Source organism: Streptomyces sp. NPDC034043 (assembly GCF_055575675.1).
This window is the reverse complement of the sequence record NZ_JBVISF010000002.1, coordinates 398,740-512,900: the sequence shown is the minus strand read 5'-3', so window position 1 is coordinate 512,900 and position 114,161 is coordinate 398,740. Positions and strand designations below refer to the sequence as shown.

97 protein-coding genes, 2 tRNA genes, 1 pseudogene and 1 riboswitch (2 of these 101 only partly in view) are annotated in these 114,161 nt (G+C 73.0%); of the genes and pseudogenes, 53 read left to right on the top strand and 47 right to left on the bottom strand.

The genetic code is table 11. The features are described 5' to 3' along the window. The 10 genes from ACZ51S_RS06980 to ACZ51S_RS06935 form a co-directional block, all read left to right on the top strand. On the top strand, positions 1-20 hold the final stretch of the coding sequence (locus ACZ51S_RS06980) for an ABC transporter permease (protein WP_388930980.1). The gene continues 910 nt to the left of window position 1, outside the view; only the last 20 of its 930 coding nucleotides appear in the window; its start codon lies off the left edge, out of view; it ends in the stop codon at positions 18-20. Next, the gene (locus ACZ51S_RS06975; protein ID WP_468174492.1) at positions 13-795 is read left to right on the top strand and encodes an ABC transporter ATP-binding protein; all 783 of its coding nucleotides are present in this window, start codon (positions 13-15) and stop codon (positions 793-795) included. Before ACZ51S_RS06980 ends, ACZ51S_RS06975 begins: the two co-directional genes overlap by 8 nt. A gap of 476 nt (positions 796-1,271) precedes the next feature. Further along, the gene (gene hpnC / locus ACZ51S_RS06970; protein WP_468479087.1) at positions 1,272-2,165 is read left to right on the top strand and encodes a squalene synthase HpnC; all 894 of its coding nucleotides are present in this window, start codon (positions 1,272-1,274) and stop codon (positions 2,163-2,165) included. Beyond that, positions 2,162-3,112, top strand: a complete 951-nt coding sequence (gene hpnD, locus ACZ51S_RS06965) for a presqualene diphosphate synthase HpnD (RefSeq protein ID WP_468479066.1) — start codon at positions 2,162-2,164, stop codon at positions 3,110-3,112. Before hpnC ends, hpnD begins: the two co-directional genes overlap by 4 nt. 328 nt (positions 3,113-3,440) lie before the next feature. Further along, the gene (gene hpnE, locus ACZ51S_RS06960; RefSeq protein ID WP_468802481.1) at positions 3,441-4,820 is read left to right on the top strand and encodes a hydroxysqualene dehydroxylase HpnE; all 1,380 of its coding nucleotides are present in this window, start codon (positions 3,441-3,443) and stop codon (positions 4,818-4,820) included. Between the two features lie 47 nt (positions 4,821-4,867). After that, complete coding sequence (locus ACZ51S_RS06955; RefSeq protein ID WP_468959994.1) at positions 4,868-5,968, top strand: polyprenyl synthetase family protein; 1,101 nt, start codon at positions 4,868-4,870, stop codon at positions 5,966-5,968. 114 nt (positions 5,969-6,082) lie between these two features. Next, the gene (gene shc, locus ACZ51S_RS06950) at positions 6,083-8,119 is read left to right on the top strand and encodes a squalene--hopene cyclase (RefSeq protein ID WP_468479069.1); all 2,037 of its coding nucleotides are present in this window, start codon (positions 6,083-6,085) and stop codon (positions 8,117-8,119) included. Next, the gene (locus ACZ51S_RS06945; protein ID WP_468959992.1) at positions 8,119-8,754 is read left to right on the top strand and encodes a phosphorylase family protein; all 636 of its coding nucleotides are present in this window, start codon (positions 8,119-8,121) and stop codon (positions 8,752-8,754) included. The genes shc and ACZ51S_RS06945 overlap by 1 nt, the downstream gene beginning before the upstream one ends. A gap of 6 nt (positions 8,755-8,760) precedes the next feature. Further along, a complete protein-coding gene (gene hpnH / locus ACZ51S_RS06940; RefSeq protein WP_388931001.1) occupies positions 8,761-9,792 on the top strand; it encodes an adenosyl-hopene transferase HpnH in 1,032 nt (343 codons plus the stop codon). Then, positions 9,789-11,192, top strand: coding sequence for an aspartate aminotransferase family protein (locus ACZ51S_RS06935; RefSeq protein WP_468802483.1), 1,404 nt, complete (start codon positions 9,789-9,791; stop codon positions 11,190-11,192). The genes hpnH and ACZ51S_RS06935 overlap by 4 nt, the downstream gene beginning before the upstream one ends. A 115-nt stretch (positions 11,193-11,307) precedes the next feature. On the opposite strand, the gene ACZ51S_RS06930 is transcribed toward ACZ51S_RS06935, so the two are convergent. After that, positions 11,308-12,126, bottom strand: coding sequence for a tyrosine-protein phosphatase (locus ACZ51S_RS06930; protein ID WP_468479072.1), 819 nt, complete (start codon positions 12,124-12,126; stop codon positions 11,308-11,310). A gap of 318 nt (positions 12,127-12,444) precedes the next feature. Beyond that, positions 12,445-12,608: riboswitch (cyclic di-AMP (ydaO/yuaA leader) on the top strand. Positions 12,609-12,612: 4 nt separating this feature from the next. On the opposite strand from ACZ51S_RS06930, the gene ACZ51S_RS06925 reads away from it, so the two are divergent. The 3 genes from ACZ51S_RS06925 to ACZ51S_RS06915 all read left to right on the top strand — a co-directional run bounded on the left by ACZ51S_RS06925 (position 12,613) and on the right by ACZ51S_RS06915 (position 15,940). Further along, positions 12,613-13,617: a M23 family metallopeptidase gene (locus ACZ51S_RS06925; protein WP_468479073.1), complete on the top strand. Its 1,005-nt coding sequence runs from the start codon at positions 12,613-12,615 to the stop codon at positions 13,615-13,617. A gap of 163 nt (positions 13,618-13,780) precedes the next feature. Beyond that, positions 13,781-14,566 (top strand): SGNH/GDSL hydrolase family protein, encoded by a 786-nt coding sequence (locus ACZ51S_RS06920; RefSeq protein ID WP_388931011.1) that lies wholly within the window; start codon positions 13,781-13,783, stop codon positions 14,564-14,566. A gap of 138 nt (positions 14,567-14,704) precedes the next feature. Beyond that, entirely contained in the window at positions 14,705-15,940 is a 1,236-nt protein-coding gene (locus tag ACZ51S_RS06915; protein ID WP_468479074.1) for an MBL fold metallo-hydrolase, read from the top strand. A 14-nt stretch (positions 15,941-15,954) separates the two neighbouring features. Here ACZ51S_RS06915 and ACZ51S_RS06910 read toward each other — a convergent pair whose 3' ends face one another. The 4 genes from ACZ51S_RS06910 to ACZ51S_RS06895 form a co-directional block, all read right to left on the bottom strand. Beyond that, positions 15,955-16,257, bottom strand: coding sequence for a winged helix-turn-helix domain-containing protein (locus ACZ51S_RS06910; RefSeq protein WP_467886713.1), 303 nt, complete (start codon positions 16,255-16,257; stop codon positions 15,955-15,957). Next, positions 16,257-16,709: a hypothetical protein gene (locus ACZ51S_RS06905; protein WP_468959989.1), complete on the bottom strand. Its 453-nt coding sequence runs from the start codon at positions 16,707-16,709 to the stop codon at positions 16,257-16,259. Before ACZ51S_RS06905 ends, ACZ51S_RS06910 begins: the two co-directional genes overlap by 1 nt. Positions 16,710-16,803: 94 nt before the next feature. Further along, a complete protein-coding gene (locus tag ACZ51S_RS06900; RefSeq protein WP_468959987.1) occupies positions 16,804-17,664 on the bottom strand; it encodes an alpha/beta fold hydrolase in 861 nt (286 codons plus the stop codon). 137 nt (positions 17,665-17,801) lie between these two features. Beyond that, positions 17,802-18,716 carry an oxygenase MpaB family protein gene (locus ACZ51S_RS06895; protein WP_468959985.1) on the bottom strand — a complete coding sequence of 305 codons (915 nt, stop codon included), beginning with the start codon at positions 18,714-18,716 and terminating at the stop codon, positions 17,802-17,804. Positions 18,717-18,771: 55 nt separating this feature from the next. Here ACZ51S_RS06895 and ACZ51S_RS06890 point away from each other — a divergent pair, with 55 nt between their 5' ends. Next, on the top strand, positions 18,772-19,395 hold the full coding sequence (locus ACZ51S_RS06890; RefSeq protein ID WP_388931025.1) for a flavodoxin family protein: 624 nt from the start codon (positions 18,772-18,774) through the stop codon (positions 19,393-19,395). A gap of 57 nt (positions 19,396-19,452) precedes the next feature. Here the strand turns inward: ACZ51S_RS06890 and ACZ51S_RS06885 are convergent, their stop codons facing one another. Further along, entirely contained in the window at positions 19,453-20,586 is a 1,134-nt protein-coding gene (locus ACZ51S_RS06885; protein ID WP_468802487.1) for an amidinotransferase, read from the bottom strand. 116 nt (positions 20,587-20,702) lie between these two features. Here ACZ51S_RS06885 and ACZ51S_RS06880 point away from each other — a divergent pair, with 116 nt between their 5' ends. Further along, positions 20,703-21,077 carry a hypothetical protein gene (locus tag ACZ51S_RS06880; RefSeq protein WP_468802488.1) on the top strand — a complete coding sequence of 125 codons (375 nt, stop codon included), beginning with the start codon at positions 20,703-20,705 and terminating at the stop codon, positions 21,075-21,077. A 94-nt stretch (positions 21,078-21,171) separates the two neighbouring features. On the opposite strand, the gene ACZ51S_RS06875 is transcribed toward ACZ51S_RS06880, so the two are convergent. Continuing rightward, positions 21,172-21,396 carry a hypothetical protein gene (locus ACZ51S_RS06875; protein WP_468802489.1) on the bottom strand — a complete coding sequence of 75 codons (225 nt, stop codon included), beginning with the start codon at positions 21,394-21,396 and terminating at the stop codon, positions 21,172-21,174. A 260-nt stretch (positions 21,397-21,656) separates the two neighbouring features. Here ACZ51S_RS06875 and ACZ51S_RS06870 point away from each other — a divergent pair, with 260 nt between their 5' ends. From ACZ51S_RS06870 to ACZ51S_RS06850, 5 genes are read left to right on the top strand one after another with little or no spacing between them, the layout of a single operon-like run. After that, a complete protein-coding gene (locus ACZ51S_RS06870; RefSeq protein WP_468802490.1) occupies positions 21,657-23,882 on the top strand; it encodes a sensor histidine kinase in 2,226 nt (741 codons plus the stop codon). Positions 23,883-23,905: 23 nt separating this feature from the next. Beyond that, positions 23,906-24,337 (top strand): roadblock/LC7 domain-containing protein, encoded by a 432-nt coding sequence (locus ACZ51S_RS06865; protein ID WP_388932219.1) that lies wholly within the window; start codon positions 23,906-23,908, stop codon positions 24,335-24,337. Further along, positions 24,334-24,771: a DUF742 domain-containing protein gene (locus tag ACZ51S_RS06860; RefSeq protein WP_468802491.1), complete on the top strand. Its 438-nt coding sequence runs from the start codon at positions 24,334-24,336 to the stop codon at positions 24,769-24,771. The genes ACZ51S_RS06865 and ACZ51S_RS06860 overlap by 4 nt, the downstream gene beginning before the upstream one ends. Next, positions 24,749-25,369 carry a GTP-binding protein gene (locus ACZ51S_RS06855; RefSeq protein WP_468802492.1) on the top strand — a complete coding sequence of 207 codons (621 nt, stop codon included), beginning with the start codon at positions 24,749-24,751 and terminating at the stop codon, positions 25,367-25,369. The genes ACZ51S_RS06860 and ACZ51S_RS06855 overlap by 23 nt, the downstream gene beginning before the upstream one ends. After that, positions 25,366-25,911, top strand: a complete 546-nt coding sequence (locus tag ACZ51S_RS06850) for a GAF domain-containing protein (protein ID WP_388931042.1) — start codon at positions 25,366-25,368, stop codon at positions 25,909-25,911. Before ACZ51S_RS06855 ends, ACZ51S_RS06850 begins: the two co-directional genes overlap by 4 nt. A 24-nt stretch (positions 25,912-25,935) precedes the next feature. Here ACZ51S_RS06850 and ACZ51S_RS06845 read toward each other — a convergent pair whose 3' ends face one another. Next, a complete protein-coding gene (locus ACZ51S_RS06845) occupies positions 25,936-26,832 on the bottom strand; it encodes a transketolase family protein (protein ID WP_468802493.1) in 897 nt (298 codons plus the stop codon). A gap of 12 nt (positions 26,833-26,844) precedes the next feature. Further along, complete coding sequence (locus tag ACZ51S_RS06840; RefSeq protein ID WP_468802494.1) at positions 26,845-27,546, bottom strand: transketolase; 702 nt, start codon at positions 27,544-27,546, stop codon at positions 26,845-26,847. A 158-nt stretch (positions 27,547-27,704) separates the two neighbouring features. Between ACZ51S_RS06840 and ACZ51S_RS06835 the strand changes: the two genes are divergently transcribed. From ACZ51S_RS06835 to ACZ51S_RS06820, 4 genes are all read left to right on the top strand, one after another. Next, positions 27,705-27,778 (top strand) — tRNA-Pro (locus ACZ51S_RS06835). Between the two features lie 830 nt (positions 27,779-28,608). After that, the gene (locus tag ACZ51S_RS06830; RefSeq protein WP_468959980.1) at positions 28,609-30,174 is read left to right on the top strand and encodes a S8 family serine peptidase; all 1,566 of its coding nucleotides are present in this window, start codon (positions 28,609-28,611) and stop codon (positions 30,172-30,174) included. A gap of 174 nt (positions 30,175-30,348) precedes the next feature. Beyond that, positions 30,349-32,019: a peptidoglycan-binding protein gene (locus ACZ51S_RS06825; protein ID WP_468802496.1), complete on the top strand. Its 1,671-nt coding sequence runs from the start codon at positions 30,349-30,351 to the stop codon at positions 32,017-32,019. A gap of 106 nt (positions 32,020-32,125) precedes the next feature. Continuing rightward, positions 32,126-35,011 (top strand): ATP-binding protein, encoded by a 2,886-nt coding sequence (locus ACZ51S_RS06820; RefSeq protein WP_468959978.1) that lies wholly within the window; start codon positions 32,126-32,128, stop codon positions 35,009-35,011. 66 nt (positions 35,012-35,077) lie between these two features. Here ACZ51S_RS06820 and ACZ51S_RS06815 read toward each other — a convergent pair whose 3' ends face one another. From ACZ51S_RS06815 to ACZ51S_RS06785, 7 genes are all read right to left on the bottom strand, one after another. Continuing rightward, entirely contained in the window at positions 35,078-36,790 is a 1,713-nt protein-coding gene (locus ACZ51S_RS06815; RefSeq protein WP_468959975.1) for an ABC transporter ATP-binding protein, read from the bottom strand. Then, a complete protein-coding gene (locus tag ACZ51S_RS06810; RefSeq protein WP_468479970.1) occupies positions 36,787-38,625 on the bottom strand; it encodes an ABC transporter ATP-binding protein in 1,839 nt (612 codons plus the stop codon). The genes ACZ51S_RS06815 and ACZ51S_RS06810 overlap by 4 nt, the downstream gene beginning before the upstream one ends. A gap of 97 nt (positions 38,626-38,722) precedes the next feature. Further along, positions 38,723-39,607: a sterol desaturase family protein gene (locus ACZ51S_RS06805; protein ID WP_468887793.1), complete on the bottom strand. Its 885-nt coding sequence runs from the start codon at positions 39,605-39,607 to the stop codon at positions 38,723-38,725. Between the two features lie 47 nt (positions 39,608-39,654). Next, positions 39,655-40,482, bottom strand: a complete 828-nt coding sequence (locus tag ACZ51S_RS06800; RefSeq protein ID WP_468959973.1) for a helix-turn-helix transcriptional regulator — start codon at positions 40,480-40,482, stop codon at positions 39,655-39,657. Between the two features lie 219 nt (positions 40,483-40,701). Continuing rightward, positions 40,702-41,910 carry an oxygenase MpaB family protein gene (locus tag ACZ51S_RS06795; protein ID WP_468959970.1) on the bottom strand — a complete coding sequence of 403 codons (1,209 nt, stop codon included), beginning with the start codon at positions 41,908-41,910 and terminating at the stop codon, positions 40,702-40,704. A gap of 33 nt (positions 41,911-41,943) precedes the next feature. Then, positions 41,944-42,996: a polyprenyl synthetase family protein gene (locus ACZ51S_RS06790; RefSeq protein WP_468479974.1), complete on the bottom strand. Its 1,053-nt coding sequence runs from the start codon at positions 42,994-42,996 to the stop codon at positions 41,944-41,946. Further along, entirely contained in the window at positions 42,989-43,270 is a 282-nt protein-coding gene (locus ACZ51S_RS06785) for a polyprenyl synthetase (RefSeq protein WP_468959967.1), read from the bottom strand. The genes ACZ51S_RS06790 and ACZ51S_RS06785 overlap by 8 nt, the downstream gene beginning before the upstream one ends. A 298-nt stretch (positions 43,271-43,568) precedes the next feature. Between ACZ51S_RS06785 and ACZ51S_RS06780 the strand changes: the two genes are divergently transcribed. The 3 genes from ACZ51S_RS06780 (at position 43,569) to grpE (ending at position 46,719) form a co-directional block, all read left to right on the top strand. After that, positions 43,569-44,000 (top strand): Hsp20/alpha crystallin family protein, encoded by a 432-nt coding sequence (locus ACZ51S_RS06780; protein ID WP_468479976.1) that lies wholly within the window; start codon positions 43,569-43,571, stop codon positions 43,998-44,000. 179 nt (positions 44,001-44,179) lie between these two features. After that, positions 44,180-46,069, top strand: a complete 1,890-nt coding sequence (gene dnaK / locus ACZ51S_RS06775) for a molecular chaperone DnaK (RefSeq protein ID WP_468959965.1) — start codon at positions 44,180-44,182, stop codon at positions 46,067-46,069. Between the two features lie 50 nt (positions 46,070-46,119). Next, complete coding sequence (gene grpE, locus ACZ51S_RS06770) at positions 46,120-46,719, top strand: nucleotide exchange factor GrpE (RefSeq protein ID WP_468802502.1); 600 nt, start codon at positions 46,120-46,122, stop codon at positions 46,717-46,719. A 348-nt stretch (positions 46,720-47,067) separates the two neighbouring features. Here the strand turns inward: grpE and ACZ51S_RS06765 are convergent, their stop codons facing one another. The 3 genes from ACZ51S_RS06765 to ACZ51S_RS06755 form a co-directional block, all read right to left on the bottom strand. Then, the gene (locus tag ACZ51S_RS06765) at positions 47,068-47,394 is read right to left on the bottom strand and encodes a hypothetical protein (protein ID WP_468802503.1); all 327 of its coding nucleotides are present in this window, start codon (positions 47,392-47,394) and stop codon (positions 47,068-47,070) included. Between the two features lie 5 nt (positions 47,395-47,399). Continuing rightward, positions 47,400-48,002, bottom strand: coding sequence for an RNA polymerase sigma factor (locus ACZ51S_RS06760; protein WP_468477730.1), 603 nt, complete (start codon positions 48,000-48,002; stop codon positions 47,400-47,402). A gap of 516 nt (positions 48,003-48,518) precedes the next feature. Beyond that, positions 48,519-48,746: a hypothetical protein gene (locus ACZ51S_RS06755; RefSeq protein ID WP_468802504.1), complete on the bottom strand. Its 228-nt coding sequence runs from the start codon at positions 48,744-48,746 to the stop codon at positions 48,519-48,521. A 599-nt stretch (positions 48,747-49,345) separates the two neighbouring features. On the opposite strand from ACZ51S_RS06755, the gene ACZ51S_RS06750 reads away from it, so the two are divergent. Beyond that, on the top strand, positions 49,346-50,368 hold the full coding sequence (locus ACZ51S_RS06750; protein WP_468802506.1) for a serine hydrolase domain-containing protein: 1,023 nt from the start codon (positions 49,346-49,348) through the stop codon (positions 50,366-50,368). 141 nt (positions 50,369-50,509) lie between these two features. Continuing rightward, positions 50,510-52,339 (top strand): ABC transporter ATP-binding protein, encoded by a 1,830-nt coding sequence (locus ACZ51S_RS06745; RefSeq protein WP_468477733.1) that lies wholly within the window; start codon positions 50,510-50,512, stop codon positions 52,337-52,339. Positions 52,340-52,408: 69 nt separating this feature from the next. Here the strand turns inward: ACZ51S_RS06745 and ACZ51S_RS06740 are convergent, their stop codons facing one another. Continuing rightward, complete coding sequence (locus tag ACZ51S_RS06740) at positions 52,409-53,014, bottom strand: endonuclease (protein WP_468889268.1); 606 nt, start codon at positions 53,012-53,014, stop codon at positions 52,409-52,411. A gap of 194 nt (positions 53,015-53,208) precedes the next feature. Between ACZ51S_RS06740 and ACZ51S_RS06735 the strand changes: the two genes are divergently transcribed. The 3 genes from ACZ51S_RS06735 to ACZ51S_RS06725 all read left to right on the top strand — a co-directional run bounded on the left by ACZ51S_RS06735 (position 53,209) and on the right by ACZ51S_RS06725 (position 56,595). Then, positions 53,209-53,643, top strand: coding sequence for a hypothetical protein (locus tag ACZ51S_RS06735; protein WP_468959961.1), 435 nt, complete (start codon positions 53,209-53,211; stop codon positions 53,641-53,643). A gap of 107 nt (positions 53,644-53,750) precedes the next feature. Next, a complete protein-coding gene (locus ACZ51S_RS06730; protein WP_468959959.1) occupies positions 53,751-54,320 on the top strand; it encodes a hypothetical protein in 570 nt (189 codons plus the stop codon). 211 nt (positions 54,321-54,531) lie between these two features. Beyond that, positions 54,532-56,595: a SpoIIE family protein phosphatase gene (locus ACZ51S_RS06725; protein ID WP_468477737.1), complete on the top strand. Its 2,064-nt coding sequence runs from the start codon at positions 54,532-54,534 to the stop codon at positions 56,593-56,595. Positions 56,596-56,732: 137 nt separating this feature from the next. Here the strand turns inward: ACZ51S_RS06725 and ACZ51S_RS06720 are convergent, their stop codons facing one another. The 4 genes from ACZ51S_RS06720 to ACZ51S_RS06705 all read right to left on the bottom strand — a co-directional run bounded on the left by ACZ51S_RS06720 (position 56,733) and on the right by ACZ51S_RS06705 (position 59,741). Continuing rightward, positions 56,733-57,383 carry a DUF305 domain-containing protein gene (locus ACZ51S_RS06720; protein ID WP_468477738.1) on the bottom strand — a complete coding sequence of 217 codons (651 nt, stop codon included), beginning with the start codon at positions 57,381-57,383 and terminating at the stop codon, positions 56,733-56,735. Positions 57,384-57,449: 66 nt separating this feature from the next. After that, the gene (locus ACZ51S_RS06715) at positions 57,450-57,887 is read right to left on the bottom strand and encodes a DUF6153 family protein (protein ID WP_468477739.1); all 438 of its coding nucleotides are present in this window, start codon (positions 57,885-57,887) and stop codon (positions 57,450-57,452) included. A 76-nt stretch (positions 57,888-57,963) separates the two neighbouring features. After that, positions 57,964-59,010 (bottom strand): NUDIX domain-containing protein, encoded by a 1,047-nt coding sequence (locus tag ACZ51S_RS06710; protein ID WP_468959957.1) that lies wholly within the window; start codon positions 59,008-59,010, stop codon positions 57,964-57,966. Positions 59,011-59,117: 107 nt separating this feature from the next. Further along, complete coding sequence (locus tag ACZ51S_RS06705; protein WP_468477741.1) at positions 59,118-59,741, bottom strand: LysE/ArgO family amino acid transporter; 624 nt, start codon at positions 59,739-59,741, stop codon at positions 59,118-59,120. 68 nt (positions 59,742-59,809) lie between these two features. On the opposite strand from ACZ51S_RS06705, the gene ACZ51S_RS06700 reads away from it, so the two are divergent. From ACZ51S_RS06700 to ACZ51S_RS06670, 7 genes are all read left to right on the top strand, one after another. Beyond that, positions 59,810-60,715 (top strand): LysR family transcriptional regulator ArgP, encoded by a 906-nt coding sequence (locus ACZ51S_RS06700; protein ID WP_468477742.1) that lies wholly within the window; start codon positions 59,810-59,812, stop codon positions 60,713-60,715. Positions 60,716-60,836: 121 nt separating this feature from the next. Then, entirely contained in the window at positions 60,837-61,454 is a 618-nt protein-coding gene (locus tag ACZ51S_RS06695; protein ID WP_468477743.1) for a dihydrofolate reductase family protein, read from the top strand. Positions 61,455-61,724: 270 nt separating this feature from the next. Beyond that, entirely contained in the window at positions 61,725-63,398 is a 1,674-nt protein-coding gene (locus ACZ51S_RS06690) for a serine/threonine-protein kinase (protein WP_468889283.1), read from the top strand. A 158-nt stretch (positions 63,399-63,556) separates the two neighbouring features. Next, the gene (gene corA, locus ACZ51S_RS06685) at positions 63,557-64,639 is read left to right on the top strand and encodes a magnesium/cobalt transporter CorA (RefSeq protein WP_468960201.1); all 1,083 of its coding nucleotides are present in this window, start codon (positions 63,557-63,559) and stop codon (positions 64,637-64,639) included. A gap of 163 nt (positions 64,640-64,802) precedes the next feature. Continuing rightward, positions 64,803-65,441, top strand: a complete 639-nt coding sequence (locus ACZ51S_RS06680; protein ID WP_468802511.1) for a GNAT family N-acetyltransferase — start codon at positions 64,803-64,805, stop codon at positions 65,439-65,441. A gap of 181 nt (positions 65,442-65,622) precedes the next feature. Beyond that, positions 65,623-65,976 (top strand): DUF805 domain-containing protein, encoded by a 354-nt coding sequence (locus tag ACZ51S_RS06675; protein WP_468477746.1) that lies wholly within the window; start codon positions 65,623-65,625, stop codon positions 65,974-65,976. A 184-nt stretch (positions 65,977-66,160) separates the two neighbouring features. Continuing rightward, positions 66,161-68,380, top strand: a complete 2,220-nt coding sequence (locus ACZ51S_RS06670) for an NADP-dependent isocitrate dehydrogenase (protein WP_468477747.1) — start codon at positions 66,161-66,163, stop codon at positions 68,378-68,380. A gap of 103 nt (positions 68,381-68,483) precedes the next feature. Here the strand turns inward: ACZ51S_RS06670 and ACZ51S_RS06665 are convergent, their stop codons facing one another. Then, positions 68,484-68,957: a hypothetical protein gene (locus ACZ51S_RS06665; protein WP_468802512.1), complete on the bottom strand. Its 474-nt coding sequence runs from the start codon at positions 68,955-68,957 to the stop codon at positions 68,484-68,486. Positions 68,958-69,198: 241 nt separating this feature from the next. Between ACZ51S_RS06665 and ACZ51S_RS06660 the strand changes: the two genes are divergently transcribed. Both ACZ51S_RS06660 and ACZ51S_RS06655 read left to right on the top strand, forming a co-directional pair. Continuing rightward, positions 69,199-70,872 carry a glycoside hydrolase family 71 protein gene (locus ACZ51S_RS06660; RefSeq protein ID WP_468959954.1) on the top strand — a complete coding sequence of 558 codons (1,674 nt, stop codon included), beginning with the start codon at positions 69,199-69,201 and terminating at the stop codon, positions 70,870-70,872. A gap of 217 nt (positions 70,873-71,089) precedes the next feature. Beyond that, positions 71,090-72,247 (top strand): aminotransferase class V-fold PLP-dependent enzyme, encoded by a 1,158-nt coding sequence (locus ACZ51S_RS06655; protein ID WP_468477750.1) that lies wholly within the window; start codon positions 71,090-71,092, stop codon positions 72,245-72,247. On the opposite strand, the gene cobF is transcribed toward ACZ51S_RS06655, so the two are convergent. Further along, complete coding sequence (cobF, locus tag ACZ51S_RS06650; RefSeq protein ID WP_388931198.1) at positions 72,234-72,986, bottom strand: precorrin-6A synthase (deacetylating); 753 nt, start codon at positions 72,984-72,986, stop codon at positions 72,234-72,236. The genes ACZ51S_RS06655 and cobF overlap by 14 nt on opposite strands. A gap of 18 nt (positions 72,987-73,004) precedes the next feature. Between cobF and ACZ51S_RS06645 the strand changes: the two genes are divergently transcribed. The 4 genes from ACZ51S_RS06645 to ACZ51S_RS06630 are packed head-to-tail and all read left to right on the top strand — an operon-like array spanning position 73,005 to position 76,267. Further along, positions 73,005-73,760: a (Fe-S)-binding protein gene (locus tag ACZ51S_RS06645; RefSeq protein ID WP_468959952.1), complete on the top strand. Its 756-nt coding sequence runs from the start codon at positions 73,005-73,007 to the stop codon at positions 73,758-73,760. Further along, positions 73,757-75,250 (top strand): lactate utilization protein B, encoded by a 1,494-nt coding sequence (locus ACZ51S_RS06640; protein WP_468889293.1) that lies wholly within the window; start codon positions 73,757-73,759, stop codon positions 75,248-75,250. The genes ACZ51S_RS06645 and ACZ51S_RS06640 overlap by 4 nt, the downstream gene beginning before the upstream one ends. Beyond that, positions 75,247-75,873 (top strand): LutC/YkgG family protein, encoded by a 627-nt coding sequence (locus tag ACZ51S_RS06635; RefSeq protein ID WP_468477753.1) that lies wholly within the window; start codon positions 75,247-75,249, stop codon positions 75,871-75,873. The genes ACZ51S_RS06640 and ACZ51S_RS06635 overlap by 4 nt, the downstream gene beginning before the upstream one ends. A gap of 4 nt (positions 75,874-75,877) precedes the next feature. Further along, a complete protein-coding gene (locus ACZ51S_RS06630) occupies positions 75,878-76,267 on the top strand; it encodes a VOC family protein (protein WP_468477754.1) in 390 nt (129 codons plus the stop codon). Here the strand turns inward: ACZ51S_RS06630 and ACZ51S_RS06625 are convergent. Continuing rightward, positions 76,264-76,752, bottom strand: a complete 489-nt coding sequence (locus ACZ51S_RS06625) for a DUF309 domain-containing protein (protein WP_468477755.1) — start codon at positions 76,750-76,752, stop codon at positions 76,264-76,266. The two genes, ACZ51S_RS06630 and ACZ51S_RS06625, sit on opposite strands and share 4 nt — an antisense overlap. Positions 76,753-76,869: 117 nt before the next feature. Here ACZ51S_RS06625 and ACZ51S_RS06620 point away from each other — a divergent pair. Beyond that, a tRNA-Pro gene (locus ACZ51S_RS06620) sits at positions 76,870-76,943 on the top strand. A 256-nt stretch (positions 76,944-77,199) separates the two neighbouring features. On the opposite strand, the gene ACZ51S_RS06615 is transcribed toward ACZ51S_RS06620, so the two are convergent. The 5 genes from ACZ51S_RS06615 to ACZ51S_RS06595 all read right to left on the bottom strand — a co-directional run bounded on the left by ACZ51S_RS06615 (position 77,200) and on the right by ACZ51S_RS06595 (position 85,143). Continuing rightward, complete coding sequence (locus tag ACZ51S_RS06615; RefSeq protein ID WP_468477756.1) at positions 77,200-77,751, bottom strand: P-loop nucleotide/nucleoside kinase family protein; 552 nt, start codon at positions 77,749-77,751, stop codon at positions 77,200-77,202. A gap of 231 nt (positions 77,752-77,982) precedes the next feature. Then, positions 77,983-80,610: an RICIN domain-containing protein gene (locus ACZ51S_RS06610; protein WP_468959950.1), complete on the bottom strand. Its 2,628-nt coding sequence runs from the start codon at positions 80,608-80,610 to the stop codon at positions 77,983-77,985. Positions 80,611-80,652: 42 nt separating this feature from the next. Then, positions 80,653-83,034 carry a non-reducing end alpha-L-arabinofuranosidase family hydrolase gene (locus tag ACZ51S_RS06605; protein WP_468959947.1) on the bottom strand — a complete coding sequence of 794 codons (2,382 nt, stop codon included), beginning with the start codon at positions 83,032-83,034 and terminating at the stop codon, positions 80,653-80,655. Next, positions 83,031-83,186, bottom strand: a complete 156-nt coding sequence (locus ACZ51S_RS06600) for a hypothetical protein (RefSeq protein ID WP_388931348.1) — start codon at positions 83,184-83,186, stop codon at positions 83,031-83,033. Before ACZ51S_RS06600 ends, ACZ51S_RS06605 begins: the two co-directional genes overlap by 4 nt. A 364-nt stretch (positions 83,187-83,550) precedes the next feature. After that, positions 83,551-85,143 (bottom strand): sigma-70 family RNA polymerase sigma factor, encoded by a 1,593-nt coding sequence (locus ACZ51S_RS06595; RefSeq protein WP_468802517.1) that lies wholly within the window; start codon positions 85,141-85,143, stop codon positions 83,551-83,553. A gap of 111 nt (positions 85,144-85,254) precedes the next feature. Between ACZ51S_RS06595 and ACZ51S_RS06590 the strand changes: the two genes are divergently transcribed. Together ACZ51S_RS06590 and ACZ51S_RS06585 are read left to right on the top strand one after the other, a co-directional pair. Beyond that, complete coding sequence (locus tag ACZ51S_RS06590) at positions 85,255-85,617, top strand: DUF1304 domain-containing protein (RefSeq protein ID WP_388931354.1); 363 nt, start codon at positions 85,255-85,257, stop codon at positions 85,615-85,617. A gap of 318 nt (positions 85,618-85,935) precedes the next feature. Beyond that, the gene (locus ACZ51S_RS06585; protein ID WP_468802518.1) at positions 85,936-88,341 is read left to right on the top strand and encodes a phosphoketolase family protein; all 2,406 of its coding nucleotides are present in this window, start codon (positions 85,936-85,938) and stop codon (positions 88,339-88,341) included. Positions 88,342-88,419: 78 nt separating this feature from the next. Here ACZ51S_RS06585 and ACZ51S_RS06580 read toward each other — a convergent pair whose 3' ends face one another. From ACZ51S_RS06580 to ACZ51S_RS06540, 9 genes and pseudogenes are all read right to left on the bottom strand, one after another. Beyond that, positions 88,420-89,064, bottom strand: a complete 645-nt coding sequence (locus tag ACZ51S_RS06580) for a carbonic anhydrase (protein ID WP_468477762.1) — start codon at positions 89,062-89,064, stop codon at positions 88,420-88,422. A 135-nt stretch (positions 89,065-89,199) separates the two neighbouring features. Next, complete coding sequence (locus ACZ51S_RS06575) at positions 89,200-89,595, bottom strand: DoxX family protein (protein ID WP_468959942.1); 396 nt, start codon at positions 89,593-89,595, stop codon at positions 89,200-89,202. Positions 89,596-89,628: 33 nt separating this feature from the next. Further along, positions 89,629-90,370, bottom strand: a pseudogene (locus ACZ51S_RS06570) (anti-sigma factor). Further along, the gene (gene sigK, locus ACZ51S_RS06565; protein ID WP_468959939.1) at positions 90,367-90,960 is read right to left on the bottom strand and encodes an ECF RNA polymerase sigma factor SigK; all 594 of its coding nucleotides are present in this window, start codon (positions 90,958-90,960) and stop codon (positions 90,367-90,369) included. The pseudogene ACZ51S_RS06570 and the gene sigK overlap by 4 nt, the downstream one beginning before the upstream one ends. 463 nt (positions 90,961-91,423) lie before the next feature. Next, positions 91,424-92,245 (bottom strand): ABC transporter ATP-binding protein, encoded by an 822-nt coding sequence (locus ACZ51S_RS06560; RefSeq protein WP_468477766.1) that lies wholly within the window; start codon positions 92,243-92,245, stop codon positions 91,424-91,426. Next, the gene (locus tag ACZ51S_RS06555; protein ID WP_468960198.1) at positions 92,242-93,264 is read right to left on the bottom strand and encodes an ABC transporter ATP-binding protein; all 1,023 of its coding nucleotides are present in this window, start codon (positions 93,262-93,264) and stop codon (positions 92,242-92,244) included. The genes ACZ51S_RS06560 and ACZ51S_RS06555 overlap by 4 nt, the downstream gene beginning before the upstream one ends. Before the next feature lie 5 nt (positions 93,265-93,269). Next, a complete protein-coding gene (locus tag ACZ51S_RS06550; protein WP_468959937.1) occupies positions 93,270-94,148 on the bottom strand; it encodes an ABC transporter permease in 879 nt (292 codons plus the stop codon). Continuing rightward, on the bottom strand, positions 94,145-95,098 hold the full coding sequence (locus ACZ51S_RS06545; protein ID WP_468802699.1) for an ABC transporter permease: 954 nt from the start codon (positions 95,096-95,098) through the stop codon (positions 94,145-94,147). Before ACZ51S_RS06545 ends, ACZ51S_RS06550 begins: the two co-directional genes overlap by 4 nt. Further along, a complete protein-coding gene (locus ACZ51S_RS06540; protein ID WP_468959935.1) occupies positions 95,095-96,726 on the bottom strand; it encodes an ABC transporter substrate-binding protein in 1,632 nt (543 codons plus the stop codon). Before ACZ51S_RS06540 ends, ACZ51S_RS06545 begins: the two co-directional genes overlap by 4 nt. Positions 96,727-96,857: 131 nt before the next feature. Between ACZ51S_RS06540 and ACZ51S_RS06535 the strand changes: the two genes are divergently transcribed. Next, on the top strand, positions 96,858-97,949 hold the full coding sequence (locus ACZ51S_RS06535; RefSeq protein ID WP_468802697.1) for a LacI family DNA-binding transcriptional regulator: 1,092 nt from the start codon (positions 96,858-96,860) through the stop codon (positions 97,947-97,949). Here ACZ51S_RS06535 and ACZ51S_RS06530 read toward each other — a convergent pair. Further along, positions 97,916-99,550, bottom strand: a complete 1,635-nt coding sequence (locus tag ACZ51S_RS06530) for an amidohydrolase (RefSeq protein WP_468959933.1) — start codon at positions 99,548-99,550, stop codon at positions 97,916-97,918. The two genes, ACZ51S_RS06535 and ACZ51S_RS06530, sit on opposite strands and share 34 nt — an antisense overlap. A gap of 91 nt (positions 99,551-99,641) precedes the next feature. Here ACZ51S_RS06530 and ACZ51S_RS06525 point away from each other — a divergent pair, with 91 nt between their 5' ends. Then, positions 99,642-100,352 (top strand): TetR/AcrR family transcriptional regulator, encoded by a 711-nt coding sequence (locus ACZ51S_RS06525; RefSeq protein WP_468477772.1) that lies wholly within the window; start codon positions 99,642-99,644, stop codon positions 100,350-100,352. A gap of 135 nt (positions 100,353-100,487) precedes the next feature. On the opposite strand, the gene ACZ51S_RS06520 is transcribed toward ACZ51S_RS06525, so the two are convergent. From ACZ51S_RS06520 to ACZ51S_RS06505, 4 genes are all read right to left on the bottom strand, one after another. Next, positions 100,488-101,930: a GH1 family beta-glucosidase gene (locus ACZ51S_RS06520; protein ID WP_468802695.1), complete on the bottom strand. Its 1,443-nt coding sequence runs from the start codon at positions 101,928-101,930 to the stop codon at positions 100,488-100,490. 52 nt (positions 101,931-101,982) lie between these two features. Further along, complete coding sequence (locus ACZ51S_RS06515) at positions 101,983-102,906, bottom strand: carbohydrate ABC transporter permease (RefSeq protein ID WP_468959931.1); 924 nt, start codon at positions 102,904-102,906, stop codon at positions 101,983-101,985. 4 nt (positions 102,907-102,910) lie between these two features. Further along, a complete protein-coding gene (locus ACZ51S_RS06510; RefSeq protein WP_468477775.1) occupies positions 102,911-103,957 on the bottom strand; it encodes a carbohydrate ABC transporter permease in 1,047 nt (348 codons plus the stop codon). A 141-nt stretch (positions 103,958-104,098) separates the two neighbouring features. After that, on the bottom strand, positions 104,099-105,460 hold the full coding sequence (locus tag ACZ51S_RS06505) for an ABC transporter substrate-binding protein (protein ID WP_468477776.1): 1,362 nt from the start codon (positions 105,458-105,460) through the stop codon (positions 104,099-104,101). Positions 105,461-105,905: 445 nt separating this feature from the next. Between ACZ51S_RS06505 and ACZ51S_RS06500 the strand changes: the two genes are divergently transcribed. Further along, entirely contained in the window at positions 105,906-106,961 is a 1,056-nt protein-coding gene (locus tag ACZ51S_RS06500) for a LacI family DNA-binding transcriptional regulator (RefSeq protein WP_468802694.1), read from the top strand. Between the two features lie 106 nt (positions 106,962-107,067). Here ACZ51S_RS06500 and ACZ51S_RS06495 read toward each other — a convergent pair whose 3' ends face one another. Further along, on the bottom strand, positions 107,068-108,816 hold the full coding sequence (locus tag ACZ51S_RS06495; protein WP_468477778.1) for a glycoside hydrolase family 6 protein: 1,749 nt from the start codon (positions 108,814-108,816) through the stop codon (positions 107,068-107,070). Positions 108,817-109,498: 682 nt separating this feature from the next. Here ACZ51S_RS06495 and ACZ51S_RS06490 point away from each other — a divergent pair. Next, positions 109,499-112,423 (top strand): glycoside hydrolase family 48 protein, encoded by a 2,925-nt coding sequence (locus ACZ51S_RS06490; RefSeq protein WP_468959927.1) that lies wholly within the window; start codon positions 109,499-109,501, stop codon positions 112,421-112,423. A 202-nt stretch (positions 112,424-112,625) separates the two neighbouring features. Continuing rightward, positions 112,626-114,161 carry the 5' portion of a glycoside hydrolase family 9 protein gene (locus tag ACZ51S_RS06485; RefSeq protein ID WP_468477780.1) on the top strand. 933 nt of this gene lie beyond the right edge of the window, so 1,536 of the gene's 2,469 nt are visible here — the first part of the coding sequence; its start codon is at positions 112,626-112,628; the stop codon falls past the right edge of the window.

Here is a 114,161-nt window from a genome sequence, read left to right as displayed (position 1 = left end):
AGCGTTACGGCCGTGGCTGACAACACCCAGGGGCGCGTCCCCACCGTCATCGCGGACGAGGTCCACATCGTGTACCGCGTCAACACGGGCAGCTCCGGCAAGGGCAGTGCCACCGCCGCGCTGAGCAAGATCCTGCGCCGGGGCAAGGGCGACGCCCCGGGCGTCCGCCGGGTCCACGCCGTACGGGGCGTCTCCTTCACGGCGTACCGGGGCGAGGCCATCGGCCTCATCGGCTCCAACGGCTCCGGCAAGTCGACCCTGCTGCGCGCCATCGCGGGGCTGCTGCCCTGCGAGTCCGGCAGGGTCTACACCGACGGCCAGCCCTCGCTGCTGGGCGTGAACGCCGCCCTGATGAACGACCTCACCGGTGAGCGCAACGTGGTCCTCGGCGGTCTCGCGATGGGCATGAGCCGCGAGCAGATCAAGGAGCGCTACCAGGACATCGTCGACTTCTCGGGGATCAACGACAAGGGCGACTTCATCTCCCTGCCGATGCGCACCTACTCCTCGGGCATGGCCGCGCGGCTGCGCTTCTCCATCGCGGCGGCCAAGGACCACGACGTCCTGATGATCGACGAGGCGCTGGCCACCGGTGACCGCAGCTTCCAGGTGCGCTCGGAGAACCGCATCCGCGAACTGCGGGAGAAGGCCGGCACGGTCTTCCTGGTGAGCCACAACAACAAGTCCATCCGCGACACCTGCGACCGGGTGCTGTGGCTGGAGAAGGGCGAGCTCCTGATGGACGGGCCCACCGAGGAAGTGGTCTCGGCGTACGAGAAGGCCAGCGGCCACTGACCCGCGGGTCCACCGCCGCTCCGGACCGCGAGGCCCCTGCCGCTCACCGCGGCGGGGGCCTCGCCGTGGTCTGGCTCGGCCGGAGGTGTGGAGAACGGCCGGCGCGGCGGAGCGTCCGGAGACCGAGAACGCCGGAGCGGGAGATTCCGTGGTCCGGGGCCGACATTCCGGGGCGCGGGGAACACCCGATAGGCCCGCGCGGCGTTGTACAGCGTAAGCTGGACCAGTTCTCAATCGCGCCAAGAGGGGACGATTCCCCGCAGCCGGCTCCGTGGGGATACCCCCGGGCAAGGCCCGGCGGCGTGTCCGAAATAGGATGACTTGGGTCGGCAGTGTAGAACGGGAGACGTGACGGCAATGGCTACGGGAATTCTCCGGCCCCCAGGCACAACGGCCGTCCCCGCTGCGGGTGGCGGGCGGTGACCCCCGGGCACGGCATCCGTCCCGCGCCGCCGGCCGGCGAAGGCACCCGCGACCTGCTCCACACCAGGGCCACCCTCGGCAAGGCCGCGGCGGAGAACTTCCCCGTCGCCCCCGCCTTCCTCCCGCGCGCCTGGCGCGAGGGCCTCATGGCGGTCTACGGGTACGCCCGCCTCGTCGACGACATCGGCGACGGCGACCTCGCCCCCGGCGGACGCGACGCCGTCCTCCTCGGCCTCGACGCCGCCGCGGCCGACGACCGGCTCGCGATGCTCGACGCCTTCGAGGCCGACCTGCTGCGCGTCTTCGGCGGCACCGACGGCCCCCCGCGCCACCCCCTGCTGCTGGCCCTGCGGCCCGTCGTGCGCGACCACCGCCTCACCCCCGAACCCTTCCTCGGGCTCATCGAGGCCAACCGCCAGGACCAGCGGGTGGCCCGCTACGCGACGTACGGCGAACTCCTGGAGTACTGCGAGCTGTCGGCCAACACCGTCGGCCGCCTCGTGCTCGCCCTCACCGGCACCAGCACCCCCGAGCGGATCCGCCGCTCCGACGCGGTGTGCACCGCCCTGCAGATCGCCGAGCACCTCCAGGACGTCACCGAGGACCTCGGCCGCGACCGGATCTACCTCCCGGCCGAGGACATGCGCCGCTTCCACGTGAGCGAGGCCGATCTGGGGGCCGCCTCCGCCGGGGCGTCCGTCCGCTCCCTGATCGCCTTCGAGGCCGAACGCACGCGCGGGCTCCTGGATGAAGGCACCCCGCTCGTGGGCAGCGTCCACGGCAGGCTACGGCTGTTGCTCGCGGGATTCGTGGGAGGGGGGCGCGCCGCCCTGCGCGCCATCTCCGCCGCCGGCTTCGACGTGCTGCCCGGCCCGCCCAAGCCCACCCGGAGCCTCCTGCTCCGCGAGGTGGCCGCCGTCATGCGTACAGCGCCGAGAAAGGGGTGAGCCCGAACGTGGAGGGCCCCACACACGCGTCAGCACCGTCCGCCCAGGTCCTCGCGGCCTACAGCTACTGCGAGGCCGTCACCGGTACCCAGGCGCGCAACTTCGCGTACGGCATCCGGCTGCTGCCCGCCGACAAGCGGCAGGCGATGTCCGCGCTGTACGCCTTCTCCCGGCGCGTCGACGACATCGGCGACGGCACCCTGGCGCCCGACGCCAAGCTCGCCCGGCTGGAGGAGACCCGCGCCCTCCTCGGCCGGATCCGGGCCGAGGAGATCGACGAGGACGACACCGACCCGGTCGCCGTCGCCCTCGCCCACGCCGCGCGCCGCTTCCCGATCCCCCTGGGCGGCCTCGACGAACTCATCGACGGCGTCCTGATGGACGTCCGCGGGGAGGAGTACGAGACCTGGGACGACCTCAAGACCTACTGCCGCTGCGTGGCCGGGGCCATCGGGCGGCTCTCGCTCGGCGTGTTCGGCGCGGTCGGCCCGGCCGACCGCGCCGACGAGTACGCCGACACCCTGGGCCTGGCCCTCCAGCTCACCAACATCCTGCGCGACGTCCGCGAGGACGCCGGCAACGGGCGCACCTACCTGCCCGCCGAGGACCTCGCCAAGTTCGGCTGCTCCGACGGGTTCCAGGGCGGCCGCGCGCCCGCCGGCTCCGACTTCGCCGGGCTCGTGCACCACGAAGTCCGCCGCGCCCGCGCCCTGTTCGTCGAGGGCTACCGGCTGCTGCCGATGCTCGACCGGCGCAGCGGCGCCTGCGTGGCCGCCATGGCGGGGATCTACCGGCGCCTCCTGGACCGCATCGAGCGCGAACCGGAGGCGGTGCTGCGCGGACGCGTCTCGCTGCCGCCCCACGAGAAGGCGTACGTGGCCGTACGCGGCCTGTCCGGCCTCGACGCCCGCACCGTTTCGCGCCAGAGCACCCGGAGGCGGGCCTGATGCCGCCCACGGACCTCCCGCGCCCGGCAGCCCGCGCGGACGACGGGGTCCGTGCCGCCCTCGCCGGACCGGCCGGCGCCCGTCACCGCCGCGCCGCCGTGCCGTCCGTCCCCGGCCGGAGCCGTGCGGCGCGGGCCACGCGCCCGGGCGGCACCGTCCCGGCCGCCGGCGCCACCCGGGCAACCCGGCCGGGCCGGCACGCGTCCCTCACCCCGGGCGCCGGCGGCGGGCGCGCCGCCCGCCGAACGGCCCGGCCCGTCCGGACGGGCTCCGACCGGAGCGCCGCACCCCTCGGCCCGGAGGGCCGGAGCACCACCCAGGAGGCGTCATGAGCGGCAGCGACCAGCACGCCGTCGTCATCGGCGGCGGGCTCGCCGGAGTCACGGCCGCGCTCGAACTCGCCGACTCGGGACTGCGGGTCACCCTCCTCGAAGGACGTCCGCGGCTCGGCGGCCTCGCCTTCTCCTTCAAGCGCGGCGACCTGACCGTCGACAACGGCCAGCACGTCTACCTGCGCTGCTGCACCGCCTACCGGTGGTTCCTCGACCGCGTCGACGGCACGGACCTCGCCCCGCTCCAGGACCGGCTCGACGTGCCCGTCCTCGACGTGGCGCACCCCCGCGGACCCCGGCTCGGACGGCTCCGCCGCAGCGCGCTGCCCGTGCCCCTGCACCTGGCCGCCTCACTGGCCGGCTACCCGCACCTCTCGCTCGCCGAGCGGGCGGGCGTCGGCCGCGCCGCCCTCGCGCTGCGCCGCCTCGACCCCGCCGACCCCGCGCTCGACGGCCTCGACTTCGGCACCTGGCTCGCCCGGTACGGGCAGTCCCCGCGCACCGTCGACGCCCTGTGGGACCTCGTCGGCATCGCCACCCTCAACGCCACCGCCGGGCAGTGCTCGCTGGGCCTGGCCGCCATGGTCTTCAAGACCGGCCTGCTCTCCGAGAACGGCGCCGCCGACATTGGCTGGGCCCGCGTCCCGCTCGGCGACCTCCACGACACCCTCGCCCGCAAGGCCCTCGACGCCGCCGGCGTACGCACCGAGCTGCGCACCCGGGTCACCGCGGTCAACCGTACCGAGGACGGCGCCTGGCGGGTCGACACGGAGGGCGAGTCCCTCGACGCGGGCACCGTCGTACTCGCCGTCCCGCAGCGCGAGGCGCACGCCCTGCTGCCCGCCGGAGCGCTGGCCGACCCCGACAAGCTCCTCGACATCGGCACCGCCCCCATCCTCAACGTCCACGTCGTCTACGACCGCAAGGTGCTCAAGCAGCCCTTCTTCGCGGCGCTGGGCACCCCCGTCCAGTGGGTCTTCGACCGAACCGACGCCTCCGGACTCACCGACGGCGGCCAGTACCTGGCCCTGTCCCAGTCGGCCGCCCAGGACGACATCGACGAGCCCGTATCGGCCCTGCGCACCAAGTACCTGCCCGAGCTGGAGCGGCTGCTGCCGGCCGCGCGGGGCGCGAAGGTACGGGACTTCTTCGTCACCCGCGAGCGGACCGCCACCTTCGCCCCCAGCCCGGGCGTCGGCCGGCTGCGCCCGGGCCCCCGCACCGACACGCCGGGGCTCTATCTCGCCGGTGCGTGGACCGCCACCGGCTGGCCCGCGACCATGGAGAGCGCCGTCCGCAGCGGCCTCGGCGCGGCCCACGCCGCGCTGGCCGCTCTCGGCCGCCCCCGCGAACACCCCTTGCAGGAGGCGGTATGAGCACCACTACCACCAGCACAGCACGTACAGGAACCAGAGGAGAGCCATTGAACCCGGGGAACCCGGCTGTCGAGAACACGGATGCCGGCACGGGCGGAGCCGGCGGGGGAGTGGAGAAGTCCGACACCCTGGCCCTCCTCGAACGCGGCCGCACGCTGTCGACGCCCGCGCTCCGCGCGGCGGTGAGCCGGCTCGCCGCACCCATGGACACCGTCGCCGCCTACCACTTCGGCTGGATCGACGCCCAGGGCAACCCGGCCGACGGCGACAGCGGCAAGGCCGTGCGCCCCGCCCTCGCGCTGCTGTCCGCCGAGGCGGCGGGCGCCGCCGCCGAGGTCGGCATCCCCGGCGCCGTCGCCGTGGAGCTCGTCCACAACTTCTCGCTGCTGCACGACGACCTGATGGACGGCGACGAACAGCGCCGCCACCGCGACACGGTGTGGAAGGTGCACGGCCCCGCCCTCGCCATCCTGGTCGGCGACGCCCTGTTCGCCCTCGCGAACGAGGTGCTGCTGGAGCTGGGCACCGTCGAGGCCGGCCGGGCGACCCGCCGCCTGACCACCGCCAGCCGCAAGCTCATCGACGGCCAGGCGCAGGACATCTCGTACGAGCACCGCGAGCGCGTCAGCGTTCAGGAATGCCTCGAGATGGAGGGGAACAAGACCGGAGCCCTGCTCGCGTGCTCGGTGTCGATCGGCGCCGTGCTCGGCGGCGCCGACGACCGCACGGCCGACAAGCTGGAGGAGTACGGCTACCACCTCGGCCTCGCCTTCCAGGCCGTCGACGACCTCCTCGGCATCTGGGGCGACCCGGAGTCCACGGGCAAGCAGACCTGGAGCGACCTGCGCCAGCGCAAGAAGTCCCTGCCCGTCGTCGCGGCCCTCGCCGCGGGCGGACCCGCGTGCGAGGAACTCGCGCGGCTGCTCGCGGCCGACGCCAAGAGCAACGACTTCGAGAACTTCTCCGAGGAGGAGTTCGCCCACCGCGCCGCCCTCATCGAGGCCGCCGGCGGCCGCCAGTGGACCGCCGACGAGGCGCGCCGCCAGCACACCATCGCCATTCGGGCCCTGGACGACGTGGACATGCCGCAGCGGGTGCGCGAGCAGCTCGTCGCCCTCGCCGACTTCGTCGTCGTGCGCAAGAGGTGATCTCCGCCGGAAAGTGGATATGAATCGCGAGTCGCCGGCCGGGGACCCCTCCTGAAGGGACCCCGGCCGACGGCAGACCCGGGCACAGCTCAAGCACTGTTCGAAGGGGAAGCCATGACAGCGACGACCGACGGCGGCGGTGCGATCACCGGCGACGCGGATCCGCGACACGACAGCACGGCGGTCCCGGCCGCCGTGGCCACGGCACCGTCCGGCGGCGGCACCGGCTTGCGGAAGGCCGTCCAGGACGCCGCCGACCGGGCCACCGGTGAGCTGCTGGCCCGCCAGGACCCGGCGGGCTGGTGGAAGGGCGACCTGGAGACCAACGTCACCATGGACGCCGAGGACCTGCTGCTGCGCCAGTTCCTCGGCATCCGGGACGAATCCGTCACCCACGCCGCCGCCCTCTTCATCCGGGGCGAGCAGCGCGACGACGGCACCTGGGCCACCTTCCACGGCGGACCGCCCGAACTCTCCGCCACCATCGAGGCGTACGTCGCCCTGCGCCTGGCCGGGGACCCGCCCGACGCCCCGCACATGGTCCGCGCCTCGGCCTGGATCCGGGCCCGCGGGGGGATCGCCGCCGCCCGGGTCTTCACCCGCATCTGGCTGGCCCTGTTCGGCTGGTGGAGCTGGGACCACCTGCCGGAGCTGCCGCCCGAGCTGGTGTTCCTGCCGCCCTGGGTGCCGCTGAACATCTACGACTTCGGCTGCTGGGCCCGCCAGACCATCGTCCCGCTCACCGTGGTCTCGGCGCTGCGCCCCGTCCGCCCCGCCCCCTTCGCGCTCGACGAGCTGCACACCGACGCGCGCGACCCCGTCCCCGCCAAACCCCTTGCGCCGCTGTCCAGTTGGGACGGCGCCTTCCAGCGGATGGACAAGGCCCTGCACCTCTACCGGCGGATCGCCCCGCGCCGGCTGCGCAAGGCGGCCATGGACTCCGCCGCCCGCTGGATCATCGAACGCCAGGAGAACGACGGCTGCTGGGGCGGGATCCAGCCCCCCGCCGTGTACTCGGTGATCGCCCTGCACCTGCTCGGCTACGACCTGGAGCACCCGGTGATGCGCGCCGGACTGGAATCCCTCGACCGCTTCGCGGTGTGGCGCGAGGACGGCGCCCGGATGGTCGAAGCCTGCCAGTCCCCGGTCTGGGACACCTGCCTCGCGGCCATCGCCCTGGCCGACGCGGGCCTCCCTGCCGACCACCCGGCCCTGGTGAAGGCCGCCGACTGGATGCTGGGCGAGGAGATCCGCCGCCCCGGGGACTGGGCCGTGCGCCGGCCCGGACTCGAACCCGGCGGCTGGGCCTTCGAGTTCCACAACGACAACTACCCCGACATCGACGACACGGCCGAAGTGGTCCTGGCACTGCGCCGCATCATCCCCGGCCACCCCGAACCGGCCAGGGTCGAGGCCGCCATCGCCCGCGGCGTGTCCTGGAACCTCGGGATGCAGTCGAGGAACGGCGCCTGGGGCGCCTTCGACGCCGACAACACCAGCCCCTTCCCCAACCGCCTGCCCTTCTGCGACTTCGGCGAGGTCATCGACCCGCCCTCCGCCGACGTCACCGCCCACGTGGTGGAGATGCTCGCCGCCGAGGGCAGGGCCGCCGACCCGCGCGCCCGGCGGGGCATCGCCTGGCTGCTCGCCGAACAGGAGCCGGACGGCTCCTGGTTCGGCCGCTGGGGCACCAACTACGTGTACGGGACCGGCTCGGTGGTCCCGGCCCTCACCGCCGCCGGCATCGCGCCCTCGCACCCCGCCGTCCGGCGGGCCGTGCGCTGGCTGGAATCCGTACAGAACGAGGACGGCGGCTGGGGCGAGGACCAGCGCTCCTACCAGGACCGCTCCTGGGCCGGGAAGGGCGCCTCGACCGCCTCGCAGACCGCCTGGGCGCTGATGGCCCTGCTGTCGGCCGGCGAACGCGAGGGCCGGGCCGTGCGGCGGGGCCTGGCGTACCTGGTGGAGACCCAGCGCCCCGACGGGACCTGGGACGAGCCGCACTTCACCGGGACCGGCTTCCCCTGGGACTTCTCCATCAACTACCACCTCTACCGGCAGGTGTTCCCGCTCACCGCCCTCGGCCGGTACCTCCACGGGGAGCCGTTCGCCCCGGACCGGCGGCCCGTCCCGTCCGCCGGGGAGGCCTGATGCCCGCCCGAGCCGACCCGCCGCCGCTACTGGTCGCCTGCGCCCTGCGCATCGAGCAGGCGGCCCTGCGCAGCGCGGGCCGCGCCGGTCCCGGGGCCGGCGCCCTGCTGCGTACCGGCATGGGCCCCCGCGCGGCCGAACGGGCCGTCGCCCGGGCCCTGGAGGAGCCGGGGATGCGCCGGGCGGCGGTCCTCGCCACCGGCTTCTGCGCCGGGCTGGTACCCGGCATGCACCCCGGGGACCTGGTCGTCGCCGACGAGACCCGGGACCCCCGCGGGGTGGTCACCTGCACCGGCACCGCCCTCCTCGCCGAGGCACTGGCCCGCGCCGCTCCGGGCCGGACCGTGCACACCGGCGCGCTGACCGGATCCGACCACGTCGTCCGCGGCCAGGAGCGCGCGCGGCTGCGCGCCACCGGCGCCGTCGCGGTCGACATGGAGTCCGCGTCCACGCTGTGGGCCGCCGCGGCACCGGGCCGTCCCGTTGCCGCCGTCCGGGTGGTCGTGGACGCTCCGGAGCACGAGCTCGTCCGTATAGGCACGGTCCGGGGTGGAATATCTGCCTTCCGTGTCCTACGTGCCGTACTGCCCGCGTTTTATGAATGGCACCGTTCGTTGCTGCTTCCCAGGAGGTGAATCCAGATGGCCATGCCTTTGCGACAGTCCATCAGGGTCGGGACCTATCTTCTCGAACAGAAGCTCCGCAAGCGCGAGAAGTTCCCACTGATCGTCGAGCTGGAGCCGCTCTACGCCTGCAACCTCGCCTGTGAGGGCTGCGGGAAGATCCAGCACCCGGCCGGGGTGCTCAAGCAGCGCATGCCCGTCGCCCAGGCGGTCGGGGCCGTCCTGGAATCCGGCGCGCCCATGGTCTCCATCGCGGGCGGCGAGCCCCTGATGCACCCGCAGATCCACGAGATCGTGCGCCAGCTGGTGGCACGGCGGAAATACGTGTTCCTCTGCACCAATGCCGTCCTGCTCCGGAAGAAGATCGAGAAGTTCACCCCCTCCCCCTACTTCGCCTTCGCCGTCCACATCGACGGCCTGCGCGAACGCCACGACGAATCCGTGGCCAAGGAAGGCGTCTTCGACGAGGCGGTCGCAGCCATCAAGGAGGCGAAGCGCCGCGGATTCCGCGTGACGACCAACTCCACCTTCTTCAACACCGACACCCCGCAGACGATCATCGAGGTCCTGAACTTCCTCAATGACGACCTCCAGGTCGACGAGATGATGATCTCGCCCGCCTACGCCTACGAAAAGGCACCCGACCAGGAGCACTTCCTGGGCGTCGAACAGACCAGGGAACTCTTCAGGAAGGCCTTCGCCGGCGGCAACCGGCGCCGCTGGCGGCTCAACCACTCCCCGCTCTTCCTCGACTTCCTGGAGGGCAAGGCCGATTTCCCCTGCACCGCCTGGGCCATTCCCAATTACTCCCTCTTCGGCTGGCAGCGCCCCTGCTACCTGATGAGCGACGGCTACGTGCCCACGTACCGGGAGCTGATCGAGGACACCGACTGGAGCAAGTACGGCCGCGGCAAGGACCCCCGCTGCGCGAACTGCATGGCGCACTGCGGCTACGAGCCCACCGCCGTCCTCGCCACCATGGGATCCCTGAAGGAGTCCCTGCGCGCCGCCCGCGAGACGGTGGGCGGCAACAGGGAACCGTCGGCATGACCCCCGGACAGGACGGGCGCCGGGGCTTCGACCTCGCCGCGCTGCTGGCCGAGCGCGGCGGGGAGCGCTACGAGCTGCACGCCCGCCACCTCAACCACCAGCTGCCCCGGATGCTGCACACCATCGGCTTCGACAAGGTCTACGAGCGGGCCGAGGGAGCCCACTTCTGGGACGCCGAGGGCAACGACTACCTCGACATGCTGGCCGGGTTCGGGGTGATGGGCCTCGGCCGTCACCACCCGGTGGTACGCCAGGCCCTGCACGACGTCCTGGACGCCCAGCTCGCCGACCTGACCCGCTTCGACTGCCAGCCGCTGCCCGGGCTGCTGGCCGAGAAGCTGCTCTCGTACAGCCCGCACCTCGACCGGGTCTTCTTCGGCAACAGCGGCACGGAGGCGGTGGAGACCGCCCTGAAGTTCGCCCGGTACGCCACCGGACGGCCCAGGATCCTCTACTGCGACCACGCCTTCCACGGGCTGACCACGGGCTCGCTGTCCGTCAACGGCGAAGGAGGCTTCCGCGAAGGATTCGCCCCGCTGCTCCCCGACACCAAGATCGCGCTCGGGGACCTGGCGGCGCTCGAACGGGAACTCGCGCGCGGGGACGTGGCCGCCTTCGTGGTGGAACCGGTCCAGGGCAAGGGGGTGCACGCGGCCCCGCCCGGGTTCCTGCTCGCCGCGCAGGAGCTGCTGCACCGGCACAAGGCGCTCCTCATCGCCGACGAGGTGCAGACCGGCCTCGGACGGACCGGGGACTTCTACGCGTACCAGCACGAGCCCGGGGTGGAACCGGACCTGGTGTGCGTGGCCAAGGCCCTCTCCGGTGGCTACGTGCCCGTCGGCGCGACCCTGGGCAAGGACTGGATCTTCCAGAAGGTGTACTCGTCCATGGACCGGGTGCTGGTGCATTCGGCCAGCTTCGGCTCCAACGCCCAGGCGATGGCGGCCGGGCTGGCGGTGCTGTCGGTCATGGAGGACGAGGAGCTGGTGGCCAACGCCCGGGCCATGGGCGACCTGCTGCGCGGACGCCTCGCGGCGCTCGTGGACCGGTACGAGCTGCTGCACGAGGTGCGCGGGCGCGGGCTGATGATCGGCATCGAGTTCGGCAGGCCCTCCTCCCTGGGCCTGCGCAGCCGCTGGGCGGTGCTCCAGGCGGCCCGCAAGGGGTTGTTCGCCCAGATGGTCGTGGTGCCTCTGTTGCGCAGGCACCGGATCCTCACCCAGGTCTCCGGGGACCACCTGGAGGTCATCAAGCTCATCCCGCCGCTCGTCGTGGACGAGGCGGACGTGGAGCGGTTCGTCGGCGCCTTCCAGGAGGTCATGGACGAGGCGCACGGCGGGGGCGGGCTCATGTGGGACTTCGGCAGGACCCTGATGAAGCAGGCGGTCGGCAACCGCTGAGGCGCCGGCCGGAGGGGGTCCGCCCGCGCCCCCTCCGGCCGCCGTCCGTACCCCTTCCGTCCGCCGTGCGTACTCCTCCCGGCCGGTCCCTCCGGCCGCCGTCCCGCCCCGCGGCTCAGTCCAGGAGCCGGTCCCGCAGCCGGTCCAGGGTCTCGGGGGCCAGCGCCAGCCCCTCGGCGAGGTAGCGGTCGACGCCGCCCCACCGTTCGTCGATGGCCGTGAAGGCCTCCAGCAGGTACTCCGCGCGGGCGTCGAAGAGGGGCGCCAGCAGTTCCATCACCTCGGGGGAGCGGGCCTCGGGCGCGTCGCTGCCCCGGCGCACCCGGTAGCGGTTGTGCGGGGCGCTGGACTCCAGGTAGTCCGCCACGATCGCCTCGCGCTCCACGCCCAGGGCGAGCAGCGTCACCGCGACCGACAGCCCCGCCCGGTCCTTGCCGGCGGCGCAGTGCATGAGCGCCGGCACGCTGTCCCGCGCGAGCGCGTGCACGACGCGGCTCTGTTCGGCGGCGCGGGTCTCGATGATCGTGCGGTACGAGGCCCTCATGCGGGCGGCCGCCCTGCCCTCCCCCAGGAGGCCGCGGAGCTGGTCGAGCTCGCCGTCGCGGACCATCCTCCAGAACTCGCGGCCGTCGGCGGGGTCCGTGAGCGGAATGTTCACATTGCGCACTCCGGGCAGTTCGACGTCCGGGCCCTCCAGGGCGTGGTCGGCTTCGTTGCGGAAGTCGAAGACGGTGTGCAGTCCCAGCGATCCGAGGAACTCTGCGTCGGTTTCGGTGGCATGCGCGAGATGTCCGCTTCGAAACAGTCGTCCCGGCCTGACCCTCCGTCCGTCGATGGTCGGCAACCCGCCCACATCACGGAAGTTGCGCACTCCGGTCAGCTCCGCACCGGGCTGGTGTCCGGCCGGAAGGGGCTGGGGTATCTGCTGGGTCACGTGTACTCCTCCGCGTGGTCCTGTGGTGTCCGAATTGATCCGGTTGGGAGCAACTTGCCGTATGTGGAGGCGAGATCGGGCAGGGTCCCGTGAGCCAGATCATACGGTGACCGTGCGTGCCTGATCGCGAAAACCGAATTCCCTTGTGGAGGGGGTTGTTGATGGTGCGGAATGGACGCAGGGTGACCGGAATTCCATTGATCCTTCATATCTGCGATTGCGTCAGGCAATTCGTGGCTTGTTGCCCGGCGTCCCGCTCGATTACCTTCGCGATCGATCCGGGTGGACCGCCTAATCCTGCCGCCGCCCGGGAACCGCACCCGACCATCGCGCGCGGCAGGAGCGGGGGAACCAGGTAGGCCGCTGTTCCGGAAGCGATTCCGGCGCAGCTAGGGGTGAAGCCGAACCCGTGCTCCGCACGTACGGCCGGACATCTCCAGTCCGAACCCGACAGCTCACCTCGCAGGCGCCGGAGAGGAATCCGCCATGCCCGCAAAGGGTAAGCACCGCCGTCCCAAGTCCCGTTCGATATCCCGTGGTCTCGCCGTCGCCGGAACCGGCGGAGCGGCCCTCGCGCTCCCGCTGATGGGGGCCGTCGGCGCCCACGCGGCCCCGGGCGCCGCCCCGGCCGAGGCCGCGCCCGCGCAGAGCGCGCAGGCCCCCGAGGCCCTCCCGTCGCAGGCGCCCGCCGCCGCACCCACCGTCTACACGGTCGTGCCGGGCGACTACCTCTCCAAGATCGCCGCCGAGCGCCGGCTGGACGGCGGCTGGGAGCGCCTGTACGCCGACAACCGCGAGGCCGTCGGCGCCGACCCGTCCCTCATCCACCCGGGCCTGAAGCTGACCCTCGGCGGCGGCCAGGGTGCGGACCCCGCCCCGAAGGCCCCTGCGGCGCCGGCCGAGGGATCCTCGAGCGGCGCTCCGGCCGCCCCCAAGGGCAAGGCCGGCGGGACCTCGTCCCCGAAGGGCACCGCGCAGGGCACGGCCAAGGGCTCCGGCACGGCGGCCCGCCCCTCCGGCGGCACGGCCGCCCAGGGCTCCGGCGCCGCCGCCAAGGACGAGAAGGCCCCCGCGCCCGCCGCCGCCTCCGGGTTCACCGCCCCCGTCACCGGCGGCGTCTCCACCCAGTACCGGGCGAGCGGAGCCATGTGGTCCTCCGGCTACCACACCGGCGTCGACTTCATCGCGCGCACCGGCACCACCGTGAAGGCCGTCGGTGCGGGCACCGTCGTTTCCGCAGGCTGGGGCGGCGCGTACGGCAACGAGGTCGTCATCAAGCACGCCGACGGCAAGTACTCCCAGTACGCCCACCTCTCCTCGCTGTCCGTCTCGGCGGGCCAGAGCGTCACCGGCGGCCAGACCATCGGCCTCTCCGGCGCGACCGGCAACGTGACCGGCCCGCACCTCCACTTCGAGATCCGCACGGGCCCGTCCTACGGCTCGGACGTCAGCCCGCTCGCCTACCTCCGCTCCAAGGGCGTGAGCATCTGACGGCACCCGCCGTCGGCACGGTGACCCGCGTGGGGCCGGGGCCCGAGGGGGGTCCCGGCCCCACGTGTACTTATTCCTTATCCCCTGCGTGGTATAGATCACGGCCCGTCAACCCCTCATTACGTTGGCGTAGGTTGGTTGCCAAGGTGAAGGATGTCTTTCCGTGGCAGCGACGAAGACGACACTGAAGACCATCGGCTCGTACGCGGCGATCGGGGACAGCTTCACCGAGGGCGTGGGGGACCCGGGACCCGGGGATTCTTACCTCGGCTGGGCGGACCGGCTCGCCGTGCTCCTGGCCGATCAGCGCGACGAGCACGACTTCCGCTACGCGAACCTGGCCGTGCGGGGCAAGCTCCTCGACCAGATCGTGGCCGACCAGGTCCCCAGGGCCAAGGAACTCGCACCGGACCTCGTCAGTTTCTGCGCGGGCGGCAACGACATCATCCGCCCCGGTAGCGACCCGGACGACGTCGCGGAACGGTTCGAGGCGGCCGTGGCCGACCTCACGAATTCCGTCGGCCTGGTGATGGTGACGACCGGCTTCGACACCCGGGGCGTGCCGGTCCTCAAGCACCTGCGCGGCAAGGTCGCGACGTACAGCGCGCACGTCCGCGCCATCGCCGACCGGTACGGCTGCCCCGTGCTCGACCTCTGGTCCCTGAAGTCCGTACAGGACCGGCGGGCCTGGGACGGCGACCGGCTCCACCTCTCGCCCGAGGGGCACACCCGCGTCGCGCTGCGCGCCGCGCAGGTCCTCGGCTACGAGGTGCCGACCGACCCGGACCAGCCCTGGCCGCCGGTCCCGCCGCGCGGTTCGGTGGACGTGACCCGGGACAACATCCAGTGGGCGCGCGAGCACCTCGTGCCGTGGATCGGCCGCCGGCTGCGCGGAGAGTCCTCCGGCGACCACGTCGAGGCCAAGCGCCCGGACCTGCTGCCGCTGTAGCGCGGGCGTGGGGGAGGAGCGGGGTGACGGTCGCGACACCGGCCCGGGCGCGGCGTTGCGGAATCCTCCGGGGCCGTTGGACGTTGGGATGGTCGTAGTCGTACGACCGTCCCTGCCTGCACCTTCCCAGGAGGCGCCTTGACCGGCTCCCTTCCCCCGCGTCCCCGGCTGCGCGCCCTGCGGCCCGAAACCTTCGGCGCGGACCCCTCCGGCGCACGGCTGGAGCGGATCCTGCGCTCGCCGAACTTCGCCGACGGCGTCTTCCAGAACCCGGTCGGGGCGCGGATCAGGCCCTCCGGGTCGATGGTGGAGTTCGCGAAGACCTACTTCGACAAGGCGCAGCGGGTCCGGCGCAGCCCCGGCGCGCCGATCCCCGTGCACCCGACCACCCTCGCCGACCTGGCCAAGCCGCCGGCGAGCGGGCTGCGCCTGACCTGGATGGGCCACTCCAGCGTGCTCGCGGAGATCGATGGCCGCCGCGTGCTCTTCGACCCGGTGTGGGGCGAGCGGTGCTCCCCCTTCCCCTTCGCCGGTCCCAAGCGGCTCCACCCGGTCCCCGTGCCCCTGGCCTCGCTGGGCGCCGTCGACGTCGTCGTGATCTCCCACGACCACTACGACCACCTCGACCTCCCCACCATCAAGGCCCTCGCCGGCACGGACACGGTCTTCGCGGTCCCCCTCGGCGTCGGTGCGCACCTCGAGCGCTGGGGCGTATCCCCGGACCGGATGCGCGAGCTGGACTGGAACGAGGCCACCGAGGTCGCCGGGCTCACGCTCACCGCCACCCCCGCCCGGCACTTCTGCGGACGCGGCCTGCGCAACCAGCAGTTCACCCTGTGGGCCTCCTGGGTCGTGAGCGGCGGGGAGCACCGGATCTTCCACAGCGGCGACACCGGCTACTTCCCCGGCTTCAAGGAGATCGGCGCCGAGCACGGGCCGTTCGACGCCACGATGATCCAGATCGGCGCCTACTCCGAGCACTGGCCCGAGGACCACACGGACTACGTACCGCTGCCCGGCGGGTGGCCGGACATTCACATGACCCCCCAGGAAGGCGTCCGGGCCCACCTCGACCTGCAAGGCTCCAAGCCGCACGGTGTGCTGCTGCCGATCCACTGGGGCACCTTCAACCTGGCCTTCCACGCCTGGGCCGAGCCGGGTGAATGGACGGTCGACGCCGCCGAGGAGGCGGGCCAGCCGGTGGCGGTCCCCCGTCCCGGCGAGCCCTTCGAGCCCGCCGGCAGGCTGCCGGTGGAGCCGTGGTGGCGTCCGGTCTCCCACCCGATCGCCCGGCCCTGGCGTCGCCCCGAGCCGGTGGAGGCCGCAGCGGACGAGTCCCGCGCGGAGGAACTGGATCTCGCCGAAGAGCGGTGACGGCTCGGGCGCGGCTATGCCCGGGGGTCGCGGGCGGCCGCCACGATCCTCTCCAGGGCAGAGGCGTGCCGCTGGAACGCCTGCCGCCCGTGCGGGGTGAGGCGGAGGTGGGTGTGCCGGCCCGTGCGGCTGCGCGTCTTGCGCACCTCGACGTAGCCGGCGTCGGTGAGGGCGGTGATCTGCTTGGACAGGGCCGAGTCGCTGGTGCCCACGGTGTCCCGGACGAAGCCGAACTCGACCCAGTCGGCCGGGGCCAGCAGTGCGACGACCGAGAGCCGTGCCGGTACGTGCAGGAACTCGTCGAAGTCGGGGTCCATCAGCCCCGGCCGTTCCCGCGGATCATGGTCTCCAGGGCCGGGCGGATCGCGTACGAGGCGCCCACGGCCGTCAGCGCGGTGACGGCGGCGGCGAACGTGTGCCGTGCCGGCAGGCCGGTGAAGTACGCGGCGATGGCCACCGCCCAGAAGAACACGAGGAGCAGGACGCCGAAGACCGCGTAAGACAGGGTCTCCGGGCCTGCGGACCTGCGGCGGACGGGGGCCCGGCGCTGGTGCACGAACAGCCCGCCCAGGGTCAGGGCGTTGCCCGCCAGGACCGCGGCGGTGTTCCAGGGGCTCGGCAGGTCGAAGGACGAACACACGGCGAACAGGCCCAGCGCCGAGACGATCAGGTAGGGGCGGGAGTAGGCGTGACGGAGGTAGGCGTCGAACGTCTGCTGTCGGCGGTGGTGAATGGCGTCCAGGGCGGTCTGGGCGTCGTGGGCAGTCATGGGCGGCATCCCTGCTCGTGTGCTCCTGTGTTCTTTCCTCTCAGGAAAATAGCAGCTGCTTTCCTGAGAGGAAAGAAGTCCCCCTGTGTTGCCCTTACGCCCGCGCGTCGGCCTGGGCGGCGTGGGTGAGGATCGCTTCGGCCAGCCGCGGGAGCTGGGCCCGGGGGAGGGCGTGGCCCATGCCGGGCATCTCGACGAGCCGGGATCCGGCGATCGATCGGGCGAGGTGGCGGGCGTGCGCCGGGGGGAACACGGGTTCGGCGTCGGCGGAGGTGATCAGCGTGGGCACCTCGTTGCGGGCCAGCTGCTCGGTGCGGTCCATGCCGGAGTGGTCGGCGCGCCCGTGGGTCATGGGGGCGTCGTACCGGCCCGCGTGCTCGATGATCCGGCGTTCCAGAGCGCGGAACTCCTCGGGGTCGAAGGGCGTACCGGTGCCGTTGAGCGCCCGCCAGTGCTCGACCCTGCGGTCGAGTTCCGCTTCGAGCCCGCGGTCCTCCCAGGGGGTCGCCCATGTGCCGAGGATCTCCGCGTCGATGCCCGGCAGCTCCTCGTCGGGGGTGCGGCTGCTCAGCGCGCAGGTTCCGATCAAGGTGGCGCTGATGACCCGCTCGGGGTGGTCGGCCATGAGCAGCTGGGTCAGCATGCCGCCCATGGACATGCCGACCACGTGGGCGCGGTCCACTCCGTAGGCGTCGAGGACGACGACGATGTCCTCAGCCAGGTCGAGGACGCGGTAGGGGTGCGCGTCGAAGGACCAGCTGGAGCGGCCGGTGTCGCGGTGGTCGTAGCGGATGACGCGGTACCGCCGCGCGAGCGCCGCGACCAGCTCGTCGGGCCACCCCAGGCCCGAGGCGCCGGCCCCCATGACCAGCAGCAGGGCAGGGTTCCGGGGGTCGCCGTGCTCCTGCGTCCAGAGCTGAACCTCGGCGCTGACGGGGATCGTTCGCTGCTTCACGGCCACTCCTTTGAGACGATACGTTGCGTCTTGTTGTGTGCGTGATCAGTGTGCCGGATCTGCGGTGTACTGGTCAATACGAGACGTTGCGTCTTGTCTTGGTCGGCTGCTGCCGGTCGCGGCCGGGGCGTGAGCCCTCAGCGGACCTCGTCCGGACCCGACGGGTCCGACGGGTCCGACGGCGGGGGCGGGTACAGCACCCAGCGCAGCGCCCACGTGACCGCATGACCGCCCGCCCGGGCCACCGGGGCCGGGACCCGCGCGACCACGGGCACCGGAGCGGACGCGACGGCCGACCTCGCCCACGGCGGCAGCAGCTCCACGGCCGCCGCCGCCAGCAGCGCGTACGGCAGCCGGGCGGCCCCCGGCAGCGGCGGATCCGTCAGCAGGAACCGGGCGGTGTCCCGCGAAGCCGGCGTCGGCCGCAGCGAGGGCCGGTACCCGGCCATCCGCTGCGCCAGCTCCCGCTCGTCCTCCGGCGGCCGCTCCGCGCCCAGGGCCCGGGCCACCCGCACGGTGTCGGCCAGGTACCCGTCGCGGCCCGACGGGTCCAAGGGGTGCCGGCCGTACCGCTGGTGGGCCCGCAGGAAGCAGTACGCCTCCGCGACGTGCACCCAGGTCAGCAACTCCGGGTCGTCCGCCCGGTACGGCACCCCGTCGGCCGTCCGGCCCCGGATCCGCGCGTGCACCTCCCGGACGCGCTCCACGGCCGCCGCCGCGTCGGCGCCCGTACCGAAGGTGGTGACCGCCAGGAAGGTGCTGGTGCGCTGCAGCCGCCCCCACGGGTCGCCCCGGTATCCCGAGTGCGCCGCCACGGCCGCCATCGCGAGCGGGTGCAGGGACTGGAGCAGCAGGGCCGCCAGACCGCCGATGAACATCGACGCGTCCCCGTGCACCTGCCGCACCGGCCGCCCCGGCTCGAACCACCGGGGCCCCGGGGTGCCGTGGATCCGCTCGCGGTTGCGGGCGCCGTCGGGCCCGGCGACGCGCAGGAACACCGCCTCGCCGGCTTGCCGCCTCAGCTTCCGGACGGCGGCCGTCGCCCGGGTCATGGGGCCAGTATGCGCCCGGCCGGGTCGGTCACGGCGTTCTGGGTAAGCGCGCGGCATGGAAGCCAAAGAGACCACCCCGCTGCGCGCCGTCGCGCTCGTGTGCACGCTGACGCCGTCCCCCGCCCCTTCGAGCTCGCACCTGCTGGCGGAACAGACCATGGCCGCCCTCGCGGACCACGGCGTCACGGGCAAGACCATCCGCGTCGTCGACCACGACGTCCGCCCCGGGGTGCGGACCGACATGGGGGACGGTGACGCGTGGCCCGAGATCCGCGAGACGATCCTCGGCACCGACATCCTGATCCTCTCCACGCCGATCTGGCTCGGTCACCCCGCCAGCGTCGCCCAGCGCGTCCTGGAACGCCTCGACGCCGAACTGGGGGAGAGCGACGAGGAGGGCCGCCCCCTCACCTACGGCAAGGTCGCCGGTGTCTGCGTCGTCGGCAACGAGGACGGCGCGCACAAGGTCAGCGCAGACCTCTTCCAGGGGCTGAACGACGTCGGCTTCACCCTCCCCGCGAACGCCGTCACGTACTGGGTCGGCGAGGCCATGCAGGGGACCGACTACCAGGACCTCGGCGAAACCCCGAAGAAGACCGCGGCGACCACCGCCACCCTGGCCGCCAACGCCGCCCACCTCGCGCGGCGCCTCAAGTACGCCACGTACCCCGCCTCCTGAGCCTCCTGACCGGCGAGGCCCGGGGCCGGGGCGGGCGGCCCGGCCCCGGCCCCGGCCTCAGGGGAAGTACGACTCCAGCGTGCCGCGGCGGCGGACATCGAGCGTCGCGCAGTGGAACGAGCCCCCGAACGGCGCGTAGTGCCGCAGGTCGCACGGGATCGGCTCGTAGCCCCAGGCCTCCAGCGCCCTGAGCATGCCGGTCTGCCGGCGCTCCACGACCACCCGCTTCTCGTCGATCATCAGGACGTTCATGCTGAGCCACTTGCCGCACATCGACGTGATCCTGAGCAGGGCCCCGTCGACCGGCTCGGGTTCAGGCGCCACCAGGACCTCCCACGAACGCAGCACCTCGGGCAGGCGGTCCACGTCGACGTACTCGGGATTGACCAGCACCCGGCCGGGCGAGAGCGGCATGAACGTGGTGTCGATGTGCATGGGCGTCCGGCAGCGGCTCTCGATCTCGTGGATCCGGTAGCCCGGTCCGAGATGGCGGCGCAGCCATTCGATCCCCATGCGGTTGGTGACGTTGCTCCGCGTCACGAACAGGTCGCGCCCCGCCCGGACGAAGTCGGCGGCGTCGAAGACCGGCTCGAACTCCGTGAGGATGTGGCGCATGGGCGCACCGTCCTCGGGGACGCGGTAGTCCGCGTCGTAGAGGGCCTCGGTGAGCTGTGGCCTCGGGGCCGCCGTCCACCGGGCGCCGCGCCGGAAGTAGTCCTTGAGGACCGTGCGGTAGGCGTGGGACTCGAAGTACCGGCACGGCCAGGCCATCGGGGTCTCGATGATCTCGTCCCCGACCACGAGCAGGCTGTCCCGGGGGCAGCTGTGGCAGAAGCCGCGCGAGGACCAGTCGGGGGTGGCGAACCGCCGTGAGTGGTCCACCGGGTCCGGACGGGTGACCGTGACCCCCAGCGACTGGAGGAGGGCGACGAATTCCTCGAGCTCCTGCCGGGCCGACTCGACCAGCACGCGCGGGTACCTGTGGCCGGCCGCCAGTCCCTGCAGGCGCGCCGCCCACGGAGGGATGTTGCAGGCCACGACCGGATGCCGGGAGGGGAAGGTGGCGCCGTCGAGCCGCCCGACGATGATCTCCTCCAGGGGATCCCACTCGTTGTGGGAACCGACCGGGGAGACCAGGGGCCCCTCGACCGCCGTGGTCCCGGCGGAGGGTTCCGGAAAGGCTGCCGCCATGCTCACCGCCTTCGCTCGACGAGCTGCTCGGTGACCCACGATAGCGAGCCCGTCACCGTCGCGCGCGGCCGCGCGCGACCTGGGCGGGGGCGGGGCGGGGGACTACGCTCCCCGGAATGGAACGCGCAGAGGTACTCAAGCGGGTGATCGGCATCCTCACCGACGCCCAGGACTTCCGCCTGGCCGCCGAGGCGGGAGACCTCGCGGAGTACGACGACGGCCCGCCGGACACGGCCGGAGTGGCCACCCTGCTCCTGAACGAGATGCTGCCCTCCATCCGGGTGCCCGCCGACGCCTCTCCCCAGGAGGTGGCGGCGCTGGTGGCCCGGGCGCTGGGCCCGGCCCTGCACACGATGGTCTCCGGGTTCAGCCTCGCCTTCACCAGCCTGGCGATGGCGCACGACAGCGGCCGGACGGACATCTCCTCGATGCAGGTCCTCCAGGAACTCGCGCTGGAGATCGAGGCCGGTACGTACGACGAAGGCCCGTAGGCGGCGCCGCGGCCGTCGCTCCGGGCCGCGGCCGTCACCCCGATCGGTGGCCGTCACCCGGACCGGTGGCCGTCACCCGGACCGGTGGCCGTGGTCACCCTGATCCGCGGCCGCCCTCGTCGCCGTGCGGCTCGTCCCCGCCGTGCCCGCCGCGCATCCTCCGCTCCTGCCGCCTCCTCAGGTCCTCGGGCGTCGTCCCCGCCACCGGCTTGCTGGCCTCCGGGTGCACCGGGTCGGGACCGGGATGGTCCTGCGCCTGCTCCTCCCGGCCCTCCCGGCCCTTCCGCGGCTCCTTGTCCCGTTCCGCCGTGCCCTCCATGGCTGCTCCCTCCTGGTTCGTCCCGTAGCCCTGCCCCTGCCCGCCCCTCCCGCGCCCATGCGGGGCGGCGCGGCCCGATGCCCGCGCGACCGGCGCATTCGGGCTGTCGTACGAGCGCTCCGTCGGGAGCGGGAAGCACCCCGGTGAAGTTCCCCAACTGGGCGACTTCCGCGGGACCGTGCGGTCTAGCGTGGGTATCCGGTGATCAACACCGGCCCCGCGACACGCTGGGGGCCGGGCCCCACGTACCGAGGACGCCGATGTCCGGACTCCGCACCGCCCGCCACTCCCCGTCGAGACACGCCGTGACGGGGCCGGGCCGTCAGCTACGCCCCCAGATGGTCCGCGCCGCCGTGCTGCCCACGCTCGCCGCCGGGCTCAGCGGGGCGGCCGCGGTCATGTTCACCCTCCACCTCGGCGGGGGCTCCGGCACACGGGACGACCGGCTGTGGCCGGTGCTGGCGGGCTGCGCGCTGCTCGCCGCCGGCGCGCTCGCCGCCGCCCTCCTCGGGGCCCAGCGTGCCGCCAAGGCCGTCCGCGACCGCTGCGAGGCGCTGCGCCGCTCCAGCGTGCGGGGGCGCGAGGAGTTGCGGACCGCCGGCGAGCGGCTCCAGCGCGGCGAGGCGGTGGCCCGCCCCGCGCGCGGGGACCGGGCCGGCGCCCCGCCGGAGGGCGACCAGGCCGGAGTGGACGAGTTCTGGCTGCTCGCGCAGGAGTTGAGGGTCGCGAGGGAGCAGGCGCAGGCGACCCTCGTACGGCTGGCGCTGCCGGCGCCACCGACCGACAGCGACCGCAAGGTGGAGGTGTTCGTCAACCTCGCCCGCCGGCTCCAGTCGCTCGTGCACCGCGAGATCTCGCTGCTCGACGGGCTGGAGGACACCGTCGAGGACCCCGACCTGCTGAAGGAGCTCTTCCACGTCGACCACCTCGCCACCCGGATCCGCCGGCACGCCGAGAACCTCGCCGTGCTCGGCGGGGCCGCCTCCCGGCGCCAGTGGACCCGGCCCATCGACCTGAGCGAGGTGCTGCGCTCCTCGGTCGCCGAGGTCGAGCAGTACACACGGGTCAAGGTGGTGCCCCCGGCGGGCGGCACCGTCCGGGGCCACGCCGTCGCCGACGTGGTGCACCTGCTGGCCGAACTGGTGGAGAACGCCACCGTGTTCTCCGCCCCCGACACGGACGTGGTGGTGCGGGCGGAGCGGGTCACCGCCGGGATCGCGGTCGAGGTGGAGGACCGCGGACTGGGCATGCCGGCGGAGGAGCAGCACCGGATGAACACGCTGCTGCGCGACCCCGACCAGGTGAGCGTCCGGCACCTGCTGGCCGACGGCCGGATCGGCCTGTTCGTGGTGTCGGCGCTGGCCCGGCGGCACGGGATCGCCGTCGAGCTGAAGTCCAACATCTACGGCGGGGTGCTCGCCGTGCTGGTGCTGCCCCAGGGCCTGCTGGGTGCGGAGCCGGCGAACGAGGCCGACGCGGCGGGCGGTTCGCGCGCCACCTCGTGGGGCACCGTCTCCTGGCCGGCCCCGGTTCCGGTCCCCGCCCCGGAGTCCGCCGTCCGCCGGGAGACCCCGGCACCGGCGGTACGGTCCCCGCTGCCGGCTCCGGAGGCCCGGGCCGTGGAGCCGGCCCGGAACCCGGCGGTACCGCCCGCCCACCCGGCCGGGACGCCGGCCGCCGACACGGACCCGGCCCGCGCCGCGTACCCGTCCGCCGCGCCGGCCCGTCCCACGGACCCGGCTCGCCCGGCGTACCCGTCCGCCGCGCCGCCTCGGGCGTCGCGGTACGCGGACCCGGCCTCGGCTCAGGCCCCCGACGGTGGCCGGGCCCCGGCCCGGGGCCAGGCGGGGGACCCGGCCCAGGATCCTGCCCGGGCGTCGTACGCGGGCCCCGCCCCGGCCCCTGCCCCCGACCCGGAGGCGGGCCCGGCCGAGGCGCGGGGGGCCCGCGGTGTCCGGAGCCCGGGCCACGCCCCCTGGGATTCCGCCCGCACCCTGGAGCCGGTCCGGCTCCTGGACGCGGACCCCGCCCGGGGCGCGGGCCCGGCACCGGACACGGCCTGGCCGCTGGACACCGGCACGGATCCGGGAGCGGCCTGGGCAGCAGCTCCGGCAGCTCCACCAGTCCCAGTAGCCCCAGCTGCTCCGGCAGCCCCCGCAGCCCCGGAGCCGGCACCGCCCACGGGGCTCGAACCGGTCAAGCGCCCCCGCCCGGGAGGGGACCCGGCGGTCACACGGCCGACGGAACCGCAGCCGGGGCCGGCCCCCGCCCCCCTGCCGCGCCGCATCCCGCAGCAGACCTCCGCCCCCGAGGAGGCCCGGCCGTCCCTGCCCCGGCGCAACGCCCAGCAGCACCTCGCGCCCCAGCTGCGCGACACCCCCGCCCCCCGGCGGGCCGACGCGACCGAACACCCCCTGCACGACCCCGGCCTGATGGCGGCCTTCCAGCGGGGCTTCGGCCTCGCCCAGTCGGACGAACAGGCATGAACCCCAGCAAGGAGCACACCCCCATGGCCGGCGAACTGGCGACCAAGACAGTCAGCCTCTCCGATCTCGACTGGCTGCTCAGCGGTCTCGTCCAACGGGTGCCGTACACCCGCAGCGCGGTCCTGCTCACCGCCGACGGACTCGTCACCTGCGTCCACGGCATGGACTCCGACAGCGCCGACCACATGGCCGCCCTCGCCTGTGGCCTGTACTCCCTGGGACGCAGCGCCGGAGCCCGCTTCGGGGACGGCGCCGAGGTCCGGCAGGTGGTCGTGGAGCTCGACACGGCGCTCGTCTTCGTCTCGGCGGCCGGCTCCGGCACCTGCCTGGCCGTGCTCGCGGACCGGGAGGCCGACGCCGGCGTGCTGGGCTACGAGATGGCGATGCTGGTCAAGAGCGTACGGCCGTACCTCGCGGCCCCGCCGCGCCGGCCCGTCGCCGACACGGAGCGATGAGGGCCTGGGCGAGGGGGGTCAGCGGCTTCCCGGCGGGCGGTTTCCCCACGGCCCGGGACACACCATGGCTGGACGATTCCGCCGGCCGCGTCATGCGCCCGTACACGGCGAGCGGCGGCCGCACCCGCCCCTCCGTCACCCTCGACCTGCTGTCCCTGATGACCGCGACCGGCGTCCGCCCGGGGGTACCGCTCGGCACCGAGCACACCCTCGCCCTGCGCATGTGCGCGGGCGCGGCGGCGGTGACGGTCGCCGAGGTGGCCGGCCAGCTGCGGCTCCCGGCCGTGGTGGTGAAGGTGCTGCTGTCCGACCTGATGGAGTACGGGGCCGTCATGGCACAGGCACCCCGGTTCCCCCACGGCGGCGGCTCGCTCGCCGCCGACGACCTGTCGCTGCTGAGGGCGGTGCTCGATGGCCTGCGCCGACGGCTGTGAGACGGCGGCCCCGGCCCTGCCCCCGACCTTGAAGATCCTGGTCGCGGGCGGGTTCGGGGCCGGGAAGACCACCTTCGTGGGCGCGGTGAGCGAGATCGAGCCGCTGTGCACGGAGGAACTGCTGAGCGGGCTGGGCGAGGGCTCCGACCCGCTCGACGGGCCGGCCGCGAAGACGGCCACGACGGTCGCGCTGGACTTCGGGCGCATCACCCTGGACGACCGGCACGTCCTGTACCTCTTCGGCATGCCCGGGCAGGAACGCTTCTGGTTCCTGTGGGAGGAGCTGTGCGCGGGGGCGCTCGGCGCGGTGGTCCTCGCCGACACCCGCCGCCTCGCCGACTGCTTCCCCGCCGTGGACTTCTTCGAACGGCGCGGGATCGGCTTCGTCGTCGCCGTCAACGAGTTCGACGGCAGCCACCGTTACACGTCCGAGGAGGTCCGCGAGGCCGTGGGGCTGGGCCCGGGCGTGCCCGTCGTACGCTGCGACGCCCGGCTGACCCGCTCCGGTACGGGGGCACTCGCCGCCCTCGTCCACCACCTGCTGTCCACGGCCCGACAGGGCCGCCCTCCACATTCGAATCCGGGGGAACCACCATGACCTACTACGAATCGACCGGCCACCTGCTGCTCACCCCGGTGGACCGGGAGGCACCCGCACGGGCGGTGCGGCTGCGCGAGATGGACCTGGGCGAGCGGGCCGACGAGGAACTCGACGCCTTCGCGCGCCGGGTCGCCCGGACGCTGGAGGCCCCCTACGCCGGAGTCAACTTCGTCGGCGAGGAACGACAGTTCTTCGCGGGCCTGCACCACGGCCCGGACGCCGCGGCGAGCGGCTACCCCGCCCGGGTGCTGCCCCGGGACCACGGCTACTGCCCGCACGTGGTGGTGCGGGGCAGGGCCCTGGTGCTGGAGGACGTACGCGACTTCGCGCGCTTCGCGGGCAACGCCGTCGTCGACGAGAGCGGGGTGCGCTCGTACCTCGGAGCGCCCCTCACCGACCGGCGCGGCTTCGTCCTCGGCACGGTGTGCGCCGTGGACGTGGTGCCGCGGCGTTGGGGGACGCAGGGCCTCACGACGGTCAAGGCGCTCGCCGCCGAGCTGGCGGAGCTGCTGCGCGGCCGGGAGGACCGCCGCGCGTGAGGGCGCCCCGGAAGCCCGCCGCCCTCAATGCAGGAAGGCGGTGATCCGCTGCCGCAGCGAGCCGGCGTCCAGGCCGTGGGCGGCGGTGTGCTCGTCGAGGGTCCCGTAGCGGCGCAGCTCCGCCCGCCCGACGCCCAGGGCGAGCACGCGGTGCGGGACCTCCGCCAGGGCCTGCCCCGCGGCCGCCGCCGAGGTGCCGGCGAGGTACGGCTCGACCAGCACCACGTCGGCCGCGGCCCGCCCGGCGGCGGCGCGCAGGGCCGCGCCGTCGAAGGGGCGCACGGTGGCCGCGTACAGGACCGTGACGTCGAGGCCCTCGGTCGCCGCGAGGACGTTGTCGAGGAGCGGGCCGACGGCGACCACCACGCCCGCGCGGCCCTCCCGTACGGTCTGGAAGCTCAGGTCGCCGAGGGGGCGCGGCGCGGCGTTCGACTGCTGGGAGAGCCGGACGTACACCCGGTCGTCCCCGGCGGCGTACGCGTGCCGCAGCAGCGCCTCGGCCTCGTCGGGGTGGCCGGGCACGTGGACGGTCCAGCCGTCGAGGGTGTCCAGCAGCGCCACGTCGCCGGGTGCCATGTGGGTGAACCCGCCGGCCGGCCAGTCGTAGCTGGCACTGGCACTGACCAGGACCCCGCCCGTGCCCTGGTGCCCGAAGTCCAGCTTGACCTGCTCGAACGGCCGCTCGACGAGGAAGCTGGCGAAGGTGTGCAGCACGGGACGCATCCCCGTGAGGGCCAGCCCGCCGCCCACGCCGACGAGCAGCTGTTCGCGGATCCCGACGTTGATCACCCGGTCCGGGTGCCGTTCCAGAGCCGGCCGGAACCCGTCCATGGAGATCTCGGCGAGCACCAGTGCCAGCCGGGGATCCTCGTCGAGCAGCCGCGACGTGACCGAGATGAACCGCTCCCGCATGGTGTCCATGCCGTTTCCCCCTCAGAACTTCTTCTCGACGCGGGCGACGACCGCGTGCGGCCGGCCCGGATGCGGTGTGGTGAAGGCGGCGTGCAGCGCCGCGTGGTCCCGCCCGTCCACGGTGACGGCGCTCCAGCCGGCCGCCTCGAAGCGGGAGGCGATCCCGCCGGGCCAGCCGTGGGTGGCGGAGTCGTTGTCGATCACCACGGTGTGCAGTGCCTCCAGCCCGGCCGAGCCGGCGTAGGCGATGGCCTCGTGGTTGCTGCCCTCGTCGAGCTCGGCGTCCCCGATCAGCACCCACACGGCGGCCTCGTCCAGCCCCTGGGCCCGCAGCCCGAGCGCGCTGCCGACGGCGAGCGGCAGCCCGTGCCCGAGGGAGCCGCTGCCGATCTCCACGCCGGGGATCAGGGTGCGGTCGGGGTGGTGGCCGAGCGGGGAGCCGTACGTGCCGAAGCCGGGCAGCCAGTCGACGGGGAAGAACCCCTTGGCGGCGAGCACGGCGTAGTAGGCCATCGGCCCGTGCCCCTTGGACAGCAGGAACCGGTCCCGCCCGGCGTCCTCGGCGCTGCCGGGCCCGACGCGCAGCACCCGGTCGTACAGCACCCACAGCACGTCGAGCGTGGAGGTGGCGGCGGGCCCGTGCTTCTCGGCCCCGGTCATGAGCGCGATCAGCCGGTCCAGATCGTCATAGCGGAGCCGGGTGTCCGCGGATACCTGTGTCATGCGGCAACGATGCGACCTCAAGCAAACTTGAGGTCAAGCCCGGGCCCGCCCCGCATGCCATCCGGCCCCGGCACCGGAAAGGCGTGCGCGACCACCCCCCGAAGTGCGGTATTGTTCTCGTGCCGGTCGGGCTGGGGGAAACCCCAGGTCAGCGGCATCGGGACGTGGCGCAGCTTGGTAGCGCACTTGACTGGGGGTCAAGGGGTCGCAGGTTCAAATCCTGTCGTCCCGACTCGAAAGAGTCGCAGATCAGGGGCCGTTTTGGAGCAATCCAAAACGGCCCCTGGTCGTTTTTTGGGGCCGTGCAACGCCGACTGGATCTTGTGCCCCGAGGCCGGGGGAGCAGTCGGCGCTGTCGTCATCTCGCAGGCGGCCCGGAGAGCTCAGGCGGCCGCCCGCCAGACGTTGACGAGTGCGCGCACCGAATGGAACCGGTGCTCCGGGGCGGCGGCCGTTGCGTTCTTGATGACGGCGAGCTGTCCGGAGGTGCCGCGCTACTGCCTCCTCATCGCCCTTCGAGGAGAAGGGGGAAGGGCCGGCCGGGTAGGGCTCGAGCGCCGGGACGTGGAAGGCGCTGAAGATCGGGTGTGACCTCAGCTTCTGGATGCTGCCATTGCCGGCCCGGCTCCGCCGGCCGATGCGGTACATCACCGGCGGCCGGCTCGATCGCCGGCTCCTCCAGGTGCGGGCCGAAACTTTTAGGTAGCGATACGGATTGTCTCGTTCCCCCCGTGCGGACGATGCTGTGGGGGGTTCGACGGTGGCTCGTCCGTAACCACACCTCGGTCGCCTGCTCGGACGCGACCGGATGTGCCATGGAGCCTCCCCCCAGAGGAGTGGCCGTCGAGCGTGGGCATGGCCGCAGGGGTCTCGCGGCCGTGCCCGCCCCACGCTGCGGGGATTGCGGGCACGGACCGGGTGGCCGTGGGGCCCAAGGGTACGGAACCGGGTCGCGGTGGCTTCGCCAGGCCGCCGCGGCCTGATTCGGCCTGCCCCGAGGCGGGGGTTGCTCCGTGGTTGCCGGGCCGGCGCGGTCCGGACAGTCGTCGAGGAGGAATCTGCATGAGTTCCCACGCTGTGGGCCTGCGCGCTGTCGCCGCAGGGTTCGCGAGTGTTGCCCTGCTGGTCGGGGCGGGTACGGCAGTGAGCGCGGCCCCCACTCCCTCGGGCGAGGGAGTGATCGTCGGCGCTGGGCGCGCCGACGTGGTGAAGGACTCCTACATCGTCACCCTCAACACGTCGATCGGACGCGGTGAGGTCGAGCGGCACGCCCGCGACCTGGCAGCGGCACACGGCGGCACGCTGGGGCGCGTGTACACCGACGCGCTGCGCGGCTTCTCCGTCCGTCTGCCGGAGGCCGCCGCCAAGCGACTCGCCGCGAACCCGGCGGTGGCCCGGGTGGAGGCGGACGGCATCGCGCGCGCCGCCGAGACGCAGACCAACCCGACCTGGGGCCTGGACCGCGTCGACCAGCGGGACCTGCCGCTGGACAAGAAGTACACCTATCCCGGCACCGCCTCGAACGTCACCGCGTACGTCCTGGACACGGGCGTCCGTATGACCCACCAGGACTTCGGCGGCCGGGCGGTCAGCGGCTACGACTTCATCGACAACGACTCCAACGCCTCCGACTGCCACGGGCACGGCACCCACGTCGCCGGAACGGTCGGCGGCAGCACCTACGGGGTCGCCAAGGGCACGAAGCTGGTGTCCGTGCGGGTGCTGGACTGCGGAGCGAGTGCTGCGTGGTCGACCGTCATCAGCGGTATCGACTGGGTGACGCGCAACGCCGTCAAGCCCGCCGTGGGCAACATGAGCATCTCCGGCGGCAGGAGCCAGTCCGTCGACAATGCGGTGGCCAACTCCGTCGGCTCCGGCCTGACCTGGGCGGTAGCGGCGGGCAACGTGTCCGGGGACGCCTGCTCCTACTCACCCGGCTCGGCGCCCTCCGCAATGACGGCGGGCGCGACCGAGAGCAGCGATGCCCGCGCCCCGTTCTCCAACTACGGATCCTGTCTGGATCTGTTCGCTCCGGGAGGAAGCATCACCTCGACGTCCCACTCGGGTGACACGGCGACGACCATCCTGAGCGGCACGTCGATGGCCTCGCCGCACGTGGCCGGGGCGGCCGCCCTGGTCCTGGCGGCGAACCCGTCCTGGTCGCCGGCGCAGGTCCGCGACGAGCTCGTGGCCGACACCACCCCCCACAAGGTCACCGACGCCAGGACCGGTTCCCCGAACAAGCTGCTCCACGTCAGCGGGGGCACCACTCCGCCGCCGAGCGGCCCGAAGTTCGAGAACACGGCCGACTACCAGATCAGGGACAACGCCACCGTCGACTCGCCGGTCACCGTGTCCGGGGTCAGCGGCAACGCGCCAGCGGCCCTGACGGTGAACGTGGACATCCGTCACGCCTACCGCGGTGACCTGCGCGTCGAGCTCGTAGCCCCCGACGGCAGCGCCTACCTGCTCAAGGGCTACAACGGCAACGACGGCGCGGACGACGTTCAGGGCACCTACACGGTCAACGCCTCCGGCCAGGTCGCCAACGGCACCTGGAACCTGCGCGTCACCGACAACGCCGAGGAAGACACCGGCTACATCAACGCCTGGTCCCTCAAGTTCTGACCGAGTTTTGACCCCATCAGCCCGCCGGGCCACACCGCCCGGCGGGCCGTAGCCAAAGATCCTTGTGAATCACGGTTCTATCACCAAAGAATCTTCGGCTGGATTTTCTATTCCGCCTACGATCTCCTGTTGTGGGGCTCGTAGGGCACCGCACCACTTTTGAGGAGCAGCGCGATGAGCGCCAGGCGTACGAAGAAGCCGATCCCGGACCGGAAGGGCAAGGGACGGCACAGCAGGACGATGAGCGCGGGCCGCATCACGGCCGCCTGCGCGGTCGCGGCGCTCGCGACGACGGCGGTCGTGTGGGTGCAGAGCGACGAGCAGGCCGCGCAGGCCACGCAGCCGGGCACGGCCAAGGTGCCCTCACTGGAGCTGGTCAACGGCAAGCTGTCCTACACGCCGGACGCGTCCAGGAACCGCATCCCCGACTTCTCCTCGGCCGGCTACAAGGGCGGCGGCGTCGCCCTGCCCGACGCCGCGGTCGTCGGACGCGTCGACGAGCGCACCGGCGACGGCGACGACACCCCCCGCATCCAGGACGCCGTCAACGCCGCCGCGAAGAAGGCCAAGACCGCGGGCGGGCCCGTAGCGGTCCTCCTGGGCCCCGGGACGTTCCGGGTCACGGCCTCGTTGAAGCTGGCGGACGGAGTCGTCCTGCGCGGCTCCGGCACCGACCTCGGCAAGGGAGGGACCCTGCTCCAGGCCAAGGGGGTGCCCGGCTCGCTGATCACCATCGGCGGGGACGGCGACTACACCCGGACGGGACAGCGGGTGACGATCGCCGACGACGTGCCCGTCGGCGCCACCAAGGTCACCCTCCAGGACGCCTCCTCGTTCAAGGCGGGGGAGCGGATCGTGGTCCAGCGCCCGACGACCCAGGAGTGGATCAACGCGATCGGCATGAACAAGATCCCCGGCGGGGAGTCCTGGACGCCGAACTCGGGCATCCTCGCCGTACGCACCGTGGTGGCCGTCTCCGGGAAGACCCTCACGCTGGACGCCCCGATCACGACCGCGATCGAGAAGAAGTACGGCGGCGGCACCGCCTGGCACTACACCCTCGCCGGCCAGGTCACCAACGCGGGCGTGGAGAACCTGGCCGCGGACGCGAAGGAATTCAGCGAGCACCCCGACTACGGGCGGCCCGAGGACGGCAAGAACAAGGACGCCGGTGCCTTCGCCTCGCGCCTGGTGACGGTAGGCGCCGCACGGGACGTGTGGGTCAAGGACGTGAAGCTGACCCGCTTCGGATCCGGGTTCTACGTCAACGACAACGCCAGCCGGGTCACCATCGAGCGGGCCGCCGACCTGAACATGAAGGTCCCCGACGGGCTGGCCCCGCCGCCCGCGTTCATGGTCGGCGGGCAGCAGGTGCTGGTCCGCGACACCACCGTCACCGGCGACCGCGTCCACGCCTGGACCACCCAGGCCTTCGCCGCCGGCCCCAACGTCTTCACCCGCTCCACCGCCACGTCCGTCACCGGCCACGGACAAGTCGACGCCGGCCCGCACATGCGCTGGGCCTCGGGCACCCTCTACGACCAGCTGACCATCAACAGCACCGACGGCGCCTTCATCGCCGCCAACGCCTGGGACGGCGGCACCGGCCACGGCTGGCAGGGCGCCAACAACATGTTCTGGAACACCAAGGCCGCCAAGTACGCCATCCTGACGCCGCCCACCGCCAACAACTGGGCGTACGGCATCACCGGCAAGCGGGTCGACGGCAAGCACGACGGCGACCTCCCGACCCCGCCCGCCCTCGGGACCATCGTCAGCCCCGGCAAGCCGGTGGCACCCGCCAGCCTCTACGAGCAGCAGCTCTCGGAACGCCACCGACCCTGACCCCAGCAGCACCGTACGGGCCCCGCGGGGGCGGGCCCGTACGGCTCGCGGCAGAGCCCCCGCGCGGCGCATCCGCCCGCATCACCCCCAGGAGAGCCAGCCTCCCGTGCACGCTTCACGGCCCATCCCCACCCCCCTGATCGGACGCGCGGCCCAGCTCGCGACGCTGTCCCGCGTGGCGTCCCGGCCGCCGGGCATCATCGTCATCACCGGTGAGGCCGGCATCGGCAAGACGCGACTCGTCCAGGAGCTCCTGCGGGCCCCCGCGCTGAAGGGCCTCCCGCACCTGATCGGGCAGTGTTCCGAGATGGCGGAAACCCCGGTCCTGGGACCGGTCATCGCCGCGCTCAACTGTCTCCCCGCAAGTGCGCTGCGTGACGTACCCGCACTCGCGGGCGCGCTGCGTCTTCTCCTGCCCGGCCTCGCCGGCTTCCTGCCGCCGTCGCTCCCGGTCATCAGCTACGCGCCGGCCGAGACCTACCGCCTGCACGGAGCCATCTACGCACTGCTGCGGTCCATAGACCCGGCGGTCCTGGTCCTGGAGGACGTCCACTGGGCCGACGCGAGCACCCGCGAGTTCCTGCGGGTCCTGACCACCCGCCTCCCCGCCGACCTCACGGTCGTCCTCACCGACCGGGACGACGCTCCTCATGCCGCAGGACCTCGTGGACCGGCCTCGTGGCTGTCCGGCGAACAGGTCCACGAAGTCCGGCTGGGCCCCCTGACCGCGGCGGAGACGGGAGAGCTGGCGGCCCGGCTGATGGGCGCGGACCACACGTCCGAGCACTTCGCCGAACGTCTGCACCGCCGCACCGCCGGCATCCCCTTCGCCATCGAGGAAGTCATCCGGCTGATCACCGACGGCGACGGCGACGGCGACGGCAGCACCCTGGACGACGACGCGATCATCCTGCCCGCCCCGGTGCGGCGGGTGCTCCTGGAACGTCTGGCACTCCTCCCGGAGCAGGCCCGCGACGTCATCGCCGCCGCCGCCGTGGCAGCGGGTCCCGTCACCGTCGACCTGCTCGCCGACATCACCGGACTGAGCGAGCACGACACCCGCCGGGCCGTCACCATGGCGCTCGAGCACGGCGTCCTGTACCCCGCCGCCGCCGGGACCCTCGACTTCCGCCACTCCCTGGCCCGCCAGGCGGCCTACGAAGCCGTCTGCGAGTTCGAACGGCGTCCCCTGCACCTGCGCGCGGCCAAGGCCGTCCTCGCCCACATCTCACCGCCGCCCCTCGCCCAGATCGCCCACCACTACCAGCAGGCCGGCCACACCAAGGCGTACCTGCGCTACACCGAAGCCGCCGGCGACCGCGCCACCGCCCAGGGCGACACCGGCACCGCCACCCGCCACTACCTGACGGCGCTGAGCGATCACTCCTGCGCTGCCGCCCGGATCCGGCTCGGCCTCAAACTCGGCAACGCCGCCCTGTCGGCGATGCCGGACGACGCCATCATCCCCGCCCTGCGCCGGACGCTCACCGAGGACGACCCGCCCCGTGCTGCCGCCGGTGAGCTGCGCCTCTACCTGGGCACCCTCATGCGCAACCAGGCGGGTCTCGGACTGGCCGGCATGGACGAGATCGCCCGGGCCGTCCACGAACTCACCGACACCGCGCCCGACCTCGCGGCCCGCGCCATGTCCACCATCGCCTTCCCCTCCGTCCAGGGATGGCCACTGACCCAGCACCTGGAGTGGCTGGAGCGAGCCGAAGCACTCATCCCGCGCATCACGGACCCTGTCCAGCGCACCGCCATCGCCGCCAACCGGGCCACCGTCCTCATGTTCACCGGTGACCCGGAAGCCTGGAACGCGGCAGCGGCCCTGCCCCGGACCCCTTCCTCCCCGGCCGAAGAAGTCCAGCTCGCCCGCGCCCACGTCAACCTCGCCCACGCCACCACCGCGCTCGGCCATCCCGACGCCGCCCGCGACTACCTCACCCGGGCCGACGCGATCCTCGAACGCAACGGCATCCCCTACCTCGAAGGGCTCGCCGACACCGCCCACCTGCTCCTCGCCTGGACCACCGGCCACTGGGAAGACCTCGCCGCGCGCGTCGAGCGCGCCGTCCACCTCTACTCCGATATCCCCGACCTCGCCGCCGAATCCCTCCTCGTCCGCGGCCTGCTCACCCTCCATCAGCGGGGGGACACCCCAACCGCGCGCCAGGACCTGACGAACGCCGCCCGTACCTCCCAGCTCGACACCGGGATCGTCCTGCCCGCCTCCGCCGCCGCCCTGGCCCGCATCCACCTCGCCGCCGACCGCCCCGACCACGCCCACGCCGCCACCGCGGACACCCTCGACCACATCCGCCGCACCGGCGGATGGCTCTGGGCCACCGATCTGGCCCCCGTCGCCGTCGAGGCCCTCGTCCGAACCGGCTGCCACGCCGAAGCCGGGCAGCTCGTCGAGGACTTCGCCGACGGCATCGACGGCCGCAGTGCCCCGGCGGCCACCGCCTCGCTCCTCACCTGCCGCGCCCACCTCGCGGAGGCCGGCCGGCGCCCGGATGCCGCCGAGGCCCTCTTCACCCGGGCCGCCCGCGCCTGGAACGAGGCCGGCAGACCGCTCGAGACCGGATACGCCTTCCAGGGCGCCGCCCGCCGCGCGCTCCCCGCCGACCGCCGGCGAGGACAGGAACTCGGCAACCGGGCGCTGGAGGTCTACGGGCGCATCGGCGCGACCTGGGACAGCGGCAACTGCAACCGCCTGCTGCGCCACCACGGGCTCACCCGTACCAACAAGCGCGGCCCCATCGGATACGGTGACCAGCTCTCCCCCCGCGAACACCAGGTCGCCGTCCTCGCCGGACGGGGGCTCTCCAACCGCGCCATCGCCGAGCAGCTCAACCTCTCGCCCCGCACCGCCGAGCACCACGTCGCCAACGCCCTGCGCAAGCTGGGAGTGAGCAGCAGGACGCAACTCGCGGACACCTTGGCCACGACCACCACGACGACCACGAAGCCCCGGGCAGCCGAATAGCAGGAGTGCGGTGCGGTGCGGCGCCTGCGTGTTCCGGTCCGGGTCCGACCGCCGTGGCCCGGCTCGTCACGCGCCGCCCGGGGTCAGGGTGACGTTCCAGAAAGCGGCGTAGCGGCCGCCGAGGCGCAGCAGTTCGTCGTGGCTGCCTTCCTCCACGATCCGGCCGCCGTCCAGGAAGACGACGCGATCGGCGCGTCGGACGGTGCGCATCCGGTGCGCGACCATCAGCACCGTGCGGCCGGCCATCAGGCGTTCGATGCCCTCGTGGACGGCCGCCTCGTTCACCGGGTCCAGTGCCGAGGTCACCTCGTCCAACAGCACCACGGGCGCGTCCTTCAGCAGTGCCCGCGCGATCGACACGCGCTGGCGTTCACCACCCGAGAGCAGCGCCCCGCCCTCGCCGACACGCGTGGACCATCCACCGGGCAGGCGCTCGATCACCTCGTCCAACCGGGCCGCCGTCGCCGCCGCCCGTACCTCGGCCTCGTCGGCGTCGGGGCGGCCCAGACGCACGTTCTCCTCGATCGTGCCGTCGAAGAGGTAGACGTCCTGGAAGACGATGGCGAACTGCTCCATCAACACCCGCGGGTCGACGGCACGTACGTCCACACCGCCCACGCGCACGGCGCCCGCGTCCACGTCGTAGAACCTCGCGAGCAACTGCAGGAACGTGCTCTTGCCGGAACCCGACGGCCCGACCACGGCCAGCCGTTGTCCCTGCGGCAATGCCAACGACAGGCCGTCGATCACCGTGCGCTCGCCGCGCCGGAAGGAGACGGACTCGAACTCCACGTCGTGCCGCACCGGCTGGACCGGTTCGGCAGCTTCCGGCAGCGGCTCGGTACGCAACACCGCGTCGAGTCGCGCCAGTTCGTAGCGCGCGCCGCGGATCTGGCCGCCGATGTCCGACAGGGACAGCAGCGGGTCCGCGCAGCGGGCGGCCAGCACCAGGATCGACAGGACCTCCGCCGCACCGATGTGCCCGCCGAGCGCGAGATAGGCGCCCAGGGCCAGCACGCCGGTGAACGTCATCTGCACCGCGAGCGTCGAACCCACCACGCCGGGCAGCGCCGACAGCGTGGAGCGCCGGGACGCGCGCTCGACTTCCCGCAGCGATTCGTCGAGCAGCCTGAAGCCTTCGACGGTCCGGCCTCCGGCGCGCAGCACCGGCTGGGCCTGGAGGTATTCGATGACCCGCCCGGTGGCCTCGTGGTCGCGCTCGTGCCGCTCGGCGTCGGCGGCGGCCGTGGAGCGGCCGGTCCGGACTTGGATCGCCGCCACGATCGGTACGGCGGCCGCTGCGGCCAGACCGATCTGCCAGTTGAAGGCCAGCATCACGACGACGATCGTCAGGGGGGTCACGCAGGCGGAGATGAACGGGGCCAGCAGGTGCGCGATCACGCTCATCGCCTGGAGGACGCCGCGGCCGGCCAGCACGGACAGCTCTCCGAGGCGGCCCGCGTCGTACCAGCCGAGGGGCAGCCGGGCCAGATGATCGCCGAGACGGTGGTACGTGCCGCGCAACAGCGTGGTCCCGGCATGGAAACCGGACCGGTCGCCGGCGTAACGCAGTACCGCGTAGCCCGCGACCGCGGCCCCGAACGCGGTCAGCACCGGCCAGGCGTCTTCGGGCGTACTGCCGAAGAGGGCCCGCAGCACGGGAACCAGCAGGGCGTAGGACAGGCCCTCGACCACCGCGGTCGTGGTCATCAGGGCCACGGTGCGACGCACCGGCCGGGCGTATTCGCGGCCCAGTACGCGCAGCAGCATGCGGATCATCGGAGCTCGTCTCCTTGCGGTACGTCAGCCAGGGTCGTGGCCGGGTCGGCTTCCGTCGTACGCCGGGATTGCCAGAACGCGGCGAACTTGCCCGGCCGTGCCAGCAGTTCGGCCGGCCTGCCCTGTTCGACGATCAGTCCTCCGTCCAGCATCACGACGGTGTCGGCGTCGGCGATCGTCTCCAGGCGGTGGGCGATGACCAGGACGGTCCGGTCACCCTCCAGCGTGGCCAGTGCGCGGCGCACCGCCTGTTCGGTCTGGGGGTCCGCGAAGGCGGTCGCCTCGTCGAGCACGAGGACGGGCGCGTCGGCGAGCAGTGCGCGGGCGAGCGCGATCCGCTGCGCCTCGCCGCCCGACAGACCGGCGTCCTCACCGATCACCGACCGGTATCCGCGGGGCAGTTCCAGGATGCGATCGTGGATGTTCGCCAGCCGGGCGGCGTGCATCACGTCGTCGAGGCCGGCGTGCGGTACCGCCAGCGCGATGTTGTCCGCGACCGACGCACGCAGCAGGCGGACGTCCTGGAAGACGAAGGAGACCGTCCGGTAGAGCTCCCGGCTGCCGAGGTCGCGCAGGTCCACGCCGCCCAGGGTCACCGAACCGTGGGTCGGGTCGAAGAACCGCGGCAACAGCTGGACCAGGGTGGACTTCCCGCTTCCCGACGGCCCCACGATCGCGGTGGTCGTCCCCGGTTCGAGCACCAAGTCGACCCCGCGCAGGACCTCGTGATCGGCTTCGTAGCCGAACCGGACGCCGCGCAGTTCCACCCGGTGACCCCGCCGTGCCGCCGGGTGCGCGGGCTCCGGCAGCGGCCGCACCGCGAGCACTTCCCGGATCCGGCCGACGGCGCGGCGGGCGGCCTGCATGTCGTCGAACCCGTGGCCGAGGGCGGCCACCGGAGCGGTCAGGCCCAGTCCGAGGAGCAGGAAGGGCAGCAGGTCGGCCGGGGCCATGGCACCGGTGGTGATCAGAGCCGTACCGCCGGTCAGGACGACCGACAGCACGAACGGCGGCGACAGCGCCACCTGCATCCCCGCGGCGATGCCGGCGAGCCCGCGCACCATCCCGAAGAAGCTGCGGACGAAATCGTCCACGGCCGTGAGGAACCTGCGGTGGGCGCGCCCCGACGCGCCGAACGCCTTGACCACCGCGATGCCCTGGACGAACTCGACGACGGAACTCGAGATCCGTCCCATGGCCGCGTCGAACTCCTCCTGCTCGCGCAGCCGGGCCGGGGTCATCATCAGGGGGACCAGCGCCACCGCCAGCACGACCGGTATCAGCGTGATCAGTGTGAGCCGCCAGTCGACGGTGAACAGGTAGACCAGCGACGCCAGAGGAACCACGAAGGCGGAAACCAGCTCGCCGGGGGTGTGGGCGATGAACGGGTGCACCGCGCTGACGTCGTCCCCCACCACCTTCGCCAGCTCACCGGTCCGGCGCCGGGAGAACCAGCCGATCGGTACCCGCCCGAGCCGCGCGGCCAGCCGCCGGCGGAGCGTCAGCTGCACCCGGCCGTCCAGGACGTGTCCGAGCCCGGAGGAAGCGGCCGTGAACAGGAGCCGGAGGAACAGGCCCGCGGCGCCCTCGATCACGATGATCCGTACATGGCCGGCATCGGCCGGGCCGGGCGCCAGCAGCGTGCGCCCCAGCTCGACGACCGCCAGCAGCGGCATCAGACCCGCGAGGGCGCCTATGACCTGCAGCGTCACCACGGCGGCGAAACCCGGGTAATAGGGGCGCAGCAGCGCCGCCGTGCTCTCTTCCGCCGCGGAATCGGCACCGGGCGGTGGTGCGGACCGCTCCCTGGCCTGGGTGAGGTCGGTGGTGGTCATGGTCCTCCTGTCTTCGTCGACCCCGTCACGACCGGGCCCGGATGCGGGCCGGCCGGTCATGGGGTGCGTGGGGGATGGCGGTGGCCACATGCCGTGATCAACGACCGGGCCGGAACGGTTCGGCCAGTTGGGCGAGGTAGGAGGCCGGGTAGTCGGGTTCGGCGGCCATGCCCAGGTCTTCGGAGGTGAACCGCCGGTCCGGGTCGTAGGAGTGGGTGCGCATGGCGTGGTCCCAGACGAGGGTGAACAGGCCGAAGTTGACGTCTCCGATGCCGGCCCATTTCAGGTGGTGGAACCGGTGGCCCTGGTTGAGGGCGAGGACCGTGGTGAGCGGGCCGGTGCGGTAATCGGCGTTGGAGTGCTGGAGCAGGAGCTGGACGGCGACGGCGCAGGCCAGGACGGAGGCGACGTCGAGGGGCATGCCGAGCAGCAGCAGCGGGGTGACGCCCCCGAGGGTTTCGAGGCTCTGGTGGAGGGGGTGCTTCATCAGACCGTTGAAGCCGTAGAAGCGCGTGACGCTGTGGTGGACGGCGTGCAGCCGCCACAGCCAGCCGACGTGGTGGCTGGCGCGGTGCACGAGGGTGATGCCGAGGTCGGCGACGGCGACGGCGAGCAGCACCTGGCACCACAGCGGCCAGCTGTCCGGCCACACCCCCGGGGCCGGCGCGAGCGCGGCGGCCGCGGGCACGACGGCGAGTCCGGCAAGGGTGAACACCTCGTTGACGAAAGCGTGGACGGTGTCGCGGCGGCCGTCCCCGCGCGGGATGTTCCACGCGGGCAGGTACGGGAGCACGCGTTCGGCGGCGAACGAGCAGCCCACCGCGAACGCCAATACCACCAGCAGCCAAGGCTTCGGGGCTCCGGCGCTCACCAGCCAGATGGCGGCGCCGTTGACGCCGAGCAGCATGAAGGGCACGTACGCGTACCGGACCAGGAATCGGGCGAGGGCGACAGCGGGCGCCGCGGCGGTCGTTGCAGGCATACCGGCAGCCTCGCGGCCGCGGTGTCCGGCGGGCTTGAACGGATCCGCTACCGGTCCCGCCGCGTATCAGGGCCGTCGGCCGCCGGCGCCCAGTGGGCGGCGGCCAGGGCCTGGGAGGGGGTGATGCCGAACATGGCCTTGCACACGCGGGTCAGGTGGGCGCTGTCCGAGAACCCGGCGGCGTGCGCGGCCTCGGTGGCGTTCGCCCCGCCACGCACCGAGACGATCGCGGCGTGCAGCCGCGCCCACCGCACCGCCGCCGGGAACGACCAGCCCAACTGCTCGGCGAACAGGTGCCCCAGCCGGCTCGCGGACACCCCGGCCCGGGCGGCGACCTCGCCCACCCGCACCGGTCCGTCCGCCACCGCGCCCGGCAGCGCCGCCAGCGCCGCCGCGAGGGCCGGGTGCCGGGGCCGGCCGGGGGCGGCGGCGCCGAGCCGGTCCAGCGCCCGCAGCACGCCCGCCACCGACACGGCGGAGGGCGGCGGGTCCGCCTCGGTGAACACGGACGCCGCGGCGGCCCAGCAGGCCACCCCGCCACGGGCCGCGGTGGAGTGCAGGGCGCGTCCGGCGGTGGTGTCCGCGTCGAGGTAGACCATCACCCCCATCGGCGCCGGCCCCGGTGCCGGACGCACGCGATGCGTGTGCCCGGCGGGGATGACGGCGGCTCGTACCGGCAGTTCGTCCCGCCCGTCGCTCAGCAGCACCCTGCCGGACCCGCACGCCAGTACTTGCACGGCGGCGTGCGCGTGCTCCCGGGCCGTGCCGATCACCCCGGCCACGACCAGGCGGCCCGGCGCCGCATTGACCTCGACCCGCCACGCGTCGGCACCACCCCCGGACGACGCCGCCGACTTCACGGTGCCCGCGCTCACGGCTGCATGGTCCTCTCCCCCCCCGGCCGTGTCCCGCGCGCGACCGGCCCACCCGCCGGGCCTTGCCGGACACCGGCGGCCTGCTCGCCGGCGCCTGCGGCGGTCACGTACGGACCGACGCCCGTCGGAACACCGGGAGTATACGGAGGGGGAGGGCGGCTGGCGGCAGGGGCGCTTCCACCCGCTGATCCCGCGCCGTGCCGCCGCCCGCCACCCCGTTCACCTCACCCCGGAGTGGCCCGGGTGGCCGGACGGTTCCCGGCCCGCCGGGGGGACGGTCGCCGGCGGCGGGGTCCAGCGGCTCTTGGGCGGGATGGTGCCGCTGACCCCGAAGTCGTTCTTGAGCTGCTCGGGGATGGCGTAGTGCATCACGCGGCCGCGCGTGAGGGCGGACAGTTCGAGGACGCTGGTCAGGTGTCCGAGCCGGTCGAGGGCCCAGGCCGCCAGGGGTGAGCGGTCCTCGATGGTCTCCAGCACCCCCAGCAGGGTGGGGGCGGCCTTGACCACGGTGTCCCAGGTGGTGCGGGGGACGTGCAGCCAGTCGGCGCAGGTGTCGCCGATCAGGTAGCGGATCAGGGCGGAGACGAGCGGGTCGAAGAAGGTGCCGGGCACGACCTCCTCGTAGAGGTCGATGAGCTGGCGCGTGAGCAGGGCGCCTTCCTCGCTGGGGCCCATGTGGCGGGTCATGTAGAGGTCGGAGAACGCGCGGGCGGCCCGCAGGTCCTCCGGTGCCTGGTCCTGGTCGACGCCGAGCATGGCGCCGACCACCCTCCAGGCGTAGTAGTAGGACTCGGCGCCCTCGGTGCTCATGTGGATGCCGAGGCGGTGCAGGGCGTCCAGGACCTGGATGGAGAACATCATCTGCCCGCCGATCATGTCCTCCTGACAGATCGGCGTCCCCAGGGCGGCGGTGTCCCAGCGGTCCTCGCGCCTGAGGTGGTGGCGGATGGAGGCGTGCAGCAGCCGTACCTTCTGGGCGGCGGGGATGAAGCGGCTGCCCGCTTCGAACGCGTCGGGCTGCATGAGGTAGACGGTGAACTGGCCCGTCTCGGCCATCCGCTTGGACGGGTACTTCAGCGAGTGGGTGGCCGACAGCAGCCTGGCCACGTGCGGCAGCACGTAGCAGGCGGGCATCGAGGCGAAGGACAGCGCGGTGGAGATGTGCACGTTGTTGTCGATGAAGAACAGCCGTGCCTTCTCCATCTCGCCCCAGTCCACCCAGGCCGGGGGAGCGCCGGTCTCGTGCAGGTACGCGCGGGCGACCTCCGGCAGGCCCTCGGGGAGGTCCTGCCCGACGGCGGAGAAGTAGCGCATGAGTGTGTTGAACTTGCCCACTTCGCCGCGTTCGAACAGGGCCGCCACGGTCGCGTCGGCGAGTTCGTCCCCCGTGGTGCGCAGGGCGTCCATGGACGCCTGGGTGTAGGTCATCGTGCTGCTCCCGGTGTTCCGGTGGGGTGGCGGTCAGTGGATGCGGGTGGCCGAGAGCGTCGCCAGGTCCGTCAGTGCCGTGCGGGCTTCGGTGGGCACGCCGGCGTCGGTCAGGGCGTCGTGCGCTTCGCGCAACCGGGCGGTGATCATGTCTTCGACGCGGGCGACGGCCCCGGTGCGGTGCGCGATCTCCCGCACCCGCTCCACCTGCCGCTCGCCGAGCTCCGCCCGCCCGAGCAGGTGGCGCAGCTCGCCGCGTTCCGCCTCGGTGGCTGAGGTGAGCGCGTGGGCCATCAGAGCGGTGGGCCGGTTCCCCGCCAGGTCGTCCGCGGGGTCCTTGCCGGTCCGTTCCGGGTCGCCGAACAGCCCCAGGAGGTCGTCGCGCAGCTGGAACGCCTCGCCCAGCGGCAGGCCGTAGTCGCTGTACGCCCGGATCAGCCGGGGCGGGGCGCCGGCGAGCAGGCCGCCGATCTGCAAGGGGTGCTCGACGGTGTACTTGGCCGTCTTGTAGCGGATCACCTTGACCGACGCGTCGGGGTCCGGCGCGCAGCCGGTGCGCAGCACTTCCAGGCATTCACCGGCCACCAGTTCGCGGGCCAGGACCGCCCACAGGGGCCGGGCCCTGCTCAGGAAGGCGCCGGGCAGCCCCGAGGTGGTGAACAGGTCCCCGGCCATCGACACCAGCAGATCCCCCACCAGCATCGCCAGGGCCCGGGCGCCGGCCTTCGGCCGCGGATGGCCGGTGAGGACCCGGCGGAGGGCGATGTGCCCGGTGGGCAGGCCGTGCCGCGTGCGGCTGTGGTCGATCAGGTCGTCATGGACGACGGCGGCCGCGTGGACCAGCTCGATCGCGGCGGCGGCACGCACCAGTGCCTCGCTGTCCGGCTGGCCGGCCCCGCGCCATCCCCAGTAGCAGAACGCCGCCCGCAGGCGTTTGCCGTGCGCGGTCGCGGCGTGCAGTCGCTCCGCGACCGGTGCCAGGGAGGCGTCGATGTCCGCCAGCGCCCGCGCTTCCGCGGAGACGAAGCCGTCGAGGACCCGGTCGACGCGCTCCTTCAGGAAGGCGTGCGCTTCCCCTTCACTCATCGCCGCTCTCCGCCCGGACGCGGGCGGTGACGGTGCGGGCCAGGACCTCCAGGTGGGCCGGCGCGGCGGCGTGCCGGTCGAGGAAGAGGCGGCCGCGCACCTTGGTCTCCTCCTGGCCGTCGGCCAGCAGCTCCCCGAGGTCGGCGCGGCGCAGCAGGCCGCTCAGGCCGTCCACCGCGCCGCTCAGACCGCTGACCGCCAGATCGGCGAGGCCGGCCACCAGGGCCACGGCGTCCTCGGTCAGCCGCGGCTGGCGGCCGTCGTGGTGTGTCACAGCATGTCTCCCGCACGGCGAGCCCCACCCCGGCTCCGCGCCGGCCGGCGCGGAGCGCGCGCAGCGGTCTCCCAGCCACGCGGTTCGAGTCTGGCGACCGGGCCTGCCCCGGGCGGCCCGAATGCACCATCGAGTGATCTTTGTTTGAGATCCGCGGCGGCGGGGTGCGGGGTCCGCGCGGGGGTTCGGCGGGGTCCGCCCCCTTCCTTGAGTCGACTCTTGTCAAGTTTATTGCCGCGCGCTATATAGGTGGTGTTGCCATGTGCATCTGTGACATGTGGGAGAGGAGTGAACGACGATGCTCATGCGAACCGATCCTTTCCGTGACCTGGACCGGCTGACCGAGCGCTTCCTGGGGACCGCCGCCCGGCCGGAGGGCATGCCCATGGACGCCTTCCGCGAGGGTGACGCCGTCGTCGTCGAGCTGGACCTGCCCGGCGTCGACCCCGCGTCCATCGACGTGGACGTCGACCAGAACGTGCTCAACGTCAGGGCGGAGCGACGGACCACCGCCTCCGGCGACGACGGCGACGTGCTGATCGCGGAGCGCCCCTCCGGCACCTTCAGCCGCCAGCTGTTCCTCGGCGAGACCCTGGACACCGAACGCATCGAGGCCTCCTACGAGGGCGGCGTGCTCCGGCTGAGCATTCCGGTCGCGGAGCGGGCGAAGCCCCGGAAGATCGAGATCAGGGCGGCCGGAGAGGGCTCGCGCAAGGAGATCGACGTCTGACGGGCGCGCGGCGGGAAGGCGGAGGCGGCGGCCTTCGCCGAAGGCCGCCCTCTCCCCGGCCGCCCGGCGCCGTGAACCGCCGGCGTACGTGAACAGCCGACATGCAAATGCGTGAACGAGCGAAAGGCGTCAACGACCGAAAGGCATCAGCAGCGGAAGCGATCTGAAAGGAGCCGATGATGGCACGCGCGGTCGGGATCGACCTGGGCACGACCAACTCCGTCGTGGCGGTCCTCGAGGGCGGCGAGCCCACGGTCATCACCAACACCGAAGGAAACAGGACCACCCCTTCCGTGGTGGCCTTCGGCAAGGGCGGAGAGGTCCTGGTCGGAGAGATCGCCAAGCGGCAGGCGGTGACGAACGTCGACCGCACCGCGCGGTCCGTGAAGCGCCACATCGGTGAGGCCGGCTGGCGTTTCCCGGAGGCCGGTGACGTCGACGGCAAGCGGTACACGGCCCAGGAGATCTCGGCGCGCGTCCTGCAGAAGCTGAAGCGCGACGCCGAGGCGTACCTGGGCGAGGAGGTCACGGACGCGGTGATCACCGTTCCGGCGTACTTCAACGACGCCCAGCGCACCGCGACCAAGGAGGCCGGCGAGATCGCGGGCCTGAAGGTGCTGCGGATCATCAACGAGCCGACGTCCGCGGCGCTGGCGTACGGCCTGGACAAGGAGAACAACCAGACGATCCTCGTCTTCGACCTCGGTGGCGGCACATTCGACGTGTCGCTCCTGGAGATCGGCGAGGGTCTGGTGGAGGTCAAGTCCACCAACGGCGACACCCACCTCGGCGGCGACGACTGGGACCAGAAGATCGTCGATCACCTGGTGAAGCAGTTCCGGAACGCCTACGGCATCGACCTGTCCAAGGACAAGATGGCCCTCCAGCGGCTGCGCGAGGCGGCCGAGAAGGCGAAGATCGAACTGTCCGCCGCGACGGAGACGACGATCAACCTGCCCTACGTCTCCGCCTCGGCCCAGGGCCCGCTGCACCTGGACGAGAAACTCACCCGCTCCCAGTTCGAGCAGCTGACCGCCGACCTCCTGGAGCGGTGCAGGGCGCCGTTCCACAACGCGGTCAAGGACGCGAAGATCAAGGTCTCGGACATCGACCACGTCATCCTGGTCGGCGGCTCGACGCGCATGCCGGCCGTGACGGAGCTGGTCCGGGAGCTGACGGGCAAGGATCCGCACAAGGGCGTCAACCCGGACGAGGTCGTCGCCATCGGCGCCACCCTCCAGGCCGGTGTGCTCAAGGGTGAGGTCAAGGACGTCCTGCTCCTCGACGTGACCCCGCTGTCCCTCGGCATCGAGACCAAGGGCGGCATCATGACCAAGCTCATCGAGCGCAACACCACGATCCCGACCAAGCGGTCGGAGATCTTCACGACGGCCGAGGACAACCAGCCGTCGGTGCAGATCCAGGTCTACCAGGGTGAGCGCGAGATCGCGGCGTACAACAAGAAGCTCGGCATGTTCGAGCTGACGGGCCTGCCGCCGGCCCCGCGCGGCGTCCCGCAGATCGAGGTCTCCTTCGACATCGACGCCAACGGCATCATGCACGTCACGGCCAAGGACATCGGCACGGGCAAGGAGCAGAAGATGACCGTCACCGGCGGCTCCTCACTGCCCCGCGACGACATCGACCGCATGGTCCGCGAGGCCGAACAGCACGCCGAGGAGGACCGCCGCCGCAAGGAGGAGGCCGAGACCCGCAACCGCGCCGAGCAGCTCGTCTACCAGACGGAGAAGCTGCTGCGCGACAACGAGTCCAAGATCCCGGCCGACGTCAGGACGGAGACGGAGACGGCGATCGGGGACCTGAAGGAGAAGCTCAAGGGGCAGGACACGGCGGCCGTCCGCGCGGCGACGGAACGCGCCGGTGCCGTCGCGCAGAAGATCGGAACCGCCCTGTACGAGCCCCAGGGAGCGGCCGCCGCCGGTGGCGGCCCGGCATCCGGCACAGGGCCGCCCGGCGACGGACCGTCCGGCGACGGGCCGTCCGGCACGGAGGAAGAAGTCGTCGACGCGGAGATCGTCGACGACGAGAGCTCGAAGGGAGGCGTGTGATGAACCCGCCGAAGGCTTCCGGCGGACCGAGGAAGCAGCCACCCCCCATCGTGATCAGGGACAAACGCCGCATCGACCCCGTCACCCTCCAGCTCAGGGCGGCGGACAGCGGTCCGCCCGGGAGCCTGCCCACGCAGGCGGAAACCCGCCCCGACGAACACGGAACCCCCGGCGGCACCCCTGCCGCCGGGGACACCGCTCTGCGGAGCCGGCTCGCCGAACGCACCGCCGACCTGCAACGCCTGAAGGCGGAGTACGACAACTACCGGAAACGGGTCCAGCGCGACCGCCTCGCGGTACGGGAAATCGCCGTCGCGAACGTCCTGGGCGGGCTGTTGCCCGTCCTGGACGCGATCGACCAGGCCCGCGAGCACGATGACGTCGGCCCCGGCCTGCGAGCGGTCGCCGACGCGCTGGAATCCCAGCTCGCCGCACTCGGCCTCCAGGAGGTCGGCGCCCCGGGAGAACCCTTCGACCCCGCCCGCCACGAAGCGATCTCCTGCCAGCGCTCCGACGAGGTCGACCGGCCCACCTGCACCACCGTGCTGCGCCCCGGCTACCGGGTCGGCCGGCACCTGCTGCGCCCGGCCCAGGTCACGGTGAGCGAACCGCCGGCCCAGGCGGAACCCGGCCGCCCGGGCGACCCGTGATCTCCGTGAGGCGGGTCAGGCCGTGGTGTCCTCCGTACGGACGCGGACCCGCCCGGTCGCGTCAAGCCGGGAAAGCCGCTCGTGTTCCCGGGAGGCTCAGCGCCGGACGCGGTCCGGCTCCAGGGGAGTGCCGTGCCCGACGTGGAGCCTGGCGGGGTTCAGGGCGAGCATCCTGCGCAGGCTGGGCAGGTTGAGCAGCGGGTCGTCGTGGAAGGGAGGGTTGGCCGGCCGGCCCCGGACGAGACCGGCCCGCCGCTGCCCGGACGCCCCGGCTCCGGCACGTGACCGTGCCGCGGACCACCGGCGGGCGGAGGGCCGTCGCGGAGGGATCCGGAACGGCCCCCTCGCTCACGTGCGGGCGTCCGCCGCCGGGGTCGCGCGGGTGAGGGTGCAGGTGCCGTCCTCGCACTGGCGCTCCAGACGGCCCCGCGAGACGGTCTGCGCCAGCCCCACCATCCAGCAGGTGGGGCAGCCGCGGAACGCGATCAGGGACAGCGGGGCCGCCAGGAGGACGACCGGGCCGAAAGCGGGCACCAGGGCGATCGAGCCGATGATCAGCCCGAAGCCGATGGCGCCGCGGACCAGATGGCGCGGGACGGAACTGCTGGCGAAGTCCGGACCGGAAGGGCCGGAAGGGGCGGAAGGGGCGGACCGTACAGGCTTCAGGGTGTCCATGGGGTTCACGGTCGTGGGTCTCCTCCGACTGGTGGGGTGACGGCCTCCTCGGCGCCCGGGCCGGCCGGCGAGGCCAGCGCGAGGCGAAGGGCCGCGCGTGCCCTGTGCAGCCGCGACTTCATCGCGGCGGTGCTCAGGCCGAGCGCGTGGGCGACGGTCCTGCCGGGCAGGCCCTGCACGTCCCGCATGATCAGGACCTGGCGCTGCTCCCGGGGGAGGGCGCCGACCGCGGCGGCGATCCTCTCCGCCTCCAGCCCCCGCAGGACCGCCTCCTCGGCGGACGGTTCCGCGGAGGCCTCCGGCCCGGCCGGTGCCGCCTCGCCCCTCGGGGCGAGCTGGCGCACCTGCCGGAGGCACTCGTTGCGCACGATGCGGAACATCCACGAGGCGAGCGCGCCGGTGGCCCGCAGGGTCCCGATCTTCCGGTAGAGGATGATCAGCGCCTCCTGCGCCGCGTCCTCCGCGTCCTGCGGCGAGGCGCACAGGGTGAGGGCGAACTTCCGTACGTGGGGCTGCGATTCCATCACGACCGTGGTGAGCGACGGGACGTCGCCGTCCTGCGCGGCCCTGATCAGCCGATCGTCCGGCCAGTGGAAGCGTTGTTTCATGTGCTGCTCTTTCCGGGCGGGTGCCGTGGGTGTGGTCGCTGGTCAGCCCCGGCTCCTGTAGCGCCGCATCAGGTGCCAGCCGCACGCGCCCATGAGCAGGACTCCGACCACTACCAGGCCAGTGATCATCATTGGGGGTTCCTCCGGGTTCTGCCGTGTTTTCGATCGGTACACGGACAAGAGGCGGAGAGGAGCCGGAAGGATTCGCCCCCGGCCGGATTTTCTCCCGATACCGTGCCGGCGATGGCGCGGGGGGCACACCAGGCCGAGATGGGCCTTGGTGGAACGGGCCTCGGCCGGCACGATCGCCCCGGCCGAGAGGACGAAGGCCGAGATGAAGCCCACCGGCTGGTTCTGTGCCGAGCCGGTGCCGGGGCGTCGCCGCTCGGGACGGCCGGAACGGCCGGCGCGGCGCGGGGCGGTGGGCGGGTGTGACACGGGGAACCTCCTGAGAGGGGGGACGGTCGGCGGCGGCGTGCTCCGCGGGACGTTCCGCGCTCCGGCGGTGCTGTGCGTTCAGTGGCGCCACGCGGCCACCGCGGTGAGCAGGACGAGGGCGGCGCCGGTCAGCAGCAGCCAGACACGGTGCGTGCCCGGGCCGCGCCTGCGGGTCTCGATCTGGCCGGCCGGGGCCGCGCCGGGGTACCTGCGGGCGTAGTGCTCGACCTGCTGGCGCCGCCCCTCGGACGGGTCGACCCAGGGCGTCTTGAAACCGCACTCCCCGCACCAGAAGCGGTTGGCCACATCCGCTCCTTGTCTTGACGTCCGTATGCGGGCACCGACCGGCCCGACGGTGGCCCGGAAGCCGGCGGCTGTACAGGTGACGGGCCCGGCCATTCGTGACCGGCGGCCACGGGTAGGCTCACCGCCGTTCAGACAGGCGGATCACGGGAGTTGCCGGATGACGGAGGACCTCGGCACGTTGCTGCGCACGCTGCGCGATCGAGCGCACCTGACGCAGGACCAGGTGGCCGAACGGTGCCGGCCCGGCCGAGGATGACTACGGCAACGGCCCGTCACTGGCGCCGAGTTGCAACGGCGGCCACAACTACGAGTGCTGGGCGCCAGCCTTCGCCGACTACGTCCCGCGCCTCGAAGCCGCCTTCGCCGCGGCGGGCTGACCGGTCCGAACGGACGAACGCCCTGAAGCGAGGATGCCCGCGCTCCGGCCGCGGGCTCCCCGCCGACGGCCGAGACCTCCGCATCCACGGCCCCTGCCCCGCCGACGGCACCTCTACGATCGACGGCAGGTACCACCCGGCCCGCGGCTACGGCCGTCCGCTGCCCCACCCGGCCGCGCCCGGTGCCGGCATCACCACCACCGCCGCGGAGGCAAGAGGCCGATGACGCCCGTCCCGTTCACGTCCGACGACACCGCGCGCGTCGCCGAAGCCCTCGACCAGGCCGTCGCGGACGGTGCCACCCCCGGAGGCGTCATCGCCCTCGGAACCCTCGGCGAACCCCCGCGCTTCCTCCGGGCCGGCCGGATCGCCGGTGAAATGGGCGACACCGCACCGGGCCCCGACACGCTCTACGACCTCGCCTCCCTCACCAAGGTCGTCGCCACCTGGCCGCTCGTCTGCCAGGCCCTCGATGCCGGCGTCCTCTCCCGTACCGCCCCGGTACGCGACTTCCTGCCCCCGATCGACGGTCCGGCACCCAGCGGGGAGGCCACCGTCGAGCAGCTCCTCACCCACACCGCCGGTCTCAAAGCCGCCACCCGCCTGGACCAGTACCGCGGCACCGACCGGCCGCTGCACGAACTCCTGTGCCGCGAACCCCTCGAAGGCGCCCCCGGCGAGCACCGGTACGTCAACCGCGGCTACATCCTCCTCGGCCTGGCCCTCGCCCACGCCCACGGCAGCCCCCTCGACGCACTCGGCCGCGCCCTGTGGGACGAACTCGGCATGAGCGGTACGACGTACGGACCCGTCGCCCGCGGACCGCGGGTCGCCCCCACCGAACGCCGCATCCCCGGTGCCCCCCTGATCTGGGGCACCGTCCACGACGACAACGCCGCCCTCCTCGGCGGCGTCGCCGGCCACGCCGGGGTCTTCTCCACCGCCCGCGACCTCGCCCGCTACGCCGGGCACCTCCTCGCCCCCACCGGCCGGCCGCACGGCTGGCTCCGCGCCTCCACCCTGCCCCTCGCCCCGATAGAGCCGGGACTCGACCGCGGCCTGTCCTGGATCTGCGCCCCCGGCGGGGTCGCCTACCACCACGGGTTCACCGGCACCAGCCTCTACCTCGCCCCGGGTTCGGGCCGCTACCTCGCCATCCTCACCAACGCCGTCCACCACGGCGAAGCCCGCCGCCGCACCGCCCCCCTGCGCGCCCTCGCCCTGAAGACCATCACCGCCGTCTGACCCCGGCGAGGCCCACCGTGCGGCACGGCGCAGACGCCATCCGATCGGCGGAAAGACGGAGAAAACGCTTGGACGGCGTCAGCGGTCCTGCGGAACACTGCGACTCCTGTCCTGACGCCGCTCACACCGCACAGGGTTGGTATGGGATCTCCTGAGTCACAGCAAAGTCCTCCGGGCAGGGGCCCGGTACTCCTCGCACTGCGCCACTACGGACGGGAGCTCGTCCGGCTCCGGTGGCTGGCCCTGCCCGCCATGCTGCTCCCCGCACTGGGCAACATCGGCATCAACTACATCGCGCCGCTCGTCGTCGCCAAACTCGTCGGCCGGATCGCGGGCGACGACGGCGCCGTCACCGCGGGCATCGGCCCGGTCCTGCCGTACGTCATCGGGTTCGGCGCCGTCCTGCTGCTGTCCGAGGCGCTGTGGCGGCTCGGACTGCACTGCCTCAACCGCGTCGACGCCTTCGGCGTCGAACGGCTCTACGTACTCGGCATGGACGAACTCTTCGCCAAGGACGCGGCGTTCTTCCACGACAACTTCGCCGGCTCGCTGACCAAGCGGGTCCTCAGCTTCGCCTCCCGCTTCGAGGAGTTCGTCGACACCCTCACCTTCCAGATCGTCGGCAAGTTCGTACCCCTGATCTTCGGCTCGGTGGTGCTGTGGCAGTACGAACCGCTCCTCGTCGTCGGGCTCCTGACGATGATCGCGCTCACGGCACTCTGCGCGACCCCCCTCATCCGCCGCCGTCAGGCCCTCGTCGACCAGCGCGAGGAGGCCATCGCCCGGGTCTCCGGCCACGTCGCCGACAGCCTGATGAACATGGACACGGTCCGCGCGTTCGCCGCCGAGGCGCGCGAGGCAGCCGAACACCGCAAGCGGGTCGCGGAATCGCGGCGGCTCATGGTGCGCTCGTGGGACTACGGCAACCTGCGCATCGACACGCTGGTCGCACCGATGTCCGTACTGACCAACGCGCTCGGCATGCTGCTCGCCGTGGGGCTCGCCGGGAGAGGGCACGGCGTGGAGACGGTCGTCGTCGCCTTCACCTACTACAGCAACGCGACGCGGATCATGTTCGAGTTCAACCAGATCTACCGCCGCCTCGAAAGCTCGATGACGGAGGCCGCACAGTTCACCGCGCTGCTGCTCACCCCGCCGACCGTCCTCGACCCGAAGTCCCCGGAACCGCTGCTGCCCGAGGGCGCCGACGTACGCTTCGAAGGGGTGCGCTTCGCCCACGCGGGCGCGGAACCGCTCTTCGACGGGCTCGACCTGGCCGTACCCAGCGGGACGAAGATCGGCCTCGTCGGCCGCTCCGGCGGGGGCAAGACCACCCTCACCCGGCTCCTGCTGCGGATGACCGACATCGACGGCGGACGGATCACGGTCGGCGGACAGGACATCAGCCGGGTGTCCCAGAGCGACCTGCGCGGCCTGATGGCGTACGTGCCGCAGGAGCCGGCGATGTTCCACCGCACCCTCAAGGAGAACATCGCGTTCGCCCGCCCGGACGCCACCGACGCCGAGATCCGCCGGGCCGCCGAGGCGGCGCACGTCACGGAGTTCGCCGACGCCCTGCCGGACGGCTTCGACACCATGGTCGGCGAGCGCGGGGTCAAGCTGTCCGGCGGACAGCGCCAACGGGTCGCGCTCGCCCGGGCGATCCTGCGCGACGCCCCGATCCTGCTGCTCGACGAGGCCACCAGCGCCCTGGACTCCGAGAGCGAGATCCTCGTACAGGACGCCCTCTGGCGGCTCATGGAAGGGCGGACGGCGCTCGTCGTGGCCCACCGGCTCAGCACCGTCGCCACCATGGACCGGCTCGTCGTCCTCGACCGCGGCCGGATCGTGGAGCAGGGCACCCACCAGGAGCTCCTCGCCGCGGACGGCGCCTACGCCAAGCTGTGGCAGCACCAGTCGGGCGGCTTCCTCGACGACACCCCCACCGCCGGCGCCGACGTACGCCCGTGACCCCGCGCCCCGCCGTGCCACCCGGGTACGGCGGGGCGCGGGGCCCGGACGTCCGCGCCTCCCGGGCCCCTACGACCCGGCGCGTACGAGGGCGGCGGCGAGACGGGCCAGATCGTCCGGCGCCACCAGGCCCGCGAGGCCGTCCGCGGTGCGCGGGAGCCCGAGTCCGGAGGCGGCCGACAGGCTGCGCCCGTCGAAGCAGGGGCGCAGGCCGGGCCAGACGGCCTGGACCTCCCGGCAGAAGATGCCCGCGCCGACCGGCCCGATCCGCGGAACCTCGCGCAGCAGCGCGCACAGCGCCTCCCGGTCGCCCGCGGCCCGGTCCCGCATCCGGCGGAGATCACCGCCGTACCGTTCCAGAAGCAGCTCCGCGCCGTCGCCCAGGGCGGTCGCGGTGCTCTCGTCGTAGCGGACGTAGTGCCCCCGCCCGAGGGCGGCCACCCGCGTCCGCCACGACGAACCCGCCATCGCGCGGGGCGTGCGCAGCCCGGCCGCGAAGAGCTCCCGGGCGGCGGCCGTCGCGGTCTCCGCCCTGATCGGAGCCGAGAACAGGACGGTCAGCACCAGCAACCGGTACAGCGGCGCCGGCTTGTCGCGCAACCTGATCCCGGCCTCCTCGGCGTACGTCCGCCCGTGCTCGCGCAGCAGCCGCGCGACCACCTCGTCCCTTCCCACGGCTCCCTCCTTCCCAGCACCCGGCGCCTACCCGCTCCCCGCCACCCGCCACCGCGTGTGACCGACAGCGCCGTTTCCGACGGACTCGGACGCGTCAACGCGCAGAGCGAAGTACGGGTGTAGGCGCTATGCGGTCGACGCACGGAAGCCGTTGCAGCACCATTCGGGGCAGGGGGCCGACGACGAGGAGCAATGTGATCACCCAGGGCGTGAAGATCACCACGCGATGCGATGACTGTGGCGGTGCGCTGACACGCGACATCGGCCAGTTCATCGACCGCGGACGCCTGTGGTGGGGGATCGAAGGTGCTTGTCGGTCATGCGCCATCGGGTGGTGCGAGCAGGACAGTGGCGGTGAGACTCCTGAAGAGATCCGCCAGGAACTCCTGTCCGAACACGGACCTGCCCGGCTCCGTCTCATCGGGCCCGAGACAAACCCGGTGGCCGTCCTGCGAGCTCTTCGAGAGGTGCATGGCTTGACGCTCACGCAAGCAAAGGCGACGGCAGCTGAGCTGAAGACGACCGGACTGATGGGAACGTGGGTCGAGATGGAACTCATCGCCGCAGCGCTCCGGCAGCGCTCAGTCGAGGCAGCCGTTGTTCACGCGGATGCGGGACCCCTGGCCTGACGCCCCTGACGAGCGACAACCGCATCCAGATGGGCGTCCCCACCGGCGTACACGCCGCCGTGATCGCCGCCGGTCCCGGCCGCCGCACCTCGCGGTAGCCTCTCGGGATGGATCATGGGGAGGGCGAGGACGTGCTGGTTCTCGAGGCGCAGACGATGCTTGCCGCAGGGCAGAGCGAGGAAGAGGTCTTCGCTGAGCTGGCCGCGAGGACCGGGGACTGGGGTGCCTGTGTCGTGGCGGTGTGCCTGGCCCTGGGGGTGCCCCGGAGTGACGCCGAGGCACGACTTCGCGAGGTCGAGCCACTCCTCACGGAATTCGTGGGGGGTGAGGAGGAAGACCTCGCCTTCATTCTGACGGTCGGGGACGTCTTCATCGTGGACCGAGTGCTCGAGGAGCACGAGGAACACATCCGCGACCTGCTCGGGACCGCCGCCGGCGCCAGCGGAGGCTATCCGGGCAGCCTGCTCGGATGGTTCCGCACCGGGGAACTCACGAAGCTCTTCCTCCACTTCGCCAAGGCCCGGTTCGACCACGGGCGGGGCTCGCCGCCCGATTTCTGGGCCGCCATGACCACGGCCGGCGAACTCCTGGCGAGCCAGGACGGCCCGGACCAGGCAGAGGTGACCGCGGGGCTGGAACGTTGCCGCGAACAGGCTGCGGCCCTCGGCGCGAAGTAGCGTCGTCATCGACGGACAGCCTCCGCCGCGCAGGCGGTCCCGCCGGCTCAGTGACCCGTTCCGGCCACGGCCGACCCGAGACCCCGCCGTGCGACGGCACCCGTCCGGGCGAGCCGCCGGGAGGCGGTGGCGCGCGGACCGGCAGACGATGGAGGCGTGCAGGTGCCACACGAGCGGGCCCCCGTGAGCGGGGTCCGGTGAGCGGGGCTCCATGAACGAGCAGGTGCCGGTCGAGGAGCTGATCAGCAGCGCCGCGCAGTCCGCCGGGGGCTGGCTGGGCGCGCTGCCCGTCGCGCTCGTGGCCACCGGTGCCGACGGGACGATCGTGCGCTGGAACCAGGTCGCGCAGGAGCTGCTCGGCTACACCCCGCCCCAGATGCTCGGCCGCCACATCGCCGACCTGCTGCACCCGGGATCCGACCGCAGCCTGGGCCGCTCCCTGTGGGAGGCGGCAGCCTCCGGGCGCGGGGTGATGGGCACCGTCACGGCCTGGCACCGCGACGGGCACCCCCTGGAGGTGGAGATCTGGGCCTCCCCGGTGTCCGACCGGCAGCACGGCTCGACGGTGCTGGTCTTCGCGGCCGACGCCCACGCGGCCCGGCGCATCCGAGGGTCCTCCGCCGTCTGGGACGGCCTCTTCGCCCGCTCGCCCGTCGGCATCGCCATCCTCGACACCCAGCTGCGGTTCCTCCAGGTCAACGCCGCCCTCGAAGCCATGAACGGGCTGCCCGAGTCGGCGCACGTGGGACGCCGTCTGGCCGAGATCCTCCCCGAGGTGAACGCCCTCGAGATGGAGGAGGCCATGCGGCAGGTCCTGGAGACGGGGGAGCCGGTCCTGGACCGCCGCCGCGTCGGGCGGACCCCCTCCCAGCCGGACCACGACCGGGTGTGGTCGTGCTCCTACGTCCGCGTGGAGGACCCCGCCCGGATGCCGATCGGGGTCATCGCCTCCCTCGTCGACATCACCGAGCAGCAGCGCGACCACGTCGAGGCCGAAGCCGGCCGGCGCCGGCTCGCCCTGCTCAGCGAGGCGAGCATCCGCGTCGGCTCCAGCCTGGACCTGGAGCGCACCGCGCAGGAACTCGCCGATCTGGCCGTACCGCGCCTCGCCGACGCCGTCACCGTCGACGTACTCGACGCCCTGGCCCGCGGGGACGAGCCCGGCATGGGGCTCACCGGCGGGGTGGCCCTGCGCAGGCTCGGCCGGGCGCCGCTGTCCGGCTCCAGACTGACCGACATCCTGGCCCCCCTCGGCCGCACCCTCACCTTCCCCATGACCGCCCCCTACACCCAGGCCCTCGCGGCCCGGCAGCCCTTCCTCATCGCCCGCCTCGACGAGCAGGCCGTGGCCCCCGCCGCCCGGCACTCGGCCAAACCCGCGCAGCTGCTCACCGCGGGAGTGCACTCCTTCGCCATGGCCCCCCTGGTCGCCAGGGACTCGGTGCTCGGCGTCGCCACCTTCTACCGCACCCGCCCGGTGGGACCGTTCACCGCCGAGGACGTCACCCTCGCCGGGGAGCTCGCCGCCCGCGCCGCGCTCAGCATCGACAACGCCCGGCTCTACCACCGCGAGCACGAGACCGCCGTCATCCTCCAGCGCAGCATGCTCCCGCAGCACATCACCCCGCCGCCCGGCATCGAGGTCAGCCACCGCTACCTGCCCGCGAGCGACGTCAACGAGGTCGGCGGCGACTGGTACGACGTACTGGCCCTGTCCGGCGGCAAGGCGGCCCTGCTGATCGGCGACGTGATGGGCCACGGCATCGCCGCCGCCGCGGTCATGGGGCGGCTCTCCGCCTCCGTACGCTCCCTCTCGCGCCTGGACCTCTCGCCCGTGCGGCTGCTGCACCAGATGGAAGCCGCGCTCGCCGACTTGGCCGAGCCCATGCTGGCCACCTTCCTCTACATCGTCTGCGACCCGGCCACCGGACGCTGCACCGTCACCCGCGCCGGACATCCGCCGCCCGCCCTCGCCCTCCCCGACGGCACCGTCCGCCTCCTGGACACCCCGCCCGGCGTCCCGCTGGGCGTCGGCGGCATCGCGTTCACCCCCACCGAGGTCGAAGTGCCCCCGGGCAGCCTCCTCGTGCTCTACACCGACGGACTCATCGAGGCGCGCGGCAGCGACCTCGACGAGCGGCTGAACGAGCTGACGCAACTCCTCGCGGACCCCCAGCGCCAGCTGGACCACGTGTGCGACTCGCTGATCACGCACCTCGTCCCGGCGGCGGCCGACGACGACATCGCGCTGCTTGTCGCGCGGGTCGGCGGCTGACCCCCTCCAGCCAGGCGACCTGGCGCACCGAGCGGACCTTCTGACCGGGCCGGAACAGGGCGGCCGGAAGAGGGCCCGAGCAGGGCCGGCGGGCCGGGGATCCCCGTGGAAGGCGTGGGGATCCCCGGCCGTTCGGGTCAGCCCTTGCCGAGGAGCGCGTTCATCCGGGCGATCTCGGCGCTCTGCGAGGTGACGATGGCGGCGGCCATGTCCTTGGCGGGCTGGTACTTCCCGCTGGACCGCTCCTTCTCGGCCATGGCGACGGCGCCCTCGTGGTGCTTGACCATCAGCTTGAGGAACGCCGTGTCGAAGGCCTTGCCGGTGGCCTTCGTGAGCTGGTCCATCTCCTCGGCCGTCATCATCCCGGACATGGAGTGGCCGTCGTGGCCGCCGTCGTGCGCCGAGTCGGCCGGCGGGACCGGCTCGCCCCAGGCGCTCAGCCAGCCCGTCAGGGTCTTGATCTCCGGGTCCTGGGCCTTCTTGATCTCAGCGGCGAGTTCCTTGACCTCCGCCGATCCGGCACGGGTCGCGGCGAGGTCGGCCATGTCGACCGCCTGCCGGTGGTGCGGGATCATCCCCTGGGCGAAGGCGGTGTCGGCGGCGTTGTTCGGGGCCTGCGCGCTGTCGGCGGAGGCCGGTGCGGAGGGCTTGGCGGTGGGGGACGCGGACGCCCCGTCGGGGTGGTCGCCGGAGCCGTTGTTCCCGCCGCAGGCGGCGAGGACGAGGGCGGCGGTGGCCGCCGCGGCCAGGCCGGTGGTGCGGCGGAGCAGGGAACGCTTGACGGTCATGGTGGTGCCTCTCCTGTGCTGGGTCGTACGGGTGCTCGGCCGGCTGGAACGCCGGCAGGGACCGCCCTATACGCGCAGGAGTTGCAGTTCGCCGAGTGACGGGGGTGCGCGGCCGTACGCCGTCGCCCGGAGCGCGGTGCCGTGCGCCGCCCGGACCGCGGAGGGGATCCCGCCGGGCGTGACCGCCGGGGGGTGCAGGACCGGGGTGCCGCTGGTGCCCGGTGCCGCGCAGGTGGGGTCGGCGTGCTGGGCGTGTCCGTCGGCCGGGCCGCCGTGCCGGGCGTCGCCCGCGTGAGCGCAGCCACAGGGGTCGGCGGACGGGTGCCCGGCAGCGGCGGTGTGCGCGGCCGCGGGCGGGTGCGCCGCGGCCGGCGGGACCGCTCCCGGGCCGAGGCCGTGCATGCCGATGATCCCCGTGAGCAGGGCCAGTACGAGGAGCAGCCGGGCGGGCAGCCGGGAGGCCCTTCTTCCGCCTGCGGCCCGCGCGCCCGTACTCGTACCCATGGCGGCATCGTAGAGGGCCGCGCCCGCATACTCCAAAGGGGTAGGGGGTATGGCGTGGCGCTCGCCGCGGGGCGTCTCAGGCCGGAGCCACCGGGCGGCCCGAGTGGAGTTCCAGCGGGCCGGTGCCTTCGGCCAGGGCGGTCAGGCAGGCTTTGATCTGCCGGCGCAGCCGGGGTTTGACCAGCCCCCGCAGTTCCTCGCGGCGCGCGGTGCGCCACTCCCGCAGTTCGGTCGGCGGCAGCCGGACCGCCGCGAGGTCGGCCGGGCCGAGGACCCCGCCGTCGTAGAGGAAGCGGATCCGCGCCGGGTATCCGGGCCGGTGGGTCCAGTCGACGGCGAGGAGGCGGCCGGGGGCCCGGTCGAGCCCGGTCTCCTCCCGGACCTCGCGCGCCGCGGCGTCCCGGGGGGTCTCGCCGAGGTCGCTGTCGACTCCGCCGCCGGGCAGCAGCCAGCGGCCCGGCTCGCCGTACCCGGGCCGGACGAGCAGGACCCCGCCGGCCCCGTCGGTGAACACCACGTTGGCGGCGGTGAGGGCCTTCGGCCGGGCGGCGCGGTGGCCGGCGTCGTCGTAGCGGCCCGCGTGCTCCAGGGCGGCGCGGTCGGCCGGATCCAGCCCGGCCGGGGAGCCGGGCTGCGGGACGCCGTCGACCAGGTGCGCGACGGAGCCGGCGTACAGGGCGGCCAGCCCGGCGCGCAGCCGGGGCGCGAGCCGGTCGGACAGCTGCTCCGCGGCCTCCTCCGGGGTGAGCCAGCGCGCCTCGGCGACCTCGCCGTCCGCGAAGGTGATCCCCTCGACAGCGGCGCTGGTCAGCGGCCCCACGAGGTACACGTGGACGACGATCGAGCGGCCGAGCGCGCCCGGCGGACAGGAGTCCACGGCCAGCAGCCGTCCGACCGGGACGGACAGGCCGAGCTCCTCCGCCAGCTCCCGGGCCAGGCCCTCCTCCGGGGTCTCGGTGTCCTCCACCGAGCCGCCGGGCAGCTCCAGGCCCTCCTTGTACGAGGGGGTGAGTACGAGGACCCGCCCCCGCGGGTCCAGCACGATTCCGGTCGCGGCCACGAGCGGGGCCGGCCGGGCGGCGTAGTAGGCGCGCACGGCTTCGGGCGTCGGGCGGTCGGGCACGGCGGCGGCTCCGGGATCGGGATGCTGACGGGGATCGCGTCGGGAGTCGGGGGCGGGGCTCGGGACGTACCGGAATCAGTACCACGTCCGGGCCCGGCGGCACGGCTTCAGGCCCGTACGAGGAGCAGTCCGCCCATGGTGACCATCGTCGCGGCGACCAGCCCGTCCAGCGTCCGCCAGGCGGCGGGCTTCGCGAGCACGCCGCTGAGCAGCCGGGCGCCGTAGCCGAGGGTGCTGAACCAGATCAGGCTGGCCAGCCCGGCCCCGATCCCGAAGGCCCAGCGCAGATCACCCCGGTCGGCGGCCAGCGACCCCACCAGCAGCACGGTGTCGAGGTACACGTGCGGGTTGAGCCAGGTCATGGCGAGGCAGGTGAGCACCGCCGCGCGGGCGGAGCCGGCGGTGGCGCCCTCGGAGCTCAGCGCCGCCCCGGGGACGGGACGCAGCACGCGCCGGGCCGCGAGGATCCCGTAGCAGATCAGGAAGCCGCCCCCGGCGATCCCGACGGCGGTCAGGGCGGCCGGCCAGGCGGTGACGAACGCGCCGACCCCGGCCACGCCCAGGAAGATGAGGACCGCGTCGGAGACGGCGCAGATGGCCACCACCGCCAGGACGGCGTGCCGGCGCGCGCCCTGGCGCAGCACGAAGGCGTTCTGCGCGCCGATCGCGACGATGAGGGAGAGGCCGGTACCGAAGCCGGCCAGGAGTGCTGGGGTGATGCCGTTCGTCATGCTCCGACCGTAAGGACGGCGCGTCGCTGAGTACAGCTAAAGATATTTACGTATCATTAGCGGTCGTGATGGACGAGCTTCCCCTGGAGCAGGTGAGGACCCTGCTCGCGGTCGTCGACGAAGGCACCTTCGACGCGGCCGCCGCGGCCCTGCACGTGACGCCCTCCGCCGTCAGCCAGCGGGTCAAGGCCCTGGAGCAGCGCACCGGGCGGGTGCTGCTGATGCGGACCAAGCCGGTGCGGGCGACGGAGTCGGGGGAGGTGGTCATCCGCTTCGCCCGGCAGCTGGCCCGGCTGGAGCGGGACGCGCGCGCCGAGCTCGGGATGGGGATGGGCGAGGGGCTCGGGCCGGTCCGGATGCCGATCGCCGTCAACGCGGACTCGCTGGCCACGTGGTTCCTGCCCGCGCTGACCCGGGTGCCTCAGGAGCCGCCGATCTGCTTCGAGCTGCACCGAGAGGACGAGTCCCACACCACCGCCCTGCTGCGGGAGGGGCAGGTCATGGCGGCCGTCACCTCCTCCCCGGACCCGGTGGCCGGCTGCACCGTACGGGCGCTGGGGCTGGCACGGTACCTGCCGGTGGCCAGCCCGGACTTCGCCGCCCGGCACCTGACCGGGGCCCCGGCCCGGGACCTGAGGGAGGCCCCGCTGATCGTCTTCGACCGGCGCGACGTCCTCCAGGACGACTTCGTCCGGGCGCTGACCGGCGGCGCCGCGCCGGCCTCCGCCGCGCGGCACCTCGTACCCACCTCGGAGGGCTTCCGGGACGCGGTGGTCGCCGGCCTCGGGTGGGGGCTCGTCCCCGAACCGCAGGCGGAGCCGCTGCTGGAGGCCGGGGCGCTGGTACCGCTGGCGCCGGGGCGGTGGCTGGACGTACCGCTGTACTGGCAGCAGTGGAAGCTGGACTCGCCCGCGCTGGCACTGGTCGCCCGGGTGGTCGCCGAAACGGCCATGGAGGAGCTGCGGCCGGCCTGAGGCGAAGCGTGCCCGGCGTCGGCCGCGGGGCCGTGAGCCGGACGGACGGGACGGCCCGGGTGTGGCGGTCCGCGCCCGGGCGTCTACTGGAGGGAGAGGACCGACTCCCTGGAGCGCCAGGATGAGGAAGATCACCGCAGAGCTGTTCATCTCGCTCGACGGCGTCGTGGAGGCGCCCCACGAGTGGCACTTCCCCTACTTCGACGACCGGATGGGCGCGGCCGTCGACGCCGTGGTCGGATCGGCCGGCACCCTGCTCCTCGGCCGCAGGACGTACGACAGCTTCGCGGGGGCCTGGCCCGATCGGGAAGCGGCCGGGGGAGAGGACGCCGACTTCGCCCGGCGCCTCGGCGACGCCCGGAAGATCGTCGTGTCCCGGCAGCCGCTCGACTCCGGCTGGCGCAACTCCGAGCGCCTCGACGGGGAACTCACCGAGGCCGTCACGGCGTTGAAGAACGAGCCGGGCGAGGACCCGATCGTGATGAGCGGCTCGGTCTCCGTCGTCCGCCAACTGCTTGCCGCCGGGCTGCTGGACCGCCTCCAGCTGCTCGTCCACCCGGTCGTGCTGGGCAAGGGCATGCGCCTCTTCGAGGAGGGCGGGCCCGCGGTCCCGCTCGAACTGCTCTCCAGCGAGGCCTTCGGCACCGGCGTGCTCAACCTCTTCTACGCCCCCGCCGAGCGTCCCGGCAGCGCCGGCTACCGGGAAGCGAAGGCCCATCTGCCGCGCACCGGCGGCTAGGCCGTCTCTTCCGGATCTTGCCTCGCCCGCGCTGCCCGGCACCGTACCTCGCCGCGTTGTCGCGGCACCGAGGACGTCCAGTAATCGGGAGCCGCTCCGCCTTGCGAGGCGCGGCACCTGGGGGAAACGCGGGCCTAACCGGCAAGATCCGAGAGAGACGACCTTGGCCGTGTCGCCTGGGGGCGGCCGCCCGGCCCGCCCGCCGGTGGTGCATCTACGCTTGTGCCCCGTAGATCGTCGAGACGGACGACCGGTCGTGGAACGGAGCATGTGGTGCCAGCGGGCCAAACGGGGGAAGCGAACGACGGGGACCTCGTCGGCAAGGTGCTCGGAGGGCGCTACCGGGTGACCTCCGTGGTCGGCCGCGGCGGCATGGGCGTGGTCGCCCGGGCCGTGGACGAACTGCTCGCCCGCGAGGTCGCCGTCAAGGTCCTGCGGGCCTACACCGACTCCAGCGACGCCGAACTGGCCGACCTGCGCACCCGGATGGAACGCGAGGCGCAGGCCGCCGCCCGCATCCGGCACGAAGGCGTGGTCACCGTCCACGACGTGACCCACGAGCAGGGCCTGCCCGTCATCGTCATGGAACTCGTCGACGGCCCCTCCCTCGACGAGGTGGTGACGCGGCATGGTGCTCTCGACCCGTACGAGGCCGCCGCGATCGGCGCCAAGCTGATGGACGCGCTCGACGCCGCGCACCGGGCGGGCGTCCTGCACCGGGACGTGAAGCCGGGGAACGTCCTGCTGGAGCGGGGCGGCCGGGTCGTGCTCACGGACTTCGGCATCGCCACGATCGAGTCCTCCGGCGACGAGGCCCTGGCGAAGCTGACCCGCAGCGGCGAGCTGGTCGGCTCGCTCGACTACCTGCCGCCGGAGCGCGCGCAGGGCAGGGAGCCCGGTCCGGCCTCGGACATCTGGTCGCTCGGGATGACCCTCTACGCGGCGGTGGAGGGCCTGTCGCCGTTCCGCCGTACCTCGGTGTGGTCCACGCTGGCCGCGATCGTCGGCGACCCGCTGCCCGAGCCCCGGCGGGCGGGGCCTCTCGCCCCCGTGCTGCGGGAGCTGATGGCCAAGGAGCCGGAGCACCGGCCCACCGCCGAGCGGGCCCGCGCGATGCTGGAGCAGGTGGCGGCGGGCGGTGCCGCCCCCGCGCAGCCGTCCGCCGCCGTGCCGCCGGTCCCAGTGCCGCCGTCCCCGTACGCTCCCGCGCCGGTTCCCGGCTTCGGGCCCCCGCCCGCGGCCGGCCCCGGCGGCGTACCGTTTCCGCAGCCGTACGGTCCCGCCCCCCAGCCCGGCTTCCCACCGCAGGGCCCCCCGAGCGGTCAGCCCCTCACGGCCACCACCCGGCCCGCCTCGGCGGCCGTGGACCGGGCGCGGCGCCGCAGCCGCGCGGTGATGGCCGTCGCGGTGGTCGCCGTACTCGCCGCCGGGGGCGTCACCTACGCCGTGACCTCCGGCGGCGGCCAGGGCCGGGGGAGCGCGGCGCCCACACCCGCGCCCGGCGGCTCCCCGGCGCCCGGCGGACAGCCGGGCGGGGACACCCCCGCCCCCGCCCCCTCGCCCTCCGGCTCGGCGCCCACGGCCAAGCCGTCCGCGAGCGCCTCGAAGAAGCCGGGCACGCCGTCGCCCTCCGGGAAGTCCTCCTCGCCCGCCCCGGGCAAGCCCAGCCCCGTGCCCACGGGCTGCGCCGGCTGGACCCACCGGGACCCGACCCCGGGCACCTACGGCTACATCTCCGGCGACCACCACCTGCTGGCCGCGCCGTACCAGCAGTGCGCGAAGGGCACCCTGGTCAAGAGCGGCACGAAGCTCTGGTACCACTGCTACATCGTCAACTCGTACGGAAACCAGTGGACGTTCGTGCGCGTGGACGGCACCAACACCACCGGCTGGCTGTACAACCGCGACCTCACCCGCCAGAAGGGCTCCTCCCCGGCCTGCTAGGCCTGTCGTCAGGGCCCGCCCTGGGCCGCGTCGCCGCACGGGCCGCCGGGCGTGACCCCGGGCACCCCGGGGACCCCGGGCGCGGGCGCGTGGCGGGCCGTCGGCGGGTCGGTGGCAGACTGGCCGCTGATCCGCCGAAGGAGAGTACGTCCGTGTCCATGTTCAGCAACCTGCGCCGTGCCGTGCGCCGCGGCTACCGGCGGGCCGTCGACCTCAGCCACCCCGCCCGCTCCCCGCTCGGCAGCGCCGTCGTCAACTGCGTGGTCTACCAGGACGGCATCCGCCAGGACGGGTGCGCCGAGGCCGAGGAGGCGCTGCGCAGGGTCCGCAAGACCGGCCGGGGCTTCGTCTGGATCGGCCTGCACGAACCCTCGCAGCAGGAGCTCGCCGGGCTCGCCGACCTCTTCGGCCTTCACCCCCTCGCCGTCGAGGACGCCGTCCACGCGCACCAGCGGCCCAAGGTGGAGCGCTACGACGAGACCCTCTTCGCCGTCTTCAAGACCGTCCGCTACGTCGAGCACGAGGAGCTGACCGCGACCAGCGAGGTGGTCGAGACCGGCGAGCTGATGGCCTTCATCGGCCAGGACTTCGTCATCACCATCCGGCACGGCGGGCGCGGCACCCTCGGCCCCGTCCGCGAAGCCCTCGAAGCCGATCCGGAGCAGCTGGCCAAGGGCCCGGCCGCCGTGCTGCACGCCATGGCGGACCACGTGGTCGACGACTACGTGGCCGTCACGGACGCGGTGCAGAGCGACATGGACGCCGTGGAGACGGCCGTGTTCAGCGACCACGGCGGACGCGGCGACGCGGGCCGGATCTACCAGCTCAAGCGGGAACTCCTCGAGCTGCGCCGGGCGGTGGCCCCGCTCGACCGTCCGCTCCAGCACCTGGCGACGCAGCCGATACCGGTGATCCCGCAGGAGGTCCGCGCCTACTTCCGCGACGTCGCCGACCACCTGACCCGCGCCACCGAGCAGATCGGCGCCTACGACGGCCTCCTCGATTCCGTCCTCCAGGCCCACCTCGCGCAGGTGACGGTCGCCCAGAACGAGGACATGCGCAAGATCACGGCGTGGGCGGCCATAGTGGCCGTGCCCACCATGGTCTGCGGGGTCTACGGCATGAACTTCGACCACATGCCCGAGCTGCGCTGGACGTACGGGTACCCGCTGGTCCTCTGCGTGATGGCGGTCGCCTGCTTCCTCATCCACCGGGGATTCCGGCGCAACGGCTGGATCTGACCGCACGCCGCACCGGCCGGAACGCCGCACGCGCACGCCGCACCGGCCCGGAACGCCACCCCCGCCGGCCCGTCCCGGTCCGGAAACCCGGGTGAAGCCGGTCGGGCCGCCGCGTAGGGTCCGCTCGACAGCACGGGAACCGATGGGAACGGGCAGGCCGGACATGGTGGAACGGACGCGGGCGGCAGGGGCGGGGACGGACCCGCTGGCGGTGGAACTGACCGGCGAGCGGGTACGGCTGGAACCGCTGGACCACCGGCACCACGACGGCCTGTGCGAGGCCGTGCGGGACGGGGCCCTGTGGGAACTCGCCGTGACCCTCGTGCCGCGCCCGGAGGACGTGCGCGGCTTCATCGCCGACGCCGTCGCGGCGCGCGAGGCCGGCCGGGAGGGGGCGTACGCCACGGTCGACCTGGCCACGGGCCGGATCGCGGGCTCGACCCGGCTGATGATGATCAATACGGAGCACCGGCGGCTGGAGATCGGCTGGACCTTCCTCGGACGGACCTGGCAGCGGACCGGGGTGAACGCCGAGGCGAAGCTGCTGATGCTCACGCACGCCTTCGAGGAGCTCGGGATGAACCGGGTCGAGCTCCTCACCGACGAGCGCAACGCCGCCTCGCGCGCCGCGATCGCCCGTCTCGGTGCGACCGAGGAGGGGATCATGCGGCAGCACATGGTGATGCGGGACGGCCACGTCCGGAACACCGTGATCTACGCGCTCACCCGCCCCGAGTGGCCCGCGGCGAAGGCCGCCCTGCGCGAGCGCCTGGCGTCCCGGACGCCCGGCCGCATCGGCTGACGCAAGCCCCGCCCCTGCCGGCACACCCGTCGCATGCGTGCTCAACTCCCTTTGAAACCAACGCGGTTGGCCTTGTGCAAGTGTCCCGTGGTGGCTTGAACGTGGTGGCCGGAGGGCATAAAGCGGGCCCGGCCCCCTTTTCAGGCCGAGGGGCCGTCGATGCCGTCCTTAGGGGGGACTCGTGCACTACTACGTCGACGTCATCAAGCGCTACGCGGACTTCTCCGGCCGTGCGCGCCGCCGGGAATACTGGATGTTCGTCCTGTGCAGCATCCCGGTCATGGTCGTCCTGATCGCGCTCGACCTCGCGCTCGGGAGCTACCCGGTCGTCTTCTACCTCTACAACCTCGGCGTCCTCCTCCCCACCCTGGGGCTCAGCGTCCGCCGCCTCCACGACACCGGCAGGTCCGGCTGGTGGTACCTGGTCGGGCTCATCCCCTTCGTCGGCTGGATCGGGATCATCGTCCTGATGGCCATCGAGGGTGACGCCGGACCGAACCAGTACGGAGCGAACCCCAAGCAGCTCACCGTCTGACGGGCGCGACACGGCGGCGCCGCCGCCGGCCCACGGGGCCGGCGGCGGCGCCTTTCGCGTTCCCGTGACGCGCGTCTCGCCACGTCTTGCGGGAGGGGGCTGTCCGGACAGCCCCGATCACGAGATATCTTGATGTCGAGCAATGTTGCAGACGAGAGACGCAGACTGTGGAGCGGAGCATCCGGTGACTGACTCGACCATCATCTACACGCACACTGACGAGGCCCCGGCCCTCGCGACGTATTCCTTCCTGCCCGTGGTGCAGGCGTACGCGTCGACGGCCGGTGTGAATGTCGAGACCCGTGACATCTCCCTGGCCGGTCGGATCATCGCCGTCTTCCCCGAGTACCTCGAGGAGGGCCAGCGGATCGCCGACGCCCTCGCCGAGCTCGGCGAGCTGGCGAAGACCCCCGAAGCCAACATCATCAAGCTGCCGAACATCTCGGCTTCCATCCCGCAGCTCAAGGCCGCCGTCGCCGAGCTCCAGGGCCAGGGCTACGCCCTTCCGGACTACCCGGACGACCCGAAGACCGACGAGGAGCGCGAGATCCGCGCCCGCTACGACAAGGTCAAGGGCAGCGCCGTCAACCCGGTCCTGCGCGAGGGCAACTCCGACCGCCGTGCCCCCGCCTCGGTGAAGAACTACGCCAAGGCCCACCCGCACCGCATGGGCGCCTGGAGCGCGGAGTCGAAGACGAACGTCGCCACCATGGGCGAGAACGACTTCCGCTCCACCGAGAAGTCCGCCGTGATGTCCGAGGCCGGCACGCTGCGCATCGAGCACGTCGCCGCCGACGGCGCCACCACGGTGCTGCGCGAGTCGGTACCGGTCCTCGCCGGTGAGGTCGTGGACGCGTCCGTCATGCACGTCGACGCCCTGCGCACCTTCCTGAACGACCAGATCCAGCGCGCCAAGGCCGAGGACGTCCTGTTCTCCGTGCACCTCAAGGCCACGATGATGAAGGTCTCCGACCCGATCATCTTCGGCCACGTGGTCCGCGCCTTCTTCCCGAAGACCTTCGCCCGCTACGGCGAGACCCTGGCCGCCGCCGGCCTGTCCCCGAACGACGGCCTCGGCACCATCCTGAACGGCCTGGGCGCCCTCCCCGACGGTGACGCGATCAAGGCCTCCTTCGACGCCGAGATCGCCGAGGGCCCCGCCCTCGCGATGGTCGACTCCGACAAGGGCATCACCAACCTGCACGTGCCGTCCGACGTCATCGTCGACGCCTCCATGCCGGCCATGATCCGCACCTCCGGCCACATGTGGGGGCCGGACGGCGCCGAGGCCGACACCCTCGCCGTCCTCCCGGACAGCAGCTACGCGGGCGTCTACCAGGCCGTCGTCGAGGACTGCCGCGCCCACGGCGCCTTCGACCCGGCCACCATGGGCTCGGTGCCGAACGTCGGCCTGATGGCCCAGAAGGCCGAGGAGTACGGCAGCCACGACAAGACCTTCGAGATCGCCGCCGCGGGCACCGTCCGCGTCGTCGACGCCGCGGGCAACGTCGTCATCGAGCAGGAGGTCGCCGCCGGCGACATCTTCCGCGCCTGCCAGACCAAGGACCTGCCGATCCAGGACTGGGTCAAGCTCGCCGTCACCCGCGCCCGCGCCACCGGCTCCCCGGCCGTCTTCTGGCTCGACGAGACCCGCGCCCACGACGCGCAGCTGATCGCCAAGGTCAAGACGTACCTCGCGGAGCACGACACCGACGGCCTGACCATCGAGATCCTCTCCCCGGTCGAGGCCACGAAGTACTCCCTGGAGCGCATCCGCCGCGGCGAGGACACCATCTCGGTGACCGGCAACGTGCTGCGCGACTACCTGACCGACCTCTTCCCGATCCTGGAGCTGGGCACCAGCGCCAAGATGCTGTCGGTCGTCCCGCTGATGGCGGGCGGCGGCCTCTTCGAGACCGGCGCCGGCGGCTCCGCCCCGAAGCACGTCCAGCAGCTGGTCAAGGAGAACTACCTGCGCTGGGACAGCCTCGGTGAGTTCTTCGCCCTGGCCGCGAGCTTCGAGCACCTCGCCACCACCACCGGCAACGCCCGCGCCCAGGTCCTGGCCGACACCCTGGACCGCGCCACCGGCACCTTCCTCAACGAGGACAAGTCGCCGACCCGTCGCCTCGGCGGCATCGACAACCGCGGCAGCCACTTCTACCTCGCCATGTACTGGGCGCAGGAGCTGTCGCGCCAGATCGACGACCCGAAGCTGGCCGCCGCCTTCGACCCGCTCGCCAAGACGCTGGCCGAGCAGGAGCAGACCATCGTCTCCGAGCTCAACGCGGTGCAGGGCTCCCCGGCCGACATCGGCGGCTACTACCAGCCCGACCCGGCCAAGGCGGCCGCGGTGATGCGTCCCTCCGCGACGCTGAACCAGGCGCTCGCCCTCCTGGGCTGACGCCCGCAGCAGCAGGCAGTACGCGTTCCGCCCCGGCCGGCCCCGTGCCCGGCCGGGGCGGACCCGTTTCCGGGCGCGGGCCCCGGCGGGCGGCAGCGCGGGGTCAGAGCCGGTGCACCCGGCCCTGGCCCACGGCGAGGGGATGCCGGCCGGCGGCCAGGATGCGCAGCCCGGGCGCGGCGGCGAGCAGCTCCCGCAGCCAGGTCAGCGCCTCCGGGCCGAGCCGGTCGCTGCCGTCCAGGACCAGCAGCACGTCCCGCTCCGCCAGCCAGGAGGCCGCGTTGGCCGTCCCGCACGGCAGGAAGGGCATCCCCGGTACGCAGCCCAGCGCGGCCACGAGGCCGCGTACGCCGCCGTCCGGACTGACCGTGACCACCGCGGCGCCGTCGCAGAAGTTGGACGAGAGCCGCCGGGCCACGTCCCGCACCAGCAGGCTCCGCGGCTCGTGGAAACGGCCCGTCACCGTCAGCACCCGGCCCCGCCGCACGGCGGTGAGCAGCCGGGAGAGTTCGGTGGAGGTGGCCGGCAGCGTTCCTGTCGCTCCGCCCGGTGGCGCAGGCCTGGAGTCGCCCATCATCACGATGCCCCCCGTCGCATGCGTGACCCGGTGCGGCGTGAGGGTTGTTTCGCGCCGCGTGGAGATGATTATGCGTCAAATCAGCGGCGGGGCCAGGGGAATGGCGTGTTCCATCGCGGGGACCGGGGATCCCGGCCCCGTCGCCGCACCCGGCTCCCGGTGAACGGTTGTCCGCGTGGCGGTAATCCGCTCTACTGCTGAACAGCCCCGGCGGCGGGGCGTGTCCAGGGGAGGGATCCAGATGACAGGGCACCGGCACGGACCCCCGTCCCACCGGCCCCGCTCGCGTCCGCCCGGGCGCCGGCTCGCCCTGCTGGTCACCACCTTCCTGCTGGCCGGTGTCTGCGCCGCGGCCGGCATCGCCTGGAACCCCTTCACGGCCGCGGCCGGCCAGGACCTCGCCCGGCCCGCCCCCGGGCCCTCCTCCACCGGACCCGCCGCCACGTCCGCCGCGCCCTCCGCCACCGGCCCGGACGCGGAGCACGAGGACCCGGCACCGTCATCCGCCGGGACCACGGCCCCGAGCGCCACCGCCGGCGCGGCCCGTCCGACCGGAGCCCTGCCCTTCGACCTTCCCGCGCCCGACGCGCTGCGCTCCGCCGCCGGCGGCCGCAAGCTGGTCTTCGCCCACTACTTCACCCCGTACCCGCTCTCCCTGGACAACGCGAGCACCCAAACCGACTACTACACCCGTCACTACCTCGACCCCCGGGGAGAGAACGGCAAGCACCAGCGGTACGGCGGCCTGCTCCGCGACCGCCCGCTGCCCGTCCCTCCGAAGGACGGCGACTGGGAGTACGCCAACCTCCAGCAGGAGGTCCGCACCGCCCGGAACGCGGGCATCGACGGCTTCACCCTCGACCTGCTCTCCCTCTCCGGGAAGAACTGGGAGCGCGCGGGCCTGCTGATGCGGGCCGCCCACGCGGTCGACCCCGCCTTCAAGGTCATGCTGATGCCGGACATGACCTCCCTGGACACCGACGACCCCGCCGTGATCGCCGGGGCCCTGGCCGCCCTGGGCGGGCACCCGGCCGCGCACCGGCTCGACGACGGCCGACTCGTCGTGTCACCGTTCAAGGCCGAGCAGAAGAGCGCCGACTGGTGGCGCCGCGTCCTGGACCAGCTGAGGTCGAGGCACGGGATCCGCACCGCCTTCGTCCCCCTCTTCCTCGGCTTCGGCCCGCACCACGAAGCGTTCGCACCCATCAGCCACGGGTTCTCCGAGTGGGGCAGCCGCAGCTACGCGGGCCAGGAGGGCACCGCCGCCGACGTCCGGCGGGCGCACGGCCAGGGCAAGATCTGGATGCAGCCCGTCTCCGTGCAGGACGCCCGCCCGAACCAGGGCGTCTACGACGAGGCGGGCAACACGGCCACCCTGCGCGCCACGTGGACCCACGCCATCGAGGACGGCGCCGACTGGGTCCAGCTGACCACCTGGAACGACTACTCCGAGGGCAGCCAGTTCGCCCCGTCCCGGAACAACGGCCACGCGTACCTGGACCTCACCTCCTACTACCTGACCCGCTTCAAGACGGGCGGCTGGCCCCCGATCGTCCGGGACACCCTCTACCTCACCGGCCGCACCCAGTTCGCGGCCGCCGACCCGACCGGCGACCAGTCGCTGCTGATGTCCCTGCGCAAGGGCAGCGCCGCCGCCCGGGACACGGTCGAGGTGCTCAGCTTCCTGACAGAGCCCGCGACCGTCCGCAGCGTCGTCGGCTCCGCCGCGCGGGAACACCGGGCCCCGGCCGGGGTCCACGCCGAACTGCTGCCGCTGCGTCCCGGCACCAGCGCGGCGGAGGTGGCCCGCGCCGGTAAGGCCGCCGTACGGGTGGAACTGCCGTACCCCGCGGACCACGAGGTACCGGTGCAGGACCTCCAGTACTACGCGGCGACGAGCGGCCGCCCGGGGTGACCGGACGCCGGCCCGGAGACCGGCCCTCAGGCGGGGGGACGGGCCCGCGGGCGGGTGACGGACCCGCGGCCCGGGAGCCGGCCCGCCGCCGGGGGACCGCCCGCGGCCGGGCAGGCCAATTCGGCCCAGGCGGCCCTTCCGTCCCCGCGCGCGAGCCCGCATGCTCCGGGTGCGGGCCACGGAGTCCGCACCCGACACGTCCCGTCCGGAGGTACCCGTGCCCGCGCCGTCCGTCCCCTCCGCCCCGCCCGCCTTCCCCGGCGGCCCCGGCCTCTTCCGGCTGGACCCCGCCGTCGCCCACCTCAACCACGGCTCCTACGGAGCGGTCCCGCTGCCCGTCCTCGAAGCGCAGGAGACCCTGCGGACCGAGGCCCACGCCGACCCCGACGCCTTCTTCCACGGCCTCCCCGACCGGCTGGCCGGCGCCCGCGCGCGGATCGCGGCCCGGCTGGGCACCGACCCCGACGGCCTCGCGTTCGTCTCCAACGCCACCGAGGGCGCCAACCTGGCGTTCGAAGCCATCCCGCTGGCCGACGGCGACGAGGTCCTCACCACCGACCACGGCTACGGCACCGTCACCGCGGCCGCCGCCCGCCGCGCCCGCGTGACCACCGTCGCCCTGGACCCGCGCCTGCCCGACGAGGACGCCGTACGCGAGACCGTGCTGGCCGCGCTCACGCCCCGCACCAAGGTGGCCCTGCTCGACCACGTCAGCTCGCCCACCGCCCGCCTCATCGCCGGACCCCGGCTCCTCGCCGAGCTCTCCGCCCGCGGCATCACCACCGTCGTCGACGGCGCCCACACCCCGGGCATGCTGGCCGCGCCCGTCCCCGCCGGCGCCGACTTCTGGTTCGGGAACCTCCACAAGTGGGGGTACGCGCCCTCCGGCACCGCCCTCCTCGCCGTGGCCCCCGCCCACCGGGACCGGGTCCGCTCCTTCTCCCCGTCCTGGCAGGACCACCACGGCTTCCCGCGTTCCGTCGAGTACCGCGCCACCGCCGACTACACCGGCTGGCTGGCCGCCCCCGAGGGCCTCGACCTCATCGAGCGGCTCGGCGCCGACCGGGTCCGCGCCCACAACAGCGCCCTCGCCGCCTACGGGGCGGAACTGCTCGCCGGGGTCCCCGGCCTGACCCCGCTCCCGCACACCCCGGGCGTGGCCATGCGCTCGCTGCTGCTGCCGCCCGGCACCGCCGAGACCCAGGACGCCGCCGCGGCCATGCGCGAGGAACTCGCGGCGAAGCTCCGTATCCGCGTGCTGATCTGGGCACGGCCGGGCGGCGGCGGCATCCGGGTCTGCGGGCAGCTCTACAACCGGGCCGAGGAGTACGAGCGCCTCGCCGCGGCCCTGCCCGGCTTCCTCAGGGGCGCCTGAGCAGGTAGGTGTCCATGATCCAGCCCTTGCGGGCCCGGGCCTCGGTCCGCAGCTCCTCGATGCGGCCCGCGACATCGGCCAGCTTGCCCTGGACCAGGATCTCGTCCGGTGTGCCGACGTAGGCACCCCAGTAGATGTAGAGGTCCTGGTCCAGGTGGGCGGTGAAGGCGTGCCGGGCGTCCAGCATCACCACCACGTCGTCCACGTCCTGCGGCCAGCCCTCCGCGAGCCGGCGGCCGGTGGTGATCTGGACCGGCCGCCCGACCCGGTTCAGATTGGTCCGGTGCCTGGCCAGCAGCGCCGACACGCTGCTGATGCCGGGCACCACCTCGTGCTCGAAGGCCACCCGGCCGTGCTCCAGCACCTCGTCGAGGATCGCCAGCGTGGAGTCGTACAGCGAGGGGTCGCCCCACACCAGGAAGGCCCCGGTCTCGCCCTCCGCCAGATCCTCCGCGATGAACCGCTCGAAGATCTCGGCCCGCGCGCTGCGCCAGCCGTCCACCGTCGGGGTGTAGTCGGCCGGGGTGCGGTCCCGGTCCGGATCGCGGCCCTCCACGAGCCGGTGGCCGGGACGGGCGTGCGCGTCGAGCATCGCCCGCCGCAGACCGGTCAGGTCCGACTTCTCCTCCCCCTTCTCCAGGATGAGGAATGCGTCCGCCGCGCCGATCGCCCGGACCGCCTGGAGGGTCAGGTGGTCAGGGTCGCCCGCGCCTATGCCGATGACTGAGAACTTCTTCACCGGGCTATTGTGCCCATCATGCGCGCCGCCCTGTTCGTCACCTGCGTCAACGACGCGCTGTACCCCCGGACCGGCATCGCCGTCGTACGGCTCCTGGAGCGCCTCGGCGTCGAAGTGGACTTCCCCGCCGCCCAGAGCTGCTGCGGCCAGCCCCAGTACAACACCGGCTACCGCCACGAGGCCGAGCCGCTGCTGCGCCGCACCGCCGAGGCCTTCGCCGGCCACGACCACGTGGTCACCCCCTCCGGCTCCTGCGCCGCGATGATCCGCGAGCACTACCCCCGCATGGGCCGAAAGGCCGCCGAGGAGGGGCGGGGGAGCGCGCTGGCGGAGCTCGCGGAGGGCCTCGTACCGCGCATCCACGAACTGACCGAGTTCCTCGTGGACGTCCTCGGGGTCACCGATGTCGGCGCGTACTTCCCGCACACCGTCACCTACCACCCCTCCTGCCACGGCCTGCGCTCCCTCGGCCTCGGCGAACGCCCCCGGCGGCTGCTGGCCGCCGTCAAGGGCCTCGAACTGGTCGAGCTGCCCGGCGCCGAGGAGTGCTGCGGCTTCGGCGGCACCTTCGCCGTGAAGAACCCGGACGTGTCCGCCGCGATGGGCGCCGACAAGACCGCCGCCGCCCGGGCCACCGGCGCCGAGGTGCTGTGCGGGGCCGACAACTCCTGCCTCGCCCACCTCGGCGGCATCCTCCACCGCGCCGGGGACCCCATGCGCACCCTGCACCTCGCCGAGATCCTGGCCGCCACGGAGGAGGACCCCCTGCCATGACCGGTACGCACCTCGGCATGCCCGCCTTCCCGCCGTTCCCCGCCGCCGCCCGCGAGGCCGTACGGGACGGCGTACTGCGCGCCAACCTCCGGCACGCCACCCACACCATCCGGGACAAACGGGCCCGCGCGGTCGCCGAACTCGCCGACTGGGACCGCCTGCGGGAGGCGGGCAAGGCCCTCAAGGACCACACCCTGCGCCACCTCGACCGCTACCTGCTCCAGCTGGAGGCCGCCGTCACCGCGGCCGGCGGCACCGTGCACTGGGCCGTCGACGCCGACGAGGCCAACCGGATCGTCGTCGGCCTGGTCCGCGCCACCGGGGAGCGGGAGGTGGTCAAGGTCAAGTCCATGGCCACCCAGGAGACCGGCCTCAACGAAGCCCTGGAAGCCGCCGGGATCGCCGCCTACGAGACCGACCTGGCCGAGCTCATCGTCCAGCTGGCCCACGACCGGCCCTCGCACATCCTCGTCCCCGCCATCCACCGCAACCGCGGCGAGATCCGCGACCTCTTCCGCTCCGAGATGGCCGGCTGGGGCCGGCCGGCCCCCGAGGGACTCGGCGACGACCCGCGCGAACTCGCCGAAGCCGCCCGCCTCCACCTGCGCGAGAAGTTCCTGCGCGCCAAAGTGGCCGTCTCCGGCGCCAACTTCATGGTCGCCGAGACCGGCACCATGGTCGTCCTCGAATCCGAGGGCAACGGCCGCATGTGCCTGACCCTGCCCGAAACCCTCATCTCGGTCGTCGGCATCGAGAAGGTCGTCCCCACCTTCCGCGACCTGGAGGTCTTCCTCCAGACCCTGCCGCGTTCGTCCACCGCCGAACGGATGAACCCCTACACCACCATGTGGACCGGAACGGGGCCGACGAACGGGGCCGACGGCGACGGCCCCTCCGCCTTCCACCTCGTCCTCCTCGACAACGGCCGCACCGACACCCTCGCCGACGAGACCGGCCGCCAGGCCCTGCGCTGCATCCGCTGCTCCGCCTGCCTGAACGTCTGCCCCGTCTACGAACGCGCCGGAGGCCACGCCTACGGCTCCGTGTACCCCGGCCCCATCGGCGCCGTCCTCAGCCCCCAACTCCGCGGCACCGGCAGCGCGATCGACGCCAGCCTCCCCTACGCCTCCACCCTGTGCGGCGCCTGCTACGAGGTCTGCCCGGTCGCCATCGACATCCCCGAGGTCCTCGTCCACCTCCGCGAACGCGTGGTCCAGGGCGGGCCCGTGACCCGCGAGGGCGTCCGCGTACGGATCCGGCCCGCGCACGGCCACACCGCCGAACGGGCCGCCATGCGCGCCGCCCGGCTCCTCCTCGACCGCCCCGGCGCGCTGCGGGCCGGGGAGCGGCTGCTGTCCCGCGCCCGCCGGCTGCGCCCGCGCCGGCTGCCGGGGCCGGGCCGCGCCTGGACCGACACCCGCGAACTGCCCGAGATCCCGGCGGAATCCTTCCGCGACTGGTGGACCCGCGAACGGGGGAACCGACCGTGAGCAGCAAGGACCGCATCCTGGCCCGCATCCGCAGGGCCGCCTCCGGCCCGGACCCCGCCGTCCCCCGCGACTACCTCCGCGTCCACGGAACCCGCACCCCGGCCGAGAGCGCCGACCTGCTCGCCGCCCACCTCACCGAGTACCGGGCGAAGGTCCACCGCACCGACGAGGACGGCCTCCCCCCGCTGCTCGCGCGGCTGCTCGCCCAGCGCGGCTCCCGCACGGTCCTGGTCCCGCCCGCCCTGCCCCCGCAATGGCTCTCCGCCGCGGACCCGACCCTCGTCCACGACCGCGCGGACTCCACCCCGTACGACCTGGACCGCGTCGACAGCGTGGTCACCGGCTGCGCCCTGGCCGTCGCCGAGACCGGCACCCTCGTCCTCGACGGCGGCCCCGACCAGGGCCGGCGGCGCATCACCCTGATCCCGGACCACCACATCTGCGTGGTCCGCGTCCCCGGCCAGGTCGTGGACTCCGTCCCGCAGGCCCTCGAACGCCTCGACCCCACCCGCCCGCTGACCTGGATCTCCGGACCCTCGGCCACCAGCGACATCGAACTGGACCGGGTGGAAGGCGTGCACGGCCCCCGCACCCTGGAAGTCGTCCTCCTCGGCGCACAATAGGCCCATGCCCTCCCACATCGCCCTGACCGCCCTCGTCGTCCACGACTACGACGAGGCCATCGACTTCTACACCCGCGCCCTCGGCTTCGAACTCGCCGAGGACACCCCCCGGCCGGACGGCTCCCGCTGGGTCGTGGTCCGCCCGCCCGGCGCCAAGGAGTCCGCCCTGCTGCTGGCCCGCGCCAAGGACGAGGCCCAGCGCGCCCGCGTCGGCGACCAGACGGGCGGCCGCGTCGGCTTCTTCCTCTACACCGCCGACTTCGCGGCCGACCACGCCCGGATGACGGCGGAGGGCGTCCGCTTCCTGGAGGAGCCGCGCCACGAGCCGTACGGCTCCGTCGCCGTGTTCGAGGACCTCTACGGCAACCGCTGGGACCTGCTCCAGCCCGCCTAAGCGGTACCCGGCGGCCCGGTCAGCCGGGGGGCTTCGGCCGCCGCGTCGATCCACTCCCCGGCCTCCACCCGCCCCGCCAGCGCCCGGGCCCACCCGGCCAGCCCCGCCACGTCGATCCCGTACGCCTCCCCGTACCCGGCCAGGGCGGCGGCCCCGCGCCGCAGCAGCCGCGCCCCGCCGACGGAGTTCCCCCGCGCGGCGTGCGTCAGCCCCACCGCCAGCTGCGCCAGCCCCCGCCACAGGGCCTCTTCCGCCCCGGGACGGGACTTCCACGCGTCCTCGAACACCTCGTGCGCGTGGAAGGGCATTCCGCCGTCCAGCAGCCGCTGCGCCTCCGCCACCGTCCCGGCCGGCGTGCGCACCACCCCTTCGGGCTGCCGCTCCACCCCCTCGGCCCCGTACGGCAGCGGCCGCCCCAGCCCGTCCCGCGGCCGCGCACTGCGCGCCCGCCCCTCACCGTCCCGGTCCCGATCCCGTTCGCTCACCCGAGCCATCCTGCCCGCCGCCGATCACCCGTGCACACACACCCCTCGGCGTGGGGTAATGTTCTGCATGTGCCCGGCACGAGGGGAAACCCCAGGTGAAGGGCGCAAAGCAGTAAACGGGACGTGGCGCAGCTTGGTAGCGCACTTGACTGGGGGTCAAGGGGTCGCAGGTTCAAATCCTGTCGTCCCGACTCGAAAGAGTCGCAGATCAAGGGGCCGTTTTGGAGCAATCCAAAACGGCCCCTTGATCGTTTTCGGGTGGCAACCGCTCACCCGGGCAGGGTCGACCTTGATGAGCCCCGTCCCGGACGGCCTGCTCCACCGTCGCGGCAGCTACGCCGGCAACGCCCAGGTGGCGGGCGGCTGAACCGCCGGCCCACCGGCTCGGGGGCGGGCGAGGTTGGGCCGGCGGCGGACGCAGCGGCGAACGGTCCGGGATCCCTTCACTCAACGCAGTTGGGCGAAGGCCGAGATCTCGGCCACCCCTGGACGGTAGCCATCGGACGTGTCCACCCGGAGCGTCGGGGCGTCGAGGGAGATGTCCTCGAACTGCTCCGGGTCGTAGGCGCCCACCGCGATGTCCGAAAGGAGCTCGCGGTCGCCGTGGGCGGCGCGGTGCCGATCGGAGCGAACGCGTTCGGTCATGCGGTCGATGATGGTGGGCGTAGGGGTGGTGCAGCGGATGATCCTGAGATCGGCCATCTTCGTGAGGGGTTCGAGGCCCGGGCGCCAGAGGCGGTCTTGGAACGCGGCCTCGGCGACCACGCTGACGCCGGCCTGGAGGAGCACGCCGAGGGTGTCGAAGAAGGCGTGCATGGCCGGGACGTTGAGGGAGCCGTCTCCGTTGGCATGGTGCCCCGAGGTGCTGATGACCAGGCCCTGCTTGATCTCGTCACGGATGATCGCGGGACATCCGAGCTCCTGCGCCAGTCTGCGCGCGAGGGTGGTCTTTCCGGTGCCGGGTGGACCGCTGACCACCACGAGGGTCGGTGTTGGCATTGGCGGACTCCTGAGGGGTGTGGTGGTTCGGCGCCAGTCGCGCGATGGACCGTGCCGGGCGCTCGGTGAGCTGATGCATCCCGGCTGTCGGGTTCAGTTTCTCGTACGCGGCCGGGTGCTGGTGAGCCATTGAGGTGGCGGGCTTCCGCTCGCGCCGGCGGTTGCGGTGCCGTCGCCCGGGCGGGGCCGCTTCGGCACGGGGGTGCCTGCGGTCCCGCCCGGGCGGCGGGGTCAGGACGGGTCGCCGTACAGGAGGCCGCGTCCGTTGGTGCCGACGTACACGCGGCCGTAGGTGTCGGGGTCGCCGGTGATGACGCCGGTGCCGCCGATGCTGCCCCACTGGTGGGCGTCGTCGTTGACGCGGAGCCAGGTGGCGCCCTTGTCGGTGGAGCGGAAGACCCCGGTGACGTCCTTGACGGTGCCGATCAGGTACAGGGCCTGGTAGGAGGCGCCCGGTGCCGCCTTGCCGAAGCCGAGGGCGGAGGCGGACTTCACCGGGGCGAGCCTGGTGAAGGTGCGGCCGCCGTCGGTGGAGTGCAGGAGCCCCTGGCCGCCGCCGGCGATCCAGAGGTCCCCCTCGACCCCGGGAACGGCCTTGAGCCGGCCGTCGCCGGGCAGGTTGGCGGCCCGGGCGCTGAAGGTCGCCCCGCCGTCGGTGCTGGCGTAGAGCGTGCCGCCGGCCAGTGCGTAGAACGTCCTGGCCGAGGAGCGGTCGGCGACGACGAGGGCTCCGGCGCCCAGGCCGCCGACCTTCGACCAGCTCGCTCCCTTGTCGGTCGAGCGGTACGGGGCCTGGCCGGCCTGCGTCCAGACGATGGCCGAACCGTCGGCGGAGAGCGCCACCCGGCCGGTGTCGGCACCGGCCACCGGTTCGGACGCGAAGCCGTTCCAGCTACGCCCGCCGTCGGTGGAGTAGGCGCCGTCCTGCGCACCGCCACGGCCGACGCGGACCATCATCGAGGGGTTGGACTGCGCGAAGTCGATGGAGGTGCTGTTGGTCATCATCGGGTTGTTCAGCCGCCCGGCGGACACCTCGGTCAGCGAGTCGTGGCGGAATCCGCCCAGGTCGCCCATGGCCGTGATGACCTGGGCGCCGCCGGGCGGGGCGATCGCGTCCAGCAGTGCGGTCTCCTCCAGCCCGCGGGCCCCCACGCTCCAGTGGCTGGTGCCGCCGCTGTCGGAGGCGTTGGCGTCCTTGCTGCGCAGAATGCCGCTGCCGGTGCCGTACAGCACGTGCCCGGAGTCGAAGGGATCGATGGCCAGGGCGGTCATCCAGTGTCCCGTCCCGGTACCCACGTACGGCGCGGCGGAGGCGTCCCGCACCGACTTGCCGGCCAGGGCCTTCCACGTCGCGCCGCCGTCGGTGGTCCGGTAGACCTCGTCCTCCGGCCACCAGCGGCCGAGGGTCGTGACCATCACCGTGGAGGGCTTGCGCGGATCGATGGCCAGGCCGGAGAACCCGTAGTTGCCCTGGGAGGGGGAGACGTTCTGCCACGCCCCGGTGGCCGGCGTGTGCTTCCACACCGAGCCGCCCGTCACGCCGTTGGGGCCGAGGGCGTTGGTGTACGTCAGGTACAGCGAGCCGTCGCCGGAGAGCACGCCGTGCTGCGGCATCTGGCCGGTCGGCTGCCCGGGGACGGCCTGCCAGGTGCTGCCGCCGTCGGTGGAGCGGTACAGGGAGGTGGACTTGTCGGCGACGCCGGCGTAGACCGTCTTGCTGCCGGCCGGGCCGTACGTCACGAAGGAGATGCCCGCGCCGCTGCCCGCCCCGTTCTTGACGGGGAACGAGGGGACCTGGCTCCATGTCGCGCCGTGGTCGGTGCTGCGCCACAGGCCGTTCTTGCGCGTGCCCAGCAGCAGGGTGCCGTTGTTCGCGGGATCGACGGCCAGCCGCTCGCCCGCCCCGCGGCCGTCCTCGTTGCCGCCCAGCTTGAAGGGCAGGTCGGTCCGCTGGAAGGTGCGCCCGCGGTCCTTGGAGCGCAGGATCGCTCCGTTGCCCGCCCAGTCGTTGGTATAGGTCCCGGCGGCGAGGTAGAGCCGGTTGGCGTCGACGGGATCGGTGGCCAGCGCGTCGATGCCCAGCAGGTTCCAGTCCTTCTCGCCGATCCAGTCGGTGAGCGGGATCCACTGCTCGGCCCCGGCGTCCCAGCGGTAGGCGCCGCCCATGTCGGTCCGCGCGTACAGCAGGCCCTTCTCCCGCGGGTTGAACACCAGGCCGGTGACGTAGCCGCCGCCCACCACCTGGGCGTTCCGCCACGTGTACGGGCCGGATCCGGGCGCCTTGGTCCCGGCCGTCTTCACCAGCTTCCACTGCTGGTTGGTGCCGCCGTGGCCGCGGTACTGGACGACTGCCGCGCCGTCCGCCGTGGAGCCGCCGGAGACGTCCAGGACCTGGCCGCTCTTGCGGGAGGTGAGGACGACGGCGTCGGAACCGCTCACGTCGTCGATCCGCCATTCCTGGGAGGCGGAGGAGCCGTCGGCCTGCTGCTCGGCGGCGGCGGCCTGGGCGGTCGAGTCGCCGGCTATGCCCAGCACTTTGCCGCTGTTGCGGTTCACCAGCTCGTAGTAGCCGTCCCCGGTGGGTCGCAGCTTCCACTGCTGGTTGGCGGTGTTCTGGTCGGTCCACTGCTGGATGCGGGTGCCGTCGGCGGTGGAGAAGGCGTTGACGTCCAGCGCCTTGCCGCTGCGTACGGAGACCAGCCGGTAGTAGGCGTCGCCGTCGACCGTCGCGGCCTGCGAGTCGTCCTGCACGTACAGGAGGTACGGCACGAGGACGGCGGGCACACCGATCAGCACTCCGGTCCCGATCCGGTGACGGCGGTGACGTCCGCGGCGCTCGCCGCTCGTGGGGTTCTTCATGGGGAGTCGTTCTCCTTGCGTATCACTGTGGATCGGGGCGGGTCAGCGCTGCAGGGTGAGGAGACCCGGCCGGTAGGGCAGTCGGTCGTAGGGGCCGTCCGCCGTGGGCGCCTTGCCCTGGTAGAGGAACCGCAGGTTGCAGGGGTCGACGGTCATCGTCTGGTCGGGGTTGTCGCGGACCAGGTCACCGTGGCTGATGTCGTTGGTCCAGGTGGCGCCGCTGTTCGCCTTGCCCGCGAAGGGGCTGCTCTCGGTGCCCGCCTGCGGGGTCCACGAGCCGCTCAGGCTGGATGCCGTGAACGAGCGGAAGTAGCGCGTCTGGTTCGCGCCCTTCGCCTCGACGATCATGAGGTACTGGTTCTGGCCCTGGACCTTGTAGACCTGCGGCGCCTCGAACAGCTTGTCGGGCGCGTCGCTCAGGACCGTCGTGTACGAGGAGCCGAAGTTGCCCGGGAAGTTCCCGATCGGCATGCTCGCCCGGTAGATCTTGCCGTTGTCACCGGCGAAGAACAGGTACATGTTCCGGTCGTCGGCGATCAGCGTCTGGTCGATCGGGCCGGTGGGGGACTCGGTACGGGGGATGCTGCCGGTGAACAGCGGCTGGGGCGCGGACCAGCCGTTCGGGTCGGCCGGGTTGGTCGACGTGCGGTAGATGAAGGGCCACGCCCCCCACTGGTACGCCAGCACCCAGATCTTCTTGGGCGCGAAGTAGAACAGTGTGGGGGCCACCGCGGCCTGGCCCGTCGCGGTCTGGCGGGCCGACGCCATGTCCGGCCAGTTCGTGAAGGGCCCGGACATCATGGAGCCGTAGGAGGAGCCCGAGAAGTTCGACCCGTAGACCAGGTGCTTGCCGTTGTACGTCACGTGGGTGAAGTCCTTCAGCGAGGCCCACCCGTTCGCCGGCTGCGCCAGCGCACCCGTCGACGTCCACCGGTACGTCGACGGAAGAGCACACGTGCCCGTCGGCGCGGGCGTGGCCGGGGCCGGCGTCCCGGACGGGCCGGTCCACTTCTGGTTGCCGCCGGACCAGCAGGTGTGCAGCTGGATCTTGGTGCGGTTGGCGGTGGCCGCACCGACCGCGTCGAGGCACAGTCCGGACTGGACCCCGGAGATGGTGCCGTCGGTGTTGACGTTCCACTGCTGGCCGGCGCCGCCGTCGCAGTCCGCGATGACGACCGCGGTGCCGTTGCCGGTGCCCTTGCCCTTGGCGGCCAGGCACTTGTTGCCGTAGATCGTCAGCTGCTTGCCGGCGGTGTGGGTCCAGCGCTGGTTGGTCCGTCCGTGGCAGTCCCACAGCTGCGCCTGGGTCCCGTTGGCGGTGGTGGAGCCCTGGATGTCGATGCAGCGGCCGGAGGCGACGCCCTTGATCGTGCCGGTGCCGGTGCCGTTGCCGGTGCCGGTTCCGGGGGCCGTCTTGAGGGCGTTCACGACGGCGGTGTAGGCGGCCTTGGGGTTGCCGTTGTCGTCGAACAGCAGGGGGTTCTCGCCCTTGCGCCAGGAGTCGCTGTCGCGGATCCCCCAGACCGTGATCCCGGTACACCGGGCCACGGACAGGCAGGACTTCACCGTGCTCGCGTAGTGGGCCGGTGACGCCTGGGCGATGTCCAGCTCGGTGATCTGGACGTCGACGCCCAGGGCGGCGAAGTTGGCCAGGGTGGTCCGGAAGCTCGCCGGCGGGCCGCCGGTGCCGAAGTGGCTCTGGAACCCGACGCAGTCGATCGGCACGCCACGCGACGTGAAGTCCTTGACCATGCTGTAGACGCCCTGGGTCTTGGCGTCCGACCAGTTCTCGATGTTGTAGTCGTTGTAGCAGAGCTTGGCCGAGGGGTCGGCCGCCCGGGCGGTGCGGAACGCTTCCTCGATGAAGCCGTTGCCCAGCACGTTCTGGAACACCGAGGCGCGGTGCTGGGTGGAGCCGTCGGCGAACGCCTCGTTGACCACGTCCCAGGAGTGGATCTTGCCCTTGTAGCGGGTCATCAAGGTGGTGATGTGGTTGTTCATCACGCCGCGCAGGGTGTTCGCGTCGCCGATGGAGCTGACCCAGGACGGGAGCTGGGAGTGCCAGACCGCGGTGTGGCCGCGCAGGCGCTGGCCGTGCGCCGCCGCACGGTTGACGATCTGATCGGCCGGGCCGAAGGTGAACCTGCCGCGGGACGGTTCGACGGCGTCCCACTTCATCTCGTTCTCCGGGGTGATCATGTTGAACTCCCGGTCCAGGACGGCCGCGTACCTCGCGTCGCCGAGCCTGCCGGCGGCCACGGCGGTGCCGAAGTACCTGCCCGAGGGCGCCGCCTGCGTGCCCAGGGGCGTCGCGGCTCCGGCGGAGCTGGGGAGGAGCGTCACGACACCCGCCACCAGCGCCGCGGCCGAGAGTCCGATCGTCAGTGTCCGGCGGCGCCGGCCGCGCCGGTGCAGGCCCTTCATGCTGCTCCTCGCTGGTCTCGGGCGGCCTCGGGGTGTGTGACCGCGGGTGCGCCGGCCGGTACGGCCTGGTCCGCCGCGGGGCGGGTGCGGAGCAGGACGAGGCGCCGGTCCTGCGTACGGGTCGCGCGGGGTTCACGGGTGTGTCGCGTCATGGGGGGCTTTCTTCTGCGGATGTGCGGTCGGGAGGTGGGGGACCCCTCACGCCGGCTCGAGAGATGAGCGGCGGGAAGAACCCCCACGAAGTGGAGGCTCCCGAACGCGAGGCCGCGTAACGGAAAAGCGGCGCCACCCCCGGCGATCGCCCCGTGATGGATCTCGCAGCCGAAAAGTGTTACGCCGGGCCCCGCGGTCCGGCCGTGGGTGGGGGAGGACAGGTCGCCCTGCTCAGCGGGGGTGTCTCCCACGGCACCGATGGGCGGTCGCCGTGCGGGGAGCGGCCCCGGACCCGCGGCGGCACGCGGGCGGCTCGCAGGCCGTCACCGCGCGGCCCGGCCCGGAATGGTCACGGAGCGGTTCTCAGGACCGGGCCTTGCGGACGACGAAGGAGGCCTGGCCGGCGAAGGCCCGAGTGCCGTCGGAGCCGTCGAGCCAGATGCCGCCGTCGCGGTGGCGGATGACCGATCCCGGGTAGTTGTGGGAGTGCAGGGTCACCGACCCCGCGACCGCCCCGGGGCGCGGACAGAAGGTGGCGTCCTTGCGGAACAGTTCGCTGCCGTCGTCGGTGCTCAGCCGCAGCCGCAGAAGGTGGTGCCGCAGATAACGGCCGTCGGCCGCACGGAAGGTGACGCACCGTGTGTCGGCCAACCCCCGGACCACGGTGAACGTGACGCGTTGCCGCGCCTGCGCACTGCTGGACGCGGAGACCCCGCCCAGCGTCGCGAAGTCGCCGGAATACGTCAGGTAGAGGTCGGGTTCGTCCACGGACTCCAGTGAGTGCGCGCCCAGCGGAACCGTGCCCGCGGCCGCGGACGGACTGGCGGACGGCGGTCCGGCCGACGTGGGGGTGCTCGACGGGACCGGCGTGGGACCGCCGGCCGGGGGAGCGGCGACCGTGGGAGCGCCGGCCCTGGGAGAGGCGCTGACGCCGGGCGCCCGGTGCGCCGATTCCGGCCAGGCCGCGTAGGTGGCGGCACCGGTGACGAGCACCGCGCCGGCGGCGAGGCTCGCCAGCGGATGGGCGGTCACCACGTGGAGCTTCCCGGTCAGCGCGCCCTTCAGACCGCCTCCCGCCGTCGCCGTCGCCGTCGCCGTGCCGACGGCGACGGGCGCCGTGGCCAGCCCGGCGGCGCTCGCGGCCGAACCCGACAGCAGGCCCTTGGCGGTCAGCGCGGCGACGAGTCCGGCGGGGACGGCCAGGGGCGCGAAGCTGAGGAGCAGCAGTTCCGCAGGGACCCGGTTTGCCGTCGTCGCCGTGCAGACCGGGCAGTCGCGGGTGTGCCGCGCGATCCGCTTCCGCCACACCGATGTAGGCAGACCGTCCCAGCCGGCGACGGTCTCGCCGAGCTGCGGACAGCGCGGGCGGGCCTCCAGCGCGGCGACGATCGTCCGGCTCAGGTCCAGCTGCTCGCGCATGCGCTGCAGGCGCACGCCGGTGTGGGCGACGGTGAGGCCCGTCGCGGCGGCCGTTTCCTCGCGGCTCAGCAGTCCGGCGCGTTCCTGCCACCACAGCGACAGCAGCACCCGGTGGTCGGGGTCGAGCCACCGGCCGGCCTCGGCGATCCGACGGCGCTCGTCCGACACGTGCAGACGCAGGATCGTCGCGTCCTCGGGCTCGGGGCCCGCGTCGGGTATGTGGACGGCCTCGTCGATGACCGCCGTCCGGCCCGCCAGGACGCGGTGCCGCTGCCCATGGGTCTGTATCTGGCGGAGGGTGATCGACACCAGCCAGGAGCGGAAGCTGTCGGGGGCGCGCAGCGCAGGAAGATCACGCACCACGCGCAACAGCGTTTCCTGGACGACGTCGTCGACGTCGGCGTGTCCGCTCACCGCTCGCCGGACGATGTTGTAGAGCAAGGGCAGGTAGGCGGCGATCAGTTCTTCGCGCGCCCGGTCGTCCCCGGCCTGCGCCGCGACGACCAGCCCCGCGTGGTCCGCGTCCATGAGCCCCATTCCCGCCTCCCTCATCAAGGCGTCAGACCCTAGCGTCCGCAAAGGTGTGCCACCAAAGTCCGTGCCCGGGCCGGGGATCGGGACCCTGACGCGTGTGCGAGCCTGGTGCCCATGTCGATCCTCGCAACCGTCGTGGTGCTGCTCATCGCCGCTCTCCACGTCTACATCCTGGTCCTGGAGATGTTCCTGTGGACCGGGCCCCGCGCCCGGGCCGCGTTCGGGACCAGCGTCGAGTTCGCCTCCGCGACGAAGGCGCTCGCGGCGAACCAGGGGCTGTACAACGGATTCCTCGCCGCCGGGCTGGTGTGGGGCGTCGTGGCGTCCGACCCGGTGGGCTTCCAGGCCAAGGTGTTCTTCCTGGCGTGCGTGGCCGTGGCCGGCGCGTACGGCGCAGCCACGGCCAGCCGGAAGATCCTCTTCGTGCAGACCGTTCCGGCGCTGATCGGTCTGGCACTGGTGCTGGCCACCCGGTAGCGCGGGCGGGGTGGCACGCCCCTCACCCGCCGGGGTTCCTCGCCGGCAGCAGGAGCTGGGTCGCCGCGAGCCGTGCGTACGGCCCGTCCTCGGCGATCAGCTCCTCGTGGGTGCCGATCACGCGGACCCTGCCGGCCTCCATGACGACGATCACTGCCGCCGCGCGTGTGCGCGTGGCCCATCCGGCCCTTATCGCGACGTATCCGCTGTGTCAGCGTCGTCGGGGGCATGTGCGCTTACGACCATGGGGCCGTGTGTCCGTGGACCGCGGGGCGGTCCGCTCCGGCTCCCGCCGCGACCCCACACGATGGAGGAAGCATGCGCAAGGACGAGCGTCCGGCCGGCGTACCGCTGACCGACGAGGAACTCGGTGCGCTCGACGCGCACTGGAGGGCCGCCAACTACCTGTCGGCCGGCCAGATCTACCTGATGGACAACCCGCTGCTGAGGAAGCCGCTGGAACCGGCGCACATCAAGCCGCGGCTGCTCGGCCACTGGGGCACCTCCCCGGGCCTCAACCTCGTGCACACCCACCTCAACCGGATCATCAAGCGGCACGGCGTCGACGCGCTGTGCGTCTGGGGTCCCGGGCACGGCGGGCCGGCCGTTCTGGCCAACTGCTGGCTGGAGGGCAGTTACAGCGAGGTCTACCCGGACGTGAGCCGCGACGAGGACGGCATGACCCGGCTGTTCCGGCAGTTCTCCTTCCCGGGCGGGGTGCCGAGCCATGTGGCGCCCGAAACCCCCGGCTCGATCCACGAGGGCGGTGAACTGGGCTACTCCCTGTCGCACGCCTACGGCGCGGCCCTGGACAACCCGGACCTGCTGGTGGCGTGCGTCGTCGGCGACGGCGAGGCGGAGACGGGACCGCTCGCCGCTTCCTGGCACTCCAACAAGTTCCTCGACCCCGTCCACGACGGCGCGGTCCTGCCGATCCTCCACCTCAACGGCTACAAGATCGCGAACCCGACCGTGCTCGCGCGGCTGCCCGAGGCCGAGCTCGACGAACTGCTGCGGGGCTACGGCCACGACCCGTTGCACGTCACCGGTGACGACCCGCACCAGGTCCACCGGGCCATGGCCGCGGCGATGGACACGGCCCTCGACCGCATCCGGCACGTCCAGCGGCAAGCCCGTACCGGTGCCTCCGCCGGACGGCCGCGCTGGCCGGTGATCGTCATGCGCACGCCGAAGGGATGGACCGGGCCGGCCGAGGTCGACGGCCTGCCCGTCGAAGGTACCTGGCGCTCCCACCAGGTACCCCTGGCGGAAGTCCGCGACGACGACGGCCACCGGGCCCAGCTGGAGGCGTGGCTGCGCTCGTACCGCCCCGAGGAGCTCTTCGACGAGAACGGCCGGCCGAACCCCCAGGTGCTGGAATGCGTGCCGGAGGGCGAACGGAGGCTGGGTGCGACCCGGCACGCCAACGGCGGCCTGCTGCTCCGGGACCTGCCCCTGCCTCCGCTCGAACGCTTCGCCGTCCCCGTGGACCGGCCCGGCGCCACCCGCCACGAGCCGACCGGGGTACTCGGACAGCTGCTCGAAAGCGTCATGGCCACCACCGGCGACCGCCGCGACTTCCGCCTCGTCGGCCCCGACGAGACCGCCTCCAACCGCCTCCAGGCCGTGTACGCCGCGAGCGGCAAGGCGTGGCAGGAGCCGGTCCTGGAGACCGACGAGCACCTCGACCGGCACGGCAGGGTCATGGAGATCCTCTCCGAGCACACCTGCCAGGGCTGGCTGGAGGGCTACCTGCTGACCGGGCGGCACGGGCTGTTCTCCTGCTACGAAGCCTTCGTGCACATCGTCGACTCCATGGTCAACCAGCACATCAAGTGGCTCAGGACCTCCCGCGCCCTGCACTGGCGCGCACCGGTCGCCTCCCTCAACTACCTGCTGACCTCCCACGTGTGGCGCCAGGACCACAACGGCTTCTCGCACCAGGACCCCGGCTTCGTCGACCACGTCCTGAACAAGAGCCCCGAGGTGGTCCGCGTCTACCTTCCGCCGGATGCCAACACCCTGCTGTCGGTGGCGGACCACGTACTGCGCAGCCGGGACTACGTGAACGTGATCGTGGCCGGCAAGCAGCCGTGCTTCGACTGGCTCTCCCTCGACGAGGCCCGCGCGCACTGCGCCCGCGGGGCCGGCGTGTGGGCGTGGGCGGGCACCGAGGACGGCACGCGCGATCCGGACGTCGTCCTCGCCTGCGCCGGTGACGTACCCACCCAGGAGGTCCTCGCGGCGGCCGGCCTGCTGCGGCACCATCTGCCCGGGCTCGCCGTTCGCGTGGTCAACGTCGTGGACATGACCCGGCTCATGCCCCACGAGGAACACCCCCACGGCATGACCGACCTGGAACACGACGCCCTGTTCACCCCCGACAAGCCGGTGATCTTCGCCTACCACGGCTACCCCTGGCTCGTGCACCGCCTGGCCTACCGCCGCACCGGCCACCCGAACCTGCACGTCCGCGGGTACAAGGAGAAGGGCACCACCACGACCCCCTTCGACATGGTCGTACGCAACGACCTCGACCGCTACCGGCTCGTGATGGACGTGATCGACCGCGTGCCGGGACTGGCCGTACGGGCCGTGGGCGTACGGCAGGCCATGGCGGACGCCCGCGTCCGCCACCACGCCTGGATCCGCGAACACGGCACCGACATGCCCGAAGTCACCGACTGGACCTGGGGCGACGACCGGCCGGCCGGGGGCCGGTGAGCGGCACGCCCCCCGGCTCTCGCTCCGCGCCGGTATGGCGCGCGCCGGGGGGCGTGACCGGCCGGTGGACGGGGGTGGTCAGGACGCGGTGGGGACCTGCACGTCGAGGCCGCGGGCGGCGACGAGCTGCGCGCTGCCGTCGGCCAGCCGGTACGACATGCCCACGACGCCGAGGCGGCCGGCGGCCACCGCCTCGGCCAGGACGCGGGAGCGGTCCAGCAGCAGGTCCACCGTGTGCTCGATGTGCTCGGCCAGGATCTCGTCGGCCGTCTCGCGTCCGGCGGCGCGGGCCGCCAGCACGCTGGGGGTCACCCGTTCGACCACGTCGCGGACGAAGCCGCCCGGCGTCTTCCCGTTCTCCAGGGCGGAGCAGGCCGCGGCGACGGCGCCGCACGAGTCGTGACCGAGGACGACGACCAGCGGCGCGTTGAGGACGGCGACGCCGAACTCGATGGAACCGAGGATTTCGGTGCCGGCGACGTGCCCGGCGGTGCGGACCACGAACAGGTCGCCCAGGCCCCGGTCGAAGATGATCTCGGCGGCCAGCCGGGAGTCGGAGCATCCGAACAGCACGGCGAAGGGCTGCTGGGACGGTGCCGTCTGGGTGCGGCGTGCGGCGTCCTGGTTCGGGTGCTCGGGGGCGCCGGTGATGAAGCGCTTGTTACCGGCCATGAGCAGGTCGAAAGCGTCGCGGGGCGACGGCGTCTGGATCTTCTCAGTCATGGCGGCAGCCTACGAGGTGACTCCAGCCGGCGCACCGGCCGACCTCGGCACGTGTCGGGGTCGGCCCGGTTCACGACCGGAACGGGGTCGTCATCGCGCACGTGCCGGCACTTCCCGCCACCGGGCCGCTCCTCCTCACCCGTCGGCGCCGTCGGCGCCACGCCTGACGTCCTGCATACCGGCGTGGCGCGCCCAGAGGACCAGCGGAACCTGGAGGGGAAGCCTCGCGTAGGCGACGGTTCTCGCGGCCGCCGAGCGGTGACGCCAGTCGTAGGCCATCTTGACGTTCGCCGGGAACACTCCGGCGAAGAACAGCGCGGTGGCCCGGGCACCGGCCCTTCGGGTCGCCGGCAGCGCTAGACCGGCGGCCAAGGCGAGTTCGACCGCGCCGCTGGCCTTTGTCCAGGCCCGGGGGCTGCCCGGCAGGGAACGCGGCACGATGGAGTCGAATTGCCTGGGGGCGATGAAGTGGGCCAGGCCCGCCGAGGCCATCAGGCCGGCGAGCAGAAGCGCGGAACGCGCAGGGGTCATCGGGGTTCCTTCGGGGGTGGGGAGTCCGCCCGGTCAGGCGGGGAGGGTCATCAGGAGCAGGGGGACGGTGGTGGGCCGGGGGGAGCCTCCGGCGGGTTCGAGGGTGAGGCCGACGGCGCCCGCGTCGGCGGGGTCGCCGGTCAGGACGACGGTGCCGTCGCCGTGGACGAGTCCGGCCGGGCGCATGGTGCCGTCGTGGTCGAGCCACAGCTGGTAGGTCTTGCCGGTGCCCGGTGCGGGCAGGTTGGCGGCGGTGAAGACGGCCTTGTTCTGGCGCTCGGAGGCGACGACGGTGGTCAGGGCTCCGTTGGCAGCCCGTCCGTGGACGGTGCGGGCGTCCGGAGCCGCCAGCACGGCGCTGACCGCGTCGAGCTGCCGCTGCGCCTGGCGGGCCTGCTGTTCGAGGTCCTGCCCGTTCCGCGTCTGCCACACCGCCCAGCACGGCCGCGGCCACGCAGGCGGCCAGTGCCAGGGGCACGGCCCGGCGTCGCAGCGTGCCGCCGAGTACGGGCGCCGCGCCGCGGGCGGGGGTGCGTGGGGGCAGCTGGCGCACCCCGTCGATGGCGGCCATGACCTGTGCCTTGGCTGCCGGAGGCGGCGGCTGGGCGACCGCCGCCGCCAGGCGTGCGGCGGTCGCCCGGAACTCGGCGGCTTCCTGCCGGCACGCCTCGCACGCCCGCAGGTGGGCATCGAAGTCCTCGCGTTCCTCATCGTCAAGTGCCCCCAGCGCGTAGGCGGCAACCAGGGTGTGGGCGTCGGTGGCGTGGTGTTTCACGTGGTCACCCCCATGCAGTCGCGGAGCCGGATGAGCCCGTCGCGCATGCGTGTCTTGATCGTGGGAAGCGGAGTGCGCAGGGCTTCGGCGACTTCACGGTAGGTCAGCCCCCGGTAGCAGGCCAGGGTCACCGCCTGCCGTTGCAGTTCGGTCAGTCCGCGCAGGCAGCGGCGGACCTGCTCGGACTCCAGGCGGGTCTCGACCTGTTCGGTGACCTCGTCGAAGGCGGTGGTGTGATCTCGGGCAGCCTGGGCCTGTTCGCGGTCGGCGGATGCCTGGGCGGAACGGACCCGGTCCACGGCACGCCGGTGTGCGATCGTCGCCGCCCACGCCGTCACCGCTCCGGCCTCGGGCCGGTAGCGCGCCGCCTGCCGCCACAAGTCGATCATGACCTCTTGGGCGACCTCCTCGGACTGCGCCCGGTCGCGCACGACTTTGACCACGATGCCGAACACCAGCGGTGCGAGGGCGTCGTACAGGACGGAGAAGGCCTGCTTGTCGCCGTGCGCCACCCTGCCCATGATCTCGGTGAGCTCGCCGGGGCCGGGGCGGCCGTCGTGGCCGGTGCCGAAGGGAAGCGGTTGGTTCACCTGTGCCGCTCCGGCCGTGGTGAGAAGGCGAAGGGGGGCCGGGGGCGGCCGTCGGGGGGCGGGGCGTCCATCGCATGCCGGTCCTTTGTCGTCGCTCGTTCGGGCCGGACCGCCCGGGGCCGGGCCGGTCACCGACCTCCAGAAGAGTGCCCCGGGGACCGGGGATCGGGTTTGGGGTAACCGGGGACGGCCCCGGTGACGAAGCGCCACCCATCCACGTGCCCGTCCGCTACGAAGAACGGACGACGCATGAGCGATGGAGGAGGCCCCGGTGGGCGTGAACCCAGCCCGGATGAGCATCTGCGGGTAGCCGGAGGCCGAGGACGGATCGCGCATCGCCCAGCGCGGCCGGGGCCATTCGAGGGCCTGGGAGTTGAGTGAGGTGGCCGGCCCGTCGAGCCTCGTCGGCCGGTGGCGCCGTCCGGTTCACCGGACGCCCCCGGCGCCGGTGGACCGGTGGCGTTCACCGGCCCGCGGGGAACCGGCCGCGCCGGGGCACCGAGTCCAGGAGGAGCCGGGTGTACGGGTGTTGCGGCGCCTCCAGGACCCGGGAGACCGGGCCCGTCTCCACGACGTGACCCGACTTGAGGACGAGGACCTCGTCGGCGACGTGCCGGACCACCGCCAGGTCGTGCGTGACGAACAGGTAGCCGATCCCCGACGCGCCGCGGATCCGGGCGAGGAGTTCGAGTATCTGTGCCTGGATCGACACGTCGAGCGCGGCGACCGCCTCGTCGAGGACGAGGACCCGCGGCTCCACGGCGAGGGCGCGCGCGATCGCCACGCGCTGCCGCTGGCCGCCGGAGAGGTCACGGGGGAGGGCGGCGGCCTCGCGGGTGCCGAGACCGACCTGGTCCAGGAGCTGGGCGGTCCGGGCGTCGCGGCCCGGCGCGTCGAGGGCCGTGTGGAGGCGCAGCACCTCGTCCAGGCATCCGGAGACGGTCACCCGGGGATCGAGCGAGAGGTACGGATCCTGGAAGACCATCTGGATCTCCCGGGCCCTGGCCAGCCGTTCCGCCCGCCGCCGGGGCCGCGTGGAGCGGTCCCGGCCGTCCAGGCGGACGGTCCCGCCGTCCGGGCGCTCCAGGCCGACGAGCATCCGCACGGTGGTGGTCTTGCCGCTGCCCGACTCGCCGACGATCGCGAGGCAGGCCCCGGGCGCCAGCGAGAACGACACGCCGTCGACCGCCGTGTGGTCCCCGTACCGCTTCCGCAGGCCTTCGACGACCAGGCCCTCGACGGCCGGGCCCGCCACGGCCGGTTCCTCCTTCGCTGAGGCGGTCACAGCGTGATCCCTTCGTCGGCGCGGTGGCAGGCGGCGAGTCCGTCGCCGTGCCGGGTGAGTGCGGGCTTCTCCCCGGAGCAGCGGGGGACCGCGTGGACGCAGCGCGCGGCGAAGGCGCAGCCCGGCGGTGCCTCGGCCAGGGAGACGGGACGCCCGGGGATGGGGCGGGGGGCGGGCGCGCCCGCTTCGATGCTCGGCGTGCAGGCGAGCAGCCCCGCGGTGTACGGGTGCCGCGGGCGGTCGAACAGCTCGTCGGTGCCGCGCGTCTCCACGATCCGGCCCGCGTACATCACGTACACCCGGCCGCAGACGGTCGCGGCCAGTTCGAGGTCGTGGGTGACGAAGAGCAGGCCGGTGCCGCGTTCGGCGCGCAGCCGGGTGAGGAGTTCGACGATCTCCGCCTGGGTCGTGACGTCCAGGGCGGTGGTCGGTTCGTCGGCGACGATCAGCGCGGGTTCGGCCGCGAGCGCGGCGGCGATGACCACCCGTTGGAGCATGCCGCCGGAGAACTCGTGCGGACGGCGGCGCAGGGCGCCGCGCGGGTCCCGGATGCCGACCGCGTCGAGGAGTTCCAGGGCCCGCGCGGTCGCCGTGGCGGCCGGGGTCCCGGCCGCGCGCAGCCCTTCGGTGAGGAAGTCGCCGACGCGGCGCAGCGGGTTCAGGGAGGCGCGCGGGTCCTGGTGGACCATGGCTACCTGCCGGGACCGGAGCCCGGTCAGCTCGGCGCGGCTCATGGTGAGTACGTCCCGTCCGGCGACCCGGACCTCGCCGCTGGTGCGTGCTCCGGCGGGCAGCAGCCCGAGGACGCTGCGGCACGCGACCGACTTGCCGGAGCCCGACTCGCCGACGAGGCCGACGCTCTCCCCGGGGCGCACCCGCAGCCCGACTCCGTCCAGGATGGGCCGCGCGGCCCGGTCGGCGGTCAGCCGTACCCCGAGCCCGTCGATCTCCAGGACCGGATCCCCGCCGCCGGCCGCCGGGACCGCAGTCGTGTCCGTCCGTCCCCGCTGTTCCTTCACGTGCTTCACCGCTTCCGCCTCGCGATCCGGTCGGCGAGGCCCTCGCCGACGATGCCGAACGCCACCACGGCGAGCACGATGCACGCGGAGGGGGCGAGGGCGGGCAGCATCGCCCCCTGCTGGACGGCCGACTGGCCCTCGTTGATCATGGCGCCCCAGTCGGCGGTCGGCGGCTGCACGCCGAAGCCGAGGTAGGAGAGCGCCGCCAGGTCCATCAGCGCGTACCCGAAGTTCATCGCGGACTGGGCGAAGAGGGTGGGGGCGATGTTGGGCAGCAGGTGGCGCAGGCAGACGTTCCAGCCGGACCAGCCCTGCACCCGGTAGGACTCGATGTACGGGCGGGCCTTCTCCTGGCGCGCGATGCCGCGGACCAGGCGGCCCACGTACGGGGTGTAGGCCACCGCCATCGCGATCACGGGCGCGGTCATCCCGGGGCCGACGACGGAGACGAGCAGGATCGCGAGCAGGAGTCCGGGGATCGCGAACGCCATGTCCATCGAGCGGGACAGGACCGAGTCCGCCCAGCCGCCGCGCCAGGCCGCCACCACGCCGAGCAGGGCGCCGGCCAGGGTGGAGGTGCCGACGACGAGCAGCGGGCCGAGCAGCCCGGTGAGGGCCCCGTGCATCAGCCGCGACAGGATGTCCCGCCCGGACTGGTCGGTGCCGAGGAGGTGCTGGCCGGTGGTCCCGGCCAGGCTCGCCGAGAGGTCGACGGCCTCGGGGTCGTACGGCGCGAGGACGGGGGCGAGCACGGCGATCAGGACGAGAGCGGCGAGCACCGCGGCCGAGGCGGTGAACAGCGGCCCCTGGGCGACGAGGCGCAGGGGGCGCAGCCCGGGCCTGCGGCGCAGGACGGCGGGCTCCGGTGGTGCGGTGGTGGTCATGAGGAGCCTTCCCCGTGGAGCGACAGCCGGGGGTCGATGAGGGGTGCGAGAAGGTCGACCGCGAGGTTGACGAGGACGAAGGCGCCCACGCTGAGGAGGGTGATCGCCTGCACGACGGCGAAGTCCTTGGCGGTGACCGACTGGACGAGCAGGGAGCCGAGCCCCGGCACGTCGAAGGCGGTCTCGACGATCGAGGTGCTGATGAGGAGTCCGGCGAGCATCGTGCCGCCGACGGTGACGACCGGGCCGAGCGCGTTGCGCAGGACGTGGCGGCGGACCACGGTCCGCCCCGGGACGCCGCGGGCGCGTGCCACCTCGACGTGTTCCCGGCCGAGTTCGTCGAGCATCGCCGAGCGGGTCACCCGGGCGAGCAACCCCGCGAAGGTCAGCGCCAAGGCGACGGCCGGCAGGGTCAGGTGGTGCAGCCGTTCGGGGAATCCGGCGGCCGTGCCGCCGGGGCCGGGGAACCAGCCCAGACGGACGGAGAACAGGGACACGAGCGCGATCGCGGTCACGAAGGGCGGGGTGGCCGTGGCGAGGCCGCTGCCGAGGAGCACCGCGCGGTCCAGCGGCCCGGGGCGCAGTGCGGCGAGGACACCGGCCGCCGTGCCGATGAGGGCGACGAGCAGTGCCGCGTACCCCACGAGCAGGGCCGTGCCGGGCAGCCGGGATCCGATGAGCGCGGAGACGTCCTGGTGGAACTGGGCGGAGCTGCCGAAGTCGCCCCGCAGTACGCCGCCGAGCCACTTGGCGTACTGCACGGTCAGCGGGTCGTCCAGGTGGTACTGGGCCCGCAGGGCCGCCACGGCCTCGGGGGTCGCGGGGCGGCCGTGGAGCAGGAAGGACACCGGGTCGCCCGGGGCCAGGTGAACGCTGCCGAAGACCACGAGGGAGGTCACGAACAGCACCGCCGCCAGGCCGAGGACGCGTCCGACGAGGTAGCGCGTCATTTGGCGGCGGCCCCGATCGTAGCGGCCCACGGGTAGTACAGCTGGGCGATCCCGGTCGGGGCGCCGGTCGCGCGCTTGCCGAGGAAGAGCACGTACGGCGCTTCGTAAAGAGGGATGACCGGCAGTTCGCGCATCGCGATCCGCTGGAGTTCGGCGGTCAGCTCCGCGCGCTTGCCCGCGTCCGGTTCGGCGTTGGCCCGGTCGAAGGCGGCGTCGAAGGCGGCGTCCGACCAGTTGCCGTAGTTCCCGAAGTCGCCGGTGCGCAGGTATTGGTAGAACTCCAGCGGGTCCGGGGTGTTGTCGTACCCGTTGGTGATGACCAGGTCCAGGCCGGCGCGTGCGGCGGGGTCGACGAAGATGCTGCCGTACGCCTCGGGGGGCACCGGCTTCAGCTCGACGTCGAGGCCGATCGCGCGGCCGGCGGCCTGTACGGCGTTGGCGACGACGCTGATCTCGGGGGCGAGCGTGCTGGTGACCAGGGTGATCTTACGGCCGGCGGCGCCCGCCTCCTGGACGAGCTTCTTCGCGGCGCCGAGGTCGTAACGGGGATCGGGCAGGGTGTCGTAGAGCGCGGCGGTCTTCTCCGGGGCCAGCGCCCACGCGCCGCGCGCGGCCGGGGCCTTGGCGGGGACGCCGACGCCGCCGGCCGCGGCCTTGATGATGTTCTTCCGGTCGAGCGCCAGGGAGAGGGCCTCGCGTACCCTCACGTCGCCGAGCGGCCCGCCGAAGTCGAGCACGGCGAGGTTCGACGCGGCGGTGTTGGGACCGAAGAGGACGCTGCCCTTCCCGCTGGAACGCAGCTGTCCGATCGTGGCGGGGGCCACCATGTACCCGCCGTCGGCGGTGCCGGAGAGAAAGGCGTTGGTGCGGGCGGCCGGGTCCTCGATGAAGGTGAACCTCACGGCGGCGGACTTGGGGGCGAGCTGGGGGTCCCAGTAGGCGTCGTGCCTCTTCAGGGTGATCTCGGCGCCCTGGGACCAGGTGTCGAGGGCGTACGGACCGGTGCAGTTGACCTTGCCCGCGGGGGTGCCGTAGTCCTTGCCGGCCTTGGCGAGGGTGGCGGCGCTCTCGATGGTGCCGGGGGAGGCGGCCATCAGCTCGTGGAGCAGGACGTCGGGCTTGGTGAGGCGGAGGGTGACCTCCAGCGGTCCGGTCTTCTCCACGGCGCGGACGTTCTTGAACGCCGAAGCCCAGGGGGAGCCGGTCGCCGGGTCCGTCTGGCGCTGGAGGGAGGCGACCGCGTCGTCGGCCGTCAGGGTCGTGCCGTCGTGGAACCTCACCCCGGGGCGCAGGGTGTAGACGAGCGTGAGCGGGTCGGGGCGGTCGTACTTCACCGCGAGGCCGGACTCGATCTTCATGTCGGGGGTGACCCGCATGAGCTGCTCGCACACGTTGGCGAGCACGGTGTTCGGCGGGTAGTCGTACGCGAGGGCGTAGTCGAGCGTGTAGGGCTCGGCGTACAGGGACCAGGTGAAGGAGTCCAGCGGGCCCTGGGCGGCCGGCGAGAGCGGAGCCACCCGGTAGCCGGTTCCGCCTCCGGTCCCGGGCGTGGTGGCGCCGGAACAGGCACCGGTGGTGGCCGCGAGGGCGGCGCAGAGGAGAAACGCCGTGCTTCGGGACATGCGCATGCAGACCCACCCCTTTACGGGTGTAGTGACGGGCGCTGGGGGATGGAGCGAGTATTGATGCGGGAACGTTCCCGCACAAGGCCGTGCGGGAACGGTTTTGCAAGGGTCACGAGGGTGGCAGCATCAGTCGCATGACCGAAGCCTCCCCGCACGGCGGGCAGCCCTCGCAGCCCCTCCCACGCGTGCGCCTCGTCGACGTGGCCCGCGAGGCGGGCCTGTCCAAGACGACCGTCTCGGCGGCACTGAACGGCACCGGAAGACTCTCTCCCGAAGTCCGGGAGAGGGCCCGCGAGACCGCGCGCAGAATGGGCTACCGGCCCAATGCCACCGCGCGCCGGCTGCGCGCGGGACGGGCCAGATTGATCGGATACGTGGTCGGGGAGTTCGCCGACGCCCCCTGGACCTTCCTGGAGTCGCCGTACTTCGCCCGGCTGACCGCGGCCACCGCGGCGACGTCGCTGCGACGCGGCTACGCCATGGTGCTGCTGCCCGCCGGCTCCCTGCAGAGCGAGTGGGCCGACCTGGCACTCGACGCGGTGGTCGTCGCCGACCCGGTCGACGGCGACCCGGTCGTCGAGGACCTCCTCGCCGCCCGCATCCCCGTGTTCAGCGACCGCTCCGTCGAGGGACGGCCCGGGGCGTACTGGGTGGACGTGGACGCGGGCGGCGCCGTGCGCGGGGCCCTCGACCACCTCCGGGAGCAGGGAGCCCGACGGCCCGTCCTCGTGGTGCCGGACAGCACCACCCGCTTCCACACCGACGTGTTCGCCGCGCACCGGGAGTGGTGCGCCGCCCACGGCCTGCCGGAACGGTTGGTACGCGTCGAGGCACCGGGCAACGGTCCCGTCGTACGCGCCGTCGAGACCGCCCTCGCGGGTGACCCGGCGGCCGGCCGGGCGCGGCCCGACGCCCTCCTCGTCGTGGCCGAGGCGAGTCCGCCCCTCGTCCTGGACGCGGCACGCCGGCTCGGCTACGAGGTCCCCGGCGACCTGCTCCTCGTCTGCGTGAGCGAGGACGTCACCGCCGAGCACACCGAGCCGCCCGTGACCACCCTGAGCCTGCGGCCCGAGGCGATCGCTGAGGCGGGCATCGGCATGCTCGTGGCGGTCCTGGAACACGGCGAGCGGGAGGCGCCGGGGGCGCTCGTCGCGACCCGCCTCGACGTCCGTGCGTCATCGGTCCGGCCGACTCAGCCCGCGTACACGAGCCGGCCGCCCACATAGGTCCGCTCCACCCGGGCCTGCGCGATCTCCTCGGCGGGCGCCGTGAGGATGTCGCGGTCCAGGACGACGAGGTCCGCGAGGTTGCCGGCCCGCAGGCTGCCCGCGTCGTCGTGACCGTTCACATGGGCGGCCCCGGCGGTGTAGGCGGCCAGCGCGGTCGGCAGGTCGAGCCGCTGCTCGGGGTAGAAGACCCGGTCGTGGCCCGCCTCGGGATCCCGGCGGTTCACGGCCACGTGGAGGCCCGCCAGCGGATCAGGGCTGCTCACGGGCCAGTCGCTGCCCGCGACGAGGGTCGCGCCCGCGCGCACCAGATCGCCGAACGGGTACTGCCAGGCGGCGCGCTCCGGGCCCAGGAACGGGATGGTCAGGTCGTCCATCTGGGGCTCGTGGGCCGCCCACAGGGGCTGGATGTTGGCCAGGGCGCCGAGTGGGGCGAAGCGGGAGAGGTCCTCGGGGTGGACGACCTGGAGATGGGCGAGGTGGTGCCGGTTGCCACGGTGTCCGTTGGCCGCCACCGCCGACTCGATCGCGTCCAGGGCCTCGCGCACGGCCCGGTCGCCGAGGGCGTGGAAGTGCACCTGGAAGCCGAGGGCGTCGAGCTCCGTCACGTATCCGCGCAGCGCTGCGGGCTCGACGAAACTCAGGCCGCTGTTGGCGGTGGCGCAGCCGCAGCCGTCAAGGTAGGGGGAGGTCATGGCGGCGGTGAAGTTCTCCGCGACACCGTCCTGCATGATCTTCACCGAGGTCGCGCGGAACCGTCCGGCCCGGAGCTTCTCGCGGCGGGCCACCAGCTCGGGGATCTGCTCGGCGCCCCGTGCCCGGTCCCACCAGAGGGCTCCGGTCACGCGGGCGGTGAGCGAGCCGTCCCCGGCGGCGGTCATGTAGGCGTCCGAGGGGTCGGGCCGTCCGTTGAGGTCACCGAGCATGGCGTCCTGCCAGCCCGTGATGCCGAGGGAGTGCAGCAGTTCCTGGGCCCGGAGCAGCCCGGCGAGGAGTTCCGCCGGCGTGCTCGCCGGCAGCAGCCGGCCGACTAGCGAGGTGGCGCCCTCCTGGAGCATGCCGCTGGGAGTGCCGTCCGGCTCGCGCTCGATCCGGCCGTCGGCGGGATCGGGAGTGGCGGCCGTGATTCCGGCGAGTTCGAGCGCCCGGGTGTTGGCCCAGGCGCCGTGGTGGTCCCGGTTGGACAGCAGCACCGGGCGGTCCGGGACGACCGAGTCGAGCAGCTGCCGGGTCGGCAGTCCGCCCTCGAAGCTCTCCATCGACCAGCCGCCCCCGGTGATCCACTCGCGGTCGGGGTGCGCGTCCGCGTACGCGCGGACCAGGGCCAGGTAGTCGTCCACGCCGACGGTCCCGGTCAGATCGCATTCGGCCAGTTCCGCCCCGGCGAAGACCGGGTGCATGTGGGCGTCCTGGAAGCCGGGGAGCAGCAGCTTCCCCGTCAGGTCGACCACCTCGGTGCCGGGACCCACGAGTTCGCGTACCTCGTCGTGGCCGACGGCCGTGATCCTGTCGCCGGTCACGGCGAGCGAGGTCGCCCGGGTGCGGGCCGGATCCACCGTGAAGACGGGGCCGCGGGTGAAGACCAGATCGGCCTTGGCCATTCGAAACTCCTGAGCATGAGGCGACGGGCGTGGCGCCATGGAAGCGGCAAGGCCGTTTACACGTCAATGGTGTTGACGTAAGGTCCCGGCCATGTCCGAACGTGTCATCCCCGAAGGCGGACGCCGGCGCCGCAGGCCCACCAAGCAGGGCGCCGTCCTCTCGGAGGGGCTCATCGTCGAGACGGCGCTGCGGCTGGTGGCCCAGCACGGCGCCGAAGCGCTCTCCGTACGGAGACTGGGCGCCGCGCTCGGCGCCGACCCGAGCGCGCTCTACCGCTACTTCCGCAACACCGACGCCCTCCTCCTCGCCCTCGCGGACGAACTGATCGGCCGGGCGCAGGAGGGCTGGCGGGCGACCGGGGACTGGCGGGAGGACCTGCGGTCGATGGGTCTGCGGATCCACGCCTGCTACCTTTCGCACCCCCAGGCCGCCGTCCTCGGCGCGTACCGCACCACGGGCCGGCTCCATGAGACCCGGGCCGTCGAGCGCATCCTCGGCATCCTCCGCTCGGCGGGCTTCCCGGACCCCCTCGCCGTCCGCGCCTACCACGCGTTCGTCGACCAGGCCCTGGCGTTCGCCGCCCAGGACGCCGCGGCGCTCGCGCTGCCGAAGGCGGCCCGGGAGGCGGACGCGGCGGTCTGGAACTCGGTCTACGGCAGGCTGCCGGCCGACACCCACCCGCACATCGCCGCGGTCTTCCCGCTGCTCGCCGCCGACATGCGGGACAGCGGCTACCCATTCGCCCTGGAACTGATGCTCGGCGCGCTGGAGGCGCTCCGCCCGCCGGCGACCGGGGCCTGAGGCGCGTCCGCCCCGCGCGCGTGCCCGGCGTTCGCGGCGGTTGGCCGGATCGGGCTCGCGGCGGATCAGGCCGCGGCGCATGACGCGCCGCGTGCCGGTGGGCCCGTACCGCCGCCGAGTCCACCGGCACGCCCGCTACGCCCCGCCGGGAGGACGCAGCTCGCCGGTCCGGACCACGCGGGAGTACCAGTGCGCGCTCGATTTGGGTGTGCGCTCCAGGGTGTCGTAGTCGACGTGGACGGCGCCGAACCGCTTGGCGTAGCCGTAGGACCACTCGAAGTTGTCGAGCAGCGACCAGAGGAAGTAGCCGCGCACGTCCGCCCCGTCCGTGATCGCCCGGTGCACCGCGTCGAGGTGGGCGTGGACGTAGGCGGCGCGCTCCGGGTCGTGGACCGTGCCGTCGGGACCCACCTCGTCCTCGTACGCCGCCCCGTTCTCGCTGATCACGAGCGGCAGCCCGGGGTACCGGGCGGCGGTCCGGGTCAGCAGGTCGTACAGGCCGCCGGCGTCGACCGGCCAGCCCATCGCCGTGAGCTCACCCGGCGCCCGGTGGAAGGCCACGCCCTCCGCTCCGGGCCACGGCGAGTGCGCGCTGTCGCCGTGCCCGTCGTCCTGCGGCACCGGTCCGCCCCGCGCGGCGTGCGAGACGACCGTCGGGGTGTAGTAGTTCACGGCGAGCAGGTCCAGGGGCTGGTGCACGGCGGCGGTGTCGCCGTCCCGGACGAAGGACCAGTCGGTCAGGTGCGCGGTGTCCGCGAGGAGATCCTCGGGGTAGGCGCCCTCCAGCATCGGTCCGAGCCAGATCCGGTTGCCGACGGCGTCGATGCGCCGGGCCGCCTCCCGGTCCTCGGCCGAGGAGGTCAGGGGGCGCACCTCGTGGAGGTTGAGGGAGACCGCGACCTGACCGTCCCCGGGCAGTGCCGCGCGCAGGGCCTGGACGGCCAGGCCGTGACCCAGGTTGAGGTGATGGGCGGCGCGCAGGGCGGCGACCGGGTCCGTACGGCCGGGGGCGTGGACGCCGGAGGCGTAGCCGAGGAACGCGCTGCACCAGGGCTCGTTGAGGGTGATCCAGTGCTTCACCCGGTCTCCCAGGGCGTCGGCCACCAGGCCCGTGTACGCGGCGAACCGCTCCGCGGTCGCGCGCTCGGGCCAGCCGCCGGCGTCCTCGAGGTCCTGGGGGAGGTCCCAGTGGTAGAGGGTGAGGGCCGGTGTGATGCCGGCGGCGAGCAGTTCGTCGACGAGCCGGCGGTAGAAGTCCAGGCCCTTCTGGACGGCGGGGCCCCGGCCGGCGGGCTGAACGCGTGACCAGGAGACGGAGAACCGGTAGGCGCCCAGGCCCAGTTCCGACATGAGACGGACGTCTTCGGGGAACCGGTGGTAGTGGTCCACGGCCACGTCACCGGTGTGGCCCTCGAAGACCTTGCCGGGGGTGTGGGAAAAGGTGTCCCAGATGGACGGGGTCCGCCCGTCCTCTCGGGCGGCGCCCTCGATCTGGTACGCGGCGGTGGCCGTACCCCAGAGGAAGTCGGGCGGGAAGGTGCGGGCGGCCGTGAGCGGCCGGGTCTCGGACGCGGTCATAGGGGAGCGCTCCCAACGCGGGCTTGGATGAAGTGGTGCCGGACGGAGTGGGTCAGTTCTTGACGGCGCCGGCGGTGATGCCGCCCACGATGTGCTTGCCGAGGAGGGCGAAGACCAGCAGCAGCGGCAGGGTGGAGATGAGAGCCCCGGTCAGTACGACGGCCTGGTCGACGGTGTGGTTTCCCGCGCCGAGGCCGGCCAGGGCGACCTGGAGGGTGGGATTCCCGTCGGGGGTCAGGGCGATGAACGGCCAGAAGAAGTCGTTCCACGCCTGCACGAAGACGAGCATGCCCAGGACCGCCATCGCGGGCCGGGCGACAGGGAACACCACGTGCCAGATGATGCGCAGGCTGTGCGCGCCGTCCATCCGCGCCGCCTCCACCAGCTCCACGGGCAGGGCCTCGATGAGGTACTGGCGCATGAAGAACACGCCGAAGGCGGCGACCAGCGAGGGCAGGACGACCGACTGGAGCTGGTCGACCCAGCCGAGGTCGGTGATGATCTGGTAGAGCGGGATCACACTGAGCTGCGGCGGGATCGTCATGGTGGCCACCACGAGCGCCAGCAGCGCGCCCTTGCCCCTGAAGGGCAGTTTGGCGAAGGCGAAGCCGGCCAGGGTGGAGAACAGGACGGTGGACAGGGCCACGAGCCCGGCCACGACCGTCGTGTTGACCAGCGCCTCGCCCATGTCGACCTGGTTCCAGGCGAAGGAGAGGTTGTCGAACAGCCGGGGGCCCGGCAGGAGCGGGGCCGGAGCCTCGACCACGCGTTCGCCGGTATGGGAGGCGGCGACCAGGTTCCAGTAGAGGGGGAAGAGGGAGACCAGGGCGGCGAGGCCGAGCAGGACGTAGGTCAGCGGTCCGGCGTGGTGCTGGCGGCCGGCCGACGGGCGAAGGCGCCCGGCGCGCGGCGTCCTGGTGGCGGTCGTGTCGGCGGGGGGCGTGGCGGCGGGGGTCGTGTCGAGTGTGCGGCTCATGGGTTCAGCTCCCCGCCTTCGTGTGCGTGCGGCCGGCGCGGGTGCGGGTGCGGTTGCGGTTCGAGCGGGAGACCAGGGCTTGGAGGCCGCCGATGAGCAGGAGGAGCAGGAGCATGACCCAGGCGATGGCGGAGGCCTGGCCCAGCGCGCCGGTCACCCAGCCCTTCTCGTACATGAGCAGGCTCAGCGTCTGGAACTGGTTGCCGCTGCCGCCGCTGATGCCGACACTGCCGCCGAAGAGCATCGGTTCGCCGAAGAGCTGGGTGGCCCCGATGGTCGAGACGACGACGGTGAACAGGATCGTCGGCCGGATCGACGGGACGGTCACGCTGAGGAACTGGCGCCAGCGCGAAGCCCCGTCCAACGCGGCGGCCTCGTAGAGGTCCTGGGGCACGGCCTGCATCGCGGCCAGGTAGATGAGGGCGTTGTAGCCGGTCCAGCGCCACGTCACGATGACCGAGATCGCGATCTGAGAGGGCCACTTGGAGGATTCCCAGGCGACCGGATCGAAGCCGGCCCAGCCCAGCACCGTGTTGATCAGCCCGTAGTCGGTGTTGAACAGCTGCGCGAAGACGAGAGTCGCCGCCGCGATCGAGGTGGCGTACGGGGCGAGCACCGCCACGCGGAAGAAGCCGCGGCCACGGAGTCTGTAGTTGAGCAGGTGGGCGAGGCCGAGGGCCATCAGCAGCTGGGGAACGGTGGAGATCACGCCGATGGTGAAGGTGTTGGCGAGGGCGTTCCAGAAGAACTCGCTGCCCGCCAGGGAGCTGTAGTTCTCCAGCCCCTTCCACTGGGCGCTGCCGCCGAGTTCCACCCGGTGGAGCGAGAGCCAGCCCGTGTAGACCAGGGGGAAGAGTCCGAAGGCGGCGAAGGTGAGGAAGAAGGGGGCGAGGAAGACGTAGGGGACCGCCTTCAGGTCCAGGCGGTAGAGCGTGCTGCGCAGTCCGCCCCGGCCGGAGGGCCGCTGCTCGCGGGAGCCGGTGCTGGGGGCCGGGGGCTGCGCGGCGGGCGGCGGGGAGCCGCCACTGGTCGCCCGTACGGAGGTGGCCACGGGGGCGTCCTTCCAGGTCGATGCGTGCGGTGAAGCGGTGAAGCGGTGGACCGGTGGAGCGGTGACTCGGACGGCGGCGGCCCACCGCCACCCGCGGGGAGGCGGTGGGAGGCGGGCGGGGGCGGGCCGCCGCGGGCCCCGCTACTTGTCGATCTTGTCCGCGACCAGCTTCCTGACGTTCTCCCAGGCCTTCGCCGGGTCGGTGCCGCGCTGCTCGATGTCGAGGATGCCGTTGTCGGTGAGGAAGGTCTTCACCTGTCCGTCCCAGCGGCTGATCGGGGCGGGCGTGATGCCGGCCGCGGCCTCCGAGTAGATCTTGCCGACCGGAGTGTCACCGAAGTACGCCAGCTTCGCGCCCTGTACCACCGGGGAGCCGAGGGTGTCCTTGGAGGAGGGGATGTTGCCGTTCACGCCGAAGACCTTGGCGTGCTGGGCCGGAGCGGTGAGCCAGGCGGCGAGTTCGGCCGCCTCCTTGACGTGCTTGCCCGACTTCGGGACGGCGAGGAAGGAGCCGCCCCAGTTCCCGGCCACGGGCGGTGCGGCGATGTCCCACTTGCCCTGGTTCTCCGCGCCAGCCTGGTCCTTGATCATGCCGGTCATCCAGCTCGGGCAGGCCACGGTGGCGAACTTCGCGTTCTTGAAGGCCGCGTTCCACGTGCCCTTCTCGTCGAACTGGCGCAGTTTCGCGGTCATTTCGCCCTTGGCCGCCGTCACGGCGGTGTCCCAGGCCTTCCTCACGCCCGGACTGTTCTCGTAGTCCAGCTCGCCCTTGGCGTTGGCGTACTGCACCGGCTCGCTGGCGATCACCGCGTTGAACAGGCCGCTCGCGGAGTCGTGGAAGGAGGTCCCCTCGGGGGCGTTCTTCTTGTACGCCTCGCCGGCCTGGATGAACTTCGCCCAGTCGCCCGCCCAGAGCTTGGCCACTTCGGTGCGGTCGGTCGGCAGGCCGGCCTTGGCGAAGAGGTCCTTGTTGTAGCAGATGGCCATCGGGCCGATGTCCGTGCCGAGGCCGATCACCTTGCCGTCGCCCGTCGTGGCCTGCTTGACCTTCCAGTCCAGGAACGCGCCGAGGTCCGCGCCGCCGGTCTTGCCGAGGTCGGTCCACTTGTCGGCCATGGCGGGTCCGGTCGCCTCCGCGATGTAGCCGACCTCCAGGGCCTGGATGTCCGCGAGGCCGCTGTTGCGGGAGAGGCGCAGCTTGAGGGTGTCCCAGTACTTCTGGCCGTCCGCGACGTTCGACTCTTCTATCTTGATGTTCGGGTGGGTCTTCATGTACTCGGCGTAGAGCTTGGCTCCGGTCGCGTCGTCGTAGCCGAAGGAACCGAAGGTGCCGATCCGCAGCGTGATCTGCTCGCCGCCGGCCGCGCCTTCGCCCTTGCCCTGGTCGCCGTCACCGCCGCAGCCGGTGAGCAGGGCCGTACCGGTCGCCACGACGGCGACCGCGGCGACCGCGTTGATCACGGTGCGGCGTCCGCGTCCGTGCCTGCTGCTGGAAGTGCGCATTCCACTCTCCTCGTCCAAGGTGCTGCCGGTTGTGCGCCATGGGGTCCGGCGGGCGGTTCGCGGCTCGGCCAGGGCCCGCCCGGACCTGATGTGAAAGCCGTTGTCGCACCCGTGGATGGGAGCGCTCCCACGTCGTTGCCGGAAGGTTGCTGCCTTGCGGGTCCAAGTGTCAAGAGAGGAAGGCGAATTCATTACACAGGGGGGTCTCGAGGGCGGGCGGCTTCCTCCACGGGCGCTTCGCGGGCGCGCGGCCGGTGGCAGGAGCTGGACGCGACCGTGGTGGCGGCAGGGGATTGGAGGTACGGTGGGAGCGCTCCCACCCACTCGTCGGCGTAACGTGTCCCACGGCTACGGGGGGCGGGGTGCACCGTCCTGCTGACCTGATCAGCGGGCCGGGCCCGCGCCCGGTGCGGAGTGCGATGGAACACGAGGGGAGTCCACGAGCGTGAGCGGACGGCAGAGCGGCGCCAGGCCCACTCTGGAAGAGGTCGCGGCCCTGGCCGGTGTCGGCCGGGGCACGGTCTCCCGGGTCATCAACGGTTCGCCGCGGGTGAGCGAGCGGGCCAGGGACGCCGTGGCCCGCGCCGTCGCGGAGCTGGGGTACGTACCCAACCAGGCGGCCAGGGCGCTGGCCGGCAGCCGGACCGACGCGGTGGCCCTGGTCATCCCGGAGACCGAGGCCCGGCTGTTCTCGGAGCCGTACTTCCTCGACCTGATCCGCGGGGTCAGCGCCGAGCTGGCCGAGGCCGACAAGCAGCTGCTGCTCACCCTCGTCCGGACCGAAGCGGAGCGGCAGCGGTTCGAGCACTACCTGGCTGCCCAGCGGGTCGACGGCGTGCTGCTGGCGTCGGTCCACGGGAACGACCCGCTGCCCGACCGGATCGCCAGGCTGGGCCTGCCGGTCGTCATGAACGGGCGGCGCTCGGAGGCCGAGCCCGTGGCCTACGTGGACTCCGACAACATCGGTGCCGGACGCGCGGCCGTCGCCCACCTCGCGGGGCGCGGCCGGTCCAGGATCGCGACCATCAGCGGGCCGCTGGACATGTACGTGGCGCGCGCCCGTCTCGGCGGCTACCGCGCGGGCCTCGCCGAGGCCGGGATCCGGCCCGACGAGTCGCTCGAGGTGACCGCGGACTTCACCGAGGAGGGGGGCCGGCTGGCGATGCGCGAGCTCCTGGAACGCGCCCCCGGCCTGGACGCCGTCTTCGCCGCCTCCGACGTGATGGCGGCCGGGGCGCGCGGCGTGCTGCGCGAGGCGGGCCGGCGGGTCCCCGAGGACGTCGCCCTCGTGGGGGTGGACGACTCCACGGTGGCCCGTCTGATGGACCCGCCCCTGACCAGCGTGCGCCAGCCCATCGAGGAGATGGGCCGCACGATGACCCGGCTCCTGCTCCAGAAGATCGCGGAGGACCCCGTAGCCGGCGCCGCCCCGTGGCGGGACGGGGGCGAGGAGCCGCGCCGGGTGCTCCCGACGGAACTGGTCGTGCGGGACTCCTCCTGAGCCGCTCCGGCCGCCCGCCGTCCGCCCCGCACGGAGCGCGCCAAGGCCCGGAGCCCCGCGGAAGGGAGTGCTTCCGCGGGGCTCCGGTCTCCTCACCTGCCCCGCGTCACAGCGCAGGGTGGGCGTTCTTCATGAGCTCCTGGAACTGGGCGGAGAACCACTGGCCGGCGAGCGGGGCGTCCGGGAGGGCTCCAGACATGCTGTTGCCGTTGCGCACGTTGCCCGTGTAGGTGGGGTCGCACATCCGGTCGAACCCCTTGCCCTCGTCGTTCGGGATCTCCTTGCTCGCCCCGTCGGACTCGCCCGGGGGCTTGATCCACACGTAGGCGTCGATGCCGGGGGCCGGGGCCGCCTTCGGTCGTTCGCCGAGTCCGGCGCCGGACTGGTTGCACCAGTTGCCGAGGTGGATGCGCCGGTCGTAGCGGCCGCCGTTGACGTAGGTGTCCACGTTCGTCAGCGCGCCGGGCCCGGTCGGGCGGGCGGTGCCGCCCCAGCCGTTGCGGGAGGTGTCGATGAGCATGCCGATGTTGGCGTCGAAGCCCAGGGAGACCAGCCTGGTCCGCATGCCCTGGGCGTAGGACAGTTCGTCGGTGTAGCGGTTCCAGTCGACCCACTTCGACTGGCGCACGGAGGTGCCGTTGACGGAATCGTCGATCTTGAAGTGGTCCTCCTTCAGGGCGCTGTAGTTCGCGGTGTTGACGACGAAGCCGTGCACCTTGGAGAGCGTGGAACCCTCGGCGGTCGCGGCCTGCTTGAACATCTCGGCGGAGGCGCCGAGGTTGTCGTCCCAGCCGAGCCAGCCGTGGTGGCCGGCGTCGACGTAGTTGTAGACGTTGGCGATCGAGCCGAGCTTGTTCAGGGCGTAGCCGACGCCCTTGACGTAGTTGCCGTTGGCCTTCATCACGTCGCAGTTGGGGGTCGCGGTGGGGCGGCCGGAGACGTTGGTGACCAGGTTCGGCAGTGAGTCGATCTCGACGGTGGTGACGATCCGCAGCCCCGCGTACTTGGGTTCGGCGAGGATCGCGGCGATCGGGTCGATGTACTGCGTCTTGTACTTGTCGATCTCGGTCGGGCCCAGTTCGCCGTTGGAGGCGAGCGCGGAGCAGTCCCGTCCGGGCAGGTTGTAGATCACCAGCTGGACGACGAGTTCGCCGCTGCCCTTCTGTGCCAGGGCCGCGTCGAGGTGGTCGCGCAGGCCCATCTTGCCGCTCGTGCCCGTGACGAGGGCGATGCGGTCCAGCCATACGGCGGTGGGCTGGTTGGACACCCTGCTGCCGCCCGGCTCGGCGGCGGCGTTGGCGGACCACTCGGGGTTCACGTACATCTTGGCGCCGGCGTAGGGGTTGTCGGCCCTGCCGCCGGTGGGCGGAGGCGTGGTCGGCGGTGTGGTGGGCGGGGTCGTCGGGGGTGTGGTGGGGGGCTGGGTCGGGTCGGTGGCGCCGTTGCAGGTGACGCCGTTGAGCTTGAAGGCCGCGGGGACGGCGTTCGTGCCGGTGTGCGAACCGTTGAACCCGAAGGAGGCCGAACCGCCCGTGGCCAGCGATCCGTTGTAGGACATGCTCTTCGCGGTCACCGCGGCCCCGGCCTGGGTGAGGGTGGCGTTCCAGCCCTGGGTGACCTGCTGGCCGTTCGCGTAGGACCACTCCAGGGTCCAGGAGGCGACGGGGTCACCGGTGTTGGTGACGATCACGTTGGCACCGAAGCCGGTGCCCCACTGGTTCGAGATCTGGTATTCGACCTTGCAGCCGGCGGCGGCTGCGCCGGCGCTGGTGCCGAACGCCGTGGCGGTGGCGCCGGCGGCCGTGACGAGACTGAGGGCCGCCAGTAAGGCGGTGCGGGGGATGGTGCGGCTCATGTCGGGGGTGCCTTTCAGTTCAGGGCGCGCCGGCGGTGGCGCGCCCGGTGCCGAATGGGGGAGGGCCGTCGTACGGAGGGAGTGCCGTCGTGCGGGGGAGTGCAGTCGTACGGAGCGGGTGCGGTCGTCGGAACCGGGCCGTGGCGCGGTCGGTGAACGCGTGTCCGCAGGGGGTGTGCTCGCCGCCCTCGCCCCGATCGGGGGCCCGGTCCGCGACCGGGGCGAGGGTGGGAAAAGGTGAGCCACTTGCTCGGGTCGTCGTATGCGATCCCGGGGACCGGCGGGAAACCGCGGGCCCCGGTCCGTGCACGGCCTCCACCAGGTCCCCGTGCCGTGCGGCCTCCTGGCCGAGGGCGGCGGGTACCGCTGTCGCGCGAGGCCGGCCCCGCTCGGCCGAGCGGTGCTGACAGGCGCGGGGGGTGCCGATGAGCGGTCCCGGCAGCGAGGCGCGCCCTGACGGCGCGCCGGCTTATGGAACCGCTCCCACTGGTTGGGGCCAGACCGTAGCGTCAAGAGCTGCCAAGCAAAAGAGGGGGCGGGTAAATTCCTCGCAGATTCCCTTCGACTCCTCACGCGTCTTGACGCCGCCGGAACGCGTCTGCACAGTGGGAGCGCTCCCACTGGTTCTTGTGCGTAGCCGTTCCTCCATCCCGTCTCCCCGAGCCGCGAGGAGAACCACCGCATGTCGTCACATCCCCCACCCTTGTTCCGCGGACGGCGCGGACTGCTGACCGCGTCCGCCACGGCCGTGGCCCTCGCCCTCCCCCTGGGCTTCACGGCCGTCGGCGCCCCCACCGCCGCGGCCGCGGCGGTGCAGTGCAGCGTCGACTACAGGACCAACGACTGGGGCTCGGGCTTCACCGCCGAGCTCACCCTCACCAACCGCTCGACGACCGCTCTCGACGGCTGGAACCTCACCTACGACTACTCCGGCGACCAGCGGCTGACCAACGGCTGGAACGGCATCTGGACGCAGTCCGGCAAGAGCGTCCGCGTCGTGGCCCCGGAGTGGGGCAGGACCGTCGCCGCCGGCGCGGCCGTCACCACCGGCGCCCAGTTCAGCTACAGCGGGACCAACGCCGCCCCCACCTCCTTCGCCGTCAACGGCACCCCGTGCACCGGAACCCACCAGCCCCCGGTCGCCGTCCTGACCAGCCCCACCGCGGGCGCCGTCTACACGGCGGGCACCCCGGTCCCGCTGGCCGCCACCGCCGCCGCGGCCGACGGCGCCACCGTGGACAAGGTCGAGTTCTACAGCGACACCACGCTCCTGGGCACGGACACCACGGCACCCTTCACCTTCGATGCCACCGGCCTCGCGGCCGGTTCCCACTCCCTCTACGCGAAGGCCCACGACAGCCTCGGCGCCTCCGCAGAGTCGGCCCCCGTCGGCATCACCGTCGCCGCCGGTCCCGCGCTCGTCGCCACCCCCGCGCAGCTCTCCGTGCGCCGCGGGGAGACGGGCACCTTCGACGTGAAGCTCTCCAAGCAGCCCGCCGCGAACGTCACGGTGGGCGTGGCCCGCACCTCGGGCAACACCGACCTCGCCGCGGCACCCGCCACGCTCACGTTCACCCCGCCGAACTGGAACACCGCCCAGAAGGTGACGGTCACCGCCGGGACCACCGGCAGCGGCTCCGCCGTCTTCGCCGTGACCGCCCCCGGCCACGCGAAGGCCGAGGTGACCGTCACCGAGCTGGCCGCCGACTCCACGTACGACGCCCGCTTCCTCGACCTCTACGGGAAGATCACCAACCCGGCCGGCGGCTACTTCTCGCCCGAGGGCATCCCGTACCACTCCGTCGAGACGCTGATCGTGGAAGCACCGGACCACGGGCACCAGACGACCTCGGAGGCCTACAGCTATCTGATCTGGCTCCAGGCGATGTACGGGAAGATCACCGGGGACTGGGCCAAGTTCAACGGCGCGTGGGAGACCATGGAGAAGTTCATGATCCCCACCCGTGCCGACCAGCCGACGACCGGCTCCTACAACGCCTCCAAACCCGCCACCTACGCCCCCGAGCACGACCTCCCCTCGCAGTACCCGGCCAGGCTCGACGGCGGAGTCGCCGCCGGCGCGGACCCGATCGCCGGTGAGCTGAAGAGCGCGTACGGCACGGACGACATCTACGGCATGCACTGGCTCCAGGACGTCGACAACGTCTACGGCTACGGCAACGAGCCCGGGAAGTGCTCCGCCGGACCGGCCGCGACCGGACCCTCGTACATCAACACCTTCCAGCGCGGCCCCGAGGAATCGGTCTGGGAGACCGTGCCGCACCCCACCTGCGACAACTTCACCTACGGCGGCAGGAACGGCTACCTCGACCTGTTCACCGGGGACGCCTCCTACGCCAAGCAGTGGAAGTTCACCAACGCCCCCGACGCCGACGCGCGTGCCATCCAGGCCGCCTACTGGGCCGACCTGTGGGCCAAGGAACAGGGCAAGGGGACCCAGGTCGCCGCGACCGTCTCCAAGGCGGCGAAGATGGGCGACTACCTGCGGTACTCCATGTTCGACAAGTACTTCAAGAAGGCCGGGAACTGCGTCGGTCCCACCGCCTGTCCGGCCGGAACCGGCAAGGACAGCGCGCACTACCTGATGTCCTGGTACTACGCCTGGGGCGGCGCCACCGACACCGCGGCCGGCTGGTCCTGGCGGATCGGCTCCAGCCACGCCCACAGCGGATACCAGAACCCCCTCGCCGCCTACGCGCTCAGCGAGTACGCACCGCTGAAGCCCAAGTCGCCGTCCGCCGCCACGGACTGGGCGACCAGCCTCGACCGGCAGCTGGAGTTCTACCGCTGGCTCCAGTCCGACGAGGGCGCCATCGCGGGCGGCGCCACCAACAGCTGGCAGGGGCGCTACGCACGGCCCCCGGCCGGGACCCCCACCTTCCACGGCCTCTTCTACGACGAGAAGCCGGTCTACCAGGACCCGCCGTCCAACCAGTGGTTCGGCTTCCAGGCCTGGTCCATGGAGCGGGTCGCCGAGCTCTACGAGCGGACGGGCGACACGAGCGCCAAGGCCCTGCTCGACAAGTGGGTGGGCTGGGCCCTGTCGAAGACCACCATCAACCCCGACGGCACCTACCGGATCCCCTCCACCCTCAAGTGGTCCGGCGCCCCCGACACCTGGAACCCGGCGGCTCCCGGCGCCAACGCGGGCCTGCACGTCACCGTCGCCGACTACACCGACGACGTGGGCGTGGCCGCCGCGTACGCCAAGACCCTGACCTACTACGCCGCGAAGTCCGGGAACGCCGAGGCCAAGCGGGTCGCCAAGGCCCTGCTCGACGGCATGTGGGCCCACCACCGGGACCCGCTGGGCCTCTCCGTCCAGGAGACCCGGACCGACTACAAGCGCTTCAACGACCCGGTGTACGTGCCCGGTACGTGGACCGGGAAGATGCCGAACGGCGACGCGGTGAACTCCTCGTCCACCTTCGCCTCGATCCGCGGCTTCTACAAGAACGACCCGGCCTGGCCGAAGGTCGAGGCCTACCTCGCGGGCGGCGCCGCACCCGTCTTCAGCTACCACCGGTTCTGGGCCCAGGCGGACATCGCCCTGGCCATGGGCTCGTACGCGGAGCTGCTCGAATAACAGAGCGCCCCGCCCGGAGACCGCTCCGCGTACGACGAGGCCGGGCAGGCCCTCAGGGCCTGCCCGGCCCCTACGCGTCCGCCCGTCACCCGCCCTCCCGGAAGCCCGGACGGCGCATCCGAGCGGCCCGTCCGCTCCCCGCCCGGGTTTCGCCCACCCATCCGTCCCACCCCGCCACTGCTCCCCCCAGGAAGGCCCCACCATGTCTCCTGTCACCTCCGCCCGCGGCGTGCCGCGTCGCGCGGCCGCCGTGCTCGCCGGCTTCGCGCTGGCGGTCGGCGGCCTGTCCGCGACCGCCCTGACCGTTCCGGTCGCGGCTGCCGCCCCCGTGGCCGCCGCCGACTCGTCCGTCCGGGTCAACCAGCTCGGCTACCTGCCCGACGGCCCCAAGCGGGCCACCGTGGTCGGTTCCGCGACGGCCCCGCTCGCCTGGCAACTGCGCGACGCCTCCGGTGCGGTGGCCGCCTCGGGTGCCACCACGGTGCACGGCGCCGACCGGGCGTCCGGCCAGTCCACGCACCTGGTGGACTTCGGCGCCTACACCGGCACCGGCACCGGCTTCACCCTGGTCGTGGACGGCCGGGCCAGCCACCCCTTCGACATCTCCGCGTCCCTGTACGACGGGCTGCGCGCCGACAGCATGTCGTTCTTCTACCAGCAGCGCAGCGGCATCGCGATCGACGCCGCCCTGGCGGGCGGCAGCGCGTACGCCCGCCCCGCCGGGCACCTGGGCGTCGCCCCGAACAAGGGCGACACCGGCGTCCCCTGCCAACCCGGGGTCTGCGACTACCAGCGGGACGTGCGCGGCGGCTGGTACGACGCGGGCGACCAGGGCAAGTACGTGGTCAACGGCGGCATCTCCGTCTGGGAAATGGTCAACTCCTACGAGCGCGCCCGCCGTTCGGGCGGCGAAGCGGCACTCGGCGACGCGACGCTGCGGGTGCCGGAGCGCGGCAACGGGACGCCGGACGTGCTGGACGAGGCCCGTTGGGAGCTGGAGTTCCTGCTGCGGATGCAGGTCCCCGACGGAAAGCCGATGGCCGGGATGGCCTTCCACAAGATGCACGACGCCCAGTGGACCGCCCTGCCGACCCGGCCGGAGCTGGACTCCGAGCAGCGTGAGCTGCACCGGCCGTCGACTGCCGCGACGCTGAACCTGGCCGCCTCGGCCGCGCAGTGTGCCCGCGTGTACGCGCCGTACGACGCCGCGTTCTCCGCGCGCTGCCTGGACGCGGCCCGCCGCGCCTGGACGGCGGCCAGGGCGAATCCGAACGTGCTGGCCCCGGCGAGCGACAACACCGGCGGCGGTGCGTACGAGGACGCCGACGTATCCGACGAGTTCTACTGGGCGGCGGCGGAACTCCTGGCCACCACCGGCGAGTCCCCGTACCGGGACGCCGTCACCTCCTCCCCGCACCACACCAAGCCCGCCGACTCGTTCTGGTGGGGCGGCACCGCGACGCTCGGCCGCATCACCCTCGCCACCGTCCCCGGCGTGACCCTGCCCGCCGGCGACGTGAGCCGGCTGCGAGGCCTGCTGACCGCGGCCGCCGACGGCCATCTGTCCACCATGGCCGGCCAGGGCTACGCGGTGCCGCTGCCCGCCACCGGTTACGTGTGGGGCTCCAACAGCGCCGTCACCAACAACGCGATGGTGCTGGCCGTCGCGTACGAGATCACCGGGCAGCAGCGCTACCGGGCCGGAGCGCTGGAATCCCTGGACTACCTGCTCGGCCGC

Coding starts and splice junctions, on each gene's coding strand:
- hpnE (WP_468802481.1), top strand. CDS start 3,441: ATGAGCGGCAGCGACCAGCACGCCGTCGTCATCGGCGGCGGGCTCGCC.
- shc (WP_468479069.1), top strand. CDS start 6,083: ATGACAGCGACGACCGACGGCGGCGGTGCGATCACCGGCGACGCGGAT.
- ACZ51S_RS06945 (WP_468959992.1), top strand. CDS start 8,119: ATGCCCGCCCGAGCCGACCCGCCGCCGCTACTGGTCGCCTGCGCCCTG.
- hpnH (WP_388931001.1), top strand. CDS start 8,761: ATGGCCATGCCTTTGCGACAGTCCATCAGGGTCGGGACCTATCTTCTC.
- ACZ51S_RS06935 (WP_468802483.1), top strand. CDS start 9,789: ATGACCCCCGGACAGGACGGGCGCCGGGGCTTCGACCTCGCCGCGCTG.
- ACZ51S_RS06925 (WP_468479073.1), top strand. CDS start 12,613: ATGCCCGCAAAGGGTAAGCACCGCCGTCCCAAGTCCCGTTCGATATCC.
- ACZ51S_RS06910 (WP_467886713.1), bottom strand. CDS start 16,257: ATGGACCCCGACTTCGACGAGTTCCTGCACGTACCGGCACGGCTCTCG.
- ACZ51S_RS06905 (WP_468959989.1), bottom strand. CDS start 16,709: ATGACTGCCCACGACGCCCAGACCGCCCTGGACGCCATTCACCACCGC.
- ACZ51S_RS06895 (WP_468959985.1), bottom strand. CDS start 18,716: ATGACCCGGGCGACGGCCGCCGTCCGGAAGCTGAGGCGGCAAGCCGGC.
- ACZ51S_RS06890 (WP_388931025.1), top strand. CDS start 18,772: ATGGAAGCCAAAGAGACCACCCCGCTGCGCGCCGTCGCGCTCGTGTGC.
- ACZ51S_RS06885 (WP_468802487.1), bottom strand. CDS start 20,586: ATGGCGGCAGCCTTTCCGGAACCCTCCGCCGGGACCACGGCGGTCGAG.
- ACZ51S_RS06880 (WP_468802488.1), top strand. CDS start 20,703: ATGGAACGCGCAGAGGTACTCAAGCGGGTGATCGGCATCCTCACCGAC.
- ACZ51S_RS06875 (WP_468802489.1), bottom strand. CDS start 21,396: ATGGAGGGCACGGCGGAACGGGACAAGGAGCCGCGGAAGGGCCGGGAG.
- ACZ51S_RS06870 (WP_468802490.1), top strand. CDS start 21,657: ATGTCCGGACTCCGCACCGCCCGCCACTCCCCGTCGAGACACGCCGTG.
- ACZ51S_RS06865 (WP_388932219.1), top strand. CDS start 23,906: ATGGCCGGCGAACTGGCGACCAAGACAGTCAGCCTCTCCGATCTCGAC.
- ACZ51S_RS06860 (WP_468802491.1), top strand. CDS start 24,334: ATGAGGGCCTGGGCGAGGGGGGTCAGCGGCTTCCCGGCGGGCGGTTTC.
- ACZ51S_RS06855 (WP_468802492.1), top strand. CDS start 24,749: ATGGCCTGCGCCGACGGCTGTGAGACGGCGGCCCCGGCCCTGCCCCCG.
- ACZ51S_RS06850 (WP_388931042.1), top strand. CDS start 25,366: ATGACCTACTACGAATCGACCGGCCACCTGCTGCTCACCCCGGTGGAC.
- ACZ51S_RS06845 (WP_468802493.1), bottom strand. CDS start 26,832: ATGGACACCATGCGGGAGCGGTTCATCTCGGTCACGTCGCGGCTGCTC.
- ACZ51S_RS06840 (WP_468802494.1), bottom strand. CDS start 27,546: ATGACACAGGTATCCGCGGACACCCGGCTCCGCTATGACGATCTGGAC.
- ACZ51S_RS06830 (WP_468959980.1), top strand. CDS start 28,609: ATGAGTTCCCACGCTGTGGGCCTGCGCGCTGTCGCCGCAGGGTTCGCG.
- ACZ51S_RS06825 (WP_468802496.1), top strand. CDS start 30,349: ATGAGCGCCAGGCGTACGAAGAAGCCGATCCCGGACCGGAAGGGCAAG.
- ACZ51S_RS06815 (WP_468959975.1), bottom strand. CDS start 36,790: ATGATCCGCATGCTGCTGCGCGTACTGGGCCGCGAATACGCCCGGCCG.
- ACZ51S_RS06810 (WP_468479970.1), bottom strand. CDS start 38,625: ATGACCACCACCGACCTCACCCAGGCCAGGGAGCGGTCCGCACCACCG.
- ACZ51S_RS06805 (WP_468887793.1), bottom strand. CDS start 39,607: ATGCCTGCAACGACCGCCGCGGCGCCCGCTGTCGCCCTCGCCCGATTC.
- ACZ51S_RS06795 (WP_468959970.1), bottom strand. CDS start 41,910: ATGACCTACACCCAGGCGTCCATGGACGCCCTGCGCACCACGGGGGAC.
- ACZ51S_RS06790 (WP_468479974.1), bottom strand. CDS start 42,996: ATGAGTGAAGGGGAAGCGCACGCCTTCCTGAAGGAGCGCGTCGACCGG.
- ACZ51S_RS06780 (WP_468479976.1), top strand. CDS start 43,569: ATGCTCATGCGAACCGATCCTTTCCGTGACCTGGACCGGCTGACCGAG.
- dnaK (WP_468959965.1), top strand. CDS start 44,180: ATGGCACGCGCGGTCGGGATCGACCTGGGCACGACCAACTCCGTCGTG.
- ACZ51S_RS06765 (WP_468802503.1), bottom strand. CDS start 47,394: ATGGACACCCTGAAGCCTGTACGGTCCGCCCCTTCCGCCCCTTCCGGC.
- ACZ51S_RS06760 (WP_468477730.1), bottom strand. CDS start 48,002: ATGAAACAACGCTTCCACTGGCCGGACGATCGGCTGATCAGGGCCGCG.
- ACZ51S_RS06750 (WP_468802506.1), top strand. CDS start 49,346: ATGACGCCCGTCCCGTTCACGTCCGACGACACCGCGCGCGTCGCCGAA.
- ACZ51S_RS06745 (WP_468477733.1), top strand. CDS start 50,510: ATGGGATCTCCTGAGTCACAGCAAAGTCCTCCGGGCAGGGGCCCGGTA.
- ACZ51S_RS06730 (WP_468959959.1), top strand. CDS start 53,751: ATGGATCATGGGGAGGGCGAGGACGTGCTGGTTCTCGAGGCGCAGACG.
- ACZ51S_RS06725 (WP_468477737.1), top strand. CDS start 54,532: ATGAACGAGCAGGTGCCGGTCGAGGAGCTGATCAGCAGCGCCGCGCAG.
- ACZ51S_RS06720 (WP_468477738.1), bottom strand. CDS start 57,383: ATGACCGTCAAGCGTTCCCTGCTCCGCCGCACCACCGGCCTGGCCGCG.
- ACZ51S_RS06715 (WP_468477739.1), bottom strand. CDS start 57,887: ATGGGTACGAGTACGGGCGCGCGGGCCGCAGGCGGAAGAAGGGCCTCC.
- ACZ51S_RS06705 (WP_468477741.1), bottom strand. CDS start 59,741: ATGACGAACGGCATCACCCCAGCACTCCTGGCCGGCTTCGGTACCGGC.
- ACZ51S_RS06700 (WP_468477742.1), top strand. CDS start 59,810: ATGGACGAGCTTCCCCTGGAGCAGGTGAGGACCCTGCTCGCGGTCGTC.
- ACZ51S_RS06695 (WP_468477743.1), top strand. CDS start 60,837: ATGAGGAAGATCACCGCAGAGCTGTTCATCTCGCTCGACGGCGTCGTG.
- corA (WP_468960201.1), top strand. CDS start 63,557: ATGTTCAGCAACCTGCGCCGTGCCGTGCGCCGCGGCTACCGGCGGGCC.
- ACZ51S_RS06680 (WP_468802511.1), top strand. CDS start 64,803: ATGGTGGAACGGACGCGGGCGGCAGGGGCGGGGACGGACCCGCTGGCG.
- ACZ51S_RS06665 (WP_468802512.1), bottom strand. CDS start 68,957: ATGATGGGCGACTCCAGGCCTGCGCCACCGGGCGGAGCGACAGGAACG.
- ACZ51S_RS06660 (WP_468959954.1), top strand. CDS start 69,199: ATGACAGGGCACCGGCACGGACCCCCGTCCCACCGGCCCCGCTCGCGT.
- ACZ51S_RS06645 (WP_468959952.1), top strand. CDS start 73,005: ATGCGCGCCGCCCTGTTCGTCACCTGCGTCAACGACGCGCTGTACCCC.
- ACZ51S_RS06640 (WP_468889293.1), top strand. CDS start 73,757: ATGACCGGTACGCACCTCGGCATGCCCGCCTTCCCGCCGTTCCCCGCC.
- ACZ51S_RS06630 (WP_468477754.1), top strand. CDS start 75,878: ATGCCCTCCCACATCGCCCTGACCGCCCTCGTCGTCCACGACTACGAC.
- ACZ51S_RS06615 (WP_468477756.1), bottom strand. CDS start 77,751: ATGCCAACACCGACCCTCGTGGTGGTCAGCGGTCCACCCGGCACCGGA.
- ACZ51S_RS06610 (WP_468959950.1), bottom strand. CDS start 80,610: ATGAAGAACCCCACGAGCGGCGAGCGCCGCGGACGTCACCGCCGTCAC.
- ACZ51S_RS06605 (WP_468959947.1), bottom strand. CDS start 83,034: ATGAAGGGCCTGCACCGGCGCGGCCGGCGCCGCCGGACACTGACGATC.
- ACZ51S_RS06600 (WP_388931348.1), bottom strand. CDS start 83,186: ATGACGCGACACACCCGTGAACCCCGCGCGACCCGTACGCAGGACCGG.
- ACZ51S_RS06595 (WP_468802517.1), bottom strand. CDS start 85,143: ATGGGGCTCATGGACGCGGACCACGCGGGGCTGGTCGTCGCGGCGCAG.
- ACZ51S_RS06590 (WP_388931354.1), top strand. CDS start 85,255: ATGTCGATCCTCGCAACCGTCGTGGTGCTGCTCATCGCCGCTCTCCAC.
- ACZ51S_RS06585 (WP_468802518.1), top strand. CDS start 85,936: ATGCGCAAGGACGAGCGTCCGGCCGGCGTACCGCTGACCGACGAGGAA.
- ACZ51S_RS06580 (WP_468477762.1), bottom strand. CDS start 89,064: ATGACTGAGAAGATCCAGACGCCGTCGCCCCGCGACGCTTTCGACCTG.
- ACZ51S_RS06575 (WP_468959942.1), bottom strand. CDS start 89,595: ATGACCCCTGCGCGTTCCGCGCTTCTGCTCGCCGGCCTGATGGCCTCG.
- ACZ51S_RS06550 (WP_468959937.1), bottom strand. CDS start 94,148: ATGACCACCACCGCACCACCGGAGCCCGCCGTCCTGCGCCGCAGGCCC.
- ACZ51S_RS06545 (WP_468802699.1), bottom strand. CDS start 95,098: ATGACGCGCTACCTCGTCGGACGCGTCCTCGGCCTGGCGGCGGTGCTG.
- ACZ51S_RS06540 (WP_468959935.1), bottom strand. CDS start 96,726: ATGCGCATGTCCCGAAGCACGGCGTTTCTCCTCTGCGCCGCCCTCGCG.
- ACZ51S_RS06535 (WP_468802697.1), top strand. CDS start 96,858: ATGACCGAAGCCTCCCCGCACGGCGGGCAGCCCTCGCAGCCCCTCCCA.
- ACZ51S_RS06530 (WP_468959933.1), bottom strand. CDS start 99,550: ATGGCCAAGGCCGATCTGGTCTTCACCCGCGGCCCCGTCTTCACGGTG.
- ACZ51S_RS06525 (WP_468477772.1), top strand. CDS start 99,642: ATGTCCGAACGTGTCATCCCCGAAGGCGGACGCCGGCGCCGCAGGCCC.
- ACZ51S_RS06520 (WP_468802695.1), bottom strand. CDS start 101,930: ATGACCGCGTCCGAGACCCGGCCGCTCACGGCCGCCCGCACCTTCCCG.
- ACZ51S_RS06515 (WP_468959931.1), bottom strand. CDS start 102,906: ATGAGCCGCACACTCGACACGACCCCCGCCGCCACGCCCCCCGCCGAC.
- ACZ51S_RS06505 (WP_468477776.1), bottom strand. CDS start 105,460: ATGCGCACTTCCAGCAGCAGGCACGGACGCGGACGCCGCACCGTGATC.
- ACZ51S_RS06495 (WP_468477778.1), bottom strand. CDS start 108,816: ATGAGCCGCACCATCCCCCGCACCGCCTTACTGGCGGCCCTCAGTCTC.
- ACZ51S_RS06490 (WP_468959927.1), top strand. CDS start 109,499: ATGTCGTCACATCCCCCACCCTTGTTCCGCGGACGGCGCGGACTGCTG.